General features: G+C 38.8%; 121 protein-coding genes (2 of these 121 running past the window's edge). 20 read left to right on the plus strand and 101 right to left on the minus strand.

The features are described 5' to 3' along the window. The 5 genes from LKF16_RS03515 to LKF16_RS03535 all read right to left on the minus strand — a co-directional run. Positions 1 to 500, minus strand: partial view of a WxL domain-containing protein gene (locus LKF16_RS03515; RefSeq protein WP_291468682.1) — the 5' portion only. The gene continues 196 nt to the left of window position 1, outside the view; only the first 500 of its 696 coding nucleotides appear in the window; its start codon is at positions 498 to 500; its stop codon lies beyond the left edge, outside the window. A gap of 43 nt (positions 501 to 543) precedes the next feature. After that, complete coding sequence (locus LKF16_RS03520) at positions 544 to 1,143, minus strand: WxL domain-containing protein (RefSeq protein WP_291468684.1); 600 nt, start codon at positions 1,141 to 1,143, stop codon at positions 544 to 546. Beyond that, the gene (locus LKF16_RS03525; RefSeq protein ID WP_291468686.1) at positions 1,127 to 1,573 is read right to left on the minus strand and encodes a hypothetical protein; all 447 of its coding nucleotides are present in this window, start codon (positions 1,571 to 1,573) and stop codon (positions 1,127 to 1,129) included. The genes LKF16_RS03520 and LKF16_RS03525 overlap by 17 nt, the downstream gene beginning before the upstream one ends. A gap of 411 nt (positions 1,574 to 1,984) precedes the next feature. After that, positions 1,985 to 2,164 carry a hypothetical protein gene (locus tag LKF16_RS03530; RefSeq protein WP_291468688.1) on the minus strand — a complete coding sequence of 60 codons (180 nt, stop codon included), beginning with the start codon at positions 2,162 to 2,164 and terminating at the stop codon, positions 1,985 to 1,987. Next, positions 2,157 to 2,873 (minus strand): NAD(P)H-dependent oxidoreductase, encoded by a 717-nt coding sequence (locus tag LKF16_RS03535; protein WP_363305297.1) that lies wholly within the window; start codon positions 2,871 to 2,873, stop codon positions 2,157 to 2,159. The genes LKF16_RS03530 and LKF16_RS03535 overlap by 8 nt, the downstream gene beginning before the upstream one ends. A gap of 256 nt (positions 2,874 to 3,129) precedes the next feature. Here LKF16_RS03535 and LKF16_RS03540 point away from each other — a divergent pair, with 256 nt between their 5' ends. Together LKF16_RS03540 and LKF16_RS03545 are read left to right on the plus strand one after the other, a co-directional pair. After that, positions 3,130 to 3,855 carry an SLAP domain-containing protein gene (locus LKF16_RS03540; RefSeq protein WP_291468690.1) on the plus strand — a complete coding sequence of 242 codons (726 nt, stop codon included), beginning with the start codon at positions 3,130 to 3,132 and terminating at the stop codon, positions 3,853 to 3,855. Positions 3,856 to 4,053: 198 nt separating this feature from the next. Continuing rightward, the gene (locus LKF16_RS03545) at positions 4,054 to 4,800 is read left to right on the plus strand and encodes a hypothetical protein (protein ID WP_291468691.1); all 747 of its coding nucleotides are present in this window, start codon (positions 4,054 to 4,056) and stop codon (positions 4,798 to 4,800) included. A gap of 47 nt (positions 4,801 to 4,847) precedes the next feature. Here the strand turns inward: LKF16_RS03545 and LKF16_RS03550 are convergent, their stop codons facing one another. Continuing rightward, a complete protein-coding gene (locus LKF16_RS03550) occupies positions 4,848 to 6,176 on the minus strand; it encodes an aspartate kinase (RefSeq protein WP_291468693.1) in 1,329 nt (442 codons plus the stop codon). After that, positions 6,176 to 7,387, minus strand: a complete 1,212-nt coding sequence (locus LKF16_RS03555; protein WP_291468695.1) for a homoserine dehydrogenase — start codon at positions 7,385 to 7,387, stop codon at positions 6,176 to 6,178. Before LKF16_RS03555 ends, LKF16_RS03550 begins: the two co-directional genes overlap by 1 nt. A 109-nt stretch (positions 7,388 to 7,496) precedes the next feature. On the opposite strand from LKF16_RS03555, the gene thrC reads away from it, so the two are divergent. The 3 genes from thrC to LKF16_RS03570 are packed head-to-tail and all read left to right on the plus strand — an operon-like array spanning position 7,497 to position 10,290. Continuing rightward, positions 7,497 to 8,987, plus strand: a complete 1,491-nt coding sequence (thrC, locus tag LKF16_RS03560; RefSeq protein WP_291468697.1) for a threonine synthase — start codon at positions 7,497 to 7,499, stop codon at positions 8,985 to 8,987. Continuing rightward, on the plus strand, positions 8,974 to 9,855 hold the full coding sequence (gene thrB / locus LKF16_RS03565; RefSeq protein ID WP_291468698.1) for a homoserine kinase: 882 nt from the start codon (positions 8,974 to 8,976) through the stop codon (positions 9,853 to 9,855). The genes thrC and thrB overlap by 14 nt, the downstream gene beginning before the upstream one ends. Continuing rightward, on the plus strand, positions 9,856 to 10,290 hold the full coding sequence (locus LKF16_RS03570) for an ACT domain-containing protein (RefSeq protein ID WP_291468700.1): 435 nt from the start codon (positions 9,856 to 9,858) through the stop codon (positions 10,288 to 10,290). Positions 10,291 to 10,958: 668 nt separating this feature from the next. Here the strand turns inward: LKF16_RS03570 and LKF16_RS03575 are convergent. Further along, positions 10,959 to 11,111, minus strand: a complete 153-nt coding sequence (locus LKF16_RS03575) for a hypothetical protein (protein WP_291468702.1) — start codon at positions 11,109 to 11,111, stop codon at positions 10,959 to 10,961. A 147-nt stretch (positions 11,112 to 11,258) separates the two neighbouring features. Here LKF16_RS03575 and LKF16_RS03580 point away from each other — a divergent pair, with 147 nt between their 5' ends. Continuing rightward, entirely contained in the window at positions 11,259 to 12,422 is a 1,164-nt protein-coding gene (locus tag LKF16_RS03580) for a cation:proton antiporter (RefSeq protein ID WP_291468704.1), read from the plus strand. Between the two features lie 351 nt (positions 12,423 to 12,773). Here the strand turns inward: LKF16_RS03580 and LKF16_RS03585 are convergent, their stop codons facing one another. After that, positions 12,774 to 13,421 (minus strand): DNA-3-methyladenine glycosylase family protein, encoded by a 648-nt coding sequence (locus tag LKF16_RS03585; RefSeq protein ID WP_291468706.1) that lies wholly within the window; start codon positions 13,419 to 13,421, stop codon positions 12,774 to 12,776. 83 nt (positions 13,422 to 13,504) lie between these two features. On the opposite strand from LKF16_RS03585, the gene LKF16_RS03590 reads away from it, so the two are divergent. Further along, positions 13,505 to 14,458, plus strand: coding sequence for an EamA family transporter (locus LKF16_RS03590; protein WP_291468708.1), 954 nt, complete (start codon positions 13,505 to 13,507; stop codon positions 14,456 to 14,458). Positions 14,459 to 14,564: 106 nt separating this feature from the next. Here the strand turns inward: LKF16_RS03590 and LKF16_RS03595 are convergent, their stop codons facing one another. The 4 genes from LKF16_RS03595 to LKF16_RS03610 all read right to left on the minus strand — a co-directional run bounded on the left by LKF16_RS03595 (position 14,565) and on the right by LKF16_RS03610 (position 19,219). Further along, positions 14,565 to 15,248 carry a GntR family transcriptional regulator gene (locus LKF16_RS03595; protein WP_291468709.1) on the minus strand — a complete coding sequence of 228 codons (684 nt, stop codon included), beginning with the start codon at positions 15,246 to 15,248 and terminating at the stop codon, positions 14,565 to 14,567. 125 nt (positions 15,249 to 15,373) lie between these two features. Then, positions 15,374 to 16,060, minus strand: coding sequence for a LysM peptidoglycan-binding domain-containing protein (locus LKF16_RS03600; RefSeq protein ID WP_291468711.1), 687 nt, complete (start codon positions 16,058 to 16,060; stop codon positions 15,374 to 15,376). A gap of 303 nt (positions 16,061 to 16,363) precedes the next feature. Then, positions 16,364 to 17,068 carry a hypothetical protein gene (locus tag LKF16_RS03605; protein ID WP_291468713.1) on the minus strand — a complete coding sequence of 235 codons (705 nt, stop codon included), beginning with the start codon at positions 17,066 to 17,068 and terminating at the stop codon, positions 16,364 to 16,366. 168 nt (positions 17,069 to 17,236) lie between these two features. Beyond that, positions 17,237 to 19,219, minus strand: a complete 1,983-nt coding sequence (locus tag LKF16_RS03610; RefSeq protein WP_291468714.1) for a glucose PTS transporter subunit IIA — start codon at positions 19,217 to 19,219, stop codon at positions 17,237 to 17,239. A 238-nt stretch (positions 19,220 to 19,457) separates the two neighbouring features. Here LKF16_RS03610 and LKF16_RS03615 point away from each other — a divergent pair, with 238 nt between their 5' ends. Next, the gene (locus LKF16_RS03615; protein WP_291468715.1) at positions 19,458 to 22,169 is read left to right on the plus strand and encodes a glycoside hydrolase family 65 protein; all 2,712 of its coding nucleotides are present in this window, start codon (positions 19,458 to 19,460) and stop codon (positions 22,167 to 22,169) included. Between the two features lie 72 nt (positions 22,170 to 22,241). Here the strand turns inward: LKF16_RS03615 and LKF16_RS03620 are convergent, their stop codons facing one another. Beyond that, positions 22,242 to 23,030 (minus strand): Cof-type HAD-IIB family hydrolase, encoded by a 789-nt coding sequence (locus LKF16_RS03620; RefSeq protein ID WP_291468717.1) that lies wholly within the window; start codon positions 23,028 to 23,030, stop codon positions 22,242 to 22,244. Between the two features lie 257 nt (positions 23,031 to 23,287). Here LKF16_RS03620 and LKF16_RS03625 point away from each other — a divergent pair, with 257 nt between their 5' ends. Continuing rightward, a complete protein-coding gene (locus LKF16_RS03625; protein ID WP_291468719.1) occupies positions 23,288 to 24,661 on the plus strand; it encodes an MATE family efflux transporter in 1,374 nt (457 codons plus the stop codon). Positions 24,662 to 24,713: 52 nt separating this feature from the next. Here LKF16_RS03625 and LKF16_RS03630 read toward each other — a convergent pair whose 3' ends face one another. The 60 genes from LKF16_RS03630 to LKF16_RS03925 all read right to left on the minus strand — a co-directional run bounded on the left by LKF16_RS03630 (position 24,714) and on the right by LKF16_RS03925 (position 75,624). Next, on the minus strand, positions 24,714 to 25,751 hold the full coding sequence (locus LKF16_RS03630) for an alpha/beta hydrolase fold domain-containing protein (protein ID WP_291468721.1): 1,038 nt from the start codon (positions 25,749 to 25,751) through the stop codon (positions 24,714 to 24,716). Positions 25,752 to 25,916: 165 nt separating this feature from the next. Beyond that, positions 25,917 to 27,341 (minus strand): MFS transporter, encoded by a 1,425-nt coding sequence (locus LKF16_RS03635; RefSeq protein ID WP_291468722.1) that lies wholly within the window; start codon positions 27,339 to 27,341, stop codon positions 25,917 to 25,919. A 132-nt stretch (positions 27,342 to 27,473) separates the two neighbouring features. Beyond that, entirely contained in the window at positions 27,474 to 28,994 is a 1,521-nt protein-coding gene (locus LKF16_RS03640) for an ABC transporter permease/substrate-binding protein (protein WP_291468723.1), read from the minus strand. Next, positions 28,987 to 29,940: an ATP-binding cassette domain-containing protein gene (locus LKF16_RS03645; protein ID WP_291468724.1), complete on the minus strand. Its 954-nt coding sequence runs from the start codon at positions 29,938 to 29,940 to the stop codon at positions 28,987 to 28,989. Before LKF16_RS03645 ends, LKF16_RS03640 begins: the two co-directional genes overlap by 8 nt. A 147-nt stretch (positions 29,941 to 30,087) precedes the next feature. After that, positions 30,088 to 30,657, minus strand: coding sequence for a cob(I)yrinic acid a,c-diamide adenosyltransferase (locus LKF16_RS03650; RefSeq protein WP_291468725.1), 570 nt, complete (start codon positions 30,655 to 30,657; stop codon positions 30,088 to 30,090). 10 nt (positions 30,658 to 30,667) lie between these two features. Continuing rightward, complete coding sequence (locus tag LKF16_RS03655; RefSeq protein WP_291468727.1) at positions 30,668 to 31,117, minus strand: flavodoxin; 450 nt, start codon at positions 31,115 to 31,117, stop codon at positions 30,668 to 30,670. A 4-nt stretch (positions 31,118 to 31,121) separates the two neighbouring features. Next, a complete protein-coding gene (locus LKF16_RS03660; protein WP_291468729.1) occupies positions 31,122 to 31,817 on the minus strand; it encodes a uroporphyrinogen-III synthase in 696 nt (231 codons plus the stop codon). A gap of 4 nt (positions 31,818 to 31,821) precedes the next feature. Further along, complete coding sequence (locus LKF16_RS03665; RefSeq protein ID WP_291468732.1) at positions 31,822 to 32,424, minus strand: histidine phosphatase family protein; 603 nt, start codon at positions 32,422 to 32,424, stop codon at positions 31,822 to 31,824. After that, positions 32,421 to 33,176 (minus strand): adenosylcobinamide-GDP ribazoletransferase, encoded by a 756-nt coding sequence (gene cobS / locus LKF16_RS03670; RefSeq protein ID WP_291468734.1) that lies wholly within the window; start codon positions 33,174 to 33,176, stop codon positions 32,421 to 32,423. The genes LKF16_RS03665 and cobS overlap by 4 nt, the downstream gene beginning before the upstream one ends. Positions 33,177 to 33,186: 10 nt before the next feature. Then, a complete protein-coding gene (cobU, locus tag LKF16_RS03675; RefSeq protein ID WP_291468736.1) occupies positions 33,187 to 33,774 on the minus strand; it encodes a bifunctional adenosylcobinamide kinase/adenosylcobinamide-phosphate guanylyltransferase in 588 nt (195 codons plus the stop codon). A gap of 1 nt (position 33,775) precedes the next feature. Beyond that, the gene (locus tag LKF16_RS03680; protein ID WP_291468738.1) at positions 33,776 to 34,516 is read right to left on the minus strand and encodes a hypothetical protein; all 741 of its coding nucleotides are present in this window, start codon (positions 34,514 to 34,516) and stop codon (positions 33,776 to 33,778) included. A 9-nt stretch (positions 34,517 to 34,525) separates the two neighbouring features. Next, a complete protein-coding gene (gene hemL / locus LKF16_RS03685; protein ID WP_291468739.1) occupies positions 34,526 to 35,815 on the minus strand; it encodes a glutamate-1-semialdehyde 2,1-aminomutase in 1,290 nt (429 codons plus the stop codon). A 16-nt stretch (positions 35,816 to 35,831) separates the two neighbouring features. Continuing rightward, on the minus strand, positions 35,832 to 36,815 hold the full coding sequence (gene hemB / locus LKF16_RS03690) for a porphobilinogen synthase (RefSeq protein WP_291468741.1): 984 nt from the start codon (positions 36,813 to 36,815) through the stop codon (positions 35,832 to 35,834). Between the two features lie 2 nt (positions 36,816 to 36,817). Continuing rightward, positions 36,818 to 37,753, minus strand: a complete 936-nt coding sequence (gene hemC, locus LKF16_RS03695; protein WP_291468743.1) for a hydroxymethylbilane synthase — start codon at positions 37,751 to 37,753, stop codon at positions 36,818 to 36,820. A gap of 11 nt (positions 37,754 to 37,764) precedes the next feature. Then, on the minus strand, positions 37,765 to 39,027 hold the full coding sequence (gene hemA / locus LKF16_RS03700; protein ID WP_291468745.1) for a glutamyl-tRNA reductase: 1,263 nt from the start codon (positions 39,025 to 39,027) through the stop codon (positions 37,765 to 37,767). A gap of 21 nt (positions 39,028 to 39,048) precedes the next feature. After that, a complete protein-coding gene (locus LKF16_RS03705; RefSeq protein ID WP_291468747.1) occupies positions 39,049 to 39,477 on the minus strand; it encodes a precorrin-2 dehydrogenase/sirohydrochlorin ferrochelatase family protein in 429 nt (142 codons plus the stop codon). Between the two features lies 1 nt (position 39,478). Beyond that, a complete protein-coding gene (locus LKF16_RS03710; RefSeq protein ID WP_291468749.1) occupies positions 39,479 to 40,987 on the minus strand; it encodes a cobyric acid synthase in 1,509 nt (502 codons plus the stop codon). 2 nt (positions 40,988 to 40,989) lie between these two features. After that, positions 40,990 to 41,817 (minus strand): energy-coupling factor ABC transporter ATP-binding protein, encoded by an 828-nt coding sequence (locus LKF16_RS03715; protein ID WP_291468751.1) that lies wholly within the window; start codon positions 41,815 to 41,817, stop codon positions 40,990 to 40,992. Positions 41,818 to 41,827: 10 nt separating this feature from the next. After that, complete coding sequence (cbiQ, locus tag LKF16_RS03720) at positions 41,828 to 42,508, minus strand: cobalt ECF transporter T component CbiQ (protein WP_291468753.1); 681 nt, start codon at positions 42,506 to 42,508, stop codon at positions 41,828 to 41,830. Then, entirely contained in the window at positions 42,495 to 42,827 is a 333-nt protein-coding gene (locus LKF16_RS03725) for an energy-coupling factor ABC transporter substrate-binding protein (RefSeq protein ID WP_291468755.1), read from the minus strand. The genes cbiQ and LKF16_RS03725 overlap by 14 nt, the downstream gene beginning before the upstream one ends. Then, positions 42,817 to 43,536, minus strand: a complete 720-nt coding sequence (locus tag LKF16_RS03730; protein ID WP_291469395.1) for an energy-coupling factor ABC transporter permease — start codon at positions 43,534 to 43,536, stop codon at positions 42,817 to 42,819. The genes LKF16_RS03725 and LKF16_RS03730 overlap by 11 nt, the downstream gene beginning before the upstream one ends. 205 nt (positions 43,537 to 43,741) lie before the next feature. Further along, positions 43,742 to 44,431 (minus strand): cobalt-factor II C(20)-methyltransferase, encoded by a 690-nt coding sequence (locus LKF16_RS03735; protein ID WP_291468757.1) that lies wholly within the window; start codon positions 44,429 to 44,431, stop codon positions 43,742 to 43,744. After that, positions 44,424 to 45,209 (minus strand): sirohydrochlorin cobaltochelatase, encoded by a 786-nt coding sequence (locus LKF16_RS03740; protein WP_291468759.1) that lies wholly within the window; start codon positions 45,207 to 45,209, stop codon positions 44,424 to 44,426. The genes LKF16_RS03735 and LKF16_RS03740 overlap by 8 nt, the downstream gene beginning before the upstream one ends. Then, entirely contained in the window at positions 45,209 to 46,606 is a 1,398-nt protein-coding gene (cobA, locus tag LKF16_RS03745) for a uroporphyrinogen-III C-methyltransferase (protein ID WP_291468761.1), read from the minus strand. Before cobA ends, LKF16_RS03740 begins: the two co-directional genes overlap by 1 nt. Continuing rightward, complete coding sequence (gene cobK / locus LKF16_RS03750; protein ID WP_291468763.1) at positions 46,603 to 47,355, minus strand: precorrin-6A reductase; 753 nt, start codon at positions 47,353 to 47,355, stop codon at positions 46,603 to 46,605. The genes cobA and cobK overlap by 4 nt, the downstream gene beginning before the upstream one ends. Before the next feature lie 3 nt (positions 47,356 to 47,358). Further along, positions 47,359 to 48,090 carry a precorrin-3B C(17)-methyltransferase gene (gene cobJ / locus LKF16_RS03755; RefSeq protein WP_291468766.1) on the minus strand — a complete coding sequence of 244 codons (732 nt, stop codon included), beginning with the start codon at positions 48,088 to 48,090 and terminating at the stop codon, positions 47,359 to 47,361. Between the two features lie 12 nt (positions 48,091 to 48,102). After that, entirely contained in the window at positions 48,103 to 49,161 is a 1,059-nt protein-coding gene (locus LKF16_RS03760) for a cobalt-precorrin 5A hydrolase (protein WP_291468768.1), read from the minus strand. Then, positions 49,148 to 49,921, minus strand: coding sequence for a cobalt-precorrin-4 methyltransferase (locus LKF16_RS03765; protein ID WP_291468771.1), 774 nt, complete (start codon positions 49,919 to 49,921; stop codon positions 49,148 to 49,150). Before LKF16_RS03765 ends, LKF16_RS03760 begins: the two co-directional genes overlap by 14 nt. After that, complete coding sequence (locus LKF16_RS03770) at positions 49,921 to 50,487, minus strand: decarboxylating cobalt-precorrin-6B (C(15))-methyltransferase (protein WP_291468773.1); 567 nt, start codon at positions 50,485 to 50,487, stop codon at positions 49,921 to 49,923. Before LKF16_RS03770 ends, LKF16_RS03765 begins: the two co-directional genes overlap by 1 nt. After that, a complete protein-coding gene (locus LKF16_RS03775) occupies positions 50,477 to 51,079 on the minus strand; it encodes a cobalt-precorrin-7 (C(5))-methyltransferase (protein ID WP_291468775.1) in 603 nt (200 codons plus the stop codon). Before LKF16_RS03775 ends, LKF16_RS03770 begins: the two co-directional genes overlap by 11 nt. Next, positions 51,076 to 52,209, minus strand: coding sequence for a cobalt-precorrin-5B (C(1))-methyltransferase CbiD (cbiD, locus tag LKF16_RS03780; protein WP_291468777.1), 1,134 nt, complete (start codon positions 52,207 to 52,209; stop codon positions 51,076 to 51,078). The genes LKF16_RS03775 and cbiD overlap by 4 nt, the downstream gene beginning before the upstream one ends. A 4-nt stretch (positions 52,210 to 52,213) precedes the next feature. Further along, positions 52,214 to 52,873, minus strand: a complete 660-nt coding sequence (locus LKF16_RS03785; RefSeq protein WP_291468780.1) for a cobalt-precorrin-8 methylmutase — start codon at positions 52,871 to 52,873, stop codon at positions 52,214 to 52,216. A gap of 10 nt (positions 52,874 to 52,883) precedes the next feature. Beyond that, on the minus strand, positions 52,884 to 53,837 hold the full coding sequence (gene cbiB / locus LKF16_RS03790; protein ID WP_291468781.1) for an adenosylcobinamide-phosphate synthase CbiB: 954 nt from the start codon (positions 53,835 to 53,837) through the stop codon (positions 52,884 to 52,886). After that, complete coding sequence (locus tag LKF16_RS03795) at positions 53,838 to 55,223, minus strand: cobyrinate a,c-diamide synthase (RefSeq protein WP_291468783.1); 1,386 nt, start codon at positions 55,221 to 55,223, stop codon at positions 53,838 to 53,840. It lies immediately after the preceding gene. Positions 55,224 to 55,225: 2 nt separating this feature from the next. Then, positions 55,226 to 56,293, minus strand: a complete 1,068-nt coding sequence (locus LKF16_RS03800) for a pyridoxal phosphate-dependent aminotransferase (protein ID WP_291468785.1) — start codon at positions 56,291 to 56,293, stop codon at positions 55,226 to 55,228. Next, a complete protein-coding gene (locus LKF16_RS03805; RefSeq protein WP_291468787.1) occupies positions 56,293 to 56,811 on the minus strand; it encodes an ECF transporter S component in 519 nt (172 codons plus the stop codon). Before LKF16_RS03805 ends, LKF16_RS03800 begins: the two co-directional genes overlap by 1 nt. An 18-nt stretch (positions 56,812 to 56,829) precedes the next feature. Then, positions 56,830 to 57,399, minus strand: a complete 570-nt coding sequence (locus LKF16_RS03810) for a cob(I)yrinic acid a,c-diamide adenosyltransferase (protein WP_291468789.1) — start codon at positions 57,397 to 57,399, stop codon at positions 56,830 to 56,832. Positions 57,400 to 57,411: 12 nt separating this feature from the next. Continuing rightward, on the minus strand, positions 57,412 to 58,191 hold the full coding sequence (locus LKF16_RS03815) for an inositol monophosphatase family protein (RefSeq protein WP_291468791.1): 780 nt from the start codon (positions 58,189 to 58,191) through the stop codon (positions 57,412 to 57,414). Then, the gene (locus LKF16_RS03820; RefSeq protein WP_291468793.1) at positions 58,188 to 58,646 is read right to left on the minus strand and encodes a EutP/PduV family microcompartment system protein; all 459 of its coding nucleotides are present in this window, start codon (positions 58,644 to 58,646) and stop codon (positions 58,188 to 58,190) included. Before LKF16_RS03820 ends, LKF16_RS03815 begins: the two co-directional genes overlap by 4 nt. A gap of 13 nt (positions 58,647 to 58,659) precedes the next feature. Further along, entirely contained in the window at positions 58,660 to 59,340 is a 681-nt protein-coding gene (locus LKF16_RS03825) for an ECF transporter S component (RefSeq protein ID WP_291468795.1), read from the minus strand. Further along, the gene (locus LKF16_RS03830) at positions 59,330 to 60,970 is read right to left on the minus strand and encodes an ABC transporter ATP-binding protein (RefSeq protein WP_291468796.1); all 1,641 of its coding nucleotides are present in this window, start codon (positions 60,968 to 60,970) and stop codon (positions 59,330 to 59,332) included. The genes LKF16_RS03825 and LKF16_RS03830 overlap by 11 nt, the downstream gene beginning before the upstream one ends. Beyond that, positions 60,904 to 61,836 carry an energy-coupling factor transporter transmembrane component T gene (locus LKF16_RS03835; RefSeq protein WP_291468798.1) on the minus strand — a complete coding sequence of 311 codons (933 nt, stop codon included), beginning with the start codon at positions 61,834 to 61,836 and terminating at the stop codon, positions 60,904 to 60,906. The genes LKF16_RS03830 and LKF16_RS03835 overlap by 67 nt, the downstream gene beginning before the upstream one ends. A 56-nt stretch (positions 61,837 to 61,892) precedes the next feature. Further along, positions 61,893 to 62,243, minus strand: a complete 351-nt coding sequence (locus LKF16_RS03840; protein WP_291468800.1) for a BMC domain-containing protein — start codon at positions 62,241 to 62,243, stop codon at positions 61,893 to 61,895. A gap of 15 nt (positions 62,244 to 62,258) precedes the next feature. Next, positions 62,259 to 63,434 (minus strand): acetate/propionate family kinase, encoded by a 1,176-nt coding sequence (locus LKF16_RS03845; protein ID WP_291468802.1) that lies wholly within the window; start codon positions 63,432 to 63,434, stop codon positions 62,259 to 62,261. Between the two features lie 28 nt (positions 63,435 to 63,462). Further along, positions 63,463 to 64,590 (minus strand): 1-propanol dehydrogenase PduQ, encoded by a 1,128-nt coding sequence (locus tag LKF16_RS03850; protein WP_291468805.1) that lies wholly within the window; start codon positions 64,588 to 64,590, stop codon positions 63,463 to 63,465. Between the two features lie 16 nt (positions 64,591 to 64,606). Then, the gene (locus LKF16_RS03855; RefSeq protein WP_291468807.1) at positions 64,607 to 66,025 is read right to left on the minus strand and encodes an aldehyde dehydrogenase family protein; all 1,419 of its coding nucleotides are present in this window, start codon (positions 66,023 to 66,025) and stop codon (positions 64,607 to 64,609) included. Beyond that, the gene (locus LKF16_RS03860) at positions 66,025 to 66,498 is read right to left on the minus strand and encodes a GlcG/HbpS family heme-binding protein (protein ID WP_291468809.1); all 474 of its coding nucleotides are present in this window, start codon (positions 66,496 to 66,498) and stop codon (positions 66,025 to 66,027) included. Before LKF16_RS03860 ends, LKF16_RS03855 begins: the two co-directional genes overlap by 1 nt. A gap of 2 nt (positions 66,499 to 66,500) precedes the next feature. After that, the gene (locus LKF16_RS03865) at positions 66,501 to 67,073 is read right to left on the minus strand and encodes a cob(I)yrinic acid a,c-diamide adenosyltransferase (protein WP_291468812.1); all 573 of its coding nucleotides are present in this window, start codon (positions 67,071 to 67,073) and stop codon (positions 66,501 to 66,503) included. A gap of 11 nt (positions 67,074 to 67,084) precedes the next feature. Beyond that, complete coding sequence (locus LKF16_RS03870; protein WP_291469396.1) at positions 67,085 to 67,354, minus strand: EutN/CcmL family microcompartment protein; 270 nt, start codon at positions 67,352 to 67,354, stop codon at positions 67,085 to 67,087. After that, positions 67,335 to 67,850 carry a PduM family microcompartment protein gene (pduM, locus tag LKF16_RS03875; protein ID WP_291468814.1) on the minus strand — a complete coding sequence of 172 codons (516 nt, stop codon included), beginning with the start codon at positions 67,848 to 67,850 and terminating at the stop codon, positions 67,335 to 67,337. Before pduM ends, LKF16_RS03870 begins: the two co-directional genes overlap by 20 nt. A 26-nt stretch (positions 67,851 to 67,876) precedes the next feature. Further along, positions 67,877 to 68,524 (minus strand): phosphate propanoyltransferase, encoded by a 648-nt coding sequence (pduL, locus tag LKF16_RS03880; protein WP_291468817.1) that lies wholly within the window; start codon positions 68,522 to 68,524, stop codon positions 67,877 to 67,879. Positions 68,525 to 68,553: 29 nt separating this feature from the next. Next, complete coding sequence (locus tag LKF16_RS03885; RefSeq protein WP_269464895.1) at positions 68,554 to 68,832, minus strand: BMC domain-containing protein; 279 nt, start codon at positions 68,830 to 68,832, stop codon at positions 68,554 to 68,556. Between the two features lie 14 nt (positions 68,833 to 68,846). Beyond that, complete coding sequence (locus LKF16_RS03890) at positions 68,847 to 69,299, minus strand: BMC domain-containing protein (RefSeq protein WP_291468818.1); 453 nt, start codon at positions 69,297 to 69,299, stop codon at positions 68,847 to 68,849. Between the two features lie 2 nt (positions 69,300 to 69,301). Continuing rightward, the gene (locus LKF16_RS03895; protein ID WP_291468821.1) at positions 69,302 to 69,667 is read right to left on the minus strand and encodes a glycerol dehydratase reactivase beta/small subunit family protein; all 366 of its coding nucleotides are present in this window, start codon (positions 69,665 to 69,667) and stop codon (positions 69,302 to 69,304) included. Continuing rightward, the gene (locus LKF16_RS03900; protein ID WP_291468823.1) at positions 69,667 to 71,499 is read right to left on the minus strand and encodes a diol dehydratase reactivase subunit alpha; all 1,833 of its coding nucleotides are present in this window, start codon (positions 71,497 to 71,499) and stop codon (positions 69,667 to 69,669) included. Before LKF16_RS03900 ends, LKF16_RS03895 begins: the two co-directional genes overlap by 1 nt. 23 nt (positions 71,500 to 71,522) lie before the next feature. Further along, positions 71,523 to 72,053 (minus strand): diol dehydratase small subunit, encoded by a 531-nt coding sequence (locus tag LKF16_RS03905; protein ID WP_291468825.1) that lies wholly within the window; start codon positions 72,051 to 72,053, stop codon positions 71,523 to 71,525. A 17-nt stretch (positions 72,054 to 72,070) separates the two neighbouring features. Beyond that, positions 72,071 to 72,790: a propanediol/glycerol family dehydratase medium subunit gene (locus tag LKF16_RS03910; protein WP_291468827.1), complete on the minus strand. Its 720-nt coding sequence runs from the start codon at positions 72,788 to 72,790 to the stop codon at positions 72,071 to 72,073. A 29-nt stretch (positions 72,791 to 72,819) separates the two neighbouring features. After that, the gene (locus LKF16_RS03915; protein WP_291468829.1) at positions 72,820 to 74,484 is read right to left on the minus strand and encodes a propanediol/glycerol family dehydratase large subunit; all 1,665 of its coding nucleotides are present in this window, start codon (positions 74,482 to 74,484) and stop codon (positions 72,820 to 72,822) included. 37 nt (positions 74,485 to 74,521) lie between these two features. Beyond that, positions 74,522 to 75,325, minus strand: a complete 804-nt coding sequence (gene pduB, locus LKF16_RS03920; protein ID WP_291468831.1) for a propanediol utilization microcompartment protein PduB — start codon at positions 75,323 to 75,325, stop codon at positions 74,522 to 74,524. An 11-nt stretch (positions 75,326 to 75,336) separates the two neighbouring features. After that, positions 75,337 to 75,624 (minus strand): BMC domain-containing protein, encoded by a 288-nt coding sequence (locus LKF16_RS03925; protein ID WP_048702440.1) that lies wholly within the window; start codon positions 75,622 to 75,624, stop codon positions 75,337 to 75,339. Positions 75,625 to 76,016: 392 nt separating this feature from the next. Here LKF16_RS03925 and LKF16_RS03930 point away from each other — a divergent pair, with 392 nt between their 5' ends. From LKF16_RS03930 to LKF16_RS03945, 4 genes are all read left to right on the plus strand, one after another. After that, positions 76,017 to 76,583: an NADPH-dependent FMN reductase gene (locus LKF16_RS03930; protein WP_291468834.1), complete on the plus strand. Its 567-nt coding sequence runs from the start codon at positions 76,017 to 76,019 to the stop codon at positions 76,581 to 76,583. Continuing rightward, positions 76,576 to 76,926: a BMC domain-containing protein gene (locus LKF16_RS03935; RefSeq protein ID WP_291468836.1), complete on the plus strand. Its 351-nt coding sequence runs from the start codon at positions 76,576 to 76,578 to the stop codon at positions 76,924 to 76,926. The genes LKF16_RS03930 and LKF16_RS03935 overlap by 8 nt, the downstream gene beginning before the upstream one ends. A 19-nt stretch (positions 76,927 to 76,945) precedes the next feature. Then, complete coding sequence (locus LKF16_RS03940; protein ID WP_291468837.1) at positions 76,946 to 77,329, plus strand: DUF4430 domain-containing protein; 384 nt, start codon at positions 76,946 to 76,948, stop codon at positions 77,327 to 77,329. 540 nt (positions 77,330 to 77,869) lie between these two features. Next, a complete protein-coding gene (locus LKF16_RS03945) occupies positions 77,870 to 78,511 on the plus strand; it encodes an NAD(P)-binding oxidoreductase (protein ID WP_291468839.1) in 642 nt (213 codons plus the stop codon). A gap of 49 nt (positions 78,512 to 78,560) precedes the next feature. On the opposite strand, the gene LKF16_RS03950 is transcribed toward LKF16_RS03945, so the two are convergent. After that, on the minus strand, positions 78,561 to 79,904 hold the full coding sequence (locus LKF16_RS03950; RefSeq protein ID WP_291468841.1) for an NCS2 family permease: 1,344 nt from the start codon (positions 79,902 to 79,904) through the stop codon (positions 78,561 to 78,563). Between the two features lie 212 nt (positions 79,905 to 80,116). Here LKF16_RS03950 and add point away from each other — a divergent pair, with 212 nt between their 5' ends. Then, positions 80,117 to 81,145 carry an adenosine deaminase gene (gene add, locus LKF16_RS03955; RefSeq protein ID WP_291468843.1) on the plus strand — a complete coding sequence of 343 codons (1,029 nt, stop codon included), beginning with the start codon at positions 80,117 to 80,119 and terminating at the stop codon, positions 81,143 to 81,145. A gap of 47 nt (positions 81,146 to 81,192) precedes the next feature. On the opposite strand, the gene LKF16_RS03960 is transcribed toward add, so the two are convergent. Together LKF16_RS03960 and LKF16_RS03965 are read right to left on the minus strand one after the other, a co-directional pair. Next, positions 81,193 to 83,295, minus strand: coding sequence for an ATP-dependent Clp protease ATP-binding subunit (locus tag LKF16_RS03960; RefSeq protein WP_291468845.1), 2,103 nt, complete (start codon positions 83,293 to 83,295; stop codon positions 81,193 to 81,195). A gap of 14 nt (positions 83,296 to 83,309) precedes the next feature. Continuing rightward, complete coding sequence (locus LKF16_RS03965; protein ID WP_291468847.1) at positions 83,310 to 83,531, minus strand: transcriptional regulator; 222 nt, start codon at positions 83,529 to 83,531, stop codon at positions 83,310 to 83,312. Between the two features lie 155 nt (positions 83,532 to 83,686). On the opposite strand from LKF16_RS03965, the gene LKF16_RS03970 reads away from it, so the two are divergent. Together LKF16_RS03970 and LKF16_RS03975 are read left to right on the plus strand one after the other, a co-directional pair. Continuing rightward, the gene (locus LKF16_RS03970; protein WP_291468849.1) at positions 83,687 to 85,402 is read left to right on the plus strand and encodes a DUF6792 domain-containing protein; all 1,716 of its coding nucleotides are present in this window, start codon (positions 83,687 to 83,689) and stop codon (positions 85,400 to 85,402) included. 141 nt (positions 85,403 to 85,543) lie between these two features. Further along, positions 85,544 to 86,215 (plus strand): GIY-YIG nuclease family protein, encoded by a 672-nt coding sequence (locus LKF16_RS03975; RefSeq protein WP_291468851.1) that lies wholly within the window; start codon positions 85,544 to 85,546, stop codon positions 86,213 to 86,215. A gap of 167 nt (positions 86,216 to 86,382) precedes the next feature. Here the strand turns inward: LKF16_RS03975 and LKF16_RS03980 are convergent, their stop codons facing one another. Together LKF16_RS03980 and LKF16_RS03985 are read right to left on the minus strand one after the other, a co-directional pair. After that, positions 86,383 to 87,723 (minus strand): glucose-6-phosphate isomerase, encoded by a 1,341-nt coding sequence (locus LKF16_RS03980; protein ID WP_291468853.1) that lies wholly within the window; start codon positions 87,721 to 87,723, stop codon positions 86,383 to 86,385. A 49-nt stretch (positions 87,724 to 87,772) separates the two neighbouring features. After that, positions 87,773 to 88,411 carry a VanZ family protein gene (locus LKF16_RS03985; protein ID WP_363305211.1) on the minus strand — a complete coding sequence of 213 codons (639 nt, stop codon included), beginning with the start codon at positions 88,409 to 88,411 and terminating at the stop codon, positions 87,773 to 87,775. A 105-nt stretch (positions 88,412 to 88,516) separates the two neighbouring features. On the opposite strand from LKF16_RS03985, the gene LKF16_RS03990 reads away from it, so the two are divergent. After that, positions 88,517 to 90,670 carry an LTA synthase family protein gene (locus LKF16_RS03990; protein ID WP_291468855.1) on the plus strand — a complete coding sequence of 718 codons (2,154 nt, stop codon included), beginning with the start codon at positions 88,517 to 88,519 and terminating at the stop codon, positions 90,668 to 90,670. Between the two features lie 163 nt (positions 90,671 to 90,833). Here LKF16_RS03990 and LKF16_RS03995 read toward each other — a convergent pair whose 3' ends face one another. From LKF16_RS03995 to LKF16_RS04005, 3 genes are all read right to left on the minus strand, one after another. Next, the gene (locus tag LKF16_RS03995; protein ID WP_291468857.1) at positions 90,834 to 91,523 is read right to left on the minus strand and encodes a YoaK family protein; all 690 of its coding nucleotides are present in this window, start codon (positions 91,521 to 91,523) and stop codon (positions 90,834 to 90,836) included. 93 nt (positions 91,524 to 91,616) lie between these two features. Continuing rightward, positions 91,617 to 93,107 carry a sensor histidine kinase gene (locus tag LKF16_RS04000; protein ID WP_291468859.1) on the minus strand — a complete coding sequence of 497 codons (1,491 nt, stop codon included), beginning with the start codon at positions 93,105 to 93,107 and terminating at the stop codon, positions 91,617 to 91,619. A 2-nt stretch (positions 93,108 to 93,109) separates the two neighbouring features. After that, positions 93,110 to 93,859, minus strand: a complete 750-nt coding sequence (locus LKF16_RS04005; protein ID WP_291468861.1) for a response regulator transcription factor — start codon at positions 93,857 to 93,859, stop codon at positions 93,110 to 93,112. A 101-nt stretch (positions 93,860 to 93,960) separates the two neighbouring features. Between LKF16_RS04005 and LKF16_RS04010 the strand changes: the two genes are divergently transcribed. After that, positions 93,961 to 94,743: a Cof-type HAD-IIB family hydrolase gene (locus LKF16_RS04010; protein ID WP_291468863.1), complete on the plus strand. Its 783-nt coding sequence runs from the start codon at positions 93,961 to 93,963 to the stop codon at positions 94,741 to 94,743. Positions 94,744 to 95,066: 323 nt separating this feature from the next. Here LKF16_RS04010 and LKF16_RS04015 read toward each other — a convergent pair whose 3' ends face one another. Then, positions 95,067 to 96,062 (minus strand): zinc-binding alcohol dehydrogenase family protein, encoded by a 996-nt coding sequence (locus LKF16_RS04015; protein WP_291468865.1) that lies wholly within the window; start codon positions 96,060 to 96,062, stop codon positions 95,067 to 95,069. Between the two features lie 787 nt (positions 96,063 to 96,849). Further along, positions 96,850 to 97,518, minus strand: a complete 669-nt coding sequence (locus tag LKF16_RS13060; RefSeq protein WP_363305214.1) for a hydrolase — start codon at positions 97,516 to 97,518, stop codon at positions 96,850 to 96,852. A 382-nt stretch (positions 97,519 to 97,900) separates the two neighbouring features. On the opposite strand from LKF16_RS13060, the gene LKF16_RS04025 reads away from it, so the two are divergent. Then, a complete protein-coding gene (locus tag LKF16_RS04025) occupies positions 97,901 to 98,455 on the plus strand; it encodes an NADPH-dependent FMN reductase (protein WP_291468867.1) in 555 nt (184 codons plus the stop codon). 57 nt (positions 98,456 to 98,512) lie between these two features. Here the strand turns inward: LKF16_RS04025 and LKF16_RS04030 are convergent, their stop codons facing one another. The 4 genes from LKF16_RS04030 to LKF16_RS04045 all read right to left on the minus strand — a co-directional run bounded on the left by LKF16_RS04030 (position 98,513) and on the right by LKF16_RS04045 (position 104,139). After that, positions 98,513 to 101,224: a glycoside hydrolase family 3 protein gene (locus LKF16_RS04030; protein ID WP_291468869.1), complete on the minus strand. Its 2,712-nt coding sequence runs from the start codon at positions 101,222 to 101,224 to the stop codon at positions 98,513 to 98,515. Between the two features lie 114 nt (positions 101,225 to 101,338). After that, complete coding sequence (locus LKF16_RS04035; protein ID WP_291468872.1) at positions 101,339 to 102,325, minus strand: 3-hydroxyacyl-CoA dehydrogenase; 987 nt, start codon at positions 102,323 to 102,325, stop codon at positions 101,339 to 101,341. Positions 102,326 to 102,444: 119 nt separating this feature from the next. Next, a complete protein-coding gene (locus LKF16_RS04040; RefSeq protein WP_291468874.1) occupies positions 102,445 to 103,227 on the minus strand; it encodes an ABC transporter permease in 783 nt (260 codons plus the stop codon). 12 nt (positions 103,228 to 103,239) lie between these two features. Further along, positions 103,240 to 104,139 carry an ATP-binding cassette domain-containing protein gene (locus LKF16_RS04045; RefSeq protein ID WP_291468876.1) on the minus strand — a complete coding sequence of 300 codons (900 nt, stop codon included), beginning with the start codon at positions 104,137 to 104,139 and terminating at the stop codon, positions 103,240 to 103,242. A gap of 350 nt (positions 104,140 to 104,489) precedes the next feature. Between LKF16_RS04045 and coaBC the strand changes: the two genes are divergently transcribed. Continuing rightward, positions 104,490 to 105,695 (plus strand): bifunctional phosphopantothenoylcysteine decarboxylase/phosphopantothenate--cysteine ligase CoaBC, encoded by a 1,206-nt coding sequence (gene coaBC / locus LKF16_RS04050; RefSeq protein WP_291468878.1) that lies wholly within the window; start codon positions 104,490 to 104,492, stop codon positions 105,693 to 105,695. A gap of 34 nt (positions 105,696 to 105,729) precedes the next feature. Here coaBC and LKF16_RS04055 read toward each other — a convergent pair whose 3' ends face one another. From LKF16_RS04055 to LKF16_RS04115, 13 genes are all read right to left on the minus strand, one after another. Further along, positions 105,730 to 106,137 carry an amino acid decarboxylase gene (locus tag LKF16_RS04055; protein ID WP_291468880.1) on the minus strand — a complete coding sequence of 136 codons (408 nt, stop codon included), beginning with the start codon at positions 106,135 to 106,137 and terminating at the stop codon, positions 105,730 to 105,732. Beyond that, the gene (locus tag LKF16_RS04060; RefSeq protein ID WP_291468882.1) at positions 106,137 to 106,712 is read right to left on the minus strand and encodes a UbiX family flavin prenyltransferase; all 576 of its coding nucleotides are present in this window, start codon (positions 106,710 to 106,712) and stop codon (positions 106,137 to 106,139) included. The genes LKF16_RS04055 and LKF16_RS04060 overlap by 1 nt, the downstream gene beginning before the upstream one ends. A gap of 12 nt (positions 106,713 to 106,724) precedes the next feature. Further along, a complete protein-coding gene (locus tag LKF16_RS04065) occupies positions 106,725 to 108,200 on the minus strand; it encodes a UbiD family decarboxylase (protein ID WP_291468884.1) in 1,476 nt (491 codons plus the stop codon). 84 nt (positions 108,201 to 108,284) lie between these two features. Beyond that, complete coding sequence (locus LKF16_RS04070; protein ID WP_291468886.1) at positions 108,285 to 109,181, minus strand: LysR family transcriptional regulator; 897 nt, start codon at positions 109,179 to 109,181, stop codon at positions 108,285 to 108,287. 96 nt (positions 109,182 to 109,277) lie between these two features. Next, the gene (locus LKF16_RS04075) at positions 109,278 to 110,702 is read right to left on the minus strand and encodes a C69 family dipeptidase (RefSeq protein ID WP_291468888.1); all 1,425 of its coding nucleotides are present in this window, start codon (positions 110,700 to 110,702) and stop codon (positions 109,278 to 109,280) included. 116 nt (positions 110,703 to 110,818) lie between these two features. Beyond that, positions 110,819 to 111,007, minus strand: coding sequence for a PspC domain-containing protein (locus LKF16_RS04080; RefSeq protein WP_291468890.1), 189 nt, complete (start codon positions 111,005 to 111,007; stop codon positions 110,819 to 110,821). Further along, on the minus strand, positions 111,008 to 111,214 hold the full coding sequence (locus LKF16_RS04085) for a PspC domain-containing protein (RefSeq protein WP_291468892.1): 207 nt from the start codon (positions 111,212 to 111,214) through the stop codon (positions 111,008 to 111,010). It abuts the gene before it with no gap. 93 nt (positions 111,215 to 111,307) lie between these two features. Next, positions 111,308 to 111,874, minus strand: a complete 567-nt coding sequence (locus tag LKF16_RS04090) for a TetR/AcrR family transcriptional regulator (protein ID WP_291468893.1) — start codon at positions 111,872 to 111,874, stop codon at positions 111,308 to 111,310. Between the two features lie 125 nt (positions 111,875 to 111,999). Beyond that, positions 112,000 to 112,623 (minus strand): hypothetical protein, encoded by a 624-nt coding sequence (locus tag LKF16_RS04095; protein ID WP_291711256.1) that lies wholly within the window; start codon positions 112,621 to 112,623, stop codon positions 112,000 to 112,002. A gap of 81 nt (positions 112,624 to 112,704) precedes the next feature. Next, positions 112,705 to 113,529, minus strand: a complete 825-nt coding sequence (locus LKF16_RS04100) for a Cof-type HAD-IIB family hydrolase (protein ID WP_291468897.1) — start codon at positions 113,527 to 113,529, stop codon at positions 112,705 to 112,707. A gap of 96 nt (positions 113,530 to 113,625) precedes the next feature. Further along, positions 113,626 to 114,447, minus strand: a complete 822-nt coding sequence (locus LKF16_RS04105) for a MetQ/NlpA family ABC transporter substrate-binding protein (RefSeq protein WP_291468899.1) — start codon at positions 114,445 to 114,447, stop codon at positions 113,626 to 113,628. 126 nt (positions 114,448 to 114,573) lie between these two features. After that, positions 114,574 to 115,263, minus strand: coding sequence for a methionine ABC transporter permease (locus LKF16_RS04110; RefSeq protein WP_291468901.1), 690 nt, complete (start codon positions 115,261 to 115,263; stop codon positions 114,574 to 114,576). Positions 115,264 to 115,266: 3 nt separating this feature from the next. Then, positions 115,267 to 115,343, minus strand: the 3' end of a protein-coding gene (locus LKF16_RS04115; RefSeq protein ID WP_291468903.1) for a methionine ABC transporter ATP-binding protein. It continues 985 nt past the right edge of the window; only the last 77 of its 1,062 coding nucleotides appear in the window; its start codon lies beyond the right edge, outside the window; it ends in the stop codon at positions 115,267 to 115,269.

The raw sequence follows: 115,343 nt of genomic DNA on the forward strand, positions 1-115,343 counted from the left end.
TTGGATACTGGCGGAGCACTCACATTAGAACTAGGTTTTCTAATTGCTTCTGTTCCTAGATACAAATAACCATTGTTGAGACTGGCACCAGTTTGTTCACCAATGAGTGAATCTGGTCTTAGTTGCAAGGTCCAACCATTGCCGTTAGCTCGAGAATCAGTTATTTGTACCATTGCGTGGGTGTTCTTAGCTGTCGCGGTTAGACCACCCTGCTTTAATTCATGTGTACCAAATCTTAAATTACTTACATAATCTAAAGTCAAAGGACCAACTGAACCAGTACCATCGTTTCCTGGGTCATTAATATCGCCAGGATATGGCACGTCAGGATCATAAGGATCACGAATCATATTCGGGTCATTTGGAATTGGTCCTTGTTGTAAATTAACTGTCGCATTAGTCGTAAAGCTTTGAGCCGCCAATGCGTTAGTCGGGAAAACTGAAAAGGACAATATTGCACTTAGCAGTATTGAGCTTGACAGCATATAACTACGTCGCATTATTGTCCTTTCCTGAAACTTATTTTATTTTGTTGATGAACAATTATGCAGATGGTGCATCTGTTAATGTCCATGTAAGTGTTGAAACGTATGTACCTGCAACATTACCATCAGGAATAGCCAATTTTGCTGTTTCATCACCAGCATTGAATTTGTTGTTCCATGTACCAACACCATTGCCAGTAGTAGCAGTGAAGATTGGTTGAGCATCAGTGTTGATTGCAACGCTTTGTGTTGTAGGTGCACCTGATTGGTTAGCTGCATCTTCTGATCCAACTGTACCATTAAGAGTTAGTACAGCACCTTTAAGAGATAAGCTTTGTGCCTTGTCATCGAATGTAGTACCTGAAACTTGTACATTCCAACCTTGACCAACACCAGCATCAACAACTGTGATTGGATCATCAACAGATGATGCTTTAAGATTTAGTGCTGAACCATTCAGTGTATTTGTACCAAAATCAAGAACTGGTGCTTTTGTTAATTCAACTTTAGCATTTGGGTCTTTTTCCAAGTTTACTGTTGCTGTTGTGTCTCCAGTATTGTCTGTGATTGGTGCAGCGTTTGCTACGCCTACTCCTGTTGCTGATACGCCCATTACTACTGCGCCTAATACTGATGTTACCTTAATTAATTTTTTCATTCTTCTCTCTCCTTTTGCCCTCTACTAGTAGATATATCACCCAGGTAAATAGTGCGAATATAAGTACTAACATCCCTAATAAGAGGCCTTCTTGTAGATTATTGGTCTGTGGTAGCAAGCCTGATAATGCAGTTTTTGGTTGACTGCTTGCCGTAGTCGAACCTGGTGCTGTGGTAGTTTGGGTAGAACCACCATTGTTACCATTTGTAGTTTGATTTCCATTTCCGGTGCCAGAGCCGTTCCCGTTACCGCCAGGATCGGTTGTGGAACCACCATTGCCGCCGTTACCGTCACCACCATTATTATTAGTGGTGAGAGTAATGTCGTAGTAGCTAGATTGTGCATCAGCCAAGACATTCGTTGGAGATGATTGAAATAGCATCAACATAGGAAAAATTAGTAATATGAAAACACTAACTTTCTTCCACATCACGACCCTCCTATATACATCAAACATTAATACTCCAATAATATATACGAATAAAATCGAATCCGCAATAAATTTGATGTAAATAATTATTTGGTATAAACAAATTATACTATAAATATACTACCACTGGCTATGGTAACGGTTTCAAAAAAGGAAATTTTTTCTTTCAAATTTTATACTCATTATTTACGACAATGAGTTTTAGTAATGTAATCTTTTTGGTATCAAAAATTGGCTATTGTTTACAATATTTTGTCATATTGTCCAAATTTCAATGTTTCAACTATTTAAAAATCAAACCTGAAAAAATGATATTTTTTTACATTTATTTTTTGAACAAATGTATATGTCATTACATATGACTGAGAAAAATAAAAAAGCATCCAACAAATTAATTGTTAGATGATTTTTTTACCAATTTGAGTGGTCCCACAGCCTTCCGTCCAACTCATGTTGGATTTGTTCAGAACGCTTTTGCTGTTCTTGGATCACTGTTTGCAGTGCATGTAAGAAAGCCCGATTTTCATATTCATTTTGTTTTTTCGATAGTGCTTTTACTTGTTCGATCAACCAAATATTTTGATTACTCAAGGTTATCATCCTCGCCTTCTTTGATCATTTGCAGCGTATCGTTCAATTGGTCTAGGTCATCGATCTGTTGCTGGAATGTGTCCAGAATCAGGTTACCTGTGGGCTTTTCATTCTTATTCAAACCTTCAACGAATTTTGCCAAATGTTCTGAAAACCAACTTTGGCGATTCTTCAATGAATCTGGGAACTTTTGACTGATATAGCGCTGGTAGTCGATCAATAGCTGCATTTGTTGGTGCTCAGTCTTATACCAGAATTGGTCAACTAAAAACATTGGCAAAACTTTCATGTGCGCTCTTGAAGCAAAGGCACGATAAGGACTCAATAATTGATCCAAAGTCATATTTTCAGCACCGCCAACTTGGAAATCTTTTTCCGGTAAGCCTGTCGTTACTACTAGTCCAAACTCTTTATCTTCTAAATGGAATTGACCATCACCGTAAACGAAGTTTCGACTCATGACTTTATCCAGCCACTCTTTTAAGCCTGCTGGAGCTGAATACCAATATAGTGGGAATTGAAAAATGATCCGATCAGCGGATTCGAGCAGCTGTCTTTCAAGGTCAACTTCAATACTTTTGAGACCTTCAATGTGATGCCAAATAGCATCGGTCGATTCTGATCCCTTTTTTAAAAATTGTTGGGTCTGCGAACCGCTGATTTCTGGATGTGAGACTACGATTAAAGTTTTGATATGATCACCTTCAATGTGTTATTAAGTCAAGCATACCAGACTAGATAGCGTTTTCCATAGTAAATTATCTTTCATCATTAAATATTAAAAGTTGATTTACAAATAAGCGCTTCAACCAAATTTGATTGAGTTAATTCATATTTGAACCAATTAATTATTTTATTGATTTTTATAAATTGTTTCCTTAACCTTAAAGTATTGTTTAATTCATTTATGGGTGGGATACGTCATAGATCAGTTATCAATAAATAAATTATGGGGAATTTATGAAATGAAAAAATCAACGATTTTCTTTACTGCCACAGCAGCATTAGCTGCAACAGTCTTTTTTACATCCAATCAAACAGCTTCTGCGAGTGGAGTTGCCACAACCAAATCTGATGTAGCTATCACAAGTTTGTACAAAAATGATGGATCACCAGCTACTAGAGGATTGGCCGCTAATACGCCTTGGGCAGTCGGTGAAACAATTACGTTAGGCGGTGAAACTTATTATCAAGTTTCTACTAATGAGTACGTGAAAGCGGCGGATGTTTCGTATACTAATTACACTCCTGGCGACAACTCAAATGTAACCGTTACAATAAAAGCACCTTCAATTCCCATTTACAATGATGAAACAAACTGGGAATTTGACGGTCCTTGGATCGATGGAGGTTCAACGTACAAGGTAAATCGTGTTGTATCAGATCAATACGGATTTACTTTCTATCAAATCTCAGGCCACGGCTGGGTCGAGGCACTTTTGGTAAACGTCCATGGAACTCCTAATAACGTCGAACACATTGCTGACTTTAATCCAATGAAATACGCTGGATACGGTGATATGGCAGACGATGTTCGGAATATTTTGATTCAACAAGGAGCAGATTCATACTTAGTTTCTCAAATCCCTGATGAATATTTACAAACCGCGTCAACAATTTCAACACTGTTCGGTGAAGATGTTGGTGGTTTGTATCGAATGATTGAACAAAGTTATAAACTAACTTATTAATTACCTTAACTGTCCAAGCTGTTGGACAGTTTTTTTTAATATGTGTAATGTATTTTAACAACAAATCAAATTTGATCTACTCTAATATTTTCAGATTAAAAAAATTGTTTTTAATGATATTAAATAATTTATTGAAAACCTACTTGTGAATGATTATGCTTAAAGTAATCTTTAAACATTATTTGGAGGAATCCTATCATGAAGAAATCTCTCATCTATTTGATTTCATCAAGTGTTGTGGCTGCTGGACTATTATTCTTTGCAAATCCTATGTCCGCTTCTGCTGCTGGCGTTGCTACTACACCTGGTGATATCTCGGTTACTCATTTATATACTAACGAAGGTAAATTGATCAGCAATCGTGGACTTAGTGCCAATACTGATTGGGCAGTCGGCCAAGTTATTTCTGTCGACAAAACAACTTTATTGCAAGTATCTACTAATGAATACGTTAAAGCTTCCGATGTAACTTATCCCAGTCATCCAAAAACAGTCAATACGCCAGTTACTAACGTTGGTAATCCAAACGTGACTGTTTCGACTGCTTACCAAACTACGCCAGTATTTGACGATACAACTGGTAACGTTTCTAGTTATATCAATCATGGCGAAAGCTATAAAGTTGGTAGAATCATCAAAAACGCTAGTGGCGTAACTTTTTACCAAGTCTCAGCACATGGCTGGGTCGTTGATGGTTTGATCACTGTCTCAGGAACACCTGAATCAGTTGAATTATCGCCAAACTTTAATCCTGTTAATTCATATATGGGAACAACGCCTGATTCAATCAGACAATTGATTTCTGAATACAATTCCGTTAATACTAGAGTTCTAAATGCAATCCCAGATAACTTATTAACAACTGAATATACTATTTCAAATTATGCTGGTAAAGATCCATCAGGAACTTACATGCGTTTGAAAGCTTATTATCCAAATCTATAACATACTAAAAGAGGCTTGATTCTTAAATGAATCAAACCTCTTTTTCGTTAAGCAGGGATCTTCTTGTAGTCGCGAAACATTGCTTCTCGATAAATCTTTGAGATTGTTTTTTCATAATCTTCATTGGCTACACCAAATACTACTTTAATGTCGCTACCTTCTTGGATCACTAAGCGAACATTGATCAAACTGTTGTCTAGATAATCTAAGATCTTACCAGCAATAGCTGGACGTTTGCTCAATTGCAATGAAACTGCTGCAACTAGTGCGATATCTTTGTTAACTTCGACGTCGTCTAGTCCGCATGTTTGTTTCAATTTCAACACGATTGATTCCAACTTATTGCTGATGTCAGATTGTTGGAACAAGAAACTGAATGAGTCGTTTCCTGAAGGGACGTAGTTGATAGCAATGCGGAATTTTTGCAATACTGCTAATACTTTTTGCAGTACTTCGATGTGTTTGTTGAGTTGGTACTTCTTGATTGTGATAACAGTGTAATTTTTCTTACCAGCAATACCTGTGATGATCTGGTCGTTTAATTGCTTGTCTTTTGCATCAACTACAAGTGTTCCACCCTCTTCAGGATGATTTGTGTTGAGGATCTTTGTAGGGATAGATTTTTCTCGAACCGGACGGACTGCTTCCTCTTGAAAAACGCCGATTCCCATGTATGACAATTCTTGCAACTCATCATATGTTAGGATATCGATTTTTTTAGAATGATTAACAATTCTTGGATCAGCCATTAAAATACCAGATACGTCTGTCCAATTTTCGTACAATTCAGCATCTAAAAGTTTTGCCAAGATAGAACCAGAAATGTCGCTACCTCCACGAGGCATCAAGTGGATCGAACCGTCTAGATTCGCACCGTAAAATCCAGGAACTAAGATGCGTGAGTAACGTTGATAAGCTGATTTAACTTTTTCAGAAGATTTAGCATAATCGAATTGGTCGCCGTCAAAAATCATAACATCCTTAGCATCAACAAAGTGATAGCCAAGGTAAGCAGCCATTAATTTACCTGTTAAGAATTCACCACGAGAAACTAAGTAATCGTGTGAACAGTGATTGAGATTTTGATAAATATCGTCTAAGTCTTGTTCAATGTTGACGTCAAGATTCAAATCGTCACGAATCTTGAGAACGCGGGCACTAATGTGCCCGAACAGCAGTTGGAAGTCTGTACCGGCTTTGAGCGCCTTTTCTAATTTGATCAACATATCTGTCACTTTGACAGGTTCCTTTTGACTCTTTCCGGCTGCACTTACGACAACAACGGAACGTTTTGAGTCAGATTCAACAATATTCTTTACTTTTTTAAATTGGATAGCGTCAGCGACTGAGCTACCCCCAAATTTGGCTACTTTCATTATGCGACTGCCTCCTGTTTTGATATGCTAGAGTCACCCGCTAAGCTGCTATTACTCGGCAGACTTACCATAAATGCAGCGTGATCAACTTTCAAAATTGATTTCATGATCCGGTGCATCTCTCCTGTTGAGATTTGGTGAATTACTAGATAATCATCTTTTTTAGATGGTGCATAGTCTTTAAATAGTGATGCGACATTTTCGTTTGAACGAACTAGATAATCATTCTTTGTTAGTTCGGGGCTATATTCCATTTCATTGTTGAAATCACGTTTAAGGTGATCTTTTTCTTCTTTGATATCCAACAAGTCTTGAACAACTGCGTTAGCTGTTGGGAACATCCCTGCTCCTTGACCAAAGAAGTCAAGTTTTCCAATCGTGTCTCCGTTTAATGAGATCAAATTATAATTGTCAGGTGTGTTAGCTTCCAATGTGTGATTCAAGAATAATGTTGGTTCAACCACGTAATCGAATTTGTTGCCCTTTTGATGTGTCTGACCAATCAATTTAACTGAATAGCCATTTTTTTCAAAAAATTTAACATCAGAACTCTTGATATTTCTAATTCCAAATACTGGTAATTTCGAACGATCTTGGATGTTGATGTTGTAAGCGATATCTGCACTGATACAGAGCTTATTGGCAACATCGATACCATCGATATCGGCACTAGGATCAGCTTCCGCATATCCTAATTCTTGAGCCTTAGATAAAACTTCTGAAAACGATTGCCCATTGCGACTCATTTGGTCTAAGATGAAGTTACTTGTTCCGTTAAAAATACCGGAAATAGAATTGACGCTATCGATGCGGAGTGCTTTTTCAAGCCCTTGGATCCAAGGAATACCTCCACCAACTGAAGCTTCAAAGTAAAACTTCACGTTGTTTGCATCTGCAGCGTCTGTGAATTCTTTCAAATATTTAGCAATTACGGCTTTATTAGCTGTAATGACATGTTTACCATGGTTCAATGCTTTTAAGATAAATTCATGAGCTGGTTCAATACCACCGAGAGCTTCAACTACGACATCTGTTTGATCGTCATTTACGATCTCATCAATATCTGGTGTCATTTGAGGAAGTATCCGTTCCCGACTCTTTCTGATAAAAATATGACTAACAGAGAGGTTTTGGGTTTGAATGTTCGCCTTCTTAATAATTTCGTATACGCCTTTTCCTACTGTTCCGAATCCTAAAATTGCGACTTTCATAGGTTTTACCTCCTGTTATCTTTTTTATGTGTTCATAAATCATAAACACTTGTTTTTGAATTAAAAACAGGTTAACATATAGACATTCGAAATGCAAGGAGTTATCACGATGAATAAAAACTATACAAGTACTAGAGACAAGCAGATTAATATTTCTGCTAAAGATGCCATTAAAAAAGGATTCGCTGACGACGGAGGATTGTTCGTCTATCCTGAACTAAATCAGCTTAAAGTCGACCTTGATCAACTAAAAGATCTCAATTATCAGCAAATTGCTTCTATTATATTGAGTAAGTTACTGCCAGATTTCTCAAAAGAAGAAATCGACAACAGTATCGACCAAGCATATAGCAATAGTTTTGACACCACCGATATAACTCCCGTTGTTCCTGTAAATAACTTTTTCGTCCTAGAATTGTTCCACGGGCCAACAAGCGCCTTTAAAGATGTTGGTCTACAAATGTTGCCACAATTGATGAAGCATGTGTTAGGACCAGACAATAAAGTCATGATCTTAACTGCAACTAGTGGCGATACTGGTAAAGCCGCTCTGGAAGGTTTCAAGAATCTCGACAATATGGGTATCACAGTATTCTACCCACACAATGGAGTCAGCAAGGTCCAACAGCTGCAAATGGAAACTACTAACGGCAGCAATACTGAGATCACTGCTATTCGTGGAAATTTTGACGATGCTCAAAGTAATGTTAAAAAGATTTTTAATGATGCAAAATTTGAAAAAGAATTGGGTCCTAAAGTCAGTCTTTCAAGTGCCAACTCAATCAATATCGGACGTCTGATCCCACAAGTGGTCTACTACTTTGATTCTTATATACAATTGGTCAAAAAAGGTTCTATTAAACTCGGCGACAAAGTCAACTTCACTGTTCCTACTGGAAACTTTGGTGACGTTCTAGCTGGTTATTATGCAAAACAAATGGGCTTGCCGGTTAATAAATTTATCGTTGCAAGTAACGAAAATAACGTTTTGACAAAATTTTTCCAAAATGGGGTTTATGACCGCAACATGCCATTTTTCCAAACAGTTGCCCCTAGTATGGATATCCAGATCTCAAGTAACTTCGAACGTCTGCTCTACTATAAGAGCAACGAAGATACTAATTACGTAAACCAATTGATGGCGGACTTAGAAAAAGACGGACGTTACCAAGTATCTGATGAAGTTTTGCAAAGTATTAAAGAAGACTTCTACTGTGGCTATGCAACTGACAAACAAATCGAAGAGTCGATCTCAGAAGTATATAAACAAGACAACTATTTGATGGATCCACACACTGCAGTTGGTTACAAAGTTATGCGCGATTATCAAAAATTAGACGACGATACACCAACAGTTTTGTTGAGTACTGCTAGTCCATACAAGTTTGTCCGTGTGGTCGCTCAATCGATCTTGGATGCTGTGCCAAACGACGACTTCAATGCTATGCAGAAATTAAACGACGTTACCAAGCTACCTATTCCTAAGAATTTAGCTAACGTTTGGAACTTGCCAGTACTTCACGAAGATGTGATCGACACAGACCAAATGGAGTCATACGTTAAATCGAAAGTTGAGGACCAGTTTTATGATAAGAATTAAAGTCCCCGCAACTAGTGCCAACATCGGACCTGGTTTCGATTGCATGGGGTTAGCTGTATCGCTGTATTCGTCAGTTGATTTTGAAAAATCTGAACAGAAATTAGTCATCCAAGGTTGTCCTGAAGAATTTCAAAACGAACAAAACTTGGTCTATCAAGCGTTCATCAAATGTTGCAATTACTTGGGCCAAGATGTTCCAAATGTAAAAATTACGATTGAAAATAACATCCCTGTCGCTCGAGGATTAGGAAGTTCTGCTTTTTGCATCGTGGCTGGTTTAGAAGGCGCTAATCAGTGGTTCAAAGCTGGCCTTTCAAAAGAAGTCTTGCTTGATCTAGCAACGGAAATGGAAGGACATCCCGATAACGTCTCCCCTGCTATCTATGGTAAATTAGGTGTTTCGTTTATTGATGAAGATAAAAACGTCCAAACAGTCCATTTCGATGTTGATCAAAAGTTGCAATTCGTGACTTTGATCCCAGACTACGAAGTCAGTACTGACAAGGCTCGGGCAATCTTGCCAACGCAAATGTCATATCGTGAAGCAATTTATCAAGTTGGACATGCTGTTGCTTTGTCAAAAGCGATGGAGTTAGGCGACCTTAAATTGATCTCGGCATCGATTATCGACAAGATGCACGAACCTTACCGCAGCCAATTGATCCCCGACTACGATACCGCTAAGAAAATCTGTGAGTCAGCAAATGGTACAATGTATATTAGTGGAAGTGGGTCAACGATGATGGCAATTGTTGCCAATGAAGAAGATGCAAAACAAATTGTTACGGAAACACAAAAAGACTTCCCAAATTGGAATGTCTATCATCTGAATGTTGATACCCAAGGAGCTATTAGTGAGGTAATTTAAATGGAAAAATACTACATTGTGGATGGTTCTATTTTGCCAGAATCCTTTGATAAAGTTATCCGTGCTCGTAAATTGATCGAGAGCGGAAAAACGCATCAAGTTAGCGACGCAGTTAAGCAAGTTGGCATCAGTCGTGGTACTTATTACAAGTATAAGGACTTAGTCTTCTTACCAGAAGAAAATCGTACGACTAGAAAAGCATTGATTTCTTTGATGCTTGAACACGAACAAGGTTTGCTTTCAAAAGTACTAGTCTTGTTATCTGATGCTAATGCCAGTGTCCTGACAATCAACCAAAATATTCCAATTCACGATCTTGCCAGTGTGGTCTTATCATTTGATATTAGCCACTTGACCGGTACGATCGATGATTTATTGGACAAACTAAAAAAATTCGATGGAATCAGTAATGTGCAACTGATTTCGATCGAATAACTAACCTTTGACCAGCCGTTTGGCTGGTTTTTTTATTGAAGATTTAAACTACTTTATAGGCGGTATGCGGGCCGACTCCGGGGTGGGATTGCTTAATTGGCTCCGGAACGTAGAGGGCCCACTTCGAGCCTCCCGACTTCGTCACCAGTCTTGAAGCTGCACCTTCCACTAAGCACTGCTTCGCATTGCTAACTGGAATATCTCTACTTGGGCCAAACGCAATCCCACCCCTGCGTCTAAATAGAGTTTCGTCAAAACTTCTTTTTATGTTGAATGAAGGTATGTGACTTTTGTTTTTGAAAGGATTTGAGTTGGTCTGATCAATCTAGTTTGGAGTTCTTTCGTCGGGCTTCGCCCAACTCGATCACATTAGCTTCTAATGTGATACATAGATATATTATGTCTCAATAACCATCAAAGACTAAGGATTGCTTTTGAATTCCTAAAAATGATCCGTGTGGGCATGTAATCGAAAACAATAGTTAACAGACAATCCAACATTACGAGCGCGTGACGCGCCATCTCTTTGTTTTTTATATAGCGGAAACGCGCAAAACCAAACAGAATACTACTGCATAAGGTCAAAAAGGTTCCGGGGGAACAGTCCCCCTCCGCCTTTCTGCCCTTATGCTCCGCATTCTAACCGTTTGGTTTTGCGCTCTTTTGTTCTATTTTGGCCATGCGATATACATTGCGAGTAGTACTCCGAATGTTCCTACTCCGTAACAGCTTTTGGAAATCATTGAACTTCTGATGTGGGATCCTGAGACGAGAAATACTAGTCCTACTATAAAAGCGACTACCATAAAAATAAAATCCATTATTCGCCTCCATTTTCTTTTTTATCGATAATAAACACTTTAACTGATAAATGTGAACAAAGATTGAACATGCTATGTGTTTTTATGGTAGTTTTCTCAATTGGCAAGTTGGTATAAACTAGAGTCAACATTTGAGGGGGAAATTCCATGGCAAAATTTTCATTACTTATCACCCTGTTTGCGGCACTCGTCACGCCACTGATCTTAGCTCGCTTTAAGATTACTCGAGTACCTGGTGCGGTGTCCGAAATCATTATGGGAATCATCATTGGAAAAACTGGATTTAACCTAGTTCAACCAGATTTGACATTAAGATATTTGGCAAACTTAGGAGTTATCATGTTGATCTTTTTAGGGGGTATGGAGATCAACTTTAAATTACTTGAGCCGCAAAAAAATAAAACTAAAGAAATTTCACCGTTAGGAATTGCTTCGGTTGGTTTCTTCAGTATTTTGATCATGTCGCTCATCTTGAGTACCGTTCTGTATGCGACTGGATTATTCCACAACTTTATTTTGGCAACGATTTTATTCTGTACGATTGCAATGGGCGTTTTAATATCATTGCTCAAAGAAACAGGATTGCTCGACAAAGAGTACGGTCAAACAATTCTGTTAACAGCAGTTTTGGGAGAATTCATCCCACTACTAGCTTTGACCATCTACTCAGCCGTCAAACAACGTAACTACGTTTCAGCATTTGGATTACCGGTCATCTTTTTAATCGCCATTTTCTTATTGCATCGATTCAAACCGGTTTATAAATTTTTCGACCAGATCAATAAATCTACCACGCAACTTGATATCAGATTAGCTTTCTTCTTAATTTTTGCATTAGTAACTTTCGCAGAACAAATTGGTGCCGAAAGTATCCTTGGTGCTTTCTTAGCCGGTGCAGTTATGAAATTGCTTCAGCCAAATGAAGATACCCAGAGTAAATTAAGTTCCATGGGATACGGATTTTTCATTCCGATCTTCTTCATTGTAACTGGAGTTAATTTGAACCTACGGACATTATTCAGCAACCAACAAGCTTTATTATTGATTCCAATCTTCTTGATTGCCTTCATCGTTTCCAAAGCCATCGTCTACTTCGTCTTCAAACCAAGATTTGGTCACAGACTAGCAATGGCAGCTTCCGTTTTAACCGCAACCACAATTACATTGGTATTGCCTATTTTGGAAGTTGGAAAAAGTTTGAAGTTGATCAGTGCAACACAAGCAGGAGCAATTACTTTAGCAGCAATTATTACCTGTTTAGTTTGTCCTACTTTATTTAATAAGATAATCGACAGTAAAAAGGCATCATAGAAATCAGCACTCAAATGTGCTGATTTTTTATTGTCCAAGGATATCGTTATGGAATTATGTGTGACTATTCCTGTCTTTATAACGGAAACGCGCAAAACCAAACAGAACGCTACTGCATAAGGGCAAAAAGGTTCCGGGGGAACAGTCCCCCTCCGCCACTACTATCTTTATAGCTAAAACGCGCAAAAAAAATTGAAGCCGGACACATAAGATAATCCAACACTCCTTCGGTCTTACGGCATCCAATGAGAACCCTTTACCGGTAGTCTGCGAGCGCAGTGCAAGGAGGACCGACTCCGTATTAGCTTATCTTATGCTCTGGCTTCACCCAATTTTTTTTGTGCTCTTTTTTCACTTATACAAATGAAATGGTTCCTTTGTGAGTCCCATGTCGAGTGCTCGGTACATGTATCTGGCTGCTATTGAGGAATAGTGGCCCCACTTCTTGCACTTCTTCTCGACTGCTTTCTTTTTATAATCGTCGGTTTTGTAGACCCAACTGTATCCTTGCAAAAAGGCGATATCCTCAAATGGCAATATATCTGGACGGTTCAATGAGAATATCAAATACATCTTGGCTGACCACATTCCGATGCCTTTCACTGAAGTCAAACTCCTGATGACTGCGTCGTTGTCCATCGTTTGATAAGCTTCAAAATCCACATCGCCGTTGTTTACTGCAACCGTCAAATTTCTGATGTATTTTACTTTTGGATGAGAGATGCCAATGCTTCTAATTTGTTCGTCAGTCAATTTATCGATGGCATCGACAGTTACCTCACCATCACAAAGTTTCGTCAAACGTGCAAACATGATGTCGGCCACCTTGTTCGATAGCATCTGCCCGATGATCTGACTAGTCAAAAAGGCATATCCATTTTCGACATTTCGATATTCGAGTGGTCCGATCATCTTAATGACTTTTGCTAGATGCTTATCTTTTTGACAAAGATATTGGATGGACTCAGAATTTTCATCGAGCCGATTAATTTTTTCCATGTATATGCCTCCAATCTATACTGCGGTACACTTAGATTGTGATTAGAAATATTTTTTAATTTATGACACTGGGGGGATTACTCTTGAGCGACAAACTTTTGACGCCAAATACTTCCGCCTCACGGTTACGTAGAAAAGGTATCATCCTTTCCTTGAGCAGTCAGATCCTTTGGGGAACTGCCGGAAATGTTGCACAATATTTATTCAATACTACCAACATGACAGTTAATTGGATCATCAGCTTTAGATTATTGCTAGCTGGCATCATCTTATTAGGTTTTACTTGGATGACGCACGGGGCAAAATACGTCATGGCCGTCTGGCACGGATTTAAAAGTTCTGTTTCTTTGCTAGTTTTCAGCATCTTAGCGATGCTGGGAATTCAGCTAACTTATTTCATGACCATTAAATACAGTAATGCCGCCACCGCGACCGTTTTACAATTTACCTCGCCAGTTTTGATTATCGGATACGTCGCTTTAAAAAGACGAAAGTTACCAAATTTCATCGAAACCTGGACAGTACTTTTTGCTGTTATCGGAACAGTTTTGTTGATCACACAAGGAAACTTAAGTGTCTTGAGCGTTCCGTTGCCAGCAGTGATTTGGGGATTATTATTGGCAGTTTCAGATTCTTTATATATCTTGATGCCGATCAAACTGCTTCACGACTATGGGACTTTGCCAATCGTTGCCTGGTCATTCTTGATTGGTGGAATCATCATGAACTTCATCCAACCAATTTGGGTCGGCTTTCCACCAGTTAACTGGACCACCTTCTGGATCTTGTTCTTCATGGTCGTACCAGCAACTGTCTTCGCTTATTTGATGGAATTACAAAGTATTCCACTGTTGCCCCCAGTAACAATTTCGTTACTACAAGCTGCCGAACCTATTTCAGCAACCTTGATTGCAGTATTATTTATGGGCGTCAGCTTCAACTGGGTCGGAACTTTAGGTATCATCTTGGTAATTGCGACAGTCTTTATTGAGTCGATTCCCTATCACAAAAAACCAATTAAGCCTAAACATTCTTAATTAACGTATATTGTATACACTATATCAAAAACTTACAATTAAAAAAATCGAGATCAACCGTTAAACCTAGCAACTACTAGGATATAACGTGTTTGATCTCGATTTTTTATTCATCGCTTTCAACTTCAAAACTTTGTAAAGTCTTCATAGTCGTCAGCCAATCTTTGGTCATGGCCGCACTAGCCTTAGGTGAATTGTGTTCTGCTAAAGCTCTAAGTAATGCATCATGGTGACTAGTGATCGGTTGCTGTTTGGAATCTTTGGCTAATGAGTTAAAGAAATACATTTCGTATCTAATAATATGGCCGTAGAGCAACTCTGAAAATTGCTTTTCGTATGAATTGTTAGCAATTTCTAATATTTTCTCATGGAAATTTCTGTCGGCCTTTAAAGCGGCAGCTTGCTTTTGAGAATTCAAAGCAACTCGATATTTCTTTTCAAGCATTGCTAACTTCTTGAAATCATCTTCTGTAACTCGACTAGCTGCCTGATTTGCGGCTAAGCCTTCGATAACTGCCATTGGTTCATACAGGCGTGAAATATCTTCACTTTCTAATGGTGCCACTTTGGTGATCTTCCCCGCTGCCATGATCACAAAACCATCTTCGTTTAATTTCAACAACGCTTCACGGATGGGCGTACGACTGACGGAGATTGCTGAAGCTAGATCAACTTCAGCTAATTTCTCATTTGGCGTCAAAGTCCCATCAATGATCCACTCTTTGATTTGGTGATAAGCCCGGTCCTTGGCTGTTTGCTTTTCAAACGGTTTTGATACTGGTATCGGCATACTTAACTAACTCCCCTTTGTTTGTTGTATACAGTATATCATTAGATATAGAGTTAGAAAACAAAAAAAAGGACTTCCTAATCGGAAGTCCTAGTTGATAAGACGTAAGTGTTGAGTGATGTTAATTATCCAACAACTGTAACAGTTGCAGATGTAACACCGTATGAAGGAATACTTGCATTAGGCATAGCAACGTCTAATTGGTAAGGGTTGCTATATGCAAATGTACCTGTATCGTTAACTGTTCTGTACATTGTTGTACCATCAGCTAATGTGATCATCAATCTTGTACCCTTAGGGAAGATTGAAAGGTTGGCAGCAACACCACCATAACCCATGTTTGAACCTAATACGGCTGGATCATAGAAACTGATCTTGAATTGACCAGCTGATTGGCCAGCACTTTGTGTTGTAGCTTGTTGTGTTTGTGCAGGTTGAGCTGCAGCTTGTGTTTGTTCTTGTTGTACAGGTGCTTGTTCTTGTACTGGAGCTTGTACTTGTTCTTCTTGAACAGGTGCTTGTTCTTGTGTTTGTGTTTGTTCTACATTTTGTTGTACTGCAGTTGATGTTGGTAAAGTAATGATTTCACCTGGGAAGATAAGATCAAATCCACCAATTTCGCGACCGTTAGCTTGTTCCAATTCAGGAATTGAAACACCGTTAGCAGCAGCGATACTCTTGTATGTGTCACCTGCAACAACAGATACGTGATTGCTGTCTACTGTTGTAGCAGCTTGAGAAGTACTTGTTTTGATACCAAAGGCTGTTAAAGCCAATGCACTTACGAATGCAAATGATAATACTTTTTTCATAAAATAAAAACATCCTAACTTTTTTTTGCTTAGCTCTTTACGCTATGTGAGATACTATAGCAGGTTAATGTTACATAACGAGTGTAGAAAAATTACATTTTCATCCTTTTATGTAACCTTAGTAACATGGCTGTAATTTAAATTTTAGGAATGCCTTCATGTCGGCTTTAACAAGCAATCGCCATTTTATAAGCTTAATGTATATACAAATAAAAAAGCCCTCATAAGGGCTTTATATTAATAAACTAATGATTTTGCGTCAAAATTGACGCATTTTCAAAGCTTTTGAATCTCAGAGATACGCTATTTTGGATAAAATTTAGATAATTCATTTGCCATATGGATCAATTCTAACGAATGGTCGATCTGAATATTTCTAAATTTGAATGTACCAGCATTTAGTTTTAACAATTCCATAATGTCTTGGAAAGCTTTTGAAATTTGATAATAGTAATTGTTTCCGATTGGTTGAAACAAAATTCTGACAGGATTTTTCTTCCATAGTGGTGGCTCAGTTGGTTGTTCCAATAATTTGGCTACGAATTTATCGTCTTCATCATTCCAACTGGCAATACCGTAATCTGCTGGGTTTATTTTGCCACCGTAACCTGCACCATATGCTGCAGCAATTCCTAGTACCCAAGTCATTTTTTCAGGGACCATCATCTTTTTCGTCAACGCAGCAGATAAATAAAGCGCACCTACATAGGGTGAGTTTTTCGGGTCGCCCTTTTTATCCAGATCATCCATGATCGTAAATGCATTATCAAGATACATATTGTGATCAGATTTGGTGTCTACTAATTGATCAAGCGTTTGTTGTTCGTAAGTCTCGATCATTCCGTGTTCGATCCATTCGCTGGTCTCTTCGTCTTCTTTGCCCGTCATGCTTAAAAGCAATGCATCTTTGTCTTTTTTGATCAAATCTAGTACCTTATCCGAGTCGCTCGTCCAAGGAATCGCTAATTCGTCTTTTTTCATTACTGAATAGTACGTTGTCTCATCCATTATCATCACTTCAACTATCAACATTTATTCTATATATACAATATAGACCTTACACCAGACTTTAAGGCAAGTTTTTTTTGATAATTTGAATCAGTTTATCGGTGATGAATTCTTAATAGGAAGAAAAAATGATCAACCAAATTTCGGTTGATCATTTTTTGTTTAAAATTATTTGTTAACTGCTGGTTCACGACTACCTAATCTAACTTTTTCAACTGTATGAACTTTTTCATCAAGATCTGATTCTTTAAATCCGAAGAAGTAAGTACATGTAAATCCAACTATTAGAGCGGCAGCTGAAGCAATCAGGTAACCTGTAAAGCTTGCATCAATTCCCTTAGGATTGATGAATGATGCAAATCCAATCAATGATCCGGCAAAGCCCCACATATCGACGTGTAGCAATCCGGTTAAGAATCCACCGACTGCACCACCAATATTAGCTGTCCAGAAGATTCGACCGTATTTCAAGTTAATACCATACATAGCAGGTTCTGTAATACCAGCAAAGGCTGATAGTGTTGCAGCACCGGCAATTTGTTTGATAGCAATGTTCTTCTTAGTCTTGAGAAAAACTGCAAGTACTGCGGCACCTTGAGCAACCATGGTTGCTGAGACGATAGCGTTCAAAGCACTGTGTCCAGTAGTTGCGATTTGACTGGCAACAACCGGGATAACTGCCCAGTGAAGTCCGAAGATTACTAAGCATTGGTAGAAACCACCGATGATGAGTCCTGAAAGTGCGGGACTGAATTTGAGCAATGAAACGATTCCACCGGCTAATAATGAACTTAAGAATGTAATAACTGGTCCAACAATTACTAAGATCAAAGCACTAACTACGAATACTTCAACCAATGGAGCCACGATCATTCTGATCGAAGCATTGATATGTTTTTTCAACCAAGGTTCAACGATTGAAGCTAGCCAAGCTGCTGCAATCATTGGGAAGATCGAATAAGTATAGTTAGCTACGTGAATCGGAATGCCGAAGAAATCGGCATTGATGGTCATTTGACTGCTGGCAGTCTTAGTTGCTAACTGTACCAAAGTTGGATATGCCAGCACACCACCAATTACTGCGACGATGATCTGATTTGCTCCCAATCTCTTGGCAGCTGTAAATCCAACTAATAATGGTAGGAAGTAGAATACTGCATCTCCCATAGCGTTAATGATCATGTACGTGTTACTAGTTGCACTGATCCAATGGAACGATACGCATAGAGATAACAGACCTTTTAAAATACCTGATGCAGCTAATAGTCCGATAATTGGCATCATACTTGCGGTGATAACACCAATCAAGGAACTGAAGTAAAACTTAGTTTTTGGCCAAACGCCCTTAGGTGCATGACGTTTTTCCTCAGCTGGTTTGGCACCTTCGCCACCAAATCCAGGTCCTAAAACGTTAACTACGGCATCGAAAGCTTCTTCAACTTTCGGTCCAATAACGACTTGGTACTGTCCACCTGCTCGAGCGACATCAAGAACTCCATTTAAATTCTTGATCACGTCGTCATTCGCCTTTTTATCATCCTTTAGATAAAAACGAACCCGGGTGATACAGTGGATCACGCTGTCGACATTTTCAGCACCACCGATATTTTTGACAATATCTTTGGCTAACTGGTCGAAGTCGACTTTGCCACCCTTAGATTTAACGGGTGCAGCTTCTTCGCCTTCTGCCAATAATGAAACAGTGGCTGCAGCTTCACCAACTTTTAAGTTGCCAATATTTGGCATGACTTCTTTGACCATTTTTGCGGTATTGGTGATTGCCACAATAATATCGGTCGATTTACCGGCTTTCTTGATTGCATAAATATCCATGGTTGCAATCTTTTCACCTGCAGTGATGACATCGCCTTCAGATACAAATACCTCAAATGGCTTACCATCCAGTTCAACGGTATCGACACCCATGTGGATCAACACTTCTAATCCATCATCAGCGGCAATTCCAATGGCATGTTTGGTTGGTGCTACCAACATGATTTTTCCAGAAAGCGGAGCTTCAATTTCTGTATCTGTTGGACGAACCCCAAACCCATCACCCATTGCTTTTTCGGAAAACATCGGGTCATTTACTTCCGTGATATCGATCACTTGTCCAGTAGCGGGTGAAAGTAAAGTTTCTTCATTTTTCATTATCGCACCCCCAAATTCATATGTATTATTGGTTTAAGTATATCGCTTACATTGTCAATTTTATAACAAATATATAGATTATTTTGTCATTATTAAAAAGATATTTCTGTCTAAATTAGTCAAATTATTAGCCTACTTTCGTTTTATATTTTAAATAGGAATATTTGTGCCGAAAAAACACTAATCAAATTGATAATTTTTTTCTCGACACCTAAACTGATAGTGGGAGGTAAATAATATGAAACCGCTTTATTTAACCGTTACAGACAAACACATCCGATATTCCTACGAGGAATCGGATGACAAGATCACTGTTAATAAGGTATATACTATTAATTCTGCCAAATCATTGGGACAAAACTTAGATAACTTCAAAACTAAGATTCCAAATGATTTTGACGTCGTGGTAATTTTGAATCCGATCGACGTTGAATTACGAGACACCATCGTCAGTTGTGGCAACTTACCGATCGACATGGGATTAACTATGGAGAACTTGCTTCACATCCCGACCGTTGGTGTTCACGACGTGGCTCGTTTAGGCTTGAAACAAGCTGTATCGACCGAAATAGAACATGCCGGGTGGCACTTGGAATACTATGGTTCCTACTCTGGCAAACGTCAGTATGGACAAGAATCCATGCAGACTATTGGTAATGGATATTTTGGGCTGCGTGGATCATACGTCGAAGCAAAAGCCAGCGACGACTATTACCCTGGTACTTATGTAGCCGGCGTCTTCGACCAACTAACGACCAACATCAATAATCGAGACATCGTAAACGAAGACTTAGTCAATTTGCCAAATGCTCAATACATGACTTTTAGCATTGACGATGGCGACCCATTCGAATTATCGCCAGACGTGATCGAAAACGTCTATCGTTCGCTTGATATGAGAACCGGTGTCTTCACCATCACGATGATCGTATCCTTGCCAAATGGTAAGAAAATCAAGGTCATCACGAAAAAAGTCGCCGATATGAAAAATTTCCATAACTACTCGCTTCAATATACCGTGCAACCTTTAAACTTCTCTGGCGAAATGAAGATTTTTTCAGAGATCGATGGCTCCGTTACTAACTCAAACGTTGAAAGATATCGTGACTTTGACGGAAAACACTTGGTAGTCGATAAGACTCAAGTTGATGAAGACCGGGCCCTACTCTTGGCTCATACAAAAAACTCTAACGTCAATATCGCTGTCGGGACGAGAATTCAATCACCAAATATCGACGATGCTGTCTTAAACTCCAATCGTTTCCAGGAGCGGATCAGTCAATCGTTATCGTTTCACGTTGTCGAAGGTAGATCCTACACCGTTGAAAAAACTGTCAGCATCTACACTTCCTTAGAAACTGACTCTTCATTAGAGTTTGCGGTCAACGACCACGCTTATCACAAGAACTTCGCTGATGCGGTTGCTAACTCAATGCGTAGCTGGCAAAAAATTTGGGCCAATGAAGACATTGAATTGACCGGTGACGTGACTGCTCAAAAGTTGCTGAGATTAAATGAATTCCATGCAACAGTTTCTGCTCAAGATCACGTTAATGAAAACTTGGATGCATCTGTTGGTGCCCGTGGCCTTCACGGTGAAGCTTACCGTGGACATATTTTCTGGGACGAATTATTCGTTCTTCCTTATTACACGATGCACTATCCTAATTTGACCAAAGCATTATTGATGTACCGTTATAATCGTTTACCAGCTGCAAAGCGATACGCCGAAGAAAATGGCTATAAAGGTGCAATGTATCCTTGGCAAAGTGGTATGTACGGTGATGAGCAATCGCAATCAATGCATCTGAACCCAATCACTAATTCCTGGGATCCTGATAACTCCAGAAAGCAACGCCACGTATCATTGGCTATTGCCTACAACATTTGGAATTACTACAACATGACTTTAGATGATGACTTCATCAAAAATTATGGCCTAGAAATGATGCTGAACATTGCTAAGCTTTGGATCAGCATGGCTGAATACGATCCAGAGACAAAGACATATTCAATTTCTAACGTCATGGGTCCTGATGAATTCCACGAAGGCTATCCAAATGCTAAGGAATCAGGCTTAAAAAATAACGCCTATACAAATATCATGACTAGTTGGCTTTTTGACAAGATCAATTACTTGTTGAAGAAAGAACCAAAAGATGTCGTTGACGAAAATCTCAAACGGGCCGACTTTACCGATGACGACTTGCACGCCATCGATATTATTGGACATGATCTAAAGCTTGAATTTAATGATCAAAACATTTTGGGACAATTTGAGGGCTACTTCAAACTCAAAGATATCGACTTTGATTACTACAGACGTCAGTATGGCGATATTTCCAGAATGGACCGGATCCTCAAGTCTGAAGGAGATTCACCTGATCAGTATCAACTTGCTAAACAAGCTGATGCACTGATGGGACTTTACAATTTACGTGAAGAGACCTTCTTGGATATTATGAAGGAGATGGGATATCCTATCTCAGATCCAAATAAATTTATCAAAGATAATGTTAACTATTATTTGCAAAGAACCACTCATGGTTCAACCTTGTCGAGAATCGTGTACTCAATGCTTGCTCTCAAAGTAAACGATAAGAAATTATCGTGGGAATTGTTCTATCAGGCATTGACCAGTGACTACTACGACATTCAAGGTGGTACTACCGCTGAAGGTATTCATTTAGGCGTTATGGGTGCAACTTTAAATGTTGTTACATCATACTTTGCCGGCGTTGACTTCAGAGGAGAAGAATTAACTGTTGATCCTAACTTCCCTGAATCATGGAACGCTTTGAGATTTAACTTATTCTTTAGAGGCATCCACTATTACTTCACCGTCACTAAAGATACCGTCATCGTTGAAGCCGACCAAGATACGCATGTTCAATTCAAAGGTGAACAAGTACCACTAAATGCAAATGAATCAAAAACAATTAACTATTAATTCGTAAAATTAAAAATACCGTCTAAATGCTTTCAAAATAGCATTTAGACGGTATTTTATTTGTTTTATTATTTAAATTAATTTAAGTTCTCGTAATTCGTAATAAATTCCACTATGATTATTGTCCTCTTTCGTGATATACTTGGCGTTTCGTTTGGCAACTGATAATCCATTCACCATTGCGATTGGATTATCAACTTCTTTAAACATTGGTATATCATTGTTTCCATCGCCAAAAGCATAAGTGGGAATACCTTGTAGATTGGCGTGACGGATCAGACTAGTGATTCCTTCTGCCTTTGAGACACCTTTCATGACCACATCTAATCCACGTGGATTATTACGATAAAAGGTCAAGTCGCTGCCGAAGATTTCTTCATATTTTGCTTGATGATCATCAACGCCGACTGGAGTATAAATGAAAGAAAAGTTGATGGTGTTATTTTTGTAGAAATCAGGATCTACGAATTTTTTCAATCGTAAGGCCTTGTAGTTATCGTCAACCATCTGATTGTCACCAGTGACTGCACAACCAACGTTATTGTAAAAAGCTACTTCTTCATTGAAGTGGCTGGCAAAAGTCACTAGTTCAGAATTGATCTTCTGAGGAATTTCTTGAACGTCGATCGGTTTTCCTTCATAAACTACATAGCTTCCGTTAGCGGTAATAAAGGAGTCAAACTTCCCTTTTTTGATCAAGTCGGCAATTTCAAACTGATTTCTTCCGGTCGCAATTACTGGGAGAATATCATTTTCTCTTAATAAATCTAGCGACAATAAATTTCGATCAGAAACGTTCTTGTCATCGTCGAACAACGTTCCGTCTAGATCAAAAAATACGACTCCTTGGTACTTTTTCATAAAGTCATCCCTTTCTGTCTGGCCCATGCCAAACATTCAGAAAGTATTGCATTTGTTTACTCATCTTCAAATTTATGTTTTAGCATTGAACTGAGTAGATAATTCTTCTGAAGTCCACTTAAACAATAACAGATATTTTTCAGAAAATCTTGATAATGATACTAATGTTTTTACCAAATTAATAAATTAGTTTCAATAGTACATATTTTTTAACTAGTGTTATCATAGTCTAAATTAATTCGAAAGGGGGTTGAACAATGATCGATCTCACTGATGGAAGACCTATGAAAGTAATATTCTTGTACACTATTCCGCTTTTATTAGGTAACTTCTTCCAACAGTTTTATAGTTTTATTGATACGCTGATCGTTGGTAAAACTATCAGTGTTGACGCTTTGGCTGCGGTCGGAGCTACGGGCGGATTAACTGCCTTAGTAATTGGATTTGCACAAGGAATCACTAGTGGTCTAGCGATTTTGACCGCGCGGCGGTATGGTGCTGGCGATCTGAACGGCGTGAGAAAAAGTTTTGCGTCCGGAATTATCATTTCTCTAGGCATCACTGTTATCTTCACGATCATTTCCGTGATCATTGCCTACCCACTTTTAGTGATCATGCAAACGCCAAAAGAATTGATCCATGATTCATTTATCTTCTTGGAAATGATCTTTGCTGGTATCTTCTCATTTGTCGGATTCGACTTCTTGGGAAATACCATGCGTGCGTTGGGTAATACCCGTGTGCCATTATTCTTTTTGATTGTAAGTACAGTTTTAAACATTATCTTGGAATTAGTATTTATCCTGGTCTTACACATGGGAGTAGCCGGTGCTGGTTTAGCCACAGTAACTGCACAGACGATTACATTTATCAGTTTGTACATTTATATTCGCCTAAAAATTCCATATTTGATCCTGAGTCGATCGGATTTTCGGATCGATAAACAAGAGATCAAGCAATTATTAGGAACTAGTATGCCAATGGGATTTCAATCATCGATCATTGCCATTGGTGCAATAATTTTGCAATTCATGCTCAACACTTTGGGTGCAGATGCAGTTGCTGCCTACACCGTTGCGGGAAGAATTGAACAAATTGCGACCTTGCCAGCCATGAGTTTTGGTATTTCATTGGTCAACTACACCGCCCAAAACTTCGGTGCAAAAAAATACGACCGGATCTTAAAAGGTGTTAAGGAAGGTATCATTCTTTCAGTTGGTTCCAGTGCTACGATTGGTATCTTGCTAGTCTTCTTTGGTAAAAATATTTCTAGATTATTCATGAATGGCTATCAGCCAAAGATCCTTGACCTGATTCAAACATACTACTATTTCAATGGAACAATGTACTTTGTACTCTCAATTTTATTCATCGTCAGATACACGCTTCAAGGATTGGGCAATCAAAAGGCCCCAACCATTGCTGGTATTGCAGAATTGATCATGAGAGTCTTTGCTAGTGTCGTACTCATTAAATCCTTCGGTTTCTTAGGTGCAGCAATGGCTAACCCATTAGCTTGGATCGGTTCGACTTTAGTCTTAATCGGAACTTGGAATTTAACGATGCGGGAATTACGCAAGAAGAGAAATCTTTTGCACGACCGTGTTGAAGAAATCCAGCAAGAACAGTAAAAACACTATATCGACTTTGAGCCTCGCTCATTGGTCAATATGGTGTTTTTGTTTACAATCTTTTATTAGCTTCAATAATTGAATCTTCAGCAACGGCACATTTTCCGATGTAGTTGAAAAATGCATGACCCATACCGCCGTATCTAATGAAGGTCACATCTCCTCCGGCTGTACCAACTTGTTCAGCCAACGCTTCGTCTTGAAGTCTGAATGGATCAAACTCGCCGACAATAACGGTGAGATTTTTGAAATTAGTTGGATCTGCATGCAGTGGCGAAATAATTGGCGACGTTAGATCAAAGCTTTTTCCATCGGTGTAAAACTGCGTCATCAACCGATCCAATTGTTTGAACGTCCGATAATTACTGTGAAGATACTTTCTTTCATTTGGAGCTATCGAGATCTTTTTATCATCCCACAATGGTCCATTATGATTGGAACCATGAATGATCGTTGGGTAAAACAGCACGTGATCATCAATTTGACAAATCCCCAGCTGATTAGCTAATTGACTGACACCTAAAGCAATCGAGGCGCCAGCAGAATCACCAGAAATTTGTACTTCAGAATGGTCTTTAGCAATCAGTGAAACCACCGACAAGCAATCAAATATCGCTGAAGGATAAGGATGTTCTGGCGCCAATCCATAATCAATACTATAAATCGTACCAGCATACATCGTGGCAAGATATTTCAACGGGATCAATGTATCTGACACCGCACCACCAAAATAAGCTCCACCATGTACATAGATTAAAGCTTTATTTTCACGAGGCAAGCGATGGTTAGAAATCTTTAAATAAGGAACCTCTCGTCCCATTTCATAAGACATCAAACTATCTACTACTACCCCATCGTAATTGGCTTTAGGGATAATTTCTGGAGCTCCTCCTTGCCGTAATTCGGTCAAATTGCGAGATAATGGTTGATTCAATGGCTTGTTGGCCATATGTTTCATCACTTCCGGATCGTAGGTATGGGCATCCAGTCTATCCTTAATGATCGTTTTGACACCTTTAATATGAGGAATGTCTACCGGCCCAATTTGTTCAAGTCGATGAAGTTCAATTGCATAATCGTTGGCAAGCATGATCAGGTCTCCTTTTCATAGATCGTTCTCATTGCGTTTTGCATTTTCTGACTGATTTTATTATAAGATATTGAATTTAATATGCTTGTTAACAATTTAAAAATTATTTTATAAAATATGAAAAAAGCACTCCCTGCAATATTTTCACAGAGAGTGCTTTGACAATTAAATTTCAAGATTTTTATTTCTGATGGACTTATCGATTTTTCGAATAATGATCACTAAGATAATTGCTAATATCAAAATGATCAGTGCGGTTATATAAGAAAAACTCATCCCACTCAAAAACCAGTCTGGATTGTTCTTCGGATAGTAATTGACCGTCCGATGAGCCTTTAAACTCATTCCATAATACAAACTAGTTGTTGCCAGACTGACTCCTAATCCCATACCGATATTTCTAAATAAGGCAGTTAAACTACCTGCCACGCCTTGATATTCCTGTGGCGCATAACCCATGATCATCGGATTATTTTGGAATCCTCCGTTACCGACTCCTAGCAGCGAGATCATCAATGTAAATATGATCAAGTTCACATTTGCCGATATTTTGATCAAAAATACCAACGGGATCAAATACACTAACAAATTCCATAATGAAACGATAGTCGCATTATACTTATCGGTAAAATATCCGGCTATTGGTGCAGCGATAACGTTGGCTAATGGGATTGCCATCATGATCAATCCCGTCAGTGAAGTGCTCAAGTTACGGAAATTAGTTAAATAAAACGGCATGATAACATTGGCATAATATCCAACTGAAAAGACTAACAAGGCACTGACTAAACTCAGCGTCAGTCGAGGAATCTTGAAAATCGTAAGATCAATCAACGGATCTGAAACTCTTTTTTCAGTATAAATAAAGATGACCCACAAGATGACGCTGACAACAAAGATTGTGATGACCTTAGGATTGCTGAATCCAATATCTTGTCCCCAGAAAATACTGATGAAAAATGTGGCGATGGCAATCGCATATACCGTCACTCCGATCCAATCATACTTGATTGGCTCATGACTACGTTTAATGTCTCTTGGAAACATAAACCGACCGTAAATGTAGACGATAATACCGATGGGAATGTTGATGATAAAGATCCAATGCCAAGAAAGGACACTCAATATCAATCCACCTAATCCAGGTCCAGAAATATTCCCTAGTTGGGCGATGATACTATTGATCCCGTAGGCTCGTCCACGCAAGTGCATCGGAAAGATCATTGCGATTATCCCAATGTTTGTCGCCATACTCATACTGGCGCCAATTGCTTGGACGATTCGACCAAACAGCAAAATTGGCAACGTCGGACTCAAGGCACAGATCAGTGAACCAATCGTGAAAAAAATCGTCCCAGTCTGAAAAATTTTGATGTAGCCAATTTGATCAGCCATCCTGCCCCAAAACAATAACAGCATACAGATCAAGATCAGATAAACGGAGGTGACCCACTCCGCTCGATTCATTGGTATATTTAGATCCTTAGTTAAATTAGGAATCGCAATACTGACAATACTGGCATCTAGCAACTGCATAAATGACATAAAACTGGTGGCAAACAAAGTTAGCCAAATGTGTTTTTCCCTCAAAATAAAAATACAAATCCTTCCCAAATTAATTCATATAGTTATTTTATTACTTTTTCAATTCAAAAAGAGAAAAAGACGTTCTAAATTACTGAAATTACGTAATCTAGAACGCCTTTTTTAATAAGTTCATTTTTATTTGTCGAGCAAATTATGCTTAACCAAATAATCATGAGCAACTGTCTTAGCTTTTTTATGCTGGAAAGTTACTTGATAATTCATCTTCTGCATGTCTTCAGTTGTAATCTTGCCACTCAATTTATCTAGTGACTTCTTCAAGCCAGGATGTTCATCTATAGCTTTGCTTCTGACCAATGGTGCACCTTGGTAAGGTGGAAAGAAGTGCTTGTCATCTTGTAAGACAACTAGATGATACTTTTGAATTTGTGGATCAGTCGTGTATCCATCAACGGTATTCACCTTACCTGAGGCGATTGCCTTGTAACGGATACTTGGCTGCATTGTGTTGGTGGACCCAAATTTCAAATTATAAGTCTTCTTGATACCGGGATATCCATCCTTTTGGTTATAAAAATCAATATCGAACCCGGCTTTGACTTGGTCTTCAACATTCTGAAGGTCAGAAATAGTCTTTAAATTATACTTATCAGCAAATGACTTCGAAACCACTAATGCATAGCCGTTTTGATATTCCATTGGCGACAAATAATCCAGATTATCTTGTTTTTTCAACATTTGTTTTCCTTGTCGATAAATCTTTGTCGGATTCTTGCCATAATTATTAGCTTTGACCAGAGTCTCCATCACTGTTCCAGTAAACTCTGGATATACATCAATTTGACCGGCCTTTAGAGCTTTGTATAAAAAGTTGGTTGTCCCAAAGTTAGGTTTCAATTCGACTTTTTGCTTAGGATTATCCTGTTGGATCAAGTCCTTATACATGTTGATCAAAATTTCAGGTTCACTGCCCATTTTTCCGGCAATCGTAATTGTCGAAGGCGTCTTATTGACAGTTGAATAAATTCCCCAACCACCAAACAAAACGATCAATGTCAAAAATACAGCCATGATTTTCTTGAACGATAGTTTACCAATAAAACGGATCAAAGCTGAAAATACTAATGCCAAAGCGGCTGATAAAACAGCGCCAATAATTAACAGTGCATTGTTGTTAGTCTCGATACCTAACAAAATATAAGTACCTAGACCACCAGCACCAATCAGAGCTGCTAAAGTAGCAGTACCAATGATCATGACCATAGCGATTCTTAATCCGGACACGATCAGTGGCATTGCCAACGGGAGCTCGATTCGAGTTAGTTTATGAAATTTCGACAGTCCAAAGGCACTGGCTGCTTCTTCTAGACTTGGATCAATTGAGGTAAATCCAGTATAGGTGTTTTGAAAAATCGGCATCACTGCGTAAACGACTAAAGCAATGACCGCCGGAACCGTTCCGATACCAACTAATGGGATCAAAATTCCCAACAATGCCAAACTAGGGATTGTTTGCATAATACTGGTTATTTGTAAAACAACTTCAGCTACTTTAGTGTATCTTCTGAGTAATATTGCTGACGGAATTGCGATCACCGCTGCAATCAGCAATGAAATCAGAGAAATATTTAAATGCTGAACTAGTGAATTGAGAATATCTTGGTGTTGCGTTTGAAGAATATTAACTAAATTATTCACGAGCGGCCTCCTTATTCTCGATGAAATCTAAAACGTCATCTAAGACCAGCTCATAGGTATCATCGTGGAATTCGACAATGCCCCTTTTTCCAGTCCTTAGAATCGAGAGTAATTTCGGTATCTCACAGTCAAAACTGATTTTTTCAGCATTATTATCTGTCGACACCTTGTGACCGTATCCTTGAATAATTATCTTACCTGCTGTTGCAACTTCAGTTTCTTGCTCACCCTTGAAAAATGATTCGACAAAATCATTCGCAGGTTTATTCATGATTTCTTCTTGCGTACCCACTTGTTGGATGACGCCATCTTTTAGGATGGCGATTCTTGAACCTAGTCGCAGTGCTTCACGCATATCGTGAGTCACAAATACGATTGTTAGATTGTAATCTGCATTAGCATGCAAATCCAAAACGATATCCTGCAATTGCTTTCTGGATAGTGGATCCAATGCACTAAATGCTTCATCCATCAAAATAATGTTGGGATTGGTCGCGATTGCTCTGATGATACCGACACGTTGCTGTTCACCACCGGATAACTCATCTGGCATCCGGGTCGCATATAAGTCAGGATCCAGTCCAACTTTTTCCAGTAATTCACGGGCTCTGGCTCGACGTTGTTCACGAGGAACTTTCAACTCTTCCAACTGAATCGCAATATTTTCTTGAATATTTAAGTTTGGGAACAATGCAATGTTCTGCAGAACATAGCCCATTCCTAGACGTAATTGTTGCAAGTCATAATCATTGATGTCTTTGCCATCGATCTTAATGGTCCCTGATGTGGGCTTGATCAATTGGTTGATCATCTTGACCGACGTGGTCTTCCCGCTTCCACTTGGACCGACTAAGACAAAAAGTTCACCTGCATTAATGGTTAAATTTAAGTCTTTGATGACAGTTAAATCACCATACGACTTAGTAATATCCTCAAATTCAATCATGATATTTCCCCTCAGAAAAATACTAATAATATTCCTCATCTGTATTAATATCCTAATACTAACATAGCAGAAAATTATTCCTCTCCGTGATGCTCGGATTTTGATAAAAAAAGACATGAGGGATAATCCCGTCATGTCATGGTATTTTTATCTAAATACTGGTTTGCTATTACGATATTGAATATCCTCAACGCCGTCTAGAACGTTGGCATATCTTGCGGCAGCGAAGAAATAGTCTGAAAGACGATTGATAAATTTCAAGACATAATCATTGATTGGTTCGTCTTGAATCAATGAGACAATTTGGCGCTCCGCTCTTCTAGTCACTGTTCTCGCATAGTGCAATGAAGAAGCCGTCTTTGAGCCACCAGGCAAAATAAACTTTTGGGTCTTAGGAACTTTTTCAGTGTATTCGTCGATCTTCTTTTCTAACCAATCAACGTACTTGTGGTCCTCAGTAAAAATGAATTCGTGCTTAGTATCATTTTGAGAAATAGCTAAATCCGTTCCACAGTCAAATAACAATTGTTGGATTTCTGTTAATTCGTCGTTAAAAACTTTAGTCTTATCGGATAAGTTTGCGATAACCACGCCAACTAATGAGTTGAGTTCATCAACTGAACCATAAGCTGTAACTCTTTTGTCAGACTTATACATCACATCATTACCGATAATTCTGGTCTTACCTTTGTCACCAGTTCTAGTATATATTTTCATAATTTCCCTCTCAAATTTGAATTTTTGTGGAAATATCCTTTGCAACTTTTGCAATGTTCATAATATCATACTCGTCTGGTTCTAACTCAATTTTTAAACAATCCGTTCCAATCTGGGCTCCGGTTTTTTCAAACTGCTTGGCAAACTTATCAACGGCAACATTGTAATATTCGCCATAATAAGTATCACCAGAACCTAAGACTGTGTAGTACTTACCGGTCAGATCAACATCGGCTAGGTCTTCATAAAAATCCATACCTTCTTCTGGAAGTGCTCCCTCGTCATAGGTGTAGACGCAAACAAAGCAGAGATCATAATCCTCAAAGTCATTCGGATCTGTCTGGCTCATTTCGGTTTCAACGACTTCTATACCTAATTTATCCAATTGATCAGCTAAAATATCCGCTAACATTTGATTGTTGCCAGTAATAGTTGCGTAAACGATCAAAGCTTTCGCCATGGTATCAATTCTCCCTCGTCATTTTTAAAACAGTCTGTTTCAAGACATTTCTAGGATGTGCTGGTGACCAAGCGTCAAATCCTAATTCGTTCATCGTCCGTTGCGTCGACATCCCCAACGTATAATATTTTGCGGACATAAATTGACTGGGCAACAATTCTTCAATAGCTTCAAAACGATAAAATGCCGATGGACTAGTAATCAACACCTTAGTAAAATCAGCATCGCCAATTTTTTTAATTGCACGGTCTTGGTCCTCTTTAGTCCAGACATTTTGATACGCATCAATATTAGTTACCTTAGCTCTCAGTGGTAAGTCAGGCGCTAAATTACCTTTTAAAAAGACGATATTACCTTGGTTAGCAAATTCTTCGTCTAATTTTTTCACCAAAGACTCGCGATTCTCGACCTCTGAAACGATCACATTTGTAAATTTGAAACTTCTTAATAATGCGGCAGCTTTGTGACTGATCACCGCAACTTGTTTATCAGTCGATACATCAGATTTAACTAAGGCTTGAATTGCCAGCATACTAGTTACGACTAAACAATCGCTATTAGCGATGACTTCATACTGTCGCTTGGTCCATTGATTATACTCAATTCGCTTCAATGGCAAAAAAAGCGGACTCCATTTTTGAAGGCCCGCTAACATTTCGTCGTTAAATTTGTCTTGTGGATAAGTAATTAGAATAGCCATTTGATCATCCCACATTTCTTTTAACTAGTTTAAAATTTTGTTTTGAATCGCCGGAAAATTCTGTGTAGCACCCGGCATCAAAGTGAATATCCCAAAATTCATGGGTGTCATTTAGCAGATATTGGTCAATTATTCTGAGTGCACCTAAATGAGCTACTACTAGGATATTTTGATAATTATTTTTTTGACCATCAGAAATTATTTGATTGATTGTGCGTTTGACGTGGTCTGAAAATTGATAAAAATCTTCAGCTTCTGGTGGCACATATTCAAATGGTTGATTTAACCAAAGCTGCCACTCTTTTGGATAACTAGCTTCGATCTCGTCTGCATCCAGTCCCTCCCACTTGCCGAAGCCCTTCTCATTCAATCCTGGTAGTTTGACAATCGGAGTATCAGGATTTAAACAAGGTTTCAAAGTTTGGTAAGTCCTAATTAGACCACTGCAATAGCCAACATCAAATTGCCAATTATTCTTGCGCAAGGTATTGGCTAAATGATGAGCCTGCCGAATGCCCTTGTCGTCCAAACTGACGTCTGACAAACCATAGAACTTCTTTTGTAAATTCCACTCAGTCTCTCCGTGCCTAGCAAAAACTAATCTCATAGTTTTACCACTGCAGCATATGCAATCATAAAGATCACTTGGCAGATACTGGCGTAGGCGCCTAAGGTATCTCCAGTGAATCCACCTAATTGCTTGTTGATCCAATGTTTATACACAAAGACAAACAAGGCAGCAACGATATATCCAACTAAGCCTTTCCAGCCTAAACCGAGAAAAATCACAATGATTGCCAATAATTGACTAACAGCTGCACGCCAAGGTGCAATCTGTCCCCAACTTTTGAGCAATCCCTTCTCTTTTTCAGAGTTAGAAATTCTTAGAAAAATCAGCGATATTCCGGTTTTGGTATTCATGATGGTTATGGCAGCTAAAAAGACATTGGTCATGATGCTGAGATGGCCACTGATAAAGTAGGTCAAACCAATCATTAATAAATAGTAATAGATCAGTGCTAAAGCACCCATCGTACCTGATCGGCTATCCTTCATGATCTCGTACATTTTTTCTTTGTTACGAGAACTGAACATCCCATCAGCAGTATCTGCCAGAGCATCTAAATGAAAACCACCAGTGATCATGCCATCGATGACTAACAAGAAGATCCAGCACAGCCAAGTTGGAAATACAAAACTCAGTCCCCAAAAGCAGAGTGCTTCAATTGCACCAAGGATCAAACCAAATAAAGTTAAATATTGAATTCCCTTATTAAATTTTTCTTGAGGCTCGTCGATTGGAATAGGAATCGGTACCCTGGTAAAAAATTGTCCATACAATATCAATGACGTTATCAAAATATTACCTCTACTTTATTTTTTGTGGCAGACCGCTGATCACAAACCAGACCTCATCGCTCTTACTGGCAATCAGCTTATTGACTGAACCATAGATGTCACGCAAGATCCGCGTCAATTTAGTTGCGGGAACGATTCCAAGACCCACCTCATTAGTCACGATAACTAAGGTCTTGTGGCGACGACTGTTGACCTCAATAATATTGATCCACTGTTGCAAAATATAGCTAGTCGCTTCATCGATCTGGTCTTGATTCATTTGATTGATATAGGCATCGAAGTTAAATTTATTTCCCTTAGCTTCGTTGACCCAATCAAAAAATAAATTAGTGATCATATTGGTGGCATCGTCGAGTAGAAACTGAGTAGTAGCTGATTGGTCCATAAATTTAGCGATACTGTCATAGCGTTCTTCAGTTGTCCAATGTTTAGAACGGCGTGCACGGTGTTTGTTGATCCGGTTGGACATTTCAGCATCGCTTAAATTGACCATGCCAGTAGCAATGTAACAAACTTGATCTTCACGACTGTATAAATTTTCAGCGTACTCTGATTTCCCGCTTCTGGCACCGCCGGTAACCATGATTAAATGTTCCATATTATTTCCTCAATCGAGCAATCTGTTTTAATTCTGGATGATTTTTAGAAAAGTCATCAGCGTCATTATTTGCAACTGCGACCAATAAAACTGTCGAAGGACCAGCAGTCTTATTAATTTGTGATTGGTCAATTCCATTTGCCAATTCAAGTTTCAAGTCATCGCTATTAGCTAAAACTCCTAGCTCATATCCAACTCCTTTAGATCCAACCGGAATCATGTCAACGACAGCTTTTTCACGGCGTAGATCAATTGCTTGTTTGACTTTAAAAATATTATCCAAATTAGCCAAAACTTCGTTTCCCATTAAAGGTACTCCCAGTTGAAAAACTGCTAGATCCTGAGTGTTTTCAAAAGATTTGTGAGCAGCACGACCAATCACAGTCACGCTGACAGTCGTCATCTGAATATCCAAATTGTCCTCAGTACTGCCATTGATCGATAAATCAGGATAACCCATTTCGACCAAATCTTGTTTCATCTGGTCAATGACTTTAATACCGGTCGGATCATACTCGACACTCAAAGTATTGATCACATTGATTGGCGTTGCTCCATAAGAAATTAGCTCAAGCATTGCCGTTCGTAATGTAAACGAGACTGATATCTCTGGCGAGCATTTAACAATGTCCAATTCACGGTCTCCAAATCCAGCACTGATATCGCAACTAACAACTAGATCTTCTTGTTTATTAATTGGCGTGATCGTTAAATCACGATATTGATGACTGCCTGCTTGCATAATTGCTCCTTATTTTTCAACATTTGCAAATGCATCGCTGAAGACTTCGATTGTCTTGTCGATATCTGCATCAGTATGTTTAGTTGAAATAAAACTAGTTTCATATGGTGATGGTGCTAAGTAAATACCACGTTTGATGACATATTGGAAGAAACGACTGAAGTAATCCTTGTCTGATTTTTGAACGTCGGCAAAGTTTTCTACTGGCCCTTCATTAAAGAAGTATCCCCACATAGTGCCACGGTGACGAATTGTAAATGGTACGCCATTTTTATCAGCTGCAGCTTTAAGAGCCTTGCAGAGACGATCCAACTTAGCATCCATATCAGCATATTTGTCAGCATTTAATTGCTCTAGTGTCTTGATACCAGCCATCATAGCTAATGGATTCCCTGATAAAGTACCTGCGTGATAAACCTTTCCATCTGGCGTGATGTTTCTCATGATCTCTTCGCGTCCACCAAATGTACCAACTGGAAGACCGCCACCGATAACCTTACCCAAGGTAGTCAAGTCAGGATGAATTCCGTACAAGTGCTGTGCACCATTCATGTCGCATCTAAATCCACTCATAACTTCATCAAAAATCAAGACTGAACCATGTTCTTCAGTAACCTTACGCAAAGTCTTCAAGAATGACTCTTTAGCGGGAACAAAGCCCATGTTACCTGCTACAGGTTCAACGATAACTCCGGCAATTTCATCGCCACGACGTTTGAATAAATCGATTACAGCTTCTTCATCGTTATATGGAACAGTCAATGTTTCAAGAGCCACATTTCTAGGAACGCCTGGAGAAGTATTGATATCAAAAGTAGCCAAGCCTGAACCAGCATCAACTAGCAATGAGTCTGAATGACCGTGGTAGCAGCCAATAAACTTAACGATCTTGTCACGCTTCGTGTATCCACGTGCTAATCTAACTGCACTCATCGTTGCTTCAGTACCTGAAGAAACCATTCTCATCAATTCCATTGATGGTACGAATTGTTGAACTAATTCAGCAATTCTGTTTTCAAGCAAAGTTGGAGCACCAAAACTAGTACCCTTATCGATTGTATCTTTTAAGGCTTCAATAACGACATCGTCAGCGTGACCTAAAATAAGTGGTCCCCATGACAAAACGTAATCAATGTACGAGTTTCCATCCACATCGTATAAGTTTTGATTCTTGCCTCGTTCAATAAAGATTGGTGACATGTTGACATTTTTGTATGCACGAACTGGACTGTTAACTCCACCTGGCATTAATTTGACGGCTTCTTTATAAGCTGCAATTGATTGTTCGAAACTTCTCATTATTATCCCCCAGTGATTACTTTTGATTGTCTAAATAGTTAGCAAAGTCTTTTGCAAAATAAGTGATGATCAAATCAGCACCTGCACGCTTCATGCTCGTTAGTGTTTCATAAACGACACTTTGTTCATCAATCCAACCATTTTGTGCGGCTGCCTTGATCATTGAATATTCTCCAGAAACGTTATACGCAACTAAAGGCAATTTCGTATGGTCCTTAACTTCTCGCATGACGTCTAAGAATGCCATTGAAGGCTTGACCATGACAAAGTCTGCACCCTCGTTTTCATCACTAATAGTTTCTCTCATGGCATCCAAACGATTAGCAGGATCCATTTGGTAAGTCTTACGGTCGCCAAACTTAGGTGATGAATTAGCTGCATCACGGAATGGACCATAAAAACTTGATGCGTATTTAACCGCATAGGACATGATCGGAACATTGACCAAATCATTCTTATCTAATCCTTCACGAATAGCAGCAACGTATCCATCCATGGCATTTGAAGGAGCGATAATGTCGGCTCCTGCTTTAGCTTGAGAAACGGCCGTTCTTGTAATGTATTCTAACGATTCATCGTTTTGAACATAGCCATCGCGGACGATTCCACAGTGACCAGTTGATGTGTATTCGCACATGCAGCAATCAGCAATAACGATCAAATCTGGATAATTCTTTTTGATCAAACGTGTAGCTTGTTGAACGATACCATCGTCGCTCCATGCACCGGTTCCGACTTCATCTTTATCTTCGTCTTTTGGGAGGCCAAACAAGATAATGGCTTTGATACCATCGTTGACGATTTCTTGGATCTCGTCCAAAACTGTATCCATCCCAAAGTGGAAAACGCCTGGCATTGATTTGATCTCAGTCTTTCCCATTAATCCATCCTCAATAAAAACAGGTTGGATCAAATCAGTTTTTAATACGTGAGTTTCCCTTACTAGATCACGCATAGCTGCGCTAGTTCTTAAACGACGGTGACGATCAAATTTAATCATTATTAATTACTTCCTTCAATTTCTTTTATTATTTCAGTTGCCCCATTGCTTAAAAGCTCTCGAGCAATTTCATTCCCAAAATCTGTTGCTTCATAGACTGAACGATCAGCTGAAGTCTCGTACCATTTTGAACCATCATAGGACGAGATCATTGCATGCATCGTCACAACCGAATCATCCACATGAGCATATGCTCCGACTGGAAAGTTACAGCTGCCGCCAAATGCCGCCAAAAGCTGACGTTCTAATTTGACGGAAAGTCGAGTATCTTTATCATCAATTGAATGAATAATATCGTTAATATATTGGTCATCTGCTCGCGATTCCAGTGCCAAAGCACCTTGACCGGCAGCAGGTAGAATTGTATCTTGCAAACTAAATTTATGATGATTTCCAATATCGACTTGAAGACGATCCAAGCCTGACTCAGCTACGATGACTCCAAATAAATTCAACTCATCGATTTTTTTAAGTCTCGTATCTAAATTTCCACGAATTGGCACGACTTCAATATCCGGCCTCAAATGACGCAACTGCGCCGTCCGGCGAATACTACTCGTACCAATTTTTGCACCTTGCGGAATATCCTTTGTTGAATGCATTTCTGTTGTGGTGATCAAGCAGTCAAATGGAGAGTTTCTCTTCGGTATCCCGGACAGCACTAAGCCTTCTGGCGTTTGAGGCAGAAGGTCTTTTAATGAATGAACTGCAATGTCGATTTTTCCATCCAACAACGATTGCTCGATTTCTTTAACGAACAATCCTTTCCCACCAATCATCTTAATATCAGTCGAATAGTTTTTATCGCCTTCGGTGGTGATGTAACAAAGTTCAAACTGTTTATCCGGATACTGTTCTTGAAGCATCTTAATTGCTAATTTAGTTTGGCACACTGCAAGCTTGCTTTTGCGAGTTCCAACTTTGATGGTCTTTTCCAAAATGACACCCCTTACGCATCCAATTTAAAAATTGTTTTTAAGACGTCTAAATATTGATCAGCATCGTCAGAGGTTGAAAGCTCCTTAATTTCTTTGATGGGTTCTTTCAACATCTGGTTAACAATACTCTTCATATGTTTGCGGATCACCTTTTGTTCGTGATCATCAAGATCAGGCAACTTCTTCAACAAACTGTCATAAACATTTGACTGAATATCGACTGCCTGTTCACGCAACTGTCGAATCACTGGCACAACGTTTAATTGCTTTTGCCATAAAAAGTAATCTTCGATCTCATCCGGAATATGTTTTTTCACTTCGTTGACTAAGTGCATTTTCTCGTCATGATTGTCAGTCACAATCTTAGCCAATCCATCCATATCGTAATAGTGGCAGTTGTCGAGTTGACTGAAGGTACTTAAGTTTCTCGGCACACCAAGATCAACAAAAGTAATCTCGTTGAGATCAGCTTGATTCTCTTGGACCCATTCTGTTGAAAAAATCGGTTTTTTGACGGAGACTGCTGAGATAACAGCATCAGACGTTTTTAAGATGTCTGCTAATTGGTCGATTGGTTTAACAATGATCTCAGCATCGATCTCATCAGCAACGTGTTCAGCACGTGACACGGTCCGATTGACCAGAATAATTTTTTCAAAGCCCATGGTCGATGTGTTTAATAACGCATGCTGACTCATGGTACCCGCTCCGATAACGGTTAAGGTCTTATCAGATAAGTCTTGCAAGTTCTCCTTGATTTGGTGGATGCCAGCTTGTGTTGAAGTCTCAGCGTGTTCGTTGATCTTGTATTCTGAATGGGTCCACTTAGCAAATGTAATGACTTGCTGGAATAAATGATTGAACAATACTCCCGCAGTGTCGGCTTGCCGAGCTATAAAAAAGGCGTTTTTGACTTGGCCTAAGATTTGAGCTTCACCAACATCTGGCGAATCTAATCCAGAGGCTAATTCGAACAAATGGCGCACGGCAATTTCGCCAGTTCTTAATGTTAAATAGTCTGCCAATTCGTCCATATCAAATTTAAACCAGTTTGATAAAAAACGTTTGATGTAATAACGACTAGTGTGAACTTGATCAACAACTGCATAGATCTCAGTCCGTTCGCAAGTTGAAATTATCACGTCTTCTAAAATACTTTTTTCAGCAGCCAAGGCCTTGTGGGCTTCGGCTAATTCATCTTTATCAAAATTGATTTGTTCACGTAATTCAATTGGCATAGTTCTAAAATCAAGTCCCACACAAACTATAAACATATTAATACTTCCAATACTTTCTTATTTCTCGAGCCATTCTTGTAGAGATTCACGCTTCTTTTTAGTTGCGAAAGGATCCTTACCTAAGCTAGAAATTGAGTAAACATAACCGTCGTAACGTAAAGTCGACATATTATAAAAATCAGAATGGTGCTTGTCGCTAGTATTATTAACTAGCTGATGCGAGTATGAATCTTCATAAACTAATTGATTTACTTCTTTGTCGTTGGTACAGGCTAAAACTAAATCAGCATTTGCCAATAGCGGGCGAATATACCGAGATTTGATCCATTTGATCTTAGTGAGATCAAATCTTTCATCGATCGTCGGACTAATGACGGTGATCTGGGCATGTTCTTCAAGCAGCTTCTTGTACTTGCGAAAAGCCACGTGACCACCACCGACAATCGTGACTGGACGATTGGTTAAATCAACCATGATCGGGTACATATTATTCCCCCTTGCCAGAATCTGACATGATCTTTAAAATCTGGTCAACATCAACGTTTTCAACAAATTCCTTAGCTAATTCGTCATATTGCGTTTCCTTAAAGTCTTTTAACGACCCAACAACATTAGTTAATGGTCCTAAACCTTTGCTTTGACGGATGCTATTTAAATATTTTCGAGTCCATTCAGGGTTGTCGAAAATACCGTGCAAATAAGTCCCATAAACTTTGCGATCAGAACTGATTGCTCCATCCATGTGGTCAGCTAAGTTGCCATTAGTTTCATAAATATGAGCTAGTGGTTTGACGCCTTCGTCTAAAATAGTTTTACCCATATGGATCTCGTATCCGTCGACATCGAAGTCTCCAATTTTAGCCTTCGACTGATTAGTCGTCTTAGTATCTTCGTAATAAGTCGTTACCGGCAATAGATTTAAGCCAGCTTGTTCTTCGATATCTGATTCGACTTCATTTGAATCGATCAACTTTTTACCTAAGATCTGATAGCCGCCACAGACACCAAAGACAAAGGTGCCACGACTGTGAAGAGCTTCAATCGCAGTGTCGAACTTCGTCTTCTTCAAAAAAGCGAGGTCTTCGTTAGTATTTTTACTACCGGGAATAATCACTAGATCAGGTGTACCTAATTCATTAGGATTGGTGGCATAGCGGACCGACACATCGGGGTGCATGGCCAAACTATTGAAATCAGTGAAATTAGAAATTTTTGGTAAAACTACTACAACGATGTCCAAATCTTTTGAAACGTCCATAACTTTATTCTTGCGCGTCAAGGCAACTGAATCTTCGTCATCAATTTGGACATTGCTGTATGGCATCACTCCTAAAACTGGCACGCCAGTTAGAGCTTCGATCATGTCGTTTCCACTCGTTAAAAGCGAAACATCCCCACGGAATTTATTGATAATAATTCCTTTGATCCGCTTTTGGTGACGCTTAGGCAATAATTTGATTGTTCCATAAATCGACGCAAATACTCCACCCTTATCAATATCAGCCACTAAAATAACAGGTGAATCTGCAATATCTGCCATTCCCATGTTAACTAGGTCGCGGTCATTTAAATTGATCTCGGCTGGACTTCCGGCACCTTCCAAGATCACATCGTCATATTCATCAGCCAAACTGTTATAAATTTTGGTGATGTCATCTCGAAGTTGCGGTTTAAAATCTTGATACTCAGCGGCACTCATATCCGCAATCACTTTACCATTCACGACAACTTGCGAATCGCTATCAGTTGAAGGCTTCAACAAAATTGGATTCATGCGCACGTCAGGTAAAATACCAGCAGCTTCAGCTTGAAAAACTTGAGCTCTACCCATTTCTTGACCATCAGCTGTGATGTATGAATTGAGTGCCATGTTTTGTGACTTAAATGGGACAACGCTTTCGCCCTTTTGAGCAAGAAAACGACAAAGAGCAGCAACCATCCAGCTTTTACCAGAATCCGATGCTGTTCCTTGAAACATAATTGATTTTGCAGTCATAATTATTCTCCGTATCCTGAAACATAATTCTTTAAGTTTGCGTCGGCATACAACTGTTCTTGATTTTCATAAAGTGGAAAACCAAGCTCACGATGCAGTCTAACAACAAAAGGAACTTCAAGCTTTGCTTCTTGAATCGCTTGGTCGTCTTCAAAGACTTGTTCCTTTTTCCCCTCGGTAATAATTTTACCATCACTTAAAACGTAAAAATAATCGCATATTTCATACATGAAATTCATATCGTGGCTAGAAATAATCAAGTGTTGACCACTCTGTATCAATTGTCTGATCAAGTCTTTCATCCGTTCTTTGCCATCAAAATCTAATCCCGCTGTCGGTTCATCCATCAAGATCCACTCTGGTTTCATTACTAAGACGCCAGCAATTGCCACACGTTTCTTCTGACCGCCGCTCAAATATTGCACCGGTCGATCTCGTAAATCCTCAATATCTAAACTTTTAAAGACCCAATCGAGCCGTTCTTTGATGGTTGCCTCATCCAATTTCAGATTACGCAAAACAAACGCGACATCTTCTTGGACATTCGGATAAAAAATTTGATTGTCGGAATTTTGAAAGACCATTCCTAACTTTGTCCGAAGCTCCCGAAGACTTTTATTGTTATATTTGATTGGTTTGTCATCGAAAAAAATCTGACCAGAAGTTGGTTTTTCTAACCCAACAATATTTTTGAATAAAGTCGATTTTCCAGAACCGTTAGGCCCGACCAAACCGATCGACTGACCAGACTTGCCAAAATCGATATTAATATCATGAAGCTGCATTGATTTATTATCATAACCAAAGTTCACATGTTCTAGCCTGATCATTTTGTCATCCTCAATCTAAATTAAAATCACCATCAAATAGTTTCATCTCAAGACTGTCCTGCATTTTTTCATACTTGATCATCACCTGCATAAACAACATCTTCAGCAAAATTGAGATCGACTCGAGTGAGTTTTTAAAACCTGAATAGCCAAGTCTTAATTGTTGTGCGTGATAGATCCGCATGCATTCGTCTAAAAAGATAAAGATAAAGCGGTAGATCAACATCGTCTGCTCAACAAAAATTTTTGGCAAATGGATCTGCAACAAAACTTTCATCAATTGTTGAAATGGTGTCGTCAATGCTAAAAAGTAAGTACAGACGATAGCGGTCAATGCTTGAACACCCAATACTAATCCTTGATGAAGCGTCACTTTAGAGATTCCAAAGTAAACTGAGCCAATCGGAAACGACCAGTACATGACACTTTGTTTTGACGATGCAGTTACGATGATTCCAATAATGCTCAAAATCAAAAATGGCAAGATCGGATAAAACCACTTCAAATACCGATGCACGGATACGCCAGTCACATAGATGGTGAGGCTAGAAACTACCAACATCGTTAAAAATTTTAACCAGATCAACGGCTGAAAAGCACCAACTAGACCTAGCAAAAAGAAGGTGATTTTTAGCCAGGCATTATTACGTGCCAATTTATTTTCATAAGCGTACTTATCAATCACTAACATTAGCGGTCTTCTTTTCTTCAGCAGCTTTAGCTTCTTGTTCGCGTTTTTGCTTGTTCTTACCCCGCTGGTATCCAAAAATATAAGTGATAATTCCAGTACCAAGACTTCCCTGCAAGGTAAACAATAGCGTTTCGATCTCACCAGATGGAGGCGTCCAAAGTGGATGTGCCCAAACTTTATAATGTGGATCGTTTTTAGTAATCTGAGCTGTTCCTTGATCATCGCTGCCACCGAATTCGCCATGAGAAAATGCCAATGGCACAATTACCAGCGCAGCGACTAAAATGATCAGAATGATATTTTGAGTTTTAGTTTTCATACAATAGTGAACTCTCCTCACTCCAAAGGTTGTTGCTGATGATGAGGTTATAAACAATAACTGTTAATAATCCTTCAGCAATTGCCAGTGGAACTTGTGTAACGGCATAGATTCCCATAAATTTGACCCAAGCCCCGAACACGCCGTGATTTGGATCTGGGAAGACGATTGCCAACTGACAGGCGGTCGTCACATACGTTACTAAATCTGCAAAAAAAGCACAGAGAAAAATCGAAACTTTCTTGTTAACATGCAATTTCTTGCAGATCAATAAGACTACCCAACCGATAATTGGTCCGATGATAGTCATTGAAAAAGCATTGGCTCCCAAGGTTGTTAATCCACCGTGAGCCAAGAGAAGAGCTTGGAATAATAGCACAATAACACCCATTATTACTAAAACGCCTGGTCCGAACATTACCGTTCCCAAACCTACGCCTGTAGGATGAGACGATGAGCCAGTGACTGAGGGTAATTTCAGAGATGATAAGACGAAAACATACGCACCACATAAGGCAAACATCAATTTGGTATTCTTTTGTTTGCTATCTTGTGTAATTTTTTTCAATCTATAAAGACCGTAGATAAAAAATGGAGCACTGACTGCATACCAGAAAATGCACCATTTTGGTGGCAGCATCCCCTCCATGATGTGCATGGCATATACCGTCCCAGGGGCAATTGCGAATCCAACTGCCATGAGCATCATACATTGAACTGTAAAATCTTGACTAAGTTCTTTAATACGATTGAAAATTTTTTTCATCCTGATCCCCTCAAATTGTGATTTATTGAACACTTATTCACGATAATTTATAAAAAACTAAATTACTAGAATTTTTGAGGTTTAGGACTAGAAAATGTAAACGTATGACAAAAGGTTGATAATAAATTAATATATTCGAAATATGTTACTATTTTTTGATTAGCATGGTAGAAAAGTATGGAATCTTCGATTCTGCATTCAAATCAACGACTGGAATTATTTTTTCATTTTCCATCGATGCGTTTGAAATGATGGTCGAGTTATCCAATAGATTCAGCTCTTTCAACAAGTTGAAGATGTCAGAGAACTTACTTGAGATTTTCATCAAAACTAGATTGTCATTGTCAGCAATAAACTTTTGAATTTCTTCAATCGGTTTAGTTGCTGGAACGACAGTCAGACTCTCTTCATCCAACATCAACGGCTTTTTCAAAGTTGCTGCAATTTGTGAAAATGACGATATCCCGGCAACTATTTCAACTTCGATCTGTGTTTCCACTAATTTTTGAATATAACTGAAGGTGCTATAAACCGAGGTATCTCCCAAAGTCAAAAAGCCGACATCATGACCTGACTTCACATCTTTCACAACGTCATTGGCAATTGCTTCCCAACTCTTTTGACGTTCCTCAACATTTCGAGTCATCGGAAAGTGGCGTTCTTTGATCTCAGTTTTGTCATTCAAATATGGTGTAGCAATTCTTAAAGCTGTACTCTTCATGCCATTGTGAGCAATTGGAGTATATAAAATATCTAGTTGATTGATCATCTTAGTCGCCTTGACCGTGATGAGCTCGCTGTCGCCAGGACCAACGCCAATTCCGTATAGTTTACTCATTAACAGCACTCCTTATTGCAGCTCTTAGATGTTTAACGAACTGATTTTGAATAAATTCTGATTCGCCCAGACCGACTAAGTGCGGTGTTGTTTCGAAACCAGCTTTTTGTAATTGCGAATTCCAAGAGTTCTTATCGTCAGATGCCATGTCCTTGTTAGCGTGATTGCCAGCAACTAGCATGAATGGAAAAAGATGAACCTTTTTGATACCGTCAGATTTCATGCGAGCCATTTCCATTTTTAGATCAGGCCAGCTCTCAACTGTTCCCAAATAATTGCGAGTTCCCATCAGCATGTGGTCTAAACAACCATATGCGGTAAAAGCAATATCAGTCGCTGTTCCATGTCCCATGAATAACACTGCTTCATCATCGGCTAAATCATTCATGCCGACTAAATAATTTTTAACATCGCGATAATCAACCAAACTAGTTAATAAAGGCTTACCAATCACAAACTTTTCAAAGTCTTTGGCATATGGAGATAGCAATTTAACAACCAAGTGATACTCATGACCAGGAATTATGTGAAGCGACTGCACAAACAATTGTTGGTACCCGAGTGAGCGGATCTTCTCGATTGCTTCGCTTGGTGTATCAATCTTGATGCCTTCGTTTTTCTCGATTCTTTTCAAAACAACGTTTGAAGTAAATGCTTCAAAAACGTCAGCGTCAGGAAACTTATTTGCAATAGCTTGTTCAGTCGCCTTGATAGTCTTTTTTCGTGTCTCTGGGTATGTAGTCCCAAAACTAATAACTAAAATAGCTGTTTTTGACATTAGTTGACTTCCTCCAATAATTCTTCGAGTACTTTAGAGTTCTTAGGTTTAACTAGTTTCACTTTGGTGAATCCTTTTGAAATCAAGAGTTGTTCAACTTTTTTACCCATGGCCAAAGCTGGGATATTTTGGATCTCAGGAATTTTTTCTTCTATTATACTGTCCAGTAAATCGGTCACTGATGATTTGCTAATAAATAATAGTTTGCTAAATTCAGAAAAATCGATATTTTCATTTGATGAAACTCGACGATGATAAACCGAATCAAAGTTTTTATAGCCAATAATTTCAGAAGTATTGCTTCCCAAAACCACAGTGTCATCAGTGTTGGCTACATCTTCAATCTCAACTACTTGATCAGCAATAACTCCCGACTTCTTCATTTTCTTGGCCAGATGATCACTAGTAGCCAACATCTTAATGTTAAAGATCGACCTTAAATCACGATTTTTCAAATTAAGTTCATCGATGAAAAATTCGAAACTATCCACGTCTTCAAAACAGATCTGCTGATGATTCATGATCTTGCCAATATCGAAAGCTGTTTTTTCATTCTTGCCGCGACGGTAGGTCACCACGCTAGCACCATGATCGCGTAATTCATGAACTAGTTTGTGCGAGCTGTTGTCAGCAATCAAAATCCGTTGTCCAAATAATGGCAAAATGTAGTCAATCTCTTGATGAAGCTTAACAACGTCGCCGACAGCGATAATACTTGGAGAACCAATACCGGTTTCTTCCACTTTTCGACGGACGTCTTTTAAATTACTGATCAAGTTCTTCTGTCGCCATTGCGTAGCCCACTGAATGATGGCCACAGGCGTATCGTCAGAACGACCATTATTGAGTAATTCTGAAACGATCAAATCGAGATTTTCCATTCCCATCAAAAAGATCAAGGTCCCTTCTTGATGAGCAATATTTGGCCAATCAAGCGTGCCGTTTTCTTTTTTCAAATGTGCTGAAATGACATGAAAACTAGATGCATAATCGCGATGAGTCACTGGAATCCCAGCAGCGGCCAAACCAGCTATTGCACTGGTCAAACCTGGCACGACTTCATAATTGATCCCGTTAGCAGTTAAAAATTGTGCTTCTTCTCCACCACGTCCGAGAACATAAGGGTCGCCAGCTTTTAAGCGGACGACTCTTTTTTCATCCAATGAATAATCAACTAACATTTGATTGATCTGAGATTGTTTTACTCGATGATGATGAGGCAATTTGCCAACGTTGATCAATTCCGCATCTGCCTTGGCATAAGACAAGATCGATGGGTCGATCAATCTATCAAACATTACTACGTCAGCTTCTTGGATCCGACGTTTTCCTTTAACAGTGAGTAACTCTGGGTCGCCGGGACCGGCACCGACTAGTGACACTAAGCCATTGTTCATGCTAGTTCCTCCAATTTCATATCTAGGTCAGTTAAGTTTTCAACGACGACCGGATAATCTAACTGCGGACGACGAATGATATAACAGGGAATGTCTAGTTCCTGGCAAGCCTCGATTTTTTCGTTGATACCACCTTGTTTACCACTCTCTTTAGTTACTAAAGCGGTGGCATGAGCATGTTTTAATAAGGCTATATTGAGTTCTTTTTCAAAAGGCCCACGCATCCCATCGACTCGATCGGCAGGAATGCCGATTTTGGTGAGTTTATCGATCACTCGTGTCGTCGGCAATACTCGGACATGAATCCGATCAACGCCCAAACGGTCAACATAATCGCCGACCGTATTGGAACCCGTAGTCAAATAAACATTTCCAGTCGTCTGTTCTAATGCATCGCACACCTGTTGCAAATCGTCTAGCAAGATAATATTTTTATCATCTTCATAGACATTTTGCCGTTCAAACCTGATGTATTTGAGACACATTTTTTTAGCAACGGTCATGGCATTTTGTGAAGCAACTTTGGCAAACGGATGCGTGGCATCTAAAATCAAATCAATTGAAGAATCTTGAACGAATTCTTCTAATTGTGCTTGGTCCATCGCCTTTTGTTGAACTTTATTGTGATGTTTTAAAGCTAAATCGGCCCCGTATTGAGATACGACCGAGATAATAAAATCAATGTTTTTGGACTCTAAAAAGTCAGCTATCTGCAAACTTTCAGTCGTTCCGCCCATCATTAGGATCATATTCTATAGCCTCTTCTCGTATCCTCTTGGTGTGACCATCTTGCCATTAGACTCGTAAGTATGTTGATTACCCACAATTACGATTGTCGTCATGTTGATCTCAGTTTCATCGAGGTCTTTGATAGTTGTGATCTTTTCGATTTCATTTTCACGTGCGACATCTTTACCGATACCAACCACAGTGTCTTCAGACTTATATTTAGTAATAATGTCCAAAGCCTCGCGTAATAACGTTGGACGTTCGCGACTACGAGGATTGTAAAGACAGATCACGAAGTCAGACTTAGCTGCAGCGTCGATCCGGTCTTTGATCACGTCCCAAGGTGTCATGTGATCACTCAAACTGATATGGCAAAAATCGTTCATCAAAGGAGCACCAAGTTTTGCGGCAGCTGCGATGCTAGCTGTAACACCAGGAATGATTTTTACTTCTACTTTACTGTCACGTTTATCGAGTAATTCTAGGATCAAACCGGCCATTCCGTAAATACCTGAGTCTCCACTAGAGACAATGGCAACATCTTGGCCCTTTTCTGCTTCTTCAATAGCTTTGGTACAACGTTCGATCTCTCCACGCATACCATTGCTGATAGTTGGTTTATCGCCGATCATATCCGCGATAATTGCTAGATAAGTTTTATAGCCGACAATAACCTCGGCCTTATTAATGGCATCAATAGCCTCTTGTGTCATTAGTTCTCGCGAACCTGGTCCAATCCCAATTACGTATAACATGTGTTTCCTCCATTATTTATGGCTCAATGCCATGGTGATTTCTTTTCCTTTGAACTGATCAATTGAAACGATATTGCCACTGACATAATTGGCTGAACTAGAAGCAACATTACCAACGCCGACTGTTTTTTTGACAAAATCAGACGTTGGATAGTTGATATCTACAGCAGACAATTCTTCAGCAGAATGAAACTCAGTTTCAGCATTTAGGGTCTTTGCTAAATACAAAATTGCAGCTTCATTTTTCTTAACGTCGATCGATGCAACTGATGCAATCGAATCCCATGCCAAATGATGCATGCTCATAAACAATGCAAAAGTGGTTTGCATCATCTCATAAGTAACGTTCTTACGACAGCCTACACCAAGAACATTAAGTTTGGGAATAACGTGAATGACGTTCACTTGCTTAGCAAAATCAGTTTTATCAGAGACGATAATTACTGGCGCATCAACAATTTCTGGAATTTTTGATTTAGGAATCCTTGTGAAGCCAGTGAGACAATTCACTTTATCCAAATAATATTCTTCGATATAGAGATAAACAGTTTCTTTTTCAGCTAATTTTCGGTTAATTAATTTAGTATTAGCTTTAAAATTAGGATACCAAGCGTTTAATTTCTTAGCCATGATATCCAACGAAGCAACTTTTTCCGTATCAGTTGCTGTCGTGATCACAGGTTCGGCATTCAATTTTGCAGCCAATAATTCGGTCCACTCATTGGCTCCCCCAACGTGACCAGATAATAAACTGATGACGTGATTTCCTAACTCGTCGACAACTAAAACCGCTGGATCAGTCGTTTTATCTTTAATGACTGGCGAAATTGTTCTGACTGAAATTCCAGTAGCCATGATCAAAACTAAACAATCGACTTGTTTAAAAAGTTGTTGAACGGTAAATGTAAATGTTCCTTTTTCAATTGGGACATCAACATTAGGATTTTTTACCCGTGCCGGTGCGTATAGCATCGCGTCCTCGCTGGTAAAAATTTGTTTGACCATCTCGCCTAACTCAGTGCCTTTGTTAGTGATCGAGACGATGGCAATTTTGGTTTTATTTAGTGACATCTTTCTTGCCTTTTCTAAAGCCAGTCGTGAAGGTTGGATCATAAAGATGGGAATAATTGTATTCATCGCCGAGGAATTCACCGACCATGATCAAAGCAGTTCTAGTAATATGAGCTTCTTTGACCTTGTCGCCAATATCTGCCAATGTTCCATGAACTTGCTTTTCATCAGGCCAAGTTGCCTTGTAGATCACAGCAGCTGGTGTAGATTCAGGATAGCCACCTTCGATCAATTCACGGACCACTTTTCTAACGCCTTGAACGGATAAGAAAATGATCATTGAAGTTTGATGTTTGGCAAATGACTGAATAGATTCCTTTTCTGGGACCGGTGTACGACCTGACATTCTGGTAATAACAACACTTTGTGAGATTTTTGGAACGGTATATTCAACGCCCATCTGTGAAGCTGCGCCTAAGAAAGAACTAACACCAGGTACAAAATCAAACGGAATGTCTTTTTTCTTCATCTCTTCAATTTGTTCACGGACAGAACCATAGATTGAAAAATCTCCAGTTTGTAACCGAACCACGTCTTTTCCTGCCTTGATGGAAACATCCATCCGATCGATGATCTCAGGTAGGTCCATTTCGGCTGAATTGTAGATCTCAGCGTCTTTTTTACAGTAGTCGAGTAATTGCTTGTTGACCAATGAACCAGCGTAGATAACGACGTCAGCGGTCTGTAATTTCTTGTATCCCTTTAATGTGATCAGATCTGGATCACCAGGACCTGCTCCAACAAAACTTACGATTGCCATTATTCTTGTTCTCCTTTTTGTGCACTAATAATTATTGTGGGATTTTGAGGCTTAAAATAATGCCCTTTACCTAATTGATGCCACTTAGAAACAGCAACTTGGATCACATCTAAGTCGGTAAAATCTGAATGTTCCAAATAGTCAATGGCTTCAAGAGCGTTTTCGTTCAAAATGAAATTCAACACTAACATTCCTTTGTCAGTTAAATGCTGATACGAGTAGTCAATGATCTGCGACAATTCGCCACCAGAACCGCCAACAAAGATACTGTCGAATTTTTCATCTGGGAGATCTTCTGGTGCGGTTCCTACCTGCAGATCAATATTATTAATTCCAAAATGTTTGATATTCGTCTGATTGATCTCGATCGCGTCAGGATTTTTTTCCAGGGCAACAATCTTCAATTCAGGAAATTCCAAAGCTGCTTGCATACTGACGCTGCCAGTTCCCGAACCAATATCTAAAAAGCTGTTTTTAGCCTGAAGCTGCAATTTGTCCAAACTGATCGAGCGAACCTCCGACTTGGTCATCGGAACTTTGGTTCTAATAAATAGGTCATCTTTCATCTGTTATCAACACCACATTCATTTGATATTTTCGATTCTGTATTTCTGTTTCATTTGTTTTAGTGATCAACTCATCGGGATAGCTCAGATTTTCACCGATAAAAATAAGTCGATGTTGCTGACGTTGTTTGATCTCTTGAGCAATTTCGTAAGGCCCAATTTTGCCGTCAGTCACCATGCAAATTGTTTTGTGTTGCAAAAGAAAATCAAAATCAGGAGTTCTTCCGTGACTGCTAGTCAAATAGCTATCATTCATGGGAATACCGACTCGATTGAATAAATACTGAATCGAACTGATTCCTGGGACCACCACTACTTCTTGATTGGTGATCTCCTTTTTGATCCAGTTAGCGATGCCATACAAGTAAGGATCTCCGGATGCTAACAAGACAATTTTCATGTCAGTATGTTCCAACAAGAATTCCTTGAGTTTCATTAATTTCGGCAAAACCATTTGTTTATCACTTGGTAAATCAAATAAATCCAATTGACGCTTGCTGCCAATGACTAACTCTGCTGCTTGAACCTCTTGAGCAACTTTTCCAATCATTAGGTCTTCTGCTCCCGGGCCAATACCGGTCACCGTGATCATTTCCAAATCTCCTTTAAAACAGCTAAATCTTGTGTCGATGCTAAAAATTTTTGTCCAGAAAAAATCACTGCATCGATTTCAACTTGTGGCTGGCGATGGGCTAATAATTTTTCAGAACGATACTTGATTCGATCAACGATTTGTTGATAGACCTTCTGGTATCCAGCTTTGTCAATATAATCGACCATCGAGATCGTAGTTAAACTGCTATAAACGTCATTGATCAGGGATTGCGGAGCGCCCATCAAGGCAAGATTAGCTACCATGATCTCAGCTCTGGCATCGGCATCTTTACTGTGAGTCGAAAAGACTCCACCGGCAACTTTGATAAACTTCCCAAGGTCTCCGACCATCAAGCAACGTTTAAATCCTAACCGTTGGACTTCATGTAAAACATAACCGACGAAATTGCTCATTTGAACTTGTTTGTCTAGTGGTAGTTTCAAAACATTCTTGGTGAAATCTTCACCGTAATTTCCCGGTGTCAAAATGATGTCTTCATCGCCACGTTCTCGATGAATATTCATCTCAATGGAGATTGAATGTTTCCAGCTTTCTTCAGACATCGGCGTCACAATGCCACTAGTTCCTAAGATCGAAACTCCACCAACAATACCTAATTTTGGATTGTAAGTAAGCTTGGCTATATCAACACCTTCTGGAGCGGAAATGATAATATCGGCACCACGGTCCTCGCCTAAAATATCGCGAACAGATTGTTTGATCATCTTACGAGGCACTGGATTGATAGCGGCCATCCCTGGAGGATTGGCCAGACCCTTTTGAGTCACACGACCGATACCTTTTCCACCATCTAAGGTGATCTCATTGTCATCTCGTAAATTAATAGTTGAGTAGACGATCATCCCATGAGTCGCGTCTTGGTCATCGCCTCCGTCTTTTTTGATGCCGACTGTGGCCTTCTCGGCGTCATATTCAACGCTTTCTAAGTGAAACTCCGCTGGTTGTCCATTAGCAGCATTGACAGTGATTTCCTCCATCGGCTCTTGCGACAACAAAATTTTTAAAGCGGCGACTGAGGCTGCTGTTGCAGTAGTACCAGTCGTAAATCCCTTTCGAAGTCGTTTTCCGTTGTAATAAACGTAATCCTGTTCATTTTTTTCAACCATCAGATCAGTCTCCTTCGATTAAATCTAGGTTGTACAAAATTGCATTGACTAACGCGGCAGCTAAATTGCTACCACCTTTACGATCAATATTTACGATTGATGGAATGTCACTTTCATCAAGTGCAACTTTACTTTCTTTAGCTTCAACAAAACCGACTGGAACTCCAATAACGACCGAGGCATCAAGCTTACCAGCTTGCTGCATGTCGATGATCTTATAGAGTGCAGTTGGCGCGTTACCAACCACAAACATTTTTTCAGTTGGGTCTTGAGCAGCTAATTCAATAGCTGCCATTGAACGTGTGATTCCTCGTTCTTTTGCCAACTTGAAGGTCTCAGGTTCAGCAATCAAGCAGTGATGCTTAACACCCAATTCATCCAATTTGCGTTTGTTGATCCCTGACATTGCCATAGTTGTGTCGGTATAAATTACTCCTTGGTGAGTCAAAACGTGTTTAACTTTTTTGATAGCATCGCCAGTAAAACTAATAGTGTCCAAGTAATCAAAGTCAGCGGTTGTATGAATTGCCCGCTTGATGATTGCTGCTTCAATTTCTGAATTGAATTGATAATCCGGACGAGTTTGATCAATTTCATCTTGGATCATTTCAAAACTCTTATCGGTGATTTGGTTGGGAATCTTGATGTATTTTCTATCTTTCAAAGTTTTTCTCCTAAACAAAAATTAGTCTGATTGCACAAAAAACAACCAAAGTTATACAAGCGGTCACATATAAAATTTGAATCGTTTTAGAAATATCTTTTACAGTAGCTGTCTTACCTGAATCATTTCCAATGAATGGTTTTTTGACAACATCGCCAAAGTAAACGTGTGGTCCACCAAGTTGCAAATCTAATGCGCCAGCCACTACTGATTCAGGATAAGCGCTGTTAGGACTGCGATGCTTGTTGTGATCACGTTTACCTACTTGCCAAGCTTCTTTAAAGTTCAGACGCATCACCAAAGTAGCAAAAGTCATTAACACCCAAGTCAAACGTGCAGGAATAAAGTTAAAGACGTCGTCAATTTTGGCTGACGCCTCACCAATATTTTTGAAACGGGTGTTTTTGTAACCGACCATTGAATCTAACGTATTAACAGCTTTATAGATCATCGCTAACACTGGTCCGCCAATGAGTAAGTACATTAACGGTGCAATCACGCCATCGCTAGTATTTTCAGCAATCGTCTCAATGGTAGCTTTAGAAATTTCTTCTTCATTCAAGTCATCTGTTGTCCGTCCAACGATCATTGAGAGTTGATAACGGGCAGTTTTGATATCGTCTTTTTTCAACGATTTAATAATTTTTCGAGCTTCAAACGCTAATCCTTTAACGGAAATTGTCGTATAGGCTAAGTAAGTTCCAATAATCATGTATGCCCAGTAGTTAAAATGAGCTAGATACATGATCAAGCCAGTCAAAATCCCGGTCGTACCAACAACTATGATCCACATCCAAATTCCTAAATGAATTTGTTTTTTGGGTGAATAATCACCAGCTTCTATTTTCTTATCGATCACATCGATCAACTTACCCATTAACTTAACTGGGTGTGGCCAACTGTATGGATCACCTAAGATAAGATCTAAAATAAATCCAAAAATAGTCATCAAAATAATATTCATTTAAATGACTCCTAACGATTTCAAAATAGCTTTGGCAGCTTCAGTAGATTGATACAGGTGTACATGAAGATAACTAGCAAAAGTGTTTTTCGATTGATAGCCACCCGTCCAAGTGCTAGCGAGTTCTTCATCACGATATTTTTTCATAGTTAAAATTGTTTTTAAATTTGAATTTTCACTTGGTTCAAAAGTTGAATGATGGAATTCGTGCCCATAAATAATGGCTGACTCTTTTCCAATAAAGCAATCTTGGTTAGGTTCTGCTTGGCAGTAACCAAATTTGCGGAGGCGTTTAGTCATCTTGCTAGATCCATCGAAAATGTTGGCCATTTGATGGATCGAACCATCTTCATTGATCAAATCTTTGCCTAAATACATTAGTCCACCGCATTCTGCAAAAATTGGTTTGCCGGCATCGGAAAACTCTTTGATCTCATTTTTCATCGAAATATTATTGGCCAGTTCAGCTGATTTTTCCTCAGGATAGCCACCACCGAGCCAAATTGAATCAACTTTTGGTAAATGAGGATCATTCACTGGGCTGAATGGAACTAATTTCACACCTAAATCCTTGAGCAATTCTAAATTATCGCGATAGTAAAAATTAAAGGCATCATCTTTGGCAATGCCAATTGAGATTGGGTTAGTTGGCAGTTTAGACATTTCCTTAGCAAAAGTTCCCTGATAGGTTAACGGTTGAGAACTGGCTAATTCCAGGATCTTATCCAGGTCGATATTTTCTGAGATCAATTTTGACAATCCCGCGATTTTCGAATCGACTGCAGAGACTTCTGCATCAGGCACTAGTCCTAATTGTCGTGACGGCAATTCTAAATCTTTGTTGAATTTCAAATACCCTAGTACAGGAACATTGGGAACATATCTTTGGATTGCTTGTTTGATCAAGTTGTAATGATTGTCGCTCATGACGTTGTTGATAATGACTCCAGCAATGTTGACAGCTGGATCAAAATCGACAAATCCTTTCACTACAGCGGCAGTTGAAGTCGAAATGGATTTACCACTGACGATCAAAATCACTGGCAGGTTTAATTTTTTAGCCATTGATGCGGTTGAGTGAGCATCCTTGTCGCTACCTAAGCCATCGTATAATCCCATAACGCCTTCAACGATTCCCAGGTCGATATCCTCGGTGTCCTTTTCAAACAAATACTTCAAGGTGTCATCGTCTGGAATCAAATAGTCGTCAACATTGCGTGAGGCATGTCCGGACACGCGACTGTGAAATTTCGTATCGACATAATCAGGTCCCACTTTGTATGGCTGAACTGAATAGCCACGTTGAACCAAAGCTGAAATAACACCTAAAGTGACACTAGTTTTACCCACGCCACTAGTAGCCCCAGCTAATAAAAATTTTTTCATGACTACCTCCTGCAAAGCTTATTTAATTGCTCAACTAGCAGTTGATTTTCAGCATGTGATTTTACCGCTATTCGATAATAGCCTTGAGTTAAACCAACATAGTTGTCACAGTTGCGGATCAAAATCCCTGCGTCCAGTAGCTCTTGATAAAGGTCAAACGTATCGCAATGCAATAAGTAGTAATTCACCGCTGACGGATACATTTTCAGATTAGGAATGTGAGATAACTCTGCTTCTAAAAAGTTTTTTTCATTTTGTAGCCAATCAGCAGTTTTTTTAGCATAGTCTTGATCATTGAACACTTCAGGACCTAACTCAGCAGCAAAGGTGTTGACCGACCAAGGCTCGCAGTAATCGATCAAGGTATTTAAAAATTGTTTATTTGGCAACAATGCCATCCCTAAACGCAGTCCTGGAATCGCATAATACTTAGTCAACGATTTGATGATCACGACTGAATCGTCCTCATTAATTTCACCAGCAAATGTATAGTCTTGCTTGTTGGCGATAAAATCGTTAAAAGCTTCATCGATGATCAGCCAAATACCATTATCGTTGCAATAACTAGTTAACTGACGTAACTGGAACTTATTAACTAACGTACCGGTTGGGTTGTTAGGATTGCACAAGCAAATAGTGTCAATGCTATGATCATTTTTTAAAAAGTTGATCAATTCGTTGACGTCTAAGTTGAAGTCATTTTCTTCTTTGAGAAAATAATGCGTGATCTCTGCACCACTCTTAGTAAAAGCATGTTCGTATTCACCAAAGGTCGGTGCTAACAACAAGGCATTTTTCGAGTTCAAGATCTCAATGATGTTAAAAATCAAATCGACTGATCCATTACCGACCCAGATTTTATTCATATCGTATTGGTATAATTGCGCTAAATTTTGACGTAAATTTTGATAGTTAACGTCCGGATAATAAATTAAATTTGATAACGATTTTTGAATACTGGAAAGTAATTTTTCAGGAACCCCAAGCGGATTGATATTGGCACTAAAGTCAGTGATCGGAACGTCGGACTTCAATTCACGACCGTAGCCACCATGCTTTACTTGCGACATTATTTTTTATCCTCGCTTCTAAAGATATCGATGATTCTTGGAAAACGAGATTTTAATAAAATGTATACTATTTCGGCTAAGATAATGTTCACAACTGAGGCAATTGTTAGTGGCACAAAGTAGACATAAACTGCTTGTTTCAAAATTGGATAAAGCAATACTAATTCCAATGGCACGTTCAAAGCGTATCCAACAACGTCAGACAAAATAATGTATTGCCACTTCATACTGCGGTCGCCTTTTCTGATCCAGCCATAGACAAACATTGTGACCATCATGCAAAATCCAATGATCAAATGTACTGGTAAAGTCAACGGGAACCCTGAAAGCATTGCGGATACCAAATGTCCGAACAATCCTAGAAAAGCTCCAGCAATTGGTCCTAAAGCAATCGCACCAAAGAATGCTGGAAAGGCATCTAAGGCGACTGAACCCATAATTTTAATATTGGCTCCGATAATACATAAAGCTAAAATAATTGCGGTAAAAGTTAATTTTTTGATGCGTGCGTTATTCATAATTTCTCCCTCTTGAAACTATCTAAAAATAATTTTGCTGTTGCGGTACTCCACTTCATCGACGCCTTCTAAAATATTGGCGTATTGCGATAAGGTGAAAAAGTAATCTGAAAGACGATTAATGAACTTTAAAACTTCCTCGTTAATAGGCTCATCTTTCATCAAGTCGACAATTGCACGCTCTGCCCTACGCGTGACCGTGCGATCAACATGTAAGTTAGAAGCAGTTTTGCATCCTCCTGGCAAAATGAACTTCTGAACTTTCGGCAATTCTTTTGTATATTCATCAATTCGTGATTCTAACCACTCAGTTGCGTGATTCTCGGCTGTGAAAACAAACGGCCGCTTAGTTTGTGTTGGCGATTTGGCCAAGTCGGAACCGCAGTCGAATAATAATTGTTGAACTTCAAAAAGTTCTTTTTCAAAAATTTTAGTTTTCTCAGATAAATCAGAAATTGTCAAACCTACAAAAGAATTCAATTCATCAATCATTCCGTATGATTCAACTCTTTTGTCAGACTTATATAAGACGTCGTGACCAATGATGCGGGTTTTACCCTTATCACCAGTGCGGGTGTATATTTTCATAAAAATACTCCATTAATAAGCTTGAATTTTTCTAATATCTCGATAAGTTTGAGGGTTGGCCACCATGATGTGGTTGACCTTTTTCAAATTGATCGGATTACCGTTGACGTTGCTGATTCGATAGCCTAAGGCTTGAACCAACACATTGCCGGCTGCAATGTCCCAAGGGTTAAGCGTTGCTAGATACGCAATATGCTTGCCAGTAATGACTTCAACGAATTCCAAACCAGCACTACCCATAACTCTGATACCAGCGCTACTTCTTGCGATCCTAATCTCTTCAAAGGCATTCTTCAAAAATTGTCTCCAAGAAACGCCAACTAATCCTTCTTTGAGCGGTTGCTCAACTGCCGGATGCAATTTAGTATCGTTGCAATATACGCCGGTCTCAATGCCGCCCCAGTAAAACTCATTATTCATGACATCCATGATCCCGGCACACAATGGCTTTCCATCGTAATATGCGCCGATCATGATGGCAAAGCAGTCATGCTTTTTGACTAAGTTAAGCGTTCCATCGATAGGATCAACGAAAAATACCAATCCTTGCTCGATTTTGGAATAATCTTTAACTTTCTTTTCTTCGCCAATGATGACTGCATCTGGATACTTCTCTGTAATACTTGCATCAAGCATCTGTTCTACCTTGTCATCGATACTCGTAACGAGATCATATTCGCCCGACTTGGTCCGAATATCGTTGATTGAATTCAAATGCTCATGAACGTATTTGTTGGCCGAAAGAATCCAGGATGTCAAATTGTTTAACACTTCTGTTTCGGTCGGTTTCATTTTTTAACCACATCCTCTTTCAAATAATCGATCAATTTATCTATCTCATTGTCTGGAGAAGGATCTTCAACATTTGAAATGTAATAGATTTTGGTTGCTCCAGCTAAGACTAATTGATCTTTTGCAAATTCAAGGTCACCTTCATCTTTAGCACGGTCGATTTTTGTAACTACGCCAATAGCGGGTTTTAAGAACATCCGTGCAAATCCTGGTGAAAAAATTTGTCGATGATCAACGACGCTCTGCATCATGACTACTACGTCAGATGAGTTTGCCGTAACATTTAAAGCCGAATACATCCGGCGATGTTCAGTAAACTCGCCTGGCGAATCGATCAAGTTATCAAAATATTCGATTGACTGCGTTTTGTCATAATTACGTTTTTCATTCATCATGACTTGCTTAAACGTAGTTTTTCCACAACCGACTGCTCCAACTAAAAATGCTTTTTTCATAATCATCACTCCGTTACTCTGTTTGACTGTTAAATAAATCATATTTCGTTTTATATCTTTGGAAGATCTTGATCCAAGCTTTACCTAATAGCAGCAACAAAACTGCTGTAAATATCGCATGAGTCAGATCAAATGGCACACTGGCAATAATTGCCGTCAATGTACTCTTAGGTGTGATCGGTTTGACAAAACCGAGAATGAAATAAATATCCATGATCCACCCGTATAAAAATCCTGAAACAAAGCCCCAAATAGCTAATGCCCAAACTGGGATTTTTTTGTTTGCCATCAATCCAGAAATTATTCCCACGATTCCTAGAGCAAACATTTGCCATGGCGTCCATGCACCTTGTCCAAAATACATGTTGGATGCTAAAGCAATAATCGTACCCATCAAAAATCCGGTCTCAGGGCCACTGACTAAGGCACCCATGATCAAGATGAACAATTCTGGCTTTAGTGATGAAAATGCTGCTAGAAAAATCCGTCCTGCTACCGCTAAAGCACAAATTATCGCGATAAAGACAACCTCTCGAGAATTCTTTCCCGAACGTTCAAATCGCCAGAAATAAACTCCCATCGTGACAAACAAAAAGATAAACGACAGCAACAAATAATTTTTACTGCCAAGTGCATCTAACAACACTAAGATCACCACTGAGGCAATCAACAATAACCATAATCTACGATTCATTTTGAACAATGTCCTCCCATATCAAGGCTTTGGGGAAATAATCCCGAGCTGCCTTATTAATTTCAGTCGTGTAAAAATATTTATCTGGGAAGAAAGCTATTGGTGGTTCAAATTTCCCTAATCTCCCGTCAAACATTAATGAGACATAGTCAAAATATCTGGCCGAAAATAAAATATCATGCGAATTGGCTAAAATCGTACCGCCACCGTCAAGATATTCACGCAGCATCTGAGCAACGCGTTGTTTAATGTTAGGATCCAATCCCTTAGTTGGCTCATCTAAAAACAACAACTCAGGATTTTTGATCAAGCCAATTACCAGAGCCAAATATTCCTGCTGTCCTCCACTAATGTCGTAAGGACTAGTATCTTTTAAGGAAGTCAGCTGATACTTCTCTAAATATTCATTGACTAACTCATCTGTGACTTTAGCGTGGTTTTGACTCAACTGATATTGGATCTCTTCTTTGACCGTATCAGTCACGAACAACAAGGCTGGATTCTGTGGCAAGACGAATACCTTAGCATAAAAGTCTTGCCCTAAACGCTTAGTATTTTGGCCATCGAGCTTGATCGAACCAGACAACTGTTCTAACTGTTTAGTGATCACCTTGAGCAGTGTTGTTTTACCGACACCGTTAGGTCCTAAGATCGCATAGGCTTTGCCTTTTTGAAGTTTAAAAGTAATGTCATCCAAAATATTTGATTGGTTAAACTCAAACCGAAATGTTAATCGTTTCAATTCCAGGATATTGTCAGACTCATTTACTTTATGAGTAACGTGATCTCGGTAAGTTAAATACTGCGACTGCTGAGAAATGATGTTATTCATTCTGCGGTTGGTCAGTGGCAGTTTTACGGTTGGAAACACCTCGTCCAGTTGATCTTCCAAGAATAGACGGTCTACTTGTGGCAAATAATTGCGATAATCGTCTTTTGTAAAAAGCTTTCGTAGCCCTTGATCAGTTGTCTCGTCCATCATGATGTGACCAGATTCGATCAAAACAATACGATTCACGTAAAATACTGCCTGTTCTAAGGCGTGTTCAACCAAAATGATGGTGATTCCCAAGTCGCTATTGATCTTTTCAACCATCCGGAAAAACTTCTCAGATGTAATTGGATCCAATTGCGATGTGGGTTCATCTAACAATAAGATCTCAGGATTCAAAATCAATGCAGCAGCTAGATTAATGATTTGCTTTTGACCACCAGATAACTCCTCTTCTTTGAGATCCATTAAATCGACAATATCGAAATAACTTGCGATCTCTGCAATTTTGGAATGGATCTGGTCAGGTCCCATGCCTTGATTCTCAAGTACAAAATGAAATTCATCTCGAGGGGTCTCAGTAACCATTTGATTGTCAACGAACTGGGATATATAAGCGACACGACTAAAATCTTGATCATCGTCGCCATTAAACAACGTCATCTGACCATTAGTCGACTTTCCCAAAGCAAGTTCGGGCTTTAACTGTCGCAACAAAGTGCTCTTCCCGCTACCGGTTTTCCCGATAATAAGCGTGAAGTCTCCTTTATTGATCGACAAGTTGACTTGGTCTAACGATATTTTTGAACTGTTGGAGTACTTGAAGCTGTAGTTCTCGAAATGAACGATTTCCACCATAAGTAATGAAATTCTCCTATCAATAATGGGTAGACGATTGCTAAGAAGTTCAGCAAGATGATCAAGGCAATCCAAATATCAAATTTGAAATTGACTTGACCAGACCCGAAGTTTACCTGACCAAAACCATTAGTGATCATTACAATGTTAAATGCAATTGAAACTAGCATCACAACTCGCAAAATGTAGTCGCTTAACTTGTTGGTCTCATGCACAAAACTTTGCCTTCTTTGATTGTACCCTTTACTGATGAGCGAGTCAGACATGTTCATGAAGTTAGAAATCGACTTATTTAGGACAATTTCGTTTAAATTCATCGTCTGTTTGATCCGCTTAGAAAAACCGTAAACCCTTACAGGAGCACTATTTCTGAACTTATAAAGTTGTCGAACGTCTCGAAAAATATCGATGATTTTGGGAATAAATTTGACAGTTAGGATAAAAATAATGGCTATACTTTTGAAAACATTGGACAAGATTTCGAAAATTAATTTGGTGTGAGTTAAAGCGTCATATAAGTAAAATGACCACAAAATATTCATAAATGAAATGCCTAAAATAAAACCATTCGTAATTGACTGAGTTGAAACTGTCAAAAACGGAATTTTGAATAAAATATTCGACCCGTTTTGATTAACGAATAAATTAAATAAGACAGTTAGTAAGAAAATTGTCAGAGAAGCCAGTAAAAAACTCTTGAACTTTTCTCTGCGAACTAACCAACTCATGATCAAAAGAATGACCAATAAGCTACTAGTAATAAATGGGTTATTGAAGATCAATGAGATAAAGATGACATTGACCAAATATAGCAAGATAGTTAAATTGTTGACGCTCATCGTAAAATTTTTAATTAGTTTATTCATCGAATTTTCTCCATAAAAAATAAAAGGACACACTAAATAGTGTGACCATTTTATTTTTATGATTTTGTTATTTCAGGGATATCAAACCCTAGTTTCTGATGCAAGGCATCAATGCCCTTTCTTAAAGCGGACTCAACTGAACTGACATCCCCCATTAAAACAACCGAACCACTAAAACGGTCGATAAAAGCAATCTTAACATCGCCTGATTTGCTGGCTATATCAGAGATGATAGCTGCTGCCTCAGGAGGCGTTATGGTAATTATACCAATAGAAATATTAGTTTCATCGATTCCAATACTTCTTAAGATTTTAGTATCAGGCATGGCAATTACGTGTGCTAAGGTAATTTGCTTACCTGGTACTGATTCTTGTATGACTCGTCTTAATCCATTGTGTTCTGCCATTTTAATTCATCCTAGTTAAACTAATTTAAATACATCGCGAGCGATAACGATCTCTTCGTCAGTTGGGATAACAGCAATGTTGATCTTACTGTCATCGGAACTGATGACTAGTTCGTTACTCTTGTTACGTTCATCGTCAACTTCTGCCCCAATGAAGTGGAAGTTTTCCATTACAGCCTTTCTCATTCGAGCATCATGCTCACCAATACCAGCTGTAAAGACGATCGTATCAACTCCATCAAGATCAGCAATATATGAACCGATGTAAGATTGAATACGGTGAACGAAAGCTTTTAACGCTAAGACAGCACGCTCGTTGCCATCATCAGCAGCCTTTTCAACATCACGGAGATCGCTAGAAACTCCTGAAATACCAAGTAGACCAGATTTTTTGTTGAGAACGTCTTTCATTTGTTCGGCATCTAGATGTTCATTTTCCTGAAGGAATGGAAAAATCTGCGGATCTAGATCTCCTGAACGTGTTCCCATGACCAATCCTGCCAATGGTGTAAAGCCCATTGAATTATCGATCGTTTTGCCATCTTTAATAGCTGAGATGCTGGCACCATTGCCAAGATGACAGCTAATAATTTTTTTATCTGCATGAGGGAATAAGTCTTCGACTTGTTCCTTGATGTATTGATGACTAGGTCCATGGAATCCAAAACGCTTTACGCCGTATTTTTTGTAATATTCATAAGGCAAAGCATAAACTGCATTTTCTGGAGGGATAGTAGCGTTAAAGGCTGTATCAAAAACTGCTACCTGCGGAGTATCTGGTAAAACATGATCAAAGGCCTTGATACCCAATAAGTTTACTGGGTTGTGCAATGGCGATAGTGCTGACAATTTATCAATTGTGTTTTCCACATCGTCGTCGACGATCACTGCCTTTTCATATTTTTCCCCACCGTTTGAGATGCGGTGTCCAACACCTTTGATCTCGTTCAAACTAGCGACGATCTTATTATCGACTAAACTGTCGATAACTAATTGAACTGCTTTGTTATGATCGGGAACACTTAAAGTTTGCTTTTTATCTTGACCATCAAAAGATTCTTCAAAGACTGCATCGTCAAAACCGATACGATCAACGACACCTTTTGCAATCAAGTTTTCCTCGGGCATTTCGAACAACTTAAACTTTAGAGAAGAACTCCCGGAATTTATTGCCAAAATTTTTGATACCATAATATCCCATCCACTTCTAAAAATTTAACTAACCAATAACTTTTTCATAAACTGCACGTAGATCATCATCGCTAGGAACTACAGGGTTACCTGGGAAGGTACCGTCTTTCTTAGCATATTCGATGACACGGTCAGCTTCTTTAACTGCTTTATTGTGATCAACGCCAAAAGCACGTAGTGATTTTGGACAATTCATTTGTGACATCATTTGATGAATTGTGTTTTCGATCTTTCTAACAGCAACTTTATCTCCGGCACCATTGCCAACTAATCCACACTTACGTGCAGCGGCTGCATACTTATGCAAAGCCTCTTCACTATGTGCAGCATTGTATTCAACGACATATGGGAGTGTCATTGCACAAGCTAACCCATGTGGCACGTGGAAGATTGCACCCAATTGATGAGCAATTGAGTGACAGAAGCCAAGACCAGCAGCATTAAATGCCATACCAGCGGCAGTTGATGCTTCATGAACTGTCTTTCTCAACTCATAGTTCTTAGGTTGTTTCATAACAACTTCAACTAAATCGTCAAAAATGACGCTCATAGCTTTTTCAGAGAAAGCTTCTGTAAACAAGTTACTATCTTTAGCAACTAATGATTCAAGCGAATGTGTCAAAACATCCAAACCTGAATATGCTGATACTGATGCAGGTGCACTCATAACTAGTTCTGGGTACAACAATGAGATATCAGGTGTTAAGTAATCTTCCATGATTGGGAACTTAACATTGTTCTTCTCATCAGTAATAACAGCTGTGTTTGTAACTTCTGAACCAGTACCACTAGTTGTAGGGATACCGATAAAGCAGCCGATCTTTTGATCAACGACTTTTTCACCGAAGAAACGAATTGCCTTAGCTGTATCGATGGCTGAACCACCACCGACAGCGATCATGATCGTAGGTTTAACTTTTTCAAAAACGCCAACGCCCTCAATAATATTTGTTAATGGAGGATTAGGCTTAACGTCTGAAAAGACCTCAACATGATTGTTAGCATGAAAATGACTACGGATCTTGTTTAATTCTTCGCTACCATCAAGAAATGGATCACAAACCAAAAGGATCGTTTGATCTTTAATGGCATCGAGTGTATCGAGACTATCTTTGCCAGAGATTACATGTGGCTTTAAACTGAAATCTACTACCATTATTTACACTCCCTTTTTAGTTGTTCCAAGTCTTCAATGAGAATCCTTGTGGTGAGTTTAATCTACGACGACGTGTGAATGACTTAGCAGTCGTTGTACCTTCACCAGTTGGTGTAGCGATTGTAAGTGCTGATGCACCTGTAAATCCAACACCAGTACCTGAATATGTAGGACCATTAACAACAAAGATTGAAGTGTTCATACGGTGAGCAGCTTTGTTGATTTGAACCAAGTTGTTTGAGTGGATTGAAGCTGTATGGTGGTTTCCACCTTCAACGTAAACGGCTGTCTTCAAAACAGAGTCAAAGTCAGGTTCGCAAACTACTGGAATGATAGGCATTAACATTTCTGTCAATGTAAATGGATGATCTTTGTCAGCTTCCAAGATGATGATCTTAGGCTTGCCTGTGTATGAAATATGAGCTTCGTCAAGAATGAATGTAGCATCTTTACCAACGAACTTACGGTTAGGTGTACCGTTCTTGTTGATTGTCATATCGATCATACGGTCGATGTCAGCTTTGTTAGATACCATGAAGGCACCTTCTGCTTCCATCTTTTGGATCAATTCATCTTTAACAGGTTTTTCAACGACAACTTCTTTTTCAGCTGTACATAAAATATCATTATCAAATGAAGCTGAATCAACAATGTTGTGAGCAGCTAAATCAATGTCAGCTGTTGCATCAACGATTGCTGGAGGGTTACCAGCACCAGCACCGATTGCTTTCTTACCACTTGTCATGGCTTGATGAACAACGGCTGGACCACCAGTAACTGATAAGGCAGCGATGTCAGGATGTTTCATCATTGTTTGAACAGCTTCGATTGAAGGTTCTTTGATACCTGTAACTAAGTTCTTAAGACCAGTTGCTTGATATACAAATTCGTTCAATTTTTCGATTGTCCAACGAGTGATGTTCTTTGCCCCTGGGTGAGCACCGAAGTATACAGTGTTACCACCAGCAAGCATCATGATACCGTTAGCAATAACAGTTTCTGAAGGGTTAGTTGATGGTCCAACAGCACCAATAACACCATAAGGTGCATATTCGTACATGATCAAACCACCATCGCCTGTTTCAGCTTCTGGTTGAAGAATTTCAGGACCAGGTGTGTTATACAAAGCATTGTTTAACTTAGCAATCTTTGCTTCGACAGTACCCATACCTGTTTCTTCTTTAATTTGTTTAGCCATCCATTCGATGTATGGCTTGAAACCTGTTTTAATAGCATCGATAACTTTGTTTCTTGTTTCGATTGATGCATCGATATATGAATCTTCTGCAACTTTTGCAGCTGCAATAGCATCGTCAACATTATCAAAAATACCATTTTCGCCTGAATCAGCAGATCCATTGCTTGAACTACCGTTTGTAGCATTTTGTAATTCTTCGCTTAGGATGCTTCTAATTTTATCTTCTAAATTATCCATTATTTAAGTCCTTCCAAAATATAGTTGACGATTGTTAGACTGACAGCTTGGTCTTCCTCAACAGCACCGCCACTTACTCCTACTGAGCCAATGATTTGGTTATTAACGATAATTGGATTACCACCAGCAAATGATGCTAATTTTCCATCCAACATGCCACCCATTTGATACAAAGGTGCACCTGGTTGAATTTGATCGCTAATATCTTTAGTAGGCATCTTCATGGCTACAGCTGACCATGCCTTTTTAGGAGCTAGTTCCAAGCTGACCATGTTTGCGTTTGGCATATGATACATCAAAATTGGTTGTGCATATGCATCAGTAATGCACATCGTTACGCCAACGTTCATATCATTTGCTTTTTTCTCACCGGCATCTAGAGCCTTCTGAAGATTGTGTCTGTCAAAGGCTGAAGTGCCATCAGTGTTTTTAATTGAGCTTTGCATTTTTACAAAAATATTTTCTGGTGTCATCGTTAATTCACTTCTTTCTTATATGTTTCAAGAATTTTATCAACTAAGCCTTCTAACTGATCGACATAATCTTCGTCTCTGGCCAAGATGTATAGAAAATCTGATAAACGGTTCACGTATTTCAAAACATCGGGACGGATCGTAGTCTCATCGTTTAGATGATCGACCAGCCTCTCAGCTCTACGACATACAGAACGGCATAAATGCAAATGCGCACCGGCTACACTTCGTCCAGGCAAAATGAACTCGTGTAGAACTGGTAATTTTGCAGTGTATTCATCAATAACATTTTCAAGTAGTTTTGTATCGTCGGCGCCGATACTTTTACTATTTTTGTAAAAGTTAGCGGCATCTTCGTTGGCCAATTCACCCGCAACGATAAAAAGATTGTTTTGAATCGTATCAAGAAGTTCTATGTTTTTTGGATCTTTACAAAACTTTTGTGCAACACTGATCTGACTATTTAACTCGTCAATGGAACCGTATGTTTCAACTCGTAATGAGTACTTCTTAACTCGAGTTCCGTCATACAGAGAAGTCTTACCTTTGTCGCCCTTTTTTGTATAAATTCCCATAATCTGTTCCTCTACTTATCAAACCTATCGATTATTCCTACAATTGCAGAATCACTGGCCTCATTTCTAACTGGACCATTTTTTGTATCAGAGATTCGAGCAGCTGCACCTCTTACTAATAGAACAGCCTCACCAATACCTGCGCCGACAGTGTCGATTGACACCTCTTCGCAACGTACCGGATTTTTTGCACTATCGATTGGTTGGACGATCATTAACTTTTTACCGACCAATGAATGGGCCTTTTGAGTAGATACAACACTACCAACCACAATTCCCATGTACATTTTCTTCAATCCTTTCAACTGTTTCTATTTTTCTAGAATATAATTCTTCTTTGGCGTAATCCGTGATCAATTGATGGTGACTCTTCAACAGATAGCTGCCATTATCTAAAAACATAACGTCGTTTCTAGTAATAGCTGATCTTTGAATTGCATTAATTGACTTATCATCTTTGCTGATAAAAGCAAACGGTGTTCGGACAACCAAATTCCAAGGCAACAACTGTAAATCTGAAAATCCGAGTTTCATTTCAAATTCAACATCATAACTTAAACCTTTTTGAATCCAATCGACCCAAGGATTTTTCAAATTAAAATCATTCAAATCACGAACTAATGACAAGTCCAGTGACGACACGATGGCTTTTTTATTTGCCAAAAAAACTTCAGCATTGGGTACTTGGCCCGTACTTTCAACCTTAAAAGTGTTATGTGATCTAGTTTCGATGACTTTCATCACGGTATCGATCAATTTATCTTGATCATTATTCATCTAGGTCACCACCATTTCTAAAAGGTCTATTTGTTGTCATCATCTTGGATGATGTAAGCTTTTGTATCACTTTGAACGTTAGCTGCATTAGCTTCGTCAGTATCAATATGCATTTCAGTAACGAAGTCTTTTCTAGGTCTAGCAACAACATCTTCAAAAATTGTCTTACGATCTTTTGAACGTACTTCAACTTTGACGATATCACCGTATTTGAGACCATACTTGTCAGCATCTGCTAAGCTCATGTGGATGTGACGCTTTGCAGCGATAACACCTTGAACTTGAATCTCAGCATTTGGTGATTTAACAGTAATTGATGGAGCACCATCAAGATTACCTGACAAGCGAATAGGAGCATCAATGTTTAATTGACGAGCTTCTGTTCTTGAAATTTCAACTTGTGAATGACTTCTTGCTGGTCCAAGAAGTCTGACATGGTTAACTTGGAAACCGTTAGGTCCAATAAGATCAACGGTTTGCTTTGCAGCAAAGTCAGCAGGTTGTTTCAATTGACGATACAATTCAAACTTTTGACCTGGGAACAATGTGGCAAAGTCTTCTTCTGAAAGGTGGATATGGTGATTTGAAACACCAATTGGAATTCCACCATCATCTTTGTTTAATTCTTCGCTAATGATTCTACGAATCGTTTCGCGTAGTTGTTCGTCATTCATACGTGTTCCTCCACTCTAGTAATTACAGATTATTTGTTGTTTGGTAAGATTTTTTCAACATCTGCGTGTGGACGAGGGATTACGTAGCTTGATACAACTTCTCCAACTTCTTCAGCTGATGAAGTACCTGCATCAACGGCAGCTTTAACAGCACCAACATCACCACGAACGATAACTGTTACTAATCCTGAACCAATTTTTTCGTATCCTTCAAGAGATACGTTAGCAGCCTTAACCATAGCATCGGCAGCTTCAATAGCACCTACTAAACCTTTTGTTTCGATCATTCCTAAAGCGTTATTCATAATTGTTTCCTCCGAGTTTATTTTTTCTTATTGTTGTTCGAATTGTTTGTTCTTGTGTTTCTAGTGCTTCTTGTACGTCTTGTTGTAGTTGACTTCGAGTTGGAACTTGTCTCGTCTTTTGTCTCTGCTTTTTCAGTCTTGTCTGATTCAGCTTTTTCATCATCAGATTCTGTTTCTGGAGCAATTGGTGCGCCGCTCTTTGCATAACTGAATTCAGCTAAATCATTAGCTGGTCTAGCAATAACTCTAGACGATACAAAGTTTCCAACTTGTTGGGCCTTGTCTTCACCAGCTTGTACACTGGCGTTAACAGCGCCAACGTCACCTGTAACATAAACAGTCATCCAGCCGTCGCCTCTGGCACGTTCAACTTTTTCAATTTGAACGTCAGCAGTTTTGACCATTGCATCAGCAACATATACGGCTGTTGAATAACCAACAACTTCGACTAATCCAAGGGATTCACTCATTTTTATTCACCCTTTTCTTTTATGTCTTTAAATGGAACGCCTTTTACTAAACGTGCAGCATTAGTTCCCAAATGATTGATATCTTCTTGATCTGAAATATTTACTTTAAAAAGTGGTTCCATCTCTGGAAGATTTTTTTGATGTAAATATGCGAAGTTATCATCGTAAGCTAAACCAACACCTAATTGTGAAGCTAATGCAGCTTGGTATGCCTTTTGAACCGTTGACATGCTTGATAGATTCTCGATGTCGTCATCGTTGATCTCGCGAAAAGGAATTCCTTCCTCCTCGATTCCATACAGGGCTGTTTGAAATAATCTTGAATTGTCAGCTTTTGCAATAAATATTTCAGGCTTTTTTACATCCATTATTTATTCCTCAAACTTTCTGCATACGATAATATCAAGCCAGTTGCAACGGCATTACGTGGGCCTTCGATTGCTCGAATGTTTCCACGTCCAGCAACCAAGTTGTAATGCGATAATTCATCAGTAACTAATTGTGGAATTTCAAAGTCTAGTGCAGACCCTCCGACAATAACTACGAATGGAATATCACGAATATTTCCAGTTGGAGAAACATGCTTCAATGCACGAATGGCATTTTCAACAAAGACACGTTTCTTAGCTGTTTGTCTGATAGTTTTAATTTTTTCAATACTTAGATCACCAGGCACTGGGACAAAACCGTCAGGCTTAACAACAACTGTCTTAGCAAATAAATTACCAGGCAATGCTTTGTCAAAGAACTGAACGCTTCCGTCTTCGTGGCGAATGAAGAACAAACTTTCTACTTTTGCTAGCGGATATTTTTTAATATCTTCAGCTAAGTAAATATCGTCTAATCCTAGTTCAGAATTGATGATCATTGAAACCATATCACCGGCACCTGCCAAGTGAATCGCAACAGATTCGCCATCAGGATTGATGATCGATGCATCAGTCGAACCAGCACCCAAGTCCAAAATGGCCATTGGAGCTGATGTTCCTGGCGTAGTTAAGGCACCAAGAATAGCTGATTGAGCTTCAGCACCACCAATTTCAACGTGGACACCAAAGGCTTTTTCCATTTCATCTGCGATCATTGACATCTGCAAATGATCTGACTTAACCATTGATGCGATTCCAACAGCTTGTTCCATTGAGAACTCGCCTGCCAGACCACCTTTAACGTTGATTGGAACTGAGGTGTTAACTGCAAGTAGATCTTGAATAGCAATGTCATCCATTTGCTTATCAGTCAACTTAGCCATCGTTTCACGAACACGCTCAAGCATGCCACCGATGTTAGTTCCGGCTTCACCTGTAACATCATCGATTTGATCAAATGATGAAACAGCCTCCATGATCTTGTTTGCACCACCTGATAGACCAACTGTCTTAGGAGCTGGCTTACCATGGATTGTGATCGAACCTGCAGGAATGACTCTTTCTTTAACGTCACCCTTTGGAGTCTTGATAACAACCGCGGATCTGTTACCGATCAAAGCACGTGAAACTGGAACAATATTTTTAGTTTCTTCAGAAGATAGATTGAAGACTGTTGCAATACCGTAAGGGTTAGATAATTGTGAAATAACCTTACCTTTATCAGCAACTTCAACGGCCGACAACATATTTACCGGTATCTTATCGATGAAGGCAACTTCATCAACGATTGGGATAGTCTTATCTAATCGATTATCAACTAAAACCCCATCGTCTGATTGCAAGATAGCAGCTGTAATGTGGTAGCCATGTTGCCAATATGTATTGATCAACTTAGCTACGTCCCCAAAGTCTAATTCCTTAGGAACGATCACCACGTAGTCGCGACCATCTTGTCCTTTTTCTGCTAAATCACGAATATCAATTGTATAACCGATACCAACTCCAACACCGCCTGGCGTCTTGGGGTTGTGGCCAATCATAGTTGACTCGGTGATAACAGTTTCAGTAATTGTCTCCATAGCAACATCCCCGATAACAGGAGTTGCTTCGTTGATTCTGATCAAATCAACTTGGTCAATGGTAATATCGCTTTTTGTCAGCAATCCATTGATCGAATTTCTAATTCCCATCATGTTTTGCTTGGTACCTTTGATACCAGTAGTTTCAGCAATGTTGGAATTTATGAAATTAATAGACCCATCATTTGCAATTTCAGCTAACACAACTTCAGTAGATGAATTACCTATATCAACGCCAATTACTCTTTGCAAATTAATCACTAACTAGCGTTAAACTAGTTATCTCCTTTGAGTTTCTTACGTTTTTTGTATTCTGTTGCAGCTTCACGAACGAAGTTAGCACAAATCTTTGCACCATACTTGTTTTCGAGTTCGTCTGCCATGTCTAACAATTCTTGCTCTGATGAACGGTAAGGTCTAAGTGAACTGTACATTTCAAGAACACGTTCGTCAGGAATTTTTGTTAATTCAGCAGCACGATCAAAGTTGCTTTGAATTGATGGTCTACCAGCACTCGCAGCAATTTGACCTTGAGCTTTTAATGTAGCTGGTGAAATACGTAAGTCTTCTGGTTTAACTTGACCGTTGATTGCGGCTTCCAAAGTAACTTCCTTAACGTTTTTGCCAGTTGGGGCATTAACTAGATCAGGATGTTTTTGGAAGAATGGGTAATCAGCAGCAGTCATTGTTTTGCCAGCAGTTGCAGTTGTTGATTGTGAACTTGCGGTTGTATTTGATGAGCTGTTAGCTTGTTCTTCTTGAACGTTGTTAACAATTTTGCTAATTAAATCGTTTATTTCTGTCATTTATACCACCTGCTAGATTAGTCGAAGTTAACTTCGATTTCGTCTGGTCCCTTTCCAGGTACAACATATTTTGTTTCCTTAATGTGCATCAAAGCTGATTTAGCTTGATACTTAACACGAGCCATCTGATCATTAACAGTTGGAACAGGTGTAGGTGATTCACCTTTGGCATATCTGGCTGCGTTAGCACCGATAGCACGATAAGTATCTAAATCAATAACTGGTGCTTGAGGGAACAATTCAAGGTTTGATAATGGTTCCAAATCCTTTTGATGAATAATAGTTGTTCCTTTAGATTGAATAGCGATTGCAACGCCTGAGCCTGAGTATTGGTCACCTTCAGCACCGGCGAATGAAACATCGGCTGTACGGTAAACTTTGATAACTCTAGCTTTGAGTCCTTGCTCTTCAATTCCGGCTGTAACTTGACGAAGAATATCTTTATGTTTGATACCTTTCAAGTTTTCAGTCATATGTTCCGCAAATCCAGGAAGAACAGCAACGACAACTTCGTCAGTTGAAGTACCTTTCTTAGCTGGACCAACATGTTTGAACCAGTCTAGTTGAAGTGGTGCATCTGTACCTGGTGCAGGTTTTGTTGCTGTAGCAGTTGCAGAATTAGTAGCACTACTTGAATTACCACCTTGGAAGTCAACTTTCTTGTCAGTTGATTTTGTTTCGGCAATAACTTGACGGATTATGTCTCTTAATAATTTTTCATTAATTTCTTCACTCATAAATTTGGACCTCCCTTCATACTATCTTTTTATACATCTGATGGGTTGATTGCCATTGGAATATCAATGATCTTGCTCCATAGCTCGTCATCGATATGATATCCAGTGCCAGGACCGTTGTAATCATTTGTATTATTTACGGCTGAAATAACGTTCCAGTCTTTATCAAAGATAGCTGAAGTTTGTAGGAAGTCACCGGCAATTCTTTGTTGTAGAAGGTTCAATACGGCTTGGGCAACATCTGTGAAGCCACCTGCATAAAGACCTTTGATGATGTCGATACCTGTAACTCCTCTATCCATGATGTCTTGAGCAGCTTTCATATCTTCAACCATGTTACGTTCTGGCATATCTTTTGAAGTAAATGCATAAGTAGCAGCTTCAACTTCTTCGTCAGTGATCTCAGGAAGATCTAGTGACTTGAAGACAGCTTGCAAGGCTTTAGCAGCTTTGTTTCTACCCTTGATGATGTCTGCTTCCTTAACAGGGACCAAACCACCATTGACCTTCAAATCACGTTGCATAGCATAGTAGTCGTCATAATCAGTTGCATCCATGTTTGAACCAGCAAAGGTATTGTCATAGTTAGGAACTGACGAATAACCTGATGAAATGTAATCAGTTCCGGCAAGGAATTGACCCAATAATCTTTCAGTTCTACGAATGTCTGAATGTGAGAATGCTTGGTCATTACCAGAAGCACATTCAATATCCATTGCCATACATAGAAGGTTTTCACCTAGAACTTCACGAATACCTGAAGGAACAGCTCCGGGGATACCGATACATGAAACAGCACCATTTTGAAGACCTTGTACACCACAACCTTTTGTGATGAAAATACAACGTGCTTCAAGATAAAGCATTGATTTCTTTTCGGCATATCCCATCATAACTTCTGAACCTGAACCAGATGTGAAACGCATCTTTAGTCCACGGGATGCATAACATGATGCTAAGAATCCTTTGGACCAAGGTGTATCATCACCATCGGTAAATACTTGTTCAGTACCATAAACGGAAATTGTTTCGGCATAAGCAGTAAAACCACGCATACCTAAACTCAATTCCTCAGCTTCCTCAACTGAACATTGTGTAAGAACACCAGGACGTCCAGTTTGAGCACCGACCATGATTGAAATGGCATTTAATGGTGCGTAACGAGCAACGGCTGTTGTTGTTTCTTGTTCAGGAAAACCTCTCAAGGCTGCATCAGCAGCATCAGCAGCAATCAAAACAGGATTATCACGAATGTTTGTAACGTGTCCTTGTGTTGCTGGTGTCTTACGTGGACGCATCTTTTGAGTAGCCATCATCATTTCAACGAAATTAAGTTGTTCGATTACTTCGGCAGCCTTTGCAGGTGTAAATCCGGTAGTAATTGGGATGATCTTGTCACGAGTAACATTAGGATCGCACAACATGTTGGCGATCTTTTGTGAATCCATGGCAAGTACTTTTTCAGTTGTGTCTTTGTTGATTGAATGTTTAGCAATGAAGCTATCGATCAAATCGAAATCTTCTTTTTTCTTACCATCCAATTCAACAATTTCACCATTTTCAATTTTTACACTAGGTTTGGGATCGTAAGGTCCGTCCATTGCAACGAAACCTTCTTCAGGCCATTCATCAACGAAACCGTCTTCATGAACTGGTCTTTTTTCCAACTCCTCAAATCTCTTTTGTCTCTTCAAATTATCCACCTCACGTCTGGATATATTTTTTCGTTATTTAGATATATGAAGGATAATCATTTGTTGGTGTACCACCTAATTGGCTCAATAACTTGATACCAACTTCACGGGCAGAAAGAACTGCTTGTCTAACAGCTCCTGACTCACCAGAAATGTGTAGAATACCTTCGTTTGAAAAACTTGTTCCATGTGCAGGTGATGCAAATGAAAGTGCTTCAACATTAGCAGCTTTCATAGCAACATCGGCCATGACAACACCGATACCAGCTGGGGCACCAGCAATCAATCCGTAAGCCTTACCTTCGGGAGCTCCGAAAGCTAAGTTACATGCTTGACTTGCACGAGCTGTGTATTGTAATTCCAAGTGTCCTGCAGGAGTGTTATAAACATCCCCGAAGTGCTTTGGAACGTTCTTTAATGCGATATGTACGGCTTGACGAACGTCAGAAACGTCATCGCCACCGACAATGATCAAAGAACCATGTCCAGCTCCTCCTTTAGTATCACGAGGCATTTGAATACTAATAGCTTGTGTATTAGTACCCTTAACTGCTTCGTCCATTGACATAATTTGTGGTCCGCCACCGGTTCTTGCGGATAGAATACCGATTGATCTATATGGATGGTCAACATGAAGATTCTTCAATAATTCAGGATCAACATTTGCAATGGCCATTCCGATCGTATCTCCAATCGGTGCTGTTCCAATAAATTCTGTTACTCCATTAATAGATGAACTCAAGCGACTCACACCTACTTTCCGTTTGTTATCAACAACATTGTTTCTTAGGACCTGAGCTAGAACTTTTTCAACTAATTCATTTTCATCAGGCGTCTGCATTGATTAGTCTCCTATTTCTTTGCAGTTTCTAATGCGATTAGCTTATCAACATCTTCGTGTGGACGAGGAATTACGTAGTTAGATGTAACTTCGCCAATGTTTTCAGCGGCTGAAACACCTGCATCAACAGATGCGTTAACTGCACCAACATCACCACGAACCATGATTGTAACTAGTCCATGTCCAACTTTTTGTTCGCCAACTAGGGTTACGTTAGCTGCTTTGAGCATTGCATCAGCAGCTTCAATAGCTGGGACCAATCCTCTCGTTTCTACCAAACCTAAGGCTTCGAGTGCCATAATTAGTACCTCCATTAATTAAAAATTGAATACTCTTGTAGTATAAGATAAATTTTATGAAAAAGTTGTTACTTTTTTAACAAGGGCATGATATTGGAACTCCATTGATTTTTAATTTCACAATAATAATCCTGATGGAATACGGTTCCATTGCATTGTTATCACATATTTCACAATAGTGGGTGATGTAATATTCGACTAGATAATGAAAACCCTTGCAAAAAAAATTGATATTTTTGCAATTTCTTGTTGTTTTAACGCTTTCACGCTTGATATATCAACATTTACGGTGGTAGAGTAAAGAAAACTTTTTCAAGATATTGACCATCATGTACAATAATGTGACACTAAATATAATATGTGAAGTGACAAACAAAATAGGAGTGATCATCGTGAGTTTCAAGATCGTAGCCTTCTGTGGCAGTAGTAAGCCGGGTTCTTATAATCAATATTTGATAAATTTTCTTCGTAAAAAGTATATTAATGAAATGAATTTGCAAATTTTAGATATTGACGACCTACCATTTTTAAAATTTATGAAATATGAAGATTTTCCTTCCAAAGTGAAGTATATGTGCCAAAGCATTCAATCAGCAGATGGATTGGTAATCGCTACTCCGGAGATCAATCACGGGATGACGGCAAATGTTAAAAACGCCATCGATTGGTGTTCGATGGTCCCTCACCTGCTTTGGCATAAGCCGGTCATGCTAATGGGAGCTTCAACTGGTCCACTTGGAACTGTTCGTGCCCAAATGCAATTACGTCAAGTTTTAGAATCTCCCATGATCAATTCTCGAGTAACTCGTTCGATTGAATGTTTAGTAACTAACGCTCAAGATTTGTTCGATGAGAATGGAAATTTAACTTCACAAAAATCGATTGATGTTATGGATCAACAGTTCAACGAATTTAAACAATTAATCAATGAAAGAAATCAGGAACTTGCACATGAATGATGAAAAATTCCCTGAAAGAATAATCCAGGAATACGTTCCTGGTAAACAGATCACCTTGGCACACATTATGGCTAATCCTAATCCAGACTTATATGAAAAATTAGGTGCTTTGAACACGACTGATCCAATCGGAATCATTACGCTAACACCCGCTGAATCAACGATCATTGCAGGTGACATTGCGATTAAATCCGGCGATGTTAAAGTTGCCTTTTTAGACCGTTTTAGTGGCTCATTATTTTTAGTTGGCAGAATTGACGACCTTGAAACTTCTTTGCAGGCCGTTCTCGATTATTTTGAAAAGAGACTGAAATTTAGTGTTACAATGATTACCAGAAGTTAACAAAATTTGGGGGAAAATCATGAAAAAACTAGCTTCGTTTCTATTCGCATTTTTACTATTGATCGGACTTGCAGCTCCTGCTACAACAGCTCAAGCAAAGAGCAATAATAACAACATCAAAGTTACTTATACTTTGAAGAATAATAAGAAACAAATTGGCAAAAAGACTATCACTCTTAAGAAAAACGATTCTGTTATGAAGGGTCTTAAAAAGGGCTGGAAAGTATCAGAAAGCAAGGGTTATATCACTTCTATCGATGGTCACAAGCAAAACGACAAGAAGCAAATCTACTGGACATACACTGTTAACAAGAAACAAGTTAACGTTGGTGCCAACAAGAAGAAGCTTCACAATAAGGACCATGTTGAATTTAAGTTATCAAAATATGAATCAGGTAAATAAGTATTAAAAAAGTCGGGACAAGAAATTAATTTTTCTTGTTCCGACTTTTTTTGGTTGTTGGTTTGCTTAAACTTATTTCTGTGTGGTATGAGGGCCGACTTCGGGGTGGTTCCGCTCCTCGGCGCTGGAACGCTGTGGGTACACTTGAAACTTATTGCAAAGACCGCAACAATTTCCAAGCTGCACCTTTGCCTAAGCACTGCTTCGCATTGCTAACGCAAATCTCACGGCTTAGGCCGAACGCTCCACCACCCCGAAGTCTAAACATCGTTAATTCAAAATCTCTATGTATTTTTTGAAATAAGGTATGCATCGTTTGTAGTCGTAAACTTTAATTGGGTCTAAATTTTCTTTGTTGATTATTTCTCAGTGATGCTTCGCATCACTTGCGATTACATATTTTATTCACTTCTTGGTTATATGTCGGTTGCCTTGTTGTGATTTTTGACCATGTTTTAATACTCTTCTCTTGCCTTCAAGTCCACTCGAACGTCTATAATGATCACTTGCAAAATCAAAGTTATAAGGAGAATGATGTTTATGAGTACTGTTTTAATTCTCGGAGCCAGCTCTCCCACTGCTCAGGCATTCATCAAGATGATGAATACTGAATATTCTGATGTTCACCTACGATTATTCGTTCGCAATATTAACAAATTGCCAATGGAACAACGGCATAAATTTGATATTATCATTGGCGATGGCTCTAACTATGAGGATTACGTTCGGGCGTTAGTCGATGTAGATTACATTTACAATTCTATCGGCGGTTTAGGTACTGGAGAATATACTCCAATTTTGATCAAAGCTATCAAAGATACTAAAACAAATATCAAACATGTCGTTGATATTTCTGCTGGTGGGATCTATGGTGAATACCTATCTGGTGACAACCAATATCTGTCCGCGGTTAGAACAATGTATCCGGAATATACCCAAAACCAACTTAATAAGCTTTCTTGGTACAAAAAATCTGGTTTAGATTTCACCATATTTAGACCTGGATTGATTAAAAATGGACCTGAAACTTCGGTAGTCACGCATGACACTGATTATCGAAAAATTGGCGAGAATCAATTTAATATTAACCGTGCTACTCTTGCTAGAGCAGCAATTAACGCATTGTTTAATAACAAATATGATTGTGAAAGTTTATCAGTATCTAACGGAAAATCTGCGTAAAAAAAAGGTACGAACCTGCTTGGGTTCGTACCTTTTTGCGTTTTCCTAATTATTTTGGCAAGACGTTGATTACATATAGTAACAGTAAGAATACGAAGAATAAGATGTACATTACTGGGTTGATTTCTTTACGTCTACCTGCTGCGATCATTGTCATTGGATATGCGATAAATCCAAAGGCAATTCCGTATGAAATGTTATACGTTAATGGCATTCCAACGATTGTTAAGAAAGCTGGCATAGCAATTTCGAATTTTTCCCAATCGATGTATTTCATTGATTGAGCCATTAAAATACCAACGATGATTAGAACTGGTGCGGTAACGTTTGATGTTACGACTGAAAGCAGTGGTGAGAAAAACATTGCTAGTGCAAACATTACACCGACTGTTAATGATGTCAGACCGGTTCTACCACCAATGGCAATACCTGCTGATGATTCGACATAAGCTGCAGTTGGTGTTGTACCCATAACAGCTCCACCTAACATTGAAACTGAGTCGGCCATCAATGCACGACCAATTCTTGGCATTTTATTATTCTTCATGAATCCGGCTTGTTCAGCTAAACCAATCAAAGTACCGGCTGTATCGAAGAATGCAACTAATAAGAAGATCAAAACAACGGCCCAAAGCTGTGGTTGTTTAATATCGCCAAGATGTTGAATAGCAACACCAAATGTTGGTTTCAAACTTGGAATCGTTGAAATAACGTGACTTGGAAGTGGAATCAACTTAGTAGCTAATCCTAAAACAGTCGTTAAAATCATACCAATGAAGATTGAACCTGGAACCTTTTTGGCCATCAAAATCCCGGTAACAACTAAACCGAAAATAGTTAGCCAAGTTGTTGGAACAGTGAATGAACCCATAGTTACAAGTGTTGACTTACTTGCAGTGATCAAGCCACCGCCTTGCAATCCAACGAATGCAATGAAGATACCAATACCAGCAGCAACTGCCAGTTTAAGGTCATGTGGGATCGAATCGATAACGATCTCACGAATTTTTAAGACAGAGATGATCAAGAAAATAATACTTGATACGAAAACACCTGCCATCGCTGTCTGCCAAGGAATACCCATGGCTAAAACAACTGAGTAAGTAAAGAACGCATTGTCCCCAAGACCTGGAGCAATTGCGATTGGATAATTAGCTAATAAAGCCATTAAAACTGAACCTAATATTGCTGACAATGCAGTAGCAGTAAAAACTGCCCCCTTGTCCATTCCTGCAGTGCCTAAAACTTGTGGGTTAACGAACAAAATATATGCCATTGAGACAAATGTCGTTAAACCAGCTAGAATTTCACGTTTGACGGTTGTTCCATTTTCATTTAAATGAAACAGACGTTCAACAAAACTCTGATTGTTGTTTCCGTTTGAAAGATCCAATTTATTACGCCCCTTAAAATATTACTTATTGAATAACCACAGTATGACAAATAATAATAGTTTTTGCAAGAAAAACCGAAACATTGCGTATTAATATTTGGATATTGTTCGTGATTATTTATATTTTTGTTACTCAAGTACTTGTCTTTTCAGAATAAAGCGTATAGGATATTGGATAAATAAATCAGACACAACAATTGGAGTGTGAATCAATGTTACCTAAAAGAGTCAGTCGTGAATTCATAAATGGTTTACCAAAATCCGAACTTCATGTTCATTTGGAGGGAACCTTGGAGCCAGAGTTAAAACTTAAATTGGCTCAAAAAAATCATATCGATATTGGACAAGAAACCGTTGAAGATGTTGAAAAAACTTACCACTATTCGAATCTAGCGTCATTTCTAGCTGTCTACTATCCAGGTATGGACGTCCTACAAACGGAAGAAGATTTTTATGAATTAGCAATGGCTTACCTTCAAAAAGCAGCCTCTCAAGGAGTTTTGCATACTGAAATGTTCTTCGATCCACAAGCTCACATCGTCCGTGGCGTTCCATTGCAATTTGTCATCGACGGCTTTTATCAAGCCTGTGTCGATGCACGTGCATTTGGAATTGATGCTCATTTGATCATGTGTTTCTTGCGTGATATGTCAGCTAGGTCTGCAATGGACTTGTTGCATGCTGTTCAACCATACCGCAATAAGATTCTTGGTATTGGCTTAGATTCTGATGAGCATCACAATCCACCACTAAAATTCATGCAACCCTTCAGTATGGCGGTTGAACAAGGTTATCACATCACGATGCATGCAGATGTCGATCAAATTGATTCAATTGACCATATCAAACAAGCTCTAGAAATTATCAACGTTGAACGATTGGACCACGGAACTAACATCGTCGAAAATAAAGATTTAGTCGACTGGGTCAATCAATTGCATTTAGGCTTGACCTCATGTCCACTATCGAATGAACTGATCACCGATAATGATTTGAAAGGTGACGAAATCCTCGATCTCTTAGATGAAGGCGTTAAAGTCTCAATCAATTCAGATGATCCTGCTTACTTTGGTGGATACATTGCCGATAACTATGCAGCATTGGCAAATGAATATAAGGTCACTCCACAACAGTTAGTTACTTTAGCTAAGAACTCGTTTGAAACTGCTTGGATCAGTGATAAGCAAAAGCAATTCTACTTAGAAGATATTGATAATTATGTAGAAGAATTTGAAAATTAAGCATAAAAAAAAGTTGAGATGAAATCATCTCAACTTTTTTATTTGTATTAAGCAGCTTGTTTAGTTGCGGCACTGATTTTAATAGTTCCATCAACTAAGTCTGCTTGTAGATTTTTAACGTCCAAGTTATCAAGATAAAATTCTGCAACTTTATCTCTGATTTGTTGTTCGATCACACGACGTAATGGTCTTGCACCCATTGCTTCATCGTATCCTTGATCGATCAACCATGATTTAGCTTCTTTACTAATTGATAATGTGAGACCTTTTTTAGCTAAGTTAGCTTCTACATCGTCGAGTAATAGGTCAACGATTTGGTTAAGATCTTTCTTGGTAAGATGTGTAAATTCAACGATTCCATTGAATCTGTTCAAAAATTCGGGACGGAAGTATGGAGCTAGTTTGTCCATTAATTTTTCGTCTTTCTTAGTATCGTTACCAAATCCAGCATTTGAAGTTGCAATAATGATTGTATTCTTGAAGTCGACGACATTACCTTGTCCGTCAGTCAAACGACCATCATCCATTACTTGTAGTAGTAATGTTAGAACTTGTGGGTTAGCTTTTTCAATTTCATCAAGTAGAACAATTGAATAAGGATTACGTCTTACTTTTTCAGTCAAAGTGTTGCCGTTATCTTCATATCCAACGTAACCGGCTGATGTACCGATCAATTTAGATACCGCAGTTAGGTCTGAATATTCAGACATATCCAAACGAATGATGGCATGTTCGTTGCCAAACATATCGCCTGCCAAACGTTTTACTAATTCAGTTTTACCAACGCCAGTTGGTCCAACGAATAAGAAGCTACCGATTGGACGGTCGCCATCGTCGAATCCGGCACGATTACGACGAATTGCTCTAACGACCATATCAACAGCCTTATCTTGGCCAATGACCTTGCTCTTTAAACGTTTACTCATTCCCTTTAATCTTTCGATATCACTAGTTCCCATTTGAGAAACCGGAACACCAGTCAATCTTTGAACTGATTCAGCTATATCGTTGACTGTAGCGACTGTTTCTTCTGGTTCAACGTCGCCATTAGCTAATTTCTTGTCGATATCTTCAATCTTTTGTTTTAACGAAGCAGCTTTTTCAAAATCTTCTTGCTGGGCTGCTTTTTCCTTATCAGCTTCTGCAGCCTTACGGTCTTTTTCCAAAGTTACTTTGTCAGTGACTGGATGCTTTGCTGCCAAGTGAGCAGCTGTCATATCCATTAAGTCGATTGCCTTATCTGGCAATGATCTTTGTGGCAAGTATTGAACTGAGTAATCAACGGCGGCCTTTAAAACATCATCTGGTAATTTTACATGATGATGGTTTTCGTAGGCACTACGTAATCCCTTCAAAATTTGGTATGAAGCTTCTTTGCTAGGTTCGTTGATTGTTACATCATTGAATCTTCTAGCCAATGCTCCATCTTTCATGATGGTATTACGATATTCGTCTTGTGTTGTAGCACCGATGATCGATAGTTCACCACGGCTTAAAGCTGGTTTGATAATGTCAGCCAAGCCCTTGCTGCCATCTTCGCCACCTGATGCTCCAGCACCAATAATTTGATGAATTTCATCAAAGAATAATACGACGTTGCCTGCTTCCTCAACTTCTTTGATCAAGTTTTGAACATTTTCTTCAAATGAACCACGGTATTGCGTACCTGCTTCAAGTGAAGATAAATCAACAGAAATGATCTGCTTGTCTTTAATGGCTTCTGGTACGTCACCCTTAACGATAGCTTGTGCTAGTCCTTCTACAACAGCAGTCTTACCAACACCGGCATCACCAACTAAAATGGGATTATTCTTAGTACGTCTGCTTAAGATCTCAGCAGTTTCTTGGATCTCTTTTTCACGTCCAATTACTGGATCAAGTTTTCCATCTTTAGCTTCTTGTGTAAGATTACGTCCTAATTTACCTAATATGCCTTGTTGACTATTTGCTGGTTCTTGATTATTTACTGGAATTTGCGTTCCTTGTTTTGCTTCTTGATATTTTGCTAATTCTTCAGGTGTTAATTCATGTCCATTTACATAGTATTTGGTGCCTGAATTACCCTGTCCGTTTGTGCTTAAAAATCTATTAAAAATGTCGTCCATGTTGTTATTTGAAAATGGGTCTTCATCCCAAAATGATCTAGCCATATAATATGACCTCCCTATTTAAGATAATGCATTTCCAATTCACGCAGAACTCTCCACATCTCCAAGTCCTGTGCCTTGGCAATTGCATGTATATCTCTAATGTTTAATGATGTCGCGGAAGATTGTTTTTTGTTAAAAGATTTATGCAAAGTGGTATATCCATACCCGCTCTTTTTGGCAATTACATAAATCGATAAATTATTGTCTTTTAAATACGATTTGATATCTATATACATGATGCTTATCCTCCACAAATAATAGTATAGCACATTTGTGATATATTACAAGTGTGGTATACCACAAATGTGAAATAATTTTAATTTTTTTCATTTAGATTATTTTTGTTAAAATAAGTATAGTTCGTTTAGACTAGGAAGACTATGGTGAACAAATGAATGATCTACTAACTACCGCTGAGAAATTGCTCCAGATTTATTCCCAATTCGAATTACTGAATTTTCGGGCTCATAAGGCAATTCCACTCACCTTCAACAAAAAAGACAGTAAGAAGCTATTACCACAAAATAAACGATTATATTTTAGCTACCGTTACTTAAACCGTGAAAAGACTCGACTGACTAACCTTATTTTAAATAAGACGATCGATGTCCGCGACGAGATCTTCACTACTAATAAAGAACTCCACCCAGAACTGATCGATAAAGCTTTGAAATTAAAAAACATTGACGATACTCATAACGAGAATGCATCGTCAACGCCACGTAGGAATCGTAAGATCAATAAGCTCAAAAATTTGATCACGTTGATCGACGATGAAAACATCACGCTTAGCAAGGGATATCTAACTCAATTGATCATCTTGATCCACGATAACAAACCTGAGCTTTCCTACAAACGATCCAATCCTTATCAACCACAGGAACTCCTTAACAGTTTGGATTTTCGGACTGAATTGCTCCAGTTCGATTATGATCGTTACTTATATGAAGACTTTGAAACAGAAAGCTATTTAAAATACCTGATTTACACTCAAATCCATCGGATTCCAAAATACGTTAAATCATTCGATGCACGTGAAATCGTCCCTGAAGCGGAAAAATGTGGCTTTTCTGGGATTGCCTACGAAATCGAAATTGACGGGATTCATGAATGCTACGTAACTTTTAAAGGTACGGAAGCAGATATGGATTACACTGAGCGTTCCCGTCGTAAGCGCATGGAAAAATATATACTTGAAGGATATAAGGATTGGGATTACAACGTTAATGCCATTCTTATTGGTAACAACATCGATCTTGATCAAATGGATGCGGCAAAACAATTCATCCACTTCATCAAAGACCAAATTGGCGACGACTGCAAACTATTCGGTTTAGGACATTCATTAGGTGGACACTTCGTCCAGACTCTACAACTCGTCTACAATACCTTTGATGCCGGATATACCATGAATTCTGCTCCCGTGCAGTTGAAACAAGTTAAGATGTTAAAGCCTGACCTGCTTTCAGAATCCAACTGGGATAAGTTATTTAAAATAACCGAGGATAAAACTATCACTCCTGAACTAAATAAGGAGATTAAGAAGCTTTTACCACGTGACTATCCAGAGATAATCAACGAATATTTTGCCAGGGACCTTACGCAAATATTTTTGGAACTTCCTTATACTATTTGGGTCGGCCAGAAGTGGGACTACGATTTTACCGAATGGGACTATCCATTCAAGATTCATCCCAGACAATACCTCTCCCTATCAGAAATTAATTCCTATCAGAAATTTTTTGAAGAGTTATTTGCCTATACCAAGGATTCAAAAACCGGTGCTAAAATTATGCGTCAAGGTATGAATTTTGCGATTGATCGCGTCCGACAACTTAGAGACGACATTAACAAGCCTGAGACTTATCAATTTTTCTATGACTATTCTAATTACCTTTACTCATCTGGTATTTTCTTAGACAAGCCCAAAGTCGTCACCGAATATTTGAGTAATCCCAATGACGGTTCTGTCTGGAAGAGTTCACGCCGAGAATGGCCATTCCTAAGAAGTTTGAATCGGGACATGCTCGATTTATCGATCTACTTCCATATTATTTATGGTTCAAAGCATTTTATGACTAAAAAGCCTAACAGCATTATCAAATAAAACGAATGCCAGAAATTTTCGGCATTCGTTTTTTGCATTATTTAATCAAAATATTATGATATTTTAAGTTTAAATACATATCATGCGATATAATTATTTACGTATATTCATACTAATAACAATACTGGAAGGACAGATTCAATGGATTCTGATAAAGATTTTGGATATGTATATGTTTGTGAGAACAAAAGTTTTCCTGGAAAATACAAGATCGGTCAAACTCGTAATTTAAAAAATCGCATGCACCAATTCAACAACACAGGATTCCCAGACGGCAATCCGACTTTATTAGATTTTGCTGTATATTTAAAAAATTATAAACGTGCTGAACGACTGCTCCACAAGGCGTTATCGGAAAAACGGGAAAGCACCGACAAAGAATTTTTTCTATGCACCTTCAATCAAGTTAAGTATATTTTTGAATTATTGAAGTTTAATGATGAAGATGCTCGATTGGTCCATCCTGAAGAAATCAACTCATTCATTACCGGCAAAGAGATCAAACACATCAAGAGAAAAATCGGCACACGCCCAAACAGAACCTTCAAATATCTGAATATTCAGCCTGGGACTAAGTTGTCATATAAAGAGGACCCTAAGATGCAAGTAACAGTACTCGATGGCAAAAATCAAGTTTTATGTTGTTGTGGCAAACAGCATAGCTTATCAAGAGCAGCAATTTGTTGCTATGACAATTTCCACGACTTGCCAGAAGAAAAACGCGGTCGTGATCGAAACGGATTCGCATTTTTTACTTATCAAGGTATTTTGCTCAGTAAGCGCAAACCAATGGTACACGCAGAATTAGATTAAAATAGTCTCCCAAACGGAGGCTATTTTAATTTGGTCATCAAAAAAGAGAGAATGCAATTGCATTCTCCCTTTTTGAAACGAGTTGCGAACATCCTGATTGTCTAAATCGCAATCTACCCTATTCTGGGCAATGCTCAAAATACACCCAGCATTTTCACTCTCTTATTTTATAGACGTTTGTTTAATTCTTTTCCTAGTTCTTCAAATCCTGGTTTGCCAAGTAATCCGAACATGTTCTTCTTGTATGCTTCAACACCTGGTTGGTTGAATGGGTTGATTCCGTTCAAGTAACCTGAAATTGCAACTGCTGCTTCGAAGAAGTAGATCAAGTATCCTAATGTAAATGCGTCTTGTTCTGGAATGTGAACACTCATAACAGGAACGCCACCATCAGTATGTGCTAATACAACACCTTCGTATGCACGCTTGTTAGCAAAGTCCATTGTCTTGCCTTCAAGATACTTCAAACCATCAAGGTCTTTTTCTTCTGAAGGAATTTCAAGGTCATGTCTTGGCTTGTCGATCATAACTACAGTTTCCATCAAGTTACGACGACCTTCTTGAATGTATTGACCTAATGAGTGAAGGTCAGTTGAGAAGTTAGCTGATGAAGGATAGATACCCTTTTGGTCTTTACCTTCTGATTCACCCATTAATTGCTTCCACCATTCACCTAAGTATTGAAGGTTTGGTTCGTAGTTTTCAAGCAATTCTGTGGTATAACCTTTACGGTACAAGATATTTCTAAGTGCTGCATATTTGTATGCATCGTTCTTTTCGATATCTGAGTCTGAATAGTCAGTACGAGCTGCTGCTGCACCTTCCATTAACTTGTCGATGTCGATACCAGCAACGGCGATTGGCAATAGACCAACAGCTGAAAGTACTGAGTAACGTCCACCTAAGTCATCAGGAACAACGAATTCTTCGTAGCCTTCTGCATCAGATTCGCTCTTCAAGGCACCCTTAGCACGGTCAGTTGTTGCAAAGATACGTTCTTTTGCTCCTTCTTTACCATACTTTTCAACCAATTTAGCCTTCAAAATTCTGAAAGCAATTGATGGTTCTGTAGTTGTACCTGATTTTGAAATAACATTGATACTGAAATCACGATCTCCAATTACATCGATCAAGTCTGATAAGTAGTTTGGAGAAATTGAATTACCAGCAAAGTAAACTTCTGGAACATCGCGATTATTTTTAACGTTGTAGAATGATGAACTCAAGAAATCAATTGCCATACGTGCACCGAGGTATGAACCACCGATACCGATACCAACAAATACTTCTGAGTTTGATTGAATCTTCTTAGCCGCTTTCTTGATACGAGCAAATTCATCTTTGTCGTAGTTTACAGGTAAGTCGAGGAAGCCACGGAAATCGTTACCAGCACCAGTACCTTCACGTAATTCTGTGTCAGCAGCAGTAACCATTGCTTGCATTTCACCAAGTTCGTTATCATGAACAAACTTGCCTAATTTTGAATCATCAAATTTAATATGTGTCATTTCTTCTCTTCTCCTCCAAGTCTCTAAAAACTAGATTAATCATTTTTCATCATAATTTCAATTCTTTTATACGTTTTTTCACAATATGACAAATAAAATATAACAGAAATCCGATTGCAGTTCCAATTGTATTACTTATCACGTCATCGATATCGGTCACTCCAGTCCGTAATACAAACTGAAAAGCCTCAATTGATACGGAGATAGTGGCACCAATCAGGACTACCCGCCAGAAACCACGATTTTTTTTGCCTAAAGCCGGGATAAAAATACCCATTGGGATAAACCAAACAATGTTGCCGAATAAATTATAGAAGAAATCTAGCGGCGATTGCCCATTTAACAATTTAAAGGTTTCTATAAACGGCACTAGATTGATTTCTGACAACGATCGATGCCAATAAAATTTGAATTGCCACAAAAAGTAACCATCCCTAAAGACTGTTAAGGAGTATAGTAGAAAAACGTAGAATGCAAATGCGGAAAGCCAAAATTCATGGCTAAACGTTGACTTTTTATGTTTAAGTCTCAACCACAGCATTCTTAAAAAAATAAAGAATAAAGTATAAAGAATCGCTTTGTCTACCCCATAGAGAGATAAACGAATCAGCGGAAAATGATTTATTCTTGTTGAGTAGAGATTAGATATATAATTATATAGCGGTCCTAGAAATATCATTTTTATCATTCTCTCGCATTTTTTACTTAATACGTATTATACTTACATATTAAGTAATTTTAATATTTTCAATTAAATATATAAGGTAATTTTAAACTATAAAGGAATTTTTCCATGGTTAAATTAAAAAAATTTTTAAGTACCCGTTTGGGTTTTATGGCGATGCTGATTTTTTTCTTGTGGATCAAAACTGTCATCGCCTATTATAAGGATTTTTCATTAGGAATTGCTGATCCGATCCAGCACATTATTTTGATCATTAATCCCATTGCCACATCAACGATCTTGCTTGGTTTAGCACTGTACATTTATCGGGCAAAAATATCTTATATCGTCATGGGTATCGTCTATTTTCTAGAATCTGCTCTATTATATGGAAACATCTTGTACTATCGCCAATTCACAGACTTTTTATCCTTCAACACCATTACAGGTGCTGGCAAAGTTTCGAAAGGATTAGGCGCTAGTGCGGCAAATATGGCTAGTCCTCACGATATCATTTACTGGCTCGACTTCATTATAATTCTAGTATTATTGTTAACTCATTTTATAAAGATCGATAAACGTCCATTCAGAAAATTAAATGCCTTTGCAATTTCAATGTTAGGCGTTATGTTCTTCTCATTCAACCTCATGTTGTCTGAATGCAATCGCCCACAATTATTAGGTCGGACCTTCGATCGTGCTTATATTGTTAAGTATTTAGGATTCAATTCATACTTAGGATATGACTCGATCAAAACTGCTCAAAATTCGCAGGTCAGATCTACGGCGGTTGGAACAGATATGGACCACGTTCTCCAATATACCAACAGTCACTATGCTCAACCTAACCCAGTTTATTTTGGCAAGGCTAAGGGTAAAAATATTATCATCATCCACCTTGAGAGTTTCCAACAATTTTTGATTGGGATGAAGGTCAATGGACAAGAAGTTACGCCATTTTTAAACAGTCTTTACAATGATAAAAATACGATGTCTTTTGATAATTTCTATCATGAAGTTGGACAAGGCAAAACTAGTGATGCCGAGACAATGCTTGAATCAGGATTGTTTGGACTCCCTGAAGGTTCCTTCTTTACTAGTTTAGGAACTGACAATACCTTCCAAGCCGCACCAGCTATCCTTGGGCAAAAAGAAGGATACACTAGTGCCGTCTTCCATGGAAATATTGGTAGTTTTTGGAGTCGTAACGACGTCTACAAAAATATGGGCTACGATTACTTCTTTGATGAATCATACTTTAATCAACAGACAGAAAACTCCAGTATGGAATATGGTTTAAAAGATAAATTAGTTCTCTCAGAAAGCGTCAAATATCTCGAACAGTTGCAACAACCGTTTTATGCAAAATTCATTACTGTAACTAATCATTATCCGTTCCAACTACCTGAAGAGGATTTGAGCAACGATGGTTTCACCAAGCCTGACACCGACAATGAGGCGGTCAACGGCTATTTCCAGACTGCACACTACTTAGATAGCTCGCTGCAAGAATTTTTCCAATATCTTAAAGACAGTGGCATTTACGATAATTCAATGATCGTTTTATACGGTGACCATTACGGAATTTCTAATTCTCAAAACCCAGCTCTGGCAACGTTGATCAATCCTGACGAAGCAGCAACTTGGAACAATTTTGACAATACGCAACTGCAACGGGTTCCTTTCATGATCCACATGAAAGGTCTCAAAGGTGGCGTAAATCATACCTATGGCGGTGAAATCGACATACTGCCAACTATCTTGCATCTAGCTGGGATCAATACTAAACAATACATTCAAGTCGGTACTGACCTGCTTTCGAAAAATCACAGTCAAATCGTTGCCTTTAGAAATAAGAACTTTGTCACGCCAAACTACACTGTCTTAAAAAATTCTGATGGTGGCTACAATGTCTACCGCAACAAGACTGGTGAACAAGTCGACTTAGACAAAGATCCTGAGCTAAAAGCAAAAGTCGACAAATGGCAACAAGCCGTCAATGAAAAACTCCAAATATCCGATACAGTTAACAACAAAAACTTGTTGAGATTTTACACACCAAATGGTTTTAAACCTGTTGATCCTAAGGATTACGACTATAAGGACCAAATTCAACGCTTGTTGGATACACGTTCTGCATTAGGTCTCAAGTCAACCAGTATCTATTCTAAAAATGATAATCAATCGACAACCGGATTGTATCGAACCGACGCACCCGAATTAGGTGGCGACCGTTCATCAATCGACAGTTGGGATTACGTTAAAAACAATCCGAAAAAATAGCGAGCGTGACAAAACATGGTCAGAGCTTGAGCATTAACGTAAAAAAGGGACTAATTCGTGTTTTGAATTAGTTCCTTTTTGTAGTTACGTGTAGAGTTCTATGTTTTGTCACGCGTTTATGCTGCATTTTTGTCAAAAACAGCTGTTATGCCACAGCCACTTTTTATTGTTCATCTAAATATCGTTCTCGCAAATATAATAAATAAGTATAGTAGCTACCAACTAGTATTACTAAAATGGCTGCAACGATTATGGTCGTTGTGAACATGATTTTTTGTAATAATGCCGAGGCAATTGCCCCTAATGCGAAACTCAAAACTAATTCAAAATACACAACCGCTGTTTCTAACTCTTTCTTGTCTCGAGTCAATCCGTAGGAAGTTATTGCACTAGTCGCTTTTTTCAAATTACCGGTCGAGAACACGTTGTTATATCCGTGCCCTGCGATATAACTAAATGCCGTCGTCTGCATGGCCATGACAAAAGCAAGTGGCGGCGTAATCGCATAATTGGGAATCGATTTTGGCATCATCGATACCGCTAAACAGACAATTAATTCAGCCACTAATGTCAACGAACGCCAATAATGAGAACGTGGCTTAATGTGATATTCAAACACCCTGACCGTCACAACTCCCAGCATAAATGCAATCACAGTTGCTAGTTTGGTCATTGCTCCTGGAAGATTTTGCTGAGCAATATTGACGCTTAGAAAAATTAGATTTCCTGTCTGCCCGGCAGCTAAGACGCCACCACGTTGCACAAACGTATAGGCATCAATAAATCCTCCGATAAAAGTCAGTGCTAAGCCGATCTCTCGAAGTTGAAAAATATGCCAACTTTTATATCGCACTGGATCATCCCTCTTCTTGAATAATTAACAATCATAGAAAAAATTATACTCGCAAAAATAAAAAACATTCTGAAAAATTTCAGAATGTTTTGTTTATTTAGAATTATTTTTCTTGTGAGCATATCCTTCATCGTAAAAGTAAACGACAAACGTACTACCAACATTTAATTTACTTGCCACTTCAATCTTTCCACCGTGGTTTTCAACTAATTGATGAACGATTGATAATCCTAATCCAGATTCTCCATACTTACGGTTCTTTCTAGATGGATCCGCCTTATAATAACGGTCCCAAATATTCTTAACTTGATCAGCAGACATACCAACACCAGTATCCTGGATCTTAAAGACTGATGCATGATTGTCTTCATCGCGATAGCCACGAACGACAATATCGCCATCGTTAGTGAATTGGATCGAGTTTTGAATAATATTGAACATGACTTGCGTGAATCGATCATAGTCAGCATAAGTATTTAAGACTTTTTCAGGAGTCTCTAACTTCAGATTATCATTAGACTCGGCTGCCTTCTTTTGCAACTGCGACACGATGTCACGCAGTGGCGTATTGGCATCAAAGACACGTTCTGCCAAGGTGATCTGATTAGTTCTGATCTTCTCGTAATCCAGGTTCTCATTGACTAATCGAATCAAACGGTTAGTTTCATTACGCATCAATTCAATACTTTGTCCCTTAGATTCTTCAGGAATGGCATCATAAGCCAGACCTTCTAGGAGGCCATTAATTGTCGTTAACGGCGTTCTCATCTCATGAGATGCATCAGCCATGAATTCCTTACGACGTTGCTCTTGACGCTTGATTTCTTTATCTGAAGCCTCTAGAGACTTAACCATGGTATTGAAATCGTCCGCTAAGTCATCCAGTTCATCACGATTCTTACTTTCAATGTGAACTGAGAAGTCATTATTGGCAACTCGTCTGGTTGCGCTACGGAGGCGATTGATCCGGTTAACTTGATATCTAGAAAGCAAGAAACTCAAGATGATTGCTGCTAATAGGGAAATCAACAACGCAATATACAGTCGGTTGTTGATCTCGCCAATATTAGTCTGCAGCTGACTGACATCTGAACCAGCCCACACTGCAGCGACCAGTTTGCCATCCTTGAACCAAGGCGTCAAAACATAGACGTAATTCATATTAGCCTTGGTATTCAAGTCGGGATTGCTCTGTTCGTTGCTACGTTGCGAGGTACTGCGGACAGTCTTTCCCTGCTCCAACTTTTTCCAATATTTTGCTTTGAGTTGATGGGTCACGCCATTAGTTTGATCAGGATAAACTTGTTGGTTTTGATAGTTAAAAATTGCAAAACGAACGTTACGGTCAGCCAAAACTTGTTCGACCATATGAATATTGTTCCCGGTAATGTTGTGGATCTTACCAGTGTTCTGATCGGTCGTTAGAGCTATTTTCTCTAGATTTCCCGCATACCCTTCAAGGTCGCGGTAAGTCCGATTGTACTCCCAAGTGGTTGATGTACTAGTAACCGTATAAAGAATGATCCCTAAAGTAGTCAAAATAACTACCAAAAAACTTAGCATGTTCTGATAGATTAATTTCATTCTTATTTAGCCTTTACCTCAGAGTCGTCGAATTTGTAGCCCACGCCCCAAACTGTTTCAATAACTTGAGGTCCGACCTTTTCGATTTTTTGACGAAGCTTCTTGATATGTGCATCAACAGTTCTTTCTTCACCGAAGTAATCATAGTCCCAGACTTGTTCTAGCAATTGTTCACGTGAAAATACACGCTTTGGTTTGCTGGCTAAGGTCTTCAACAAATCGAATTCCTTTGGTGTTAAATCAGGAATCTCCTTGCCACCTAAATAGGCCTCACGAGTTTCAGCATTGAGTTGGAAAAATCCGGTATCAATATCGAATTTCTCAGTATTATCTTCTTCAGAATTCTCATTGGTAGCACCATTTTTGGATGCTTCTTCAGCAATGTTCTCGCTCCGACGATGAATCGCTTTGATTCTAGCAATTAAAGTAATCGGACTGAATGGTTTTGTAACGTAATCATCAGCGCCAAACTCTAGTCCGAGGACTTGGTCGCTTTCGCTATCACGAGCCGTCAGCATAATTATTGGAACTGTTTTAGACACAGCTCGAATTTCTTTGGCTACTTCCATTCCGTCTTTTCCTGGTAAGTTAAGATCAAGCGTGATCATATCCCAATCGTCAGCAGCTGATTTAAATATTTCAACCGCTTCGTTACCATCGTATGCAAATGTGGCATCCCAATTTTCTTTTTGAAAAAACATGCTCATCATTTCGGAAACTGATTTATTATCTTCTATCATTAATATTTTCATTGACATAATCTCCATTCAACAATTAGGAATTACCCTATCCCGTTTGGATAAAAGTTGTTAAGATGTAATAAGTACAAAATTTAAATAAGTTGGTGAATACTTTGACATTGCACAAAAATTACTTAGGAACCGTGTTCTTCGATTTGGATGGCACATTGATGAATGCGAAATCTGAAATCGACGATTCCGTTGCCGATGCCGTTCATGAACTCCACGACAACGGCTATCTTCCAGTTATTAGTACTGGTCGTGCAACAAATGAACTTCAACACGTTCTTGGACCCACAGGTATTGACTCATATATTACTTTAAATGGTGCATATATCAAATCTGAGGGTAAAGTTATCTATGAAAGCACACTAGATAACGAAACGATTGAAGCTTTGATCGATACGGCTGAAAAATTTGGCGATACCGTTGCCATGCACACAGCGGACGTTACCAAATTATATAAATATAAGCCTATCATCTCAGAATTTTATGGATCGGTCCACATTGAACAACCGGAGGTAGATCCAGAATTCTATAAACATCATAACATTCCAATGGTAATTATGGTTTCATATGAAGGCCCAGAACGTTACCAAAAATTATTCCCAGAATTGAACTTTTTCAAAACTGGGAAATATTCTATCGATACAGTCCAAAAAGACGTTTCAAAAATGCATGGGATCAAGCATTTATTATCCGGTTTGGATATGGAAGACAAACCTGTCTATGCATTCGGAGATGGCGCAAACGATGTACCAATGATCAAGTTTGCTGATCATTCAGTTGCCATGGGAAATGGTATCGATGAGGTCAAACAATTGGCCGATTTTATTACCACTGACAATACAGACAATGGTATCGTAAACGGCTTAAAACATTTTGATTTGATTTAAAAAATAAAGTTCAAGACAAAGTCTTGAGCTTTTTTTATTGGGTAAATTATTTGGGAATGCTCGGAAGCTCCCGTTGTTCTCCACTCTAAAACGAGTTCCGTGTACCAGACTTTTCCGCTTGCTACGGATATGACTGATTGCACAATTCGCAATAAGTCATATCCTAGGCAATGCTCGAAGTCTAACCGGTACACTCCACTCTCTATTCTGAAACGAGTTCCAAACAACAGCTTCTTCCGCTTGCTACGGGTTTGACTGATTGCCTAAATCGCAATCCGTCCAACCCTAGGCAATGCTCGGTAGCTCCCGTTGTTCTCCACTCTCTATTTAAGCACTACGACCTTACCCATCATATGTCCGGCTTCTACTAGATTCGTGGCTTCCTTAATGTTTTGGATATTGAATCCCTTGAACTCTTTTGTCAATGTTGACTTGATTGTTCCGTCATCCAAGCCCTTTGCTAACTTAGCCAAGTATTCACCTTGCGATGTCATGTCTGGCATGTTGTATTTAGCCTTGGTAAACATCCATTCCCACTTGAAATCGACTGATTTTTGTTTGAGATCAACTACCTTTGATTCATTCAAATTAGTAATTGTAGCAAAAATCCCGAATGGCTTGATAAGTTCAACGATTTCTGACCAATGTGGATCATTGTCGCTAAGTCCCACAATGTAATCGACAGTTTCAAATCCTAGATCTTGTACTTGTTTGATCAAATCTTGATGATGATCAACTGTGTAGTCGGCGCCAAGATCTTTGACCCATTTAATTTTTTCTGAACCGGAGGCAGTTGAAATCACCGTTAAGCCAGCCAGATGTGCTAATTGTGTCATGATTGACCCAACACCACCAGCGCCATTGATAATCAAAACAGTCTTATCGTGGTTGTCGGCTTCTGGATCAACGTTCAACTTTTCATATAACAATTCACTAGCTGTCAAAGTAACCAGTGGCATAGCCACACTGTGAGCTAGATCAGTTTTTTCAGGAGCAAGTGCGGCAATTCTCTCATCAACTAATTCATATTCTTGATAACTACCATCGCGGGTATAATCCCCGGCGTAAAAAACAATATCGCCCTTAGAAAACTTCGTGACCTTTGAGCCAACATCAGTAACTTTCCCATAGCCGTCATATCCTAAAATTTTAGGACCATTGATACTATCGGTTAACTTCTTACGAGTTGCAATATCAACAGGATTGACTGAGATGCCTTGAACCTCAACTAAAATGTCATGTGGTTCACAGACAGGCATAGCCTCATCAAATTCAGCCAAGCTGTTGATACTATTATCAGTAACGCCAAATGTTTGCATAGTAGCGCCTCCTTAGATAACTCCATTTTACAACAAAAAGATTGAGATGTTGTTACACATATAAAGCTATTCTTTTTAGATATAATTTTTTTGCTGGAGGTATGAGACCCGACTCCGGACGAAAATCGATTGCCTTTCGTCTGGCATCATTGGTTCGTTCGTTGGCGTAGCCAACATTTTAAACAGTAGCACACGCGCCAAAGGCGACTACGTTCCATTATTTATTTCACTACTGAGACCGAGAACTTCACCACCCCGAAATCAAAATAGAGTTAGTTCAAAATCTCCTTTACCACATTAAAAAAATGAACGTTAGCTGTGTTTGCAATTACTGTGAACTTGTCTTGTTCACTTCGTTTTATCGTCTAACTCTAAATTAGAGCTCTATTCAATTGAAATATGGTGACGTCGCGTTTTCTCCTCCATAGTTCAAAAACCGATGAAAAAATTTCAGTTGATAGACTTACTTTGAGTTTATACAGGTATAGTTTGCATTCCTTATTTCAACTATATTTAGAGTGTTTGATGTAACACTATTTAGACGGAGGACGGAAATCGATGCCCCGGCCCAATGGTGGCGTTTATGTTAGTCGACGATGACGGCGACTTACATAAAAAGGCAGCTTTGAGATTTTTTCGGGCTTTGAAAAAAGCTCAAAGTATCTTCACCATGTTCCGGCCGATAAGGGCAATTGATTTCCGGCCGGAGTCGGCTCACATACCGCACATAAGTCAGTTTTATAAAATCAAAAAAGCCTGACTCTTCAGTCAGACTCTTCCAATAAAACTATCCAATAATTTCAACTGTTGCTGATGTTATACCGTATGATGGTACGGCACTGTTTGGCATTGCCACGTCAATTTGTTGTGGGTTTGAATAGGCAAATGTACCTGTATCATTAACAGTTCTATACCACACGTCCCCTTGTGCAGTAGTAATTTTTACACGTGTTCCTCGAGGAAGCACGCTAAGGTTAGCGGCAATACCGTCATAACCCATATTTGAACCTAATACAGCTGGATCATAGAAACTTACTTTAAATGTTCCAACCGATTGAGTAGTTGTAGCTGGTTGTGCTGTTTGTTGTACTTGTGCAGTTTGTTCTGCAGGTTGTTCGACAGTTTGAGCAACTGGTTGTGGGGTTGCTTCTTGAACTGGTTGAACTTCTGGTTCTGGTTGAGTAGCGGCGACATCTTTCATCTTGAAATCTTTCTCACTACCCTTGATGCCAGGCATGAATTCTTTCTTACCTGGTAACGAAACTTTTTTATTTAATTTGATTTCGTCTTTATCAGTATTTAAATGGTTCCCCTTAATAGCATCTGAAATACTTACAGTGCTTTCTACGTGATCTCCTTTGTCAGCGTCTGCATATACATTAGCTGTATATCCAGTCAAACTAACGAACATTAATCCTGTAAAAAATAAGGTTTCTAATTTAAATTGCTTAATCAAATAATCCCTCCGATGTGTTTGAACAACAGAGAGAACTATACAAGATTTATATTTCAAATATATTACACGAATAATAAAAAACATTGCAAGACAATTAGTTTTGTAACAATGGTGTAATGTTATTCGTTTTGTAGGATTATATTTCATATATCATGACTTTTAGAAAATAAATCCGACAATCGTTGCATTTATTTGTTCAAAGTAATTTCTCAAATATGGCATAATTCGGTCACATTTTAACGATTAAATTTATAATAAATAGTTTTGAGTAATTCAAGTCTAAGAATAAATTTATTTTGAGATTTACGAGAACAATCTTTTGTCAAAAAAATTTATTTATGATAATTTGAATTTAACCTAATTAATTAATGGAGGAATGTACATGTCTAAAAAAATCGCGGTTTTAGTTGGTAGTTTACGTAAAGGATCATTTTCAAAGCAAATTGCTAAGAACTTGATGAAAGAATTCCCTGAAGGATACGATTCAGAGATCATCGAGATTGGCAACTTGCCACTTTACAACGAGGATATTGATACAGAAGATAGCGTACCTGCTGAATACACTACTTTCAGAAATAAAATGAAGGAATTTGATGCAGTCTTGTTTGTAACTCCTGAATACAATCGTTCAGTTCCTGCAAACTTGAAGAACGCTATTGATGTTGGTTCACGTCCTTACGGCCAAAGCATCTGGGATAGAAAGCCTGCCGCTGTTGTTAGTGTATCTCCTGGTGCTATCAGTGGATTTGGTGCTAATCACCACTTACGTCAATCATTAGTATTCTTAAATATGCCAGTTGTTCAACAACCAGAAGCATATATTGGAAACGTTACTAACTTGCTTGATGATAATGGCAACGTTGACGATCGAACTCTTGGCTTCCTCAAGAGCATTGACGATGCCTTAGTTGACTTGATCAACCGTTTTGATGACTAATACACATAAATACATTTCCATACAAAAAGCGTAGCCGATGGCTACGCTTTTTTCGTCTTACTTAGTAGTAAAATACTCATTTAATTTCATTTGTTGACTGTATGGCTGGGAGGCTTCACCGATCATTTGTGAAAAACGGTCTGTCTTCATAATAACCTTTAAAATATGAATAGCTGATTTTTGAAGATCTCCAATATACAAATTATTATTGTCCTTCCAATTACCTGAAATAATCACTGTTTGTTCATCCACTATTTGGGCGACGCCAGAATAGATCATTTCAATAATTTTTTCAGGCAACTCTTTGGTCTGACTCAAATCGATTTTTACGAAGCCTTCGCCTTCTGGATCGGGTTCAAAATCATTCCATAATTCTTTAGTTGTAACGGACATAGTTGGAATATCAAATGACGTGCGTTGTTTAATAATGCCATCATCATCAAATTCTGGTGCCAAATCACCAATCCCAGCAAGCAATTTATCTTGGTTAGCTCCCGGCATGATCAGGTCATTGCCGGCCTTCATACTTCCAACTGGATCTGCTAAACTGTACCAATCTGTCATCACCAAACCTTGAAATTTCCATTCATCTCGAAGAATGTTAGTTAGCGAATCAAAATTTTCACCGGCAAATGTACCGTTGATTTTATTGTAAGAACTCATGACTGCCATGGGTTGAGAACACTTAATAGCAATTTCAAAATTCTTTAGATAAATTTCGCGTAACGCCTGTTCTCCGATAATACTGTCGCCAGTATTTCGTTTGGTTTCTTGATTGTTGCCTAAGAAATGTTTGATAGTTGCACCAATTCCAGGATTCTCTTGGACACCTTGGACTTCTGCAGCAGCAATTGAACCAGACAAGACGGGATCTTCAGCAAAATATTCGAAGTTTCTGCCACCTAATGGATTACGATGAATATTCATCCCTGGTGCAAGCCACATTGTAACGCCAAATTCTTTCATTTCAACGCCAATAGCTTGACCAACTTGTTTGATCAGATCAAGATTCCAAGTTTGTGCAAGCATTGTTCCGATCGGCCAAGCCGTTGCATACTGATGATGTTTAATATGGTTATTGTCGACATATTCTTTAGTCAGGCGTAAGCCGGCTGGACCATCAGCATTAACTGTAGCAGGAATTCCGAATTCAAGATTATCAACAGTTTGTCCTGCAGCACCAGGAACTATATCGGCTCCATTTCCTACTACGCTTCCTGATTGATCAGGTTGCACGGTTCCTTCAACTAAATCGATCAATTGTCGATCCGACATAGAAGCCACTAATTGTTCCAAGGTAGTTTTGTGATCGTAGACATCGATCAACTTATGACTTGAAGCAGGTACCACTCGCTGAATATGTTCAATCGAACCTTGTCCAGGTAACATTCGTTCGTCACTAATATATGTAGTTACTGAATTTTTCGAATGATATTGAACTGGTTTTGACTCAGCAAAATTGACTGCTTTTAATAGGAAGAAAGGCACATTATCAGTCCGTTTTGATCCAACATTATTGCTACGTAAAATCGTTGGATCAACTTCTGGAACTAGCTTGTGTGCTAGTTGTTGTACGACAACTTGTTCGTCCAATTTAAATTCAGCAATTACCTGTGTATTTCTGGAACTAGTTCCTAATCTAACAACGTAGACCCCAGGCACTAAGACAAAGGCAGCTAAATTTTCATCAAAACTTGCCAATCTGGTAATTGGAACTGAAATATGCAGTGATTGTTCCTGATCAGGATACAAATTATCAGTTTTAGCAAAACCTTGCAGACTTTGATATGGCGTAGGAATATCTGATTGCGGATTTGATACGTATAATTGCACAACTTCTGCTCCATGAAATTGATCTCCGATGTTTTGCACACTGAAATCAACATCAATACTTTGCTCATTAACTTTGACTTTTTTCGTTTGTAAGTAAAATTTGGTATAACTTAATCCGAAACCAAATTCATATCTCGGTTCAATATTGAAACTATCGAAATAACGATATCCAACATAAATACCTTCTTGGTAATTTGGATTTTTTTGACCAAAACTATTTGAAGAATAATAGTCGTTAAAATCCTGAGCCCAAGTGTCGGTCAATTTGCCCATTGGAGTCTTGTTGCCAGTCAAAATATCGGCAATCGCAAATCCAGCCTGCATCCCTGGTTGTGAGACCAACAATACGCTGTCTAGAAGTGGACATTTGTCGACAAACGACGCATCAATGACGCCCCCAACATTCAACAGCACGACTGAATCTTGATAAAATTGACTCATTGCTTGGATGTTTGATAGCTCATTTTCAGTAAGTTGATAATCGCCTGGTTCATTTTTACGATCTTGACCTTCGCCAGAACTCCTTGAAATCACGTAAATTCCAGTTTGGGCTGGAGTAAAATCGCTAATTTCAGGATCATCCATTGAAAAAGCTGGTGCTAATACTGCCAACGGATCATCTTTATATTTTTGATAATAATCATTTTTATTCTTTTGATAAGCCCTCTTGAAACGGTTCAGCCAACCCTTTGAAGTAATTTTGAATCCTCGTTGTTCTAATCCGGATTCAATATTTATCACGTGTCTTTGATTCACATCGCCAGATCCGGTGCCGCCCTTATAAATCTCAAAAGCACCACTTCCATATAAAGCAATCGTCTTGTTTTTAATAGGAAGAACTTGGTTCTTATTTTGAAGAAGGACCATACCTTCTTCAGCAACTTGCTGGGATAATTTTGCGTTTTTGACCTCGCGTTGCGACATTTTACTTTCCATCTAATATCTCTCCTTTGGTGGAAACTATCTACCAACAATTTTACACTTTTGACGGCAAAAAAAAGAAACAATAGCAATATTAATTTGCTATTATTCCTTATTTGATATGAATTATTACTCCAAGAAACTTGGGTCACGATATGCTGGGTTAGGATATTTGTAGAATCCTTCTCCGGTTGCAACACCCATTTTACCTTTGTCGATGTAATCATGTTTGATCATATCAGCCAATTGCTTGTAGTCTGGATCCGTTTCAGCTTGCATTGCAGTGATATCGTAAGCTGTCTTTAATCCGACGATGTCTAAAATACCAAATGGTCCAAATGGTGCTTTAGTTGCCAACATCCAAGTTTTATCGACCGTTTCAATATCAGCAACACCCTTAGCTAATAGCATTTGTGCGGCATTTAGTAATGGAACTAATAATGTATTTAAAACATAGCCCGGTTGTTCTTTCTTCAACTTGATTGGGATCATTCCAATACCCTTGGCAAATTCCACTACCTCATCATATACTTCTGGGTCAGTCCATTTTGTGCCCATAACTTCAGCCGTGTTGTTCTTCCAAATTTCATTAGCAAAGTGCAATGCCAAGAATTTTTCGGGACGGCCTGTTAATTCAGCAAATTGACTAGGAAGCAAAGTCGAAGTATTTGTAGCAAAAATTGTTTTTTCATCTGCCACTGATGCTAGTTGTTTGTAGTAGCTTTCCTTAATATCCATTCTTTCTGGGATGGCCTCAATGACTAAGTCTGCTCCCTTCACAGCTGCACCCAGGTCGGTATTGTAATTTAAACTAGCCGGAACAGATTCAGCATTTTTACGAGAGGTCGAAAGATCAGCAATCAGCGTATCCTTCAAATGTGGTAGGATCGTACTCTCATAAACTCCTGGTCTTAAAAAAACGTCTAGATGTTCAGCTTGGCCTTGCACTTCCTTCTTGTAAGTGTCGACTAAACCGATCATCCGATCTTTGGCTTTAGCTATCACCTCGTCATTAATATCATAGATGGTAACGTTGTAGCCTCGAAATGCGGTTTGAAATGCGATCTGGCTACCCAATACACCAGATCCTGCGATAGTAACATTCTTTATGGTCATAATACATCCTCCAATCCTATGATAAATTCACAAACTTTTGTAATCGCTTACAGTATACCGGATATACAATTTTTTTAGAAAGAAAAAGCCTTCCAGTAAGATGGAAGACTGATTTTGTCCTAATAATTTTTGCGACGCGTAAAGGCAAAGTAGCCAATGGCCAAAAATGCGGCCACATATACCAACGTCATCCACAACATAGTGTTGGTCTGTAAATGAGTCACATGATGTAATTCAGGCATCATTATTTGTGTTTTCAAATTCATCATGTTTAATGGGCTCCACTTGATCCAATCCCAGCGCTCTATTGCCATGGTCTCGAACATCCCCATTGCTGAAGTTGCAATGTAAAACACGACGCCAAAAGTTACCGAAACGGCCGAATTTTTGAATAAAGTCGACATCATTACTACTAAACTCAAAACTAACCAAGTTGTGATAAACGCCCCGACGATTGTTAACCAGAGCTCATTTACAACTGAGTGATTGTCAATCATGCTATTAAACTTGATGCTTGGGAAAAAGATTACCTTCAAAAGGATTGCAAAAATAGTTGAGATCACAAAATAGAAAACGTTCAAGATCAATAAGGTGATCCATTTACTCAACAATACTTGCCCACGCGAGTATTGACGATACAGCAAATTCTTGATCGTGCCATATTCGAACTCCTGTGTGATCAGGGTACTTCCGGCAAAAATCATTAAATAAACGATCCAAGTCGTTGCACTGAACAATTGTGTAAAAATTGCTGTGCCGTTGATGGGAGTATTCGATTCTTTGACCAATTGCTTGGTCATAATTGCAGCAATCAGCATAAATGCCATCACGACAACTGGCAAGATAAACGTTGTTTTTCGTTTGCCTAATTTATAAAATTCTTGTCTGATCAATGTTAGCAAATTTAATCCCCCCTATTGATTATCGTCCTGTAAGATTTGTAATAATGAATCTTCCAAAATGATGTTTTGACGTTCAACGTTATAAACATCAATTCCAGTTTCGATCAATAATCGTAAGGCTTTGGCAAGCGTGACATTTTCAGTCTTGTTGATGATCAAACTCTGATCATCGGCTAAGTCATAATTACTATTCTCTAAAATATCGCGTGCATTCAGATCGTCCGAAGTTTCTAAAACGTATGCTTGACGGTCAGAATGCAGTATTTGGTCAATCGGTGCATCGGCAACCACGGAACCTTTATCGATGACAACTACATCGTCGACGATCTTTTCTAATTCGCTTAGAATGTGGCTAGAAATAAGGATTGTCATTCCTGATTTAGCTTTATCCACTAGCAACTTTCGTAAACTCTTATTGGCCTGTGGATCCAATCCATTCATCGGCTCATCTAAGATCAACAACTTCGGTTGATTTACTAGTGCTAAGGCAATCCCTAGTTTTTGTTTCATTCCCAAAGAATATGACTTAGCCTTTTTGATAATGTATTGCTCCATCCCTAAATCCTGAACAGTTTGTGAAATATTATCTTCGGCACGTCCCCCAACAGCAAATAATTTCAAATGTTCATATCCAGTCATATATGGATAAATTCCGGGATATTCGATCAATGCTCCAGCTTGAGACAGTTTCGGATGATTCGATACAGTGATCAATTCCGAATCGAGTTTGATCTCGCCAGACTCACTGCTAGTTAATCCAAGTATGGATTTCATAATGGTCGACTTCCCGGCCCCGTTGGGTCCAACCAATCCGACAATATGTCCCTGTTTGATTTTAAACCCAACATCTTTTAAAGCAGACTTGCTACCAAAATGCTTATTTAAACCCTCGATCTCTAGAATATTATCCATGCTTACCCCACTTATTATTAGACTGTAACTAAAATTTTAACAATAAGAATGGCAGCAAAAAAGCCGTATAGACCATTTAAAAATATTTATACGGCTGACTATTTTCTAGAGTTTTTAAACAACGTTTTGTTCAGGATTCGACTGATCAAGAATACTATTAAAACAACAATTATTGCGATAATGATTTCACTGAACCAGAAATTTGCATTAAAACTATTAACAAAAATTTTTAACAGGGGATCATTTATCGCTAGAAACAAGATAATTGTTATAATTATATAAATGGTAGATTTATTCATTTATGTCCTCCTAATGCTTCTAATTATAACAACAATCCATGAGGTGAAGAAATGTTAAAGTCAAAACACATCGCAGTTTACGTCAGCGGAGGCATTGCTGCTTATAAATCACTCGAAGTAGTTCGAGCTTTGATCAAGCAACATGCTGAAGTCCAAGTAGTTATGACCAAATCGGCTCAAGAATTCGTGACGCCCCTGACCTTTGCAACGCTGAGTACCCGTCCAGTATTAACGGACAACTTCACACCGCAATCCAGTAGCGATGACTTTATCCCTCATATCAAAATTGCACGATGGACTGATTTAGCAGTGGTCGTCCCCGCAACCGCTGACATCATTGCCAAAATGGCAAACGGAATTTCTGATGATTTAGCAACTACGTCATTGATGGCAACCGATGCCCCAAAAATCGTTTTTCCAGCTATGAATACCAGTATGTGGAATTATCCACCTGTTCAAAAAAATTTGAAAACGCTCGAAGAAATTGGTATCCAAGTCGTTCAACCTGACAGTGGCTTTTTAGCAGAGGGAGAATCTGGTAAAGGTAGGTTGGTCCAGTTGCCAGTTATCATGGATGCAATCGAAAGTAAATTATCATCCGACCAGTCGCTCCTCGGGAAGAAAGTTATCGTGACTGCCGGTGGCACCAAAGAGCCTCTCGACCCCGTCCGTTTCTTGGGCAATAATTCGTCTGGAAAAATGGGCATTGCTATGGCAGAATCTGCTGCTAGATCAGGCGCAGACGTTACCTTGATAACCACGGTCAATTACAGTTCAAGCTACCGCAATTTGGCGGTCGTTAAAGTCGATTCAGCCTTGAATATGTTAGAACAAATTCAAAATCGTTTTGAAAAAATCGACGTCTTGGTCATGGCTGCTGCAATTGCCGACTTTCGTCCACTCCACGTTGCCACGCAAAAAATTAAAAAGACTGCTGACAACGATAACTACACAATTGAGTTAACGAAGAATCCGGACATATTAAAAACTGTAGCAAAAAATAAAATCAATCAATTTGTCGTCGGTTTTGCGGCGGAAACTGAAAATTTGATTCCAAATGCCGAGAAGAAATTAAAATCCAAGAATGCTGATGTGATTTTAGCCAATGACGTTTCGAATCTCGATGCTGGTTTTAACGTCGATACTAATCGGATCACTTTGATTAGCCACAATGCACATCCTGACAACTGGCCACTCATGACCAAACAGGCAGTAGCTGACAAATTTTGGAAATATTACCTGAAGCAAGGCAATTAAAATGCTCGACTATCATCACGGTAGTCGAGCATTTTTATTTTGGTTGTTCATTTTTTGAGTAATAAATTGGTTTTGCTGCGTTGAATTCAGTCTTCTTCATCCAATCCAGAATTTGACTTCCCAAGTATCGAGCCATTGAATCAGAGACCATAATTTGTTTTTTGGAAATATGATTGACGTGAATTCCTGATGTGATCGTGCAACTACCTGGCAACTCTGGTTGGATCATTTTAGCAATCCTTTCGCCAAGAACTCCATCTTTATGAAATCTACCGTCATGACTAGGATATTTGATCGTTTGAATATCTGAATCAGCCGTCAAGGTCGTAACTGCACCGATGTGAGGAGTATCACCACCCGTTAGCACGACCAGGATATCATTTCCAATAACTTGCACATCGGCGGTCATCGAGTAATTTTCTTTTTCCACTGAAAATTTCATTAAATTCCCTCCCAACGACTGCCATCATCAGTATGGATACCCAATGAATCCATGATTTTCATGGTCTGATGATCAACGAGATCTTGAATCGTTTGTGGATGATTGTAAAAAGCCGGAATTGGTGGAATCATCTGGACGCCCATTCTTGACAGTTTGGTCATATTTTCCAAATGGATAGTGTTCAAAGGCGTTTCCCGTGGCACCATGATGAGTTTTCGCTGTTCTTTTAGTGTGACGTCAGCAGCACGTGAAATCAAATTGTCGCCGATACCGACTGAAATACTGGCAATTGTTTTCATCGAAGCTGGAACAATGACCATTGCATCAGTCAAAAATGATCCACTAGCAATTGCTGCTCCTAAGTCGCTATCATTATAAGTATAGTCCAACATATCGTTGATATCTTTGAGACTGTAATCTGTTTCTAATTGAAGATTCTTCTTTGCCCAAGCACTCAGAATTCCATGAGTTTCAATGTTAGGTATCTTCTGAAGTTTCTTGATCAGATCAATTGCATAAATCGTCCCTGAAGCACCTGTAACACCAATCACAATTTTCTTCTTTTGCTCAGACATAGTAGTTCTCCTTTATTTCAAATATTTTTTCCAGTCAGGAACTTTCTTGAATTGGGCTCTGACGAATTGGTCTTTCATATCAAATGGAACTGTTCCGTCAAAAATAGTCTTGGAACTCATCCCTCTAAAACGAATCGATTTCGGATCGTATTCTGGACGTTCTGAAGGGTCTAGCGGATGATTTCTCATACCAGACAAGACCATGATATCTTTATCGCCTTGGAATCGAGTGTTCAAAGTCCAGATCACGTCGTTCATGTCAAAAATATCAACATCGTCATCAACTAAGATTACCGTCTTCAATTCTTTAAAAGCCGATAACGCGAGAATGGCAGCTTGTCTTTGGATACCTTCATCTGCCTCATTATCTTTGTGGATCTGCATAATAGTCATCAACTTGCCACCGCCAGCTGGTGGATTGTAGACATTGACCACTTTTCCCGGGATTGCCTTATCAACTAGTTCTAAGATACTAGCTTCTGTAGGAATTCCAGACATTGAAACATGTTCTTCACTAGGACCGATCGTCGTTTGCATGATTGGATTGTCTTTTCGATGAGTAATAGCTTTAACTTTGACCACATTCACGGCTGGATTGGCATCCCCATCATATCCAGGAAATTCTGGCATAGCTTTACCAGTGTGAGTATTGATATCTTCTTGCATCGTTTGGTTAGGCATAATTTCAGCCTCGATCACGTACTCTGAGCGAGCAATTGCCATTTCGTTAACTGCAACGCCATCAACTAATTGAACAGGTTGATTCCGCAATGCACCTGCGATCCAGAGTTCGTTATAACCTAATGGCGTTGTTGGTGGTTCAAAGGTTGCACCAATCAATACAGCAGGATCCAAGCCAATATTGATGGTAATTGGCATTGGTTTGTTCAACTTTTCAAATTGTTTTTGGAAATGGCCGATATGTCTGCCACCTGGCATGATGTACATACCGATCGTATCCTTGTCTTCCAAAACCATGCGATGAATCGTAACGTCACTCATGGTCTTATCTGGATCAGAGCCAAACACTAAGCCGGTTGTAATATAAGGACCGGCATCGTATTCAGTATTAGTGGGTGCCGCAATAATTTTTCTGATGTCAAAATCTTTATCAGTGGATAAATGAATTTCTTCTTGAGCTGGCGCTTTATCTTTTGTGACCTTAACGGGTTTGACTGGATGGTCAACAGAATCTCTCAACAAACGCCCCAACGTTTTATAATCGTGGTGCAAAATTTTTCCAACACGTTTGCGGCTGGCCATTGCCCCAATAAAAACGCGAGTGTTAGGAAATCCTTTGACGTTATTGAACACCATTGCTGGACCTTCTTGAGTTGGCCGTTCAACTGTACCCCCTGCACCGATGTAGCGATAAACTCCTGACAATTCAGCGTTAGGATCAACCTCAACGTCAGTTTCGTGGTATTGTCCAGGTTCCTCTTTTAGTTCAGAAATTACTTTTCTTAAATCATATGGTTGTTCTGTCATAAAATTTCCTCCCAATCAATTTTCAAATTCATTATAGGGGTGAATCATCCCATCCTTCAATTCAAAAAAGCAGTAGAGGTATTCCTAATTGGAATATTCTCCACTGCTTTTTGCGTCATTAATAAATTTCCAAAATACATCGCTTGCTCGACCACTATGATCTCGTTTACGAATAAAACTTAATTGGTTGGTATTTGAATTTTTGAATGGAATTTGAACGACCTGATCAGACTGAATTCCCGTGGCAGTTTTGGTTGGCATTACTGAAACTCCCATGCCCTTTTCGATCATGCCAACGATTAGGTCGGCACGAACACCCTTATAGGCAATCTTTGGAACGAAGCCTGCGTCTTTGCACATGGCAATCACTGGTTTATACAGTTGCGTAGTTTCTCCCAACAGTAAAAAGTTATCTTGCTTTAACTGTTCTAAAGAAATCATCTTTGAATCTGCTAGTTGATGATCATTTGGCAGTACCGCGACAAAATCATCTTTTTCCATAACAAGCCGCTCTAAATCAGTATCTGGAAATTCGAAAGTTCTGGCAAAGATCACATCGCAGTCGTTTTTTCTCAATGAATCAAATAACAGATTGCTCTCTTCTTCCTGCAAAGAAACGTGAACCTCAGGATGTTGCTTCAAAAATTGACTGAGGACGACAAAGCTTTGATAATTTGGCATCGTGGGAATTGTTAACAATCTCAAGGTCATCCGCTGTTGGTCGTGGTAATCGCCCAATTTGATATTCAGCGATTCATAATCATTCATGATTTTTCTGGCATATGGACGAACTAGTTCACCCTCATTGGACAAAACAATTTTTCGATGAGCACGAATAAACAAGGTGACCCCTAGCTCCTTTTCAAGAGATAAGATCTGCTTTGAAATATTTCCTTGCGTTGTATACATTCGGGCCGCCGTTTCGGAATAATTTAAGGTTTTTGCCAAATCTAGAAAAACTTTTAACTTTCTGATCTCCATGTCTGCCACATCCATTCCATTTTAGAATACTGTAACACAATATCGACAAACTTATGGAAAACAAAAAGCCGAGATTTCTCTCGACTTCAGGCAATATTATAAATTTTGACCTTTCTCCCAAGTGGTAATTGAAAGATTTAGTCCATGTTTAACTAGTGCATCAAATAATTGATGGGTTCTCTTTGAGATCTCACCAGCAGTTTTGGCATTGTTTTCAGTCAAATATTCTGGAATATCCTTAGCTGAAGCTAAGCCTTCATCAGTTTCATCAACTCGTTGTCTGGCATAAGATTGACAGCCATCAAGATAAGCATGGACCTCATCTGAGAATTCATGATAATGTGGTTCGATCAAGACTGACAAAGTCTTTTCTAACCAATAAACATTATCGACTGAAACTGCATGAGTCGTATTCTTATAGTCTTCTGGAGTATCAGTAATATTCGTAAAGAATGGAACATATGGACTGTAGGCAAAGAATCCCATTGCAATCCATTGAACACCCGCTAGATTGTCATCGACGCCATTTCTGATCTGTAAGATCGATGAGCATTGATTTCGGTCCATAGCGATTGGACGGAAGCGACGCTGTTCTTCTGGAGTCCCTGATGCAAACGTCCCAAATGGATCAAATTTCGTACCATTATAATGCGATTGCAAAAATTTTTGCACGTCTTCAATTGCTAATTTCTTGTCAGGAATTCGATACATTGGCATGTCTTGACTAGTTGGATCTTGAACAACACCAGGATTGAATAATTTTTGACCATACCAAGTTCTTGGCGTGTTGTAATAGGCATCATCTTCGCCATGAGTACCAAAGATGTCACGGAAATTGAAGTTTCCAGGCTGTGGATTCAAATTATGCTTTTCAACAAATTCAACCAAATCAGTAGCAACTAAGAAATTTTCTGTATCAGCTGGATCGATTTCTTGAACGACTGTTTGATTAGGAACGATAGCATAGGCATCTTCGGGTAATCTCATGGCTGCCCAGTGATGACCACCAGCTGTTTCTAATAGCCAAACATCGTTTTTATCATTAAAGGCGATACTGTTACATTCGCCTGTTCCATATTTTTCTAAGAGTGCACCTAAACGTTGTACACCCTCCTTAGCAGTTTTTACATAAGGTAAAACTAGCGTGACCATGGCTTCTTCATCCACTCCATCATGGACTAATGGGTCATAACCTAAGACACGTTTGTTAGTTGCTGTTGTTTCAGTGGCACTCATACCAACGTTGTATTCGTTAATGCCAGATTCTTCCCACATACCATCGCTTTGATCAGCCTGTGGTGTTGCAGTGTATCGATAAGCATGATCAGGTAGTGGAACATTTACGCCAGTTGAAACTGAAGTGAAACTAGCATTTTCTTGGTCTTTTGCTTCATGAACAATAAATTTCAATGGGTTGATAGGGCCATAGCCGTCCTCATTACGAGCAACTATAGTAGAACCATCCATACTAGCAGCTTTGCCGACTAGGATTTCAGTACAATCAGAAGTTCTTTTTTTCATCCTGTTTTCCTCCCTATTTTCATTTAAAGTATATAATTATGAAAACGTTTAATCTAGACCAATTTAAGAATTAATTAAAATATTCACAAAAAAAGACCATTCCCTCAGGAATGACCTTAGTCAGCTTTTTCCATCAATAGCCAGAAAATTAAGTACACGATAATTCCTGGGAACCATGGCATGAGTGTTAATAGCACGTATATCACACGACCGAGGTTAGTGTTCCAACCGTATTTTTCACAGATTCCGCCAATCACCCCAGCAAATACTATATCAGTTCTCGATCTTTTAATTGGAATATGCATTTATTTTTCCTCCGTTTCGGGGTTTTCCATTAATAGCCATAATAGTAGATAAGCAATAACGCCTAAGCCAGTAGTAAATAAAACTACACTTATTACAAAAAATAGAACTCGAGCTACTGCAACGTTCCAGTCGTAATGTTCATCCAAACCGCCGATAACACCAGCTAGAATTTTGTTATTTTTGGATCTCTTAATTGGAATATGCATTCGTACATCCCCCTCTTGTTTTCGATATATCTATCATATGACGTCTGACCTATTTCAGACATCGGAATCACTTACACTTAACTTACAATTTTGTCACTTGAGAACAACCTTTAAAATACCGGAGATCAAATCATTGAGCAGTTGTTGATAATTGTCGGTCTTGATCTCGTTTTGATGAAAGTCTAAAACCGTCAACGAATTAAAAAGGCTGATGATCCGTTCCTTCGTCATGCCATCTTTGATCAGATCTTTCGCAATCCATTTATCGATCAGAGTCATCAAGGTTGAGTAAACTAAACTGTCCTCGACCGTACTGCTGTTTTGTTGGGCAATCAGCGTGTTCAACTTTGGATTAGAGAACCACTCTTGTAGGATCCGATTATGACTGGACAATTTAAAAATTTGTTGAATAATTGTTTGGATCAATGTGACAGGGTCACCATCTAGGTCGACCTTGGATAAAATTTGTTTTTTGATATTTTCATTTTCGCTGGTATAAATTTGAATGAAGATATCTTCTTTCGACTTAAAATACAAGTAAAATGAACCGACCGCAACACCAGCAATTGCAGCAATATCAGCAACACTGGTATTTTTAAAACCGCGTTCTAAAAATAACACATGTGCCGCATCAAAAATCCGATCTTGTTTATCATCCATAGTTTCACCCACAATCTATCAATTATATCTATGAATGAATTATATTTCCGTTCATTCACAAAGTCAACTAATCGAGACCGTAAAAAAAGACCTGGGATTTCCCAGGCCTAATATTGTTATTTAGATTAATCAAATACTTTCGTCACGTGAGCATTACCCTGCAACATAATCCATTGATGTAAACCGATTCTTAGATAAAATTTAGCGTCAGGGTCATATGATGCATTACTACCTATGGTATATTGCTGATCTGTTAACCATTCCGAGTTTGCAGGGACAGTTTTTGCTGTTTTATGTCCATAATCATCATAAACTGTAGCAGGTGCATTATTTATTTTAATTGCTTTAATATCACAGGTCCAGAACCCATCAGTTGCTTGGTTTTTTGTTGGAACGATTACATTACGACTATATCTAATCCACTCATTAGTCGAAACACGGAAATAGTCAGCATTTGGAGCGTCATCTTCTGGCACAGATACATTGCAATTTGAATACCATGCAGTATTTGCAGCCAGTGAACGAGTTCCCTCCTGCGTAAATTTTGTCATATCTGCATTAGCTTTATAAAGTTTTGTGTCTTTATTTACCAGAACCGGACCATCAATGGTGGTGATATAATTCTGAACTGGAGTTAATTCTGATTGTCCTTGTGGTGCTTGATCTGCTTGCACGGTCTCCCCTGGTTGGCCGGCAATAAATAGTGGAACTAGTAATAATCCGCTGAATAACAAAGATTTTAATTTCATTTGTTTCTCCCTCATTAGTTTACTTGTAGTTCACTTTAACTATAACTCTAAGTAAACTAATGAAAAAGCAATAACACTTATTTATGATACTAAATTTTCTAATACGTTTAATACGCCCTCTTCGTTGTTAGTATCGGTCTCATTTTTTGCAGCAGCTTTGACCTTGTCCTTAGCATTTTTCATTGCATAGCCATGTGGAGTTAGTTCTAGCATGCTAATGTCGTTCTCGTCATCGCCAAAAGTCATGATCTCATCATTAGCGATATTGTATCGATCTTGCAACTGACGCAGTCCAGCTGCCTTATTGACAGTTTGTTCACTGATCAATTGTGTATTGAATCCAGTTGTTTGACTAGATAGACCAGCTGGTAACAAACTTTGTAAGATACCGATTTTTTCATCAAAGTTTACTTGGTCACCAAACGTGACACCAATACTTGTAATCTGATCCTTTAATCTGGTTGGTGTCACGGTTGATAAGCTAGGAACCTTTTTCAAATGGTTGTAGTAATAGTATGTTAAATCATATGCGGCTTTAGATATCCCCAGATCGACATAGGCTGACTTCACCCCGACAACTAGATGTTCAGCAATATCAGTCTCATCGAATTGTTCTTTGATAGCACCTAAAGTTTTGGTAACTGCTTCTTCCGGCATTGCTTGGATCAAGACCGGATCACCTTGACTGTAGACTACGGCCCCGTTTTGAGAAACAAAGTCCATTTGGTCTTGAAAATCAGCAAATTTATCTTGTAATCGTTGATATTGGGAACCACTGGCAGAAACTACATGAATATTTTTGGCACGTAATTTGCCAAGTATTTCAGCAAAACGTTGGTGGTTATAAGTATTCTGGTCATTTAAAAACGTCCCGTCCATGTCCAAAGCCACTAATTTGATTGTCATACGTAGTTCCTCCGATTTGAAAGTTATTGCTAACATTTTATCATTACTCGATAGATTACAAAAACCCTCAAACTTCATTAGTTTGAGGGTTTAGTCTTATTGTAAAATTTTGTAATTCCAGGCTGGCACTTGGAAGTTACCATATAATTTCTTTGTCAACTTAGCAATGTCGTCTGATTGATAAGCTTTAACGATCTTCTTGTAAGTTGGATTATTCTTATCTTTTTCATTGGCAGAAATAACGTTAACATAAGGTTTTGATTTAGCGGTTACCTTTTCAGTGTAAATGGCTGTTTTAGGATCAAGTTTGGCGTCACTAGCAACACCTGAATTAACTACCGCAGCTGCTTCATCATTCAATGAACGAGCAGTTTGAGCTGCATCTAATTGCGAAATCTTCAAATGTTTAGGATTTGTCTTGATATCCTTAACTGTTGGCAAAGCGGCTTTTTTCAAAGTAATCAAATTAGCACTCACCAATAGGTCCAAGGCACGTCCCTCGTTAGTCGGATCGTTAGGAATGGCTATTTTATCGCCATCCTTTAATTCTGATAAACTCTTGAGTTTCTTTGAATACAAAGCCATTGGCGCGATATCGGTTTGGCCGATTGAAACGATGTGTGTGTGATGAGTCTTGTTCCAGTTGTCCATGAAGTAAACAGTTTGAAAGGCATTCAAATCAGTCTCGCCTTGGTCCAACGCAGTGTTAGGTTGATTATAATCTGAAAATTCAACTAGTTTAATCTTGATACCATCTTTTTTAACTTTTTTAGCAACGGCATTCCAAACTCGATTATCTGAACCGGTAATTCCGATTTTGACAGTCTTCTCATTGGATGAATTTCCACATCCTGCCAACACGACGATTGAAATTGCTGCTAAAAATAAGACTACAATATTTTTAATTTTCCCATTCATTATTCTTTTCCCCCAAATAAAATAGGCCACTTCGTTAGAAGTGACCATTTGTAGCCAGTACAACAGGGAAATAAGACTCCCCCATTGCAGGCACAGACAATTACTTCCCTATTTATAATGCTTAAGTTAATGCTCTAATTTTCTGACTGCGAAATCTCCGATTCCTTGAATTACAAAAACCAAGACTAAGATAAGCAGCATAGATACGATTGTTACATCATTTTCAAAACGTTGGTAACCCACGGAAATGGCCATGTTACCTAGACCACCACCACCAACGGCACCAGCCATGGCTGTTAAACCAATCAAACTGATAGTTGTTAATGTTCCTGAACGAATCAATTCAGGCAAACCTTCTTTTAAATAAACTCTAAAAATAATTTTCATTGGTGAAAGACCCATTGCTTCTGCTGCTTCAACCACACCAGGATCAACTTCGACCAATGCCAATTGTACTTGTCTGGCAAAGAATGGTGCAGTACCAATGATCAATGGAACTAAGGCACCTTCAGGTCCGATAGTCTGTCCAACAATCAATTTGGTAAATGGTCCAATTACGGCTAGCAAAATGATAAATGGAATTGATCTAAATAGATTGACCAACCAATCCAAGATTCTGTAAAAAGCTTTGTTTGGAGTAATTCCATCATCAGCTGTGATAACTAATAAAATACCTAAAATAATACCGATAACTCCCGCAAAAATTGCACTGACGAAAGTCATGTAAAGTGTTTGCCAAATGGCAGTTACAAATCCGTTATCCCCAGACCAGTTAGCGACTACGTTAGGGAAAACTTTGTTAATAAAGTCAGACATAAACTATTCACTCTCGCTTTCTGAAAGGTCGATCTCTTTAACATTGATCTTCAAATCATTCAAATATTTGATTGCTTCAG

Source organism: Companilactobacillus sp., assembly GCF_022484265.1.
Taxonomy (GTDB): domain Bacteria; phylum Bacillota; class Bacilli; order Lactobacillales; family Lactobacillaceae; genus Companilactobacillus.

Excerpts from the sequence above, each read along its gene's own strand:
- LKF16_RS03825 (WP_291468795.1), bottom strand. The coding sequence starts at position 59,340 with ATGAATCGTAGATTATGGTTATTGTTGATTGCCTCAGTGGTGATCTTA.
- LKF16_RS03645 (WP_291468724.1), bottom strand. The coding sequence starts at position 29,940 with ATGATTGAATTTGAGGATATTACTAAGTCGTATGGTGATTTAACTGTC.
- LKF16_RS03855 (WP_291468807.1), bottom strand. The coding sequence starts at position 66,025 with ATGGATAATTTAGAAGATAAAATTAGAAGCATCCTAAGCGAAGAATTA.
- cobK (WP_291468763.1), bottom strand. The coding sequence starts at position 47,355 with ATGATCCTAATGATGGGCGGAACGACTGAAAGTTTGCAGATAGCTGAC.
- LKF16_RS03965 (WP_291468847.1), bottom strand. The coding sequence starts at position 83,531 with ATGTATATAGATATCAAATCGTATTTAAAAGACAATAATTTATCGATT.
- LKF16_RS03985 (WP_363305211.1), bottom strand. The coding sequence starts at position 88,411 with ATGATAAAAATGATATTTCTAGGACCGCTATATAATTATATATCTAAT.
- LKF16_RS03775 (WP_291468775.1), bottom strand. The coding sequence starts at position 51,079 with ATGATCACGGTGACCGGTATTGGCCCGGGAGCAGAAGACCTAATGATT.
- LKF16_RS03830 (WP_291468796.1), bottom strand. The coding sequence starts at position 60,970 with ATGGTGGAAATCGTTCATTTCGAGAACTACAGCTTCAAGTACTCCAAC.
- LKF16_RS03850 (WP_291468805.1), bottom strand. The coding sequence starts at position 64,590 with ATGGTAGTAGATTTCAGTTTAAAGCCACATGTAATCTCTGGCAAAGAT.
- LKF16_RS04030 (WP_291468869.1), bottom strand. The coding sequence starts at position 101,224 with ATGGAAAGTAAAATGTCGCAACGCGAGGTCAAAAACGCAAAATTATCC.
- LKF16_RS03725 (WP_291468755.1), bottom strand. The coding sequence starts at position 42,827 with ATGAAAACTAAAACTCAAAATATCATTCTGATCATTTTAGTCGCTGCG.
- LKF16_RS03835 (WP_291468798.1), bottom strand. The coding sequence starts at position 61,836 with ATGAATAAACTAATTAAAAATTTTACGATGAGCGTCAACAATTTAACT.
- LKF16_RS03810 (WP_291468789.1), bottom strand. The coding sequence starts at position 57,399 with ATGAAAATATACACCCGCACTGGTGATAAGGGTAAAACCCGCATCATT.
- LKF16_RS03905 (WP_291468825.1), bottom strand. The coding sequence starts at position 72,053 with ATGACAGAAATAAACGATTTAATTAGCAAAATTGTTAACAACGTTCAA.
- LKF16_RS03665 (WP_291468732.1), bottom strand. The coding sequence starts at position 32,424 with ATGAGATTAGTTTTTGCTAGGCACGGAGAGACTGAGTGGAATTTACAA.
- LKF16_RS03525 (WP_291468686.1), bottom strand. The coding sequence starts at position 1,573 with ATGTGGAAGAAAGTTAGTGTTTTCATATTACTAATTTTTCCTATGTTG.
- LKF16_RS03980 (WP_291468853.1), bottom strand. The coding sequence starts at position 87,723 with ATGACACATATTAAATTTGATGATTCAAAATTAGGCAAGTTTGTTCAT.
- LKF16_RS03600 (WP_291468711.1), bottom strand. The coding sequence starts at position 16,060 with ATGAAAAAAGTATTATCATTTGCATTCGTAAGTGCATTGGCTTTAACA.
- LKF16_RS03580 (WP_291468704.1), top strand. The coding sequence starts at position 11,259 with ATGGCAAAATTTTCATTACTTATCACCCTGTTTGCGGCACTCGTCACG.
- LKF16_RS04095 (WP_291711256.1), bottom strand. The coding sequence starts at position 112,623 with ATGAAATTAAAATCTTTGTTATTCAGCGGATTATTACTAGTTCCACTA.
- LKF16_RS03730 (WP_291469395.1), bottom strand. The coding sequence starts at position 43,536 with ATGATGCTCATGGCAGTTGGATTCGCAATTGCCCCTGGGACGGTATAT.
- LKF16_RS03840 (WP_291468800.1), bottom strand. The coding sequence starts at position 62,243 with ATGGCAGAACACAATGGATTAAGACGAGTCATACAAGAATCAGTACCA.
- hemA (WP_291468745.1), bottom strand. The coding sequence starts at position 39,027 with ATGTTTATAGTTTGTGTGGGACTTGATTTTAGAACTATGCCAATTGAA.
- LKF16_RS03680 (WP_291468738.1), bottom strand. The coding sequence starts at position 34,516 with ATGCAAGCAGGCAGTCATCAATATCGTGATTTAACGATCACGCCAATT.
- LKF16_RS03660 (WP_291468729.1), bottom strand. The coding sequence starts at position 31,817 with ATGGCTATTCTAATTACTTATCCACAAGACAAATTTAACGACGAAATG.
- LKF16_RS03620 (WP_291468717.1), bottom strand. The coding sequence starts at position 23,030 with ATGAAAAAGTACCAAGGAGTCGTATTTTTTGATCTAGACGGAACGTTG.
- LKF16_RS04105 (WP_291468899.1), bottom strand. The coding sequence starts at position 114,447 with ATGAATGGGAAAATTAAAAATATTGTAGTCTTATTTTTAGCAGCAATT.
- LKF16_RS03970 (WP_291468849.1), top strand. The coding sequence starts at position 83,687 with ATGAATGATCTACTAACTACCGCTGAGAAATTGCTCCAGATTTATTCC.
- LKF16_RS04045 (WP_291468876.1), bottom strand. The coding sequence starts at position 104,139 with ATGGATAATATTCTAGAGATCGAGGGTTTAAATAAGCATTTTGGTAGC.
- cbiD (WP_291468777.1), bottom strand. The coding sequence starts at position 52,209 with ATGGTTGAAAAAAATGAACAGGATTACGTTTATTACAACGGAAAACGA.
- cbiQ (WP_291468753.1), bottom strand. The coding sequence starts at position 42,508 with ATGTTAGTGATTGATAAGTACGCTTATGAAAATAAATTGGCACGTAAT.
- LKF16_RS03925 (WP_048702440.1), bottom strand. The coding sequence starts at position 75,624 with ATGGCACTCGAAGCCTTAGGTTTGGTAGAAACGAGAGGATTGGTCCCA.
- LKF16_RS04075 (WP_291468888.1), bottom strand. The coding sequence starts at position 110,702 with ATGAAAAAAAGAACTTCTGATTGTACTGAAATCCTAGTCGGCAAAGCT.
- thrB (WP_291468698.1), top strand. The coding sequence starts at position 8,974 with ATGATAAGAATTAAAGTCCCCGCAACTAGTGCCAACATCGGACCTGGT.
- LKF16_RS03710 (WP_291468749.1), bottom strand. The coding sequence starts at position 40,987 with ATGACTGCAAAATCAATTATGTTTCAAGGAACAGCATCGGATTCTGGT.
- LKF16_RS03735 (WP_291468757.1), bottom strand. The coding sequence starts at position 44,431 with ATGAGTAAACTATACGGAATTGGCGTTGGTCCTGGCGACAGCGAGCTC.
- LKF16_RS03910 (WP_291468827.1), bottom strand. The coding sequence starts at position 72,790 with ATGAGTGAAGAAATTAATGAAAAATTATTAAGAGACATAATCCGTCAA.
- LKF16_RS03795 (WP_291468783.1), bottom strand. The coding sequence starts at position 55,223 with ATGAAAAAATTTTTATTAGCTGGGGCTACTAGTGGCGTGGGTAAAACT.
- LKF16_RS03655 (WP_291468727.1), bottom strand. The coding sequence starts at position 31,117 with ATGGCGAAAGCTTTGATCGTTTACGCAACTATTACTGGCAACAATCAA.
- LKF16_RS03610 (WP_291468714.1), bottom strand. The coding sequence starts at position 19,219 with ATGAAAAATGAAGAAACTTTACTTTCACCCGCTACTGGACAAGTGATC.
- LKF16_RS03815 (WP_291468791.1), bottom strand. The coding sequence starts at position 58,191 with ATGAAACCGACCGAAACAGAAGTGTTAAACAATTTGACATCCTGGATT.
- LKF16_RS03570 (WP_291468700.1), top strand. The coding sequence starts at position 9,856 with ATGGAAAAATACTACATTGTGGATGGTTCTATTTTGCCAGAATCCTTT.
- LKF16_RS04090 (WP_291468893.1), bottom strand. The coding sequence starts at position 111,874 with ATGGATGATAAACAAGATCGGATTTTTGATGCGGCACATGTGTTATTT.
- LKF16_RS04015 (WP_291468865.1), bottom strand. The coding sequence starts at position 96,062 with ATGCAAACATTTGGCGTTACTGATAATAGTATCAACAGCTTGGCTGAA.
- LKF16_RS03585 (WP_291468706.1), bottom strand. The coding sequence starts at position 13,421 with ATGGAAAAAATTAATCGGCTCGATGAAAATTCTGAGTCCATCCAATAT.
- cobJ (WP_291468766.1), bottom strand. The coding sequence starts at position 48,090 with ATGTTATACGTAATTGGGATTGGACCAGGTTCGCGAGAACTAATGACA.
- LKF16_RS04070 (WP_291468886.1), bottom strand. The coding sequence starts at position 109,181 with ATGGAGATCAGAAAGTTAAAAGTTTTTCTAGATTTGGCAAAAACCTTA.
- LKF16_RS03575 (WP_291468702.1), bottom strand. The coding sequence starts at position 11,111 with ATGGATTTTATTTTTATGGTAGTCGCTTTTATAGTAGGACTAGTATTT.
- LKF16_RS03595 (WP_291468709.1), bottom strand. The coding sequence starts at position 15,248 with ATGCCGATACCAGTATCAAAACCGTTTGAAAAGCAAACAGCCAAGGAC.
- LKF16_RS03960 (WP_291468845.1), bottom strand. The coding sequence starts at position 83,295 with ATGGCTAGATCATTTTGGGATGAAGACCCATTTTCAAATAACAACATG.
- coaBC (WP_291468878.1), top strand. The coding sequence starts at position 104,490 with ATGTTAAAGTCAAAACACATCGCAGTTTACGTCAGCGGAGGCATTGCT.
- LKF16_RS03605 (WP_291468713.1), bottom strand. The coding sequence starts at position 17,068 with ATGGATGAGACAACGTACTATTCAGTAATGAAAAAAGACGAATTAGCG.
- LKF16_RS03770 (WP_291468773.1), bottom strand. The coding sequence starts at position 50,487 with ATGAAAGATGACCTATTTATTAGAACCAAAGTTCCGATGACCAAGTCG.
- LKF16_RS03545 (WP_291468691.1), top strand. The coding sequence starts at position 4,054 with ATGAAGAAATCTCTCATCTATTTGATTTCATCAAGTGTTGTGGCTGCT.
- thrC (WP_291468697.1), top strand. The coding sequence starts at position 7,497 with ATGAATAAAAACTATACAAGTACTAGAGACAAGCAGATTAATATTTCT.
- LKF16_RS04100 (WP_291468897.1), bottom strand. The coding sequence starts at position 113,529 with ATGACAATCAAATTAGTGGCTTTGGACATGGACGGGACGTTTTTAAAT.
- LKF16_RS03990 (WP_291468855.1), top strand. The coding sequence starts at position 88,517 with ATGGTTAAATTAAAAAAATTTTTAAGTACCCGTTTGGGTTTTATGGCG.
- LKF16_RS03760 (WP_291468768.1), bottom strand. The coding sequence starts at position 49,161 with ATGTCACTAAATAAAACCAAAATTGCCATCGTCTCGATCACTAACAAA.
- LKF16_RS03740 (WP_291468759.1), bottom strand. The coding sequence starts at position 45,209 with ATGTCAAAAACAGCTATTTTAGTTATTAGTTTTGGGACTACATACCCA.
- LKF16_RS04065 (WP_291468884.1), bottom strand. The coding sequence starts at position 108,200 with ATGACAGAACAACCATATGATTTAAGAAAAGTAATTTCTGAACTAAAA.
- LKF16_RS04110 (WP_291468901.1), bottom strand. The coding sequence starts at position 115,263 with ATGTCTGACTTTATTAACAAAGTTTTCCCTAACGTAGTCGCTAACTGG.
- LKF16_RS03520 (WP_291468684.1), bottom strand. The coding sequence starts at position 1,143 with ATGAAAAAATTAATTAAGGTAACATCAGTATTAGGCGCAGTAGTAATG.
- LKF16_RS03860 (WP_291468809.1), bottom strand. The coding sequence starts at position 66,498 with ATGACACCAGAAAATATTTTTGTAAAAATGCAAAGCTCAATTAAAAAC.
- LKF16_RS04035 (WP_291468872.1), bottom strand. The coding sequence starts at position 102,325 with ATGACCATAAAGAATGTTACTATCGCAGGATCTGGTGTATTGGGTAGC.
- LKF16_RS03935 (WP_291468836.1), top strand. The coding sequence starts at position 76,576 with ATGAATGATGAAAAATTCCCTGAAAGAATAATCCAGGAATACGTTCCT.
- cbiB (WP_291468781.1), bottom strand. The coding sequence starts at position 53,837 with ATGAATATTATTTTGATGACTATTTTTGGATTTATTTTAGATCTTATC.
- LKF16_RS03715 (WP_291468751.1), bottom strand. The coding sequence starts at position 41,817 with ATGATCAGGCTAGAACATGTGAACTTTGGTTATGATAATAAATCAATG.
- LKF16_RS03945 (WP_291468839.1), top strand. The coding sequence starts at position 77,870 with ATGAGTACTGTTTTAATTCTCGGAGCCAGCTCTCCCACTGCTCAGGCA.
- LKF16_RS03705 (WP_291468747.1), bottom strand. The coding sequence starts at position 39,477 with ATGTACCCGATCATGGTTGATTTAACCAATCGTCCAGTCACGATTGTC.
- LKF16_RS03845 (WP_291468802.1), bottom strand. The coding sequence starts at position 63,434 with ATGGTATCAAAAATTTTGGCAATAAATTCCGGGAGTTCTTCTCTAAAG.
- pduL (WP_291468817.1), bottom strand. The coding sequence starts at position 68,524 with ATGAATGACGAACAACTACGCGAAACGATTCGTAGAATCATTAGCGAA.
- LKF16_RS03975 (WP_291468851.1), top strand. The coding sequence starts at position 85,544 with ATGGATTCTGATAAAGATTTTGGATATGTATATGTTTGTGAGAACAAA.
- LKF16_RS03940 (WP_291468837.1), top strand. The coding sequence starts at position 76,946 with ATGAAAAAACTAGCTTCGTTTCTATTCGCATTTTTACTATTGATCGGA.
- LKF16_RS03555 (WP_291468695.1), bottom strand. The coding sequence starts at position 7,387 with ATGAAAGTCGCAATTTTAGGATTCGGAACAGTAGGAAAAGGCGTATAC.
- LKF16_RS03865 (WP_291468812.1), bottom strand. The coding sequence starts at position 67,073 with ATGGGAATTTATACAAAAAAGGGCGACAAAGGTAAGACTTCTCTGTAT.
- LKF16_RS04055 (WP_291468880.1), bottom strand. The coding sequence starts at position 106,137 with ATGAAATTTTCAGTGGAAAAAGAAAATTACTCGATGACCGCCGATGTG.
- cobU (WP_291468736.1), bottom strand. The coding sequence starts at position 33,774 with ATGGAACATTTAATCATGGTTACCGGCGGTGCCAGAAGCGGGAAATCA.
- LKF16_RS04060 (WP_291468882.1), bottom strand. The coding sequence starts at position 106,712 with ATGTCTGAGCAAAAGAAGAAAATTGTGATTGGTGTTACAGGTGCTTCA.
- LKF16_RS04085 (WP_291468892.1), bottom strand. The coding sequence starts at position 111,214 with ATGCATATTCCAATTAAGAGATCCAAAAATAACAAAATTCTAGCTGGT.
- add (WP_291468843.1), top strand. The coding sequence starts at position 80,117 with ATGTTACCTAAAAGAGTCAGTCGTGAATTCATAAATGGTTTACCAAAA.
- LKF16_RS04080 (WP_291468890.1), bottom strand. The coding sequence starts at position 111,007 with ATGCATATTCCAATTAAAAGATCGAGAACTGATATAGTATTTGCTGGG.
- LKF16_RS03895 (WP_291468821.1), bottom strand. The coding sequence starts at position 69,667 with ATGGATGTAAAAAAGCCTGAAATATTTATTGCAAAAGCTGACAATTCA.
- LKF16_RS03550 (WP_291468693.1), bottom strand. The coding sequence starts at position 6,176 with ATGAAAGTAGCCAAATTTGGGGGTAGCTCAGTCGCTGACGCTATCCAA.
- LKF16_RS03630 (WP_291468721.1), bottom strand. The coding sequence starts at position 25,751 with ATGCTTGCCAACGATTATGCAATTGAACTTCATCGACTTGAACAAATT.
- LKF16_RS03805 (WP_291468787.1), bottom strand. The coding sequence starts at position 56,811 with ATGAATAACGCACGCATCAAAAAATTAACTTTTACCGCAATTATTTTA.
- LKF16_RS03650 (WP_291468725.1), bottom strand. The coding sequence starts at position 30,657 with ATGAAAATATATACTAGAACTGGTGACAAAGGTAAGACCAGAATTATC.
- LKF16_RS04005 (WP_291468861.1), bottom strand. The coding sequence starts at position 93,859 with ATGAAAATATTAATGATAGAAGATAATAAATCAGTTTCCGAAATGATG.
- LKF16_RS03820 (WP_291468793.1), bottom strand. The coding sequence starts at position 58,646 with ATGAAAAAAGCATTTTTAGTTGGAGCAGTCGGTTGTGGAAAAACTACG.
- hemB (WP_291468741.1), bottom strand. The coding sequence starts at position 36,815 with ATGATTAAATTTGATCGTCACCGTCGTTTAAGAACTAGCGCAGCTATG.
- LKF16_RS03625 (WP_291468719.1), top strand. The coding sequence starts at position 23,288 with ATGATCGATCTCACTGATGGAAGACCTATGAAAGTAATATTCTTGTAC.
- LKF16_RS03890 (WP_291468818.1), bottom strand. The coding sequence starts at position 69,299 with ATGAGTGAATCCCTTGGATTAGTCGAAGTTGTTGGTTATTCAACAGCC.
- LKF16_RS04025 (WP_291468867.1), top strand. The coding sequence starts at position 97,901 with ATGTCTAAAAAAATCGCGGTTTTAGTTGGTAGTTTACGTAAAGGATCA.
- LKF16_RS03870 (WP_291469396.1), bottom strand. The coding sequence starts at position 67,354 with ATGGGAATTGTGGTTGGTAGTGTTGTATCTACTCAAAAGGCCCATTCA.
- LKF16_RS03615 (WP_291468715.1), top strand. The coding sequence starts at position 19,458 with ATGAAACCGCTTTATTTAACCGTTACAGACAAACACATCCGATATTCC.
- LKF16_RS03765 (WP_291468771.1), bottom strand. The coding sequence starts at position 49,921 with ATGGCAATCGTAAGTTTTGTTGGAGCAGGTCCTGGTGATCCAGATCTG.
- LKF16_RS04000 (WP_291468859.1), bottom strand. The coding sequence starts at position 93,107 with ATGAAATTAATCTATCAGAACATGCTAAGTTTTTTGGTAGTTATTTTG.
- hemL (WP_291468739.1), bottom strand. The coding sequence starts at position 35,815 with ATGAGAAGTTTCGAACAATCAATTGCAGCTTATAAAGAAGCCGTCAAA.
- LKF16_RS03800 (WP_291468785.1), bottom strand. The coding sequence starts at position 56,293 with ATGTCGCAAGTAAAGCATGGTGGCTACGGTCGTGAATTGAAGTCCGAC.
- cobA (WP_291468761.1), bottom strand. The coding sequence starts at position 46,606 with ATGAACAATGGCTTAGTGTCACTAGTCGGTGCCGGTCCCGGCGACCCA.
- pduM (WP_291468814.1), bottom strand. The coding sequence starts at position 67,850 with ATGAATAATGATCAAGATAAATTGATCGATACCGTGATGAAAGTCATC.
- LKF16_RS03540 (WP_291468690.1), top strand. The coding sequence starts at position 3,130 with ATGAAAAAATCAACGATTTTCTTTACTGCCACAGCAGCATTAGCTGCA.
- pduB (WP_291468831.1), bottom strand. The coding sequence starts at position 75,325 with ATGCAGACGCCTGATGAAAATGAATTAGTTGAAAAAGTTCTAGCTCAG.